The organism is Candidatus Nomurabacteria bacterium (genome assembly GCA_020631905.1).
Taxonomy (GTDB): Bacteria; Patescibacteriota; Saccharimonadia; order Saccharimonadales; family VXPC01; genus JACKGQ01.
Genome location: JACKGQ010000001.1, coordinates 1 through 114,524 on the forward strand (window position 1 = coordinate 1; position 114,524 = coordinate 114,524).

A 114,524-nucleotide genomic window follows, 5' to 3' on the forward strand; every position below is an offset into this window, starting at 1 on the left:
GCGGACAAATGATAGCAGTTTTTAAGGTGTTAATCAACTGTTTTCGAACAAACAAAAAACACCCGTTTGTCTGTACCTCACCTACAGACAAACTATTGTGGTGTTGATTGTTAATAAGTTGTTTATTAGAGCGGTCAGTCAATGCTCTTACGAGATAAACCTTAGCAGATTTTTGTAAAAAAAGCTAGTGTTTATCCACATATTTATAGCAGAGACTTAGCTCTGTCGGCTAACAATATATTTGCGGTAAGCAAATGTGCCAGCTGCAACAACTGCGATAGCAATTAGGGCAATGTTGGTTCCAGCACCGGTTCGAGGTAAATGCTCGACAGGCGGCTGTTTTGGTGGTTGCTTAGACTCGATATCAACATGTCGTTCACAAGTTACAATAGTTGCTGTTTGGCTGTTATAGCCTTCGGCAACTTCGAACTCAACTGTAGCCTTAATTGTGTATCGACCATCTACGCTTGGGAAAGTGTAGTCATCGACACTAAGACCATCGAATTGAGCGGCGTAGCTGTTTGGTCCGGTGATATTAATCTTGGCAGTTTTCACTCGAGCAGCTTCGTCTGGATTTACTGAAGTATCGACAGAAATCTTATAAGCATTCTTCTTGTCGACGATTGCTTCTAGATTCAAGACACGGCATTCAAGCGAAAAATCATTTTCTTGTGGCTCTTCCACAACTTCAAACTGTACAACTACCGAAGCTCGGTAGTCCCAACAGCCAGGAACAACACCTTGGCGGTCACCATCGGTAAAACCGATGTAGGCACCATTGATAGGGTCGCCATTAATTCCATAGCCACCTTCGGTGTTAGTAGTCTTAAAGCTTACAACACCGTTGTATTTTAGCTTTACTTCGTGGTCACCACAGGTGATTGTAACTGTGTCAGATACAGAATCGGCGTTATTAGCGCTGATTACACCAGTGATTGTGTGTGATTTGCTGTTAGTGTTTAGATCGGCATTTACTTTTAGGGTTGTGCCGACCGCTACACCTTCACCGTCGCGGTTGTCGCCATTAAAGGCAGCTTCCGAACCATTGTGAAGATACATCCATACATTGACCTTGTCGCCATTGGTGCAAGCTTCGGAGGTGTCGCCACCCTGCATGTCGTTGATGCGAACAAAATTGCTTTCGTCGCCAACTTCTGGCACATTGTTGTACCAGTTAAAATATGGCTTAACTGTTTCGGCATTTACAACGCTGGTTGCGATTACAGGAATCATCACCAAGCCAGCCACAGTCATCGCCAAGTTTTTAAGAAATGTCTTCATAAAAACTCTCCTTTACTAGTTATTCGATTGTCATTCAAAACAGAACGACATTCTTTTACGTTTAGTTTTAAGCTCACTCGCATTGGAGCTCAAATTTTCTTTGCCTAATTGCCAACTTGTAAAAGAACGTCTTCTTTAGAGAAAAACATTAGGCCACAACACTTCACTTATGCTTTTGCGGGGTTGGTGGGGTTCGCAAGAACCCCACCAACACACCGCGGTTTCGAATAGGAGTAGAGGCTTTCGGCCTAGGTGCATTGCTACACCCAGGCCTACTCACCCAAGTTAGAGGCCGCCGCCACTGCCCGGGGGCTTGCAGCCCCCGTTCGGCCCAACCGACCAACCGGGCGGCAACGGAATCACGTTGCCGCTCTCATCTATGCACGTCACCACGGGTGTGGTGGTCGTGGTGGGTGGGTGGGTCGTCGGCGGGGTCGTCGGCGGGTGGGTAGTTGGCGGAGAGGTCGTTGTCGACCCCCCACACGACCCCCCACAGCCCGGGGTGGTGCCCGTGCCTGGAGTGGTGCCCGTTGACGGCGTGGTGCCGCCACTCGGGGTGGTGCCAGTGCCCGGGGTTGTCCCTGTTGACGGCGTGGTACCGCCACTCGGGGTGGTGCCCTCAGGCTCGGTGGTCGGGGTCACCGGGACCTCGACGCACTCCCGGCCGTCAGCCGTCATACCAGCGGGGCATTCGGCAATCTCGACGATGTAATCGCCGAGGTCATCGAATTGCACTCCGCCCGGCGGGCATGGACCGAAGTCCACATAGGCCCGCTGGCTGAGTGACCAGAGCACCTGCTCCGGCTCGTTGCCGGTCTCGGCGTCGAGGAACTGGGCATAGCCCAAGACATCGATACCGTTCTCCGGCAGCGGCACACTGCACAGCCACTGTGGCAACATGTCTTCGTGCTGGTTGTGCACCAGCATGTTGAACGTCGCCTGGTCGGCCACCTCCAGGTGGGTCAGCTCCGGGCTCTCGAGTGCGTTCTGCGCCTCGAGTACCAGTTGCTGACAGACCTCCAGCCGATGCTGGGCGTCGCCGGCGATCAGTTCGAGCTGCCTGGCAGCATCGAACTGTTCACCGCTGGTTGTGCCCAGGATTCTGCTGGGGTGAACCCCGGCCGCCTGGTACACCAGCTCGGCGTCGCCGAGCAGCATCACATCGGCACTCAGCGCCGCCAAGTAGGCCTCGGCAGCCTTCTCGGCTGTCGAGGCCCGAACCTGGGTGCCAGCACCGTCGAGATCCGCCAGGATCTGGTCACCGAGCAAGGTGTAACCCTCGTCGGCGATCGTCTGGCAGAGATCGCCCACCTCGACAGTCGGAACCGTCGTGGTCGGCGCAGCGGTGGTCGAGCTGGCGGTGGTCGGTGAGGCCGGATCAGCAGCAACGTTACTTCCGCCAGCGTTGGCTACCATGACGGTGACAACGACGACGGCAACGATGGCTGCGCTGACCGGCAACCAGAAATTCCGTTTACGAACCATGTGTCCTCCCTTCCGTGGGGACAAACGCGTTGGAAGGTTTCCAAATCGCGTCCACTCCCCATGGCAGGAGTGATGTCTAATGCTTACGCTAAAGCACCAGACATCACCCCTACCAAACCAGAAAGGCTATAACTCTACTATTCGAAACACGTTCACTTAACTCTCAAAACAGACAAGAACCAGACGGTTCTTAACCTGGAGTATTTGAAGCATACATGTGAGCATAGTTTGGATATTCTCTGCAAGAAACGCAAAGGAAACGTACAAAGAAGTACGTTGACTGCGTCTCGGAGCAGAAATATTCGAAATATGCCACAAACCAAAACAGTGCTGCAAGCTGTGCTTGTAGGTAGGTTTTGGTGATGCATGCTTCAAAAAAGTGAACTGTTGTGACCTAATTGTTAATAATCTCTCTTCAATCATCCTCGAGTAAGCAGTTGTGATAAAACCCACCTGCCTTTTAGTGCGTTCCAAGAATATAGAATATCTGGAAAGCCCTAGACTCACATCAGAATGATGACTCGCATATTCTATCAATTTATTTACGTTTTGTCAATGCTTATGCAATGTTTATTATTAAAGCACAAGCTTTATGTCTTAGACTGCATGTTTTAACATAAGCTACTTGCTTTTTTGACTATTTTATGCTAGTATAGGCTTAAGCCAACTCTGATTGGTGAGGTAGGGTTATTGGCTCTGAGCAAGCCTAGATTTATCGAGACTGCTCGCCTACTAACCCTAAAGTACATTTACAAGTTACGTGAATTACATCTGTACCTAACCATCTGATACTAACTGTTGTGGTCGTGGGACGTTTGCTTACTAGTAACCGAATGCTAGCGGGCGGGCATCCCACGATCGTCTGTACGTGGGAGTTCTGCCGGGATAGTCCTGGTAGGTCAAAACGACTGCGTACAGCAGAAGGAGGCACAGACATGAACGACTACACGGTATTCACCAACGCCTTCAACACATTGAGGGCCGAGGTGGCCAGACACATCGTCGGCAACGACAGCTTGATCGACCTGGTGTGCATTTCGGTGCTCACCGGCCTGTCAACCGCCGCTGAAGGCGAGTCGGGTATCGGCAAGTCGCGAGCGGCAGAAGTCTGCATGCAGGCATCGGGTCTTAACAAAGGCCTGATCGTCCTCGCCGGCGATACTCAACCGTCGGATGTCAGTGGCAACCTGTTCTTCAACCTGAAGACCGGTGAGTACGACATCCGCCAAGGGCCGTTCCAGCGATTCCAGAGCATGATTCTCGACGAGCTGAACAGGACGACCGACAGGGTGTGGAACGCCTTGCTGGACATCCTCAACAGCCGTCGAACAGTCATCGACGGGAAGGAATTCCCTCTCGACGAGCTGTTTGTCATGCTGGCAACCCTCAACCCGATCGAAAGTGAGGGGACAAGGCCGTTGCCGCGGGCGCTGCGCGACCGGATCGACCTCTCGGCATGGGTGAACTACCCTTCCGAGGCCGAACTGGCCGAGATCAGTTATCGCAACCGTCAGAACCTGGAGGTTGACAGTGTGCTCGAAGTCGACGACATCAAGCATTGCCGCTACCTCTTTGGTGGTGCTATGCGGACCATCGATCGCGAGATCGATGCCGAAGCCGCGCGGATCGCCAATGGTTTCGGCGGGCCTGCTTGGCGTGTTCGTACCTCGCCGCGTACCGTCATCTCGATGGTCAATGCGGCGACCGCCTGGGCACTTGCCCAGCGAGGTCATGCCAGCCCAACCATCGATGATGTTCGCCGGATGGCTTACCCAGCCATTCGACACACCGTCGAACCAGAGGAGTACATGAGTACCGCTGAGCGCAACGCTCTCGTGCTCAACACTCTCAAGGGACTCGGGGTGACGGTATGAATCGTCGCGACCTCGAAAGACTGGTCTTGGAGCTGAAAAGGCAGTTCGACCGCTTTGCTGCGGGCGACAGCCTCGGACGCTTCAAGCTGGTCGGCCCTGGTGACGACGCTCGGCTGGCCGAAGTTCACGACGATGCTCGCTTTCTCGACCATGCTCTCAACGCGCGGTCGGGAATCTGCGAGATTTTCGTTCGAGTCGAACCCAATCAGTACACCCGCAAGGGCTTTCTGGTACTGGATCACTCGCCCAGCAACAACTGGGGCGGCAATCAGGCACTAGTATTGCGCCGACAGCTAATGCAGGCAACTGCGGAGGCTTTGGTGCTACTGAGTAGTGCCTCTGGACACGACTGTGGACTGGTTCTGCCGGGCGATACGTCGCCACGGTTGATTCAAGCCGGAACGTGCACCCAGGTGGTGTTGGCCGAATTGGCGAAGTCATCTGCAGTTGATGGATCCCTGGATCCCCAGCTGAAGCTGCTGGTCAATCAGGCTAGGTACGTCGAGTTTGCCATTCTGGTGCTCGATGTCCACAAGCTTGGTAGTCCAGAAGTCCGAAGCGCCCTGACGAGCATCAGCAAGCATTGTGAGCTGGTAATTGTTGAGGTTTCCGACCCATGGGACTATCAGCTGCCTAGCCTTGGCAAGGTTCGGTTGCGACAGAACGGTGAAGTCAAGCGAGTCGACACCAGTGATGGTAACACTCGTGAGGCCTACGTCGCCATGGCAGCCGAGCGACAGCGCTCGAACCAAGAGTTCCTGCGTGGTCTGGGGCGTGACGTTCAACACCATGAACTGATTACCTCGATCCCATTTGGAACCCAGTTCCTATCTGAATTCGCGCCGAGCCCAGCTCGACGCGCCAGTTGACCAAAAGGAGGTCGCATGAACATCACCTTTGCCACTCCGTGGCTGATGGTGCTGGCAGTCCTCCCGCTTGGACTGCTGGTGTGGTATCTGTTCGGACGCAAGTCCGAGCCGATTGTCGAGTGGGAGTCCGAAGACATCCATAATGTGATGATTGCCACCGCAAGTGAGCGGTGGCGCCATCTCGGAGTGGTGTCGTTGGTGATCGGCATGCTCGGAGCGGTGGTGTTGGTGGCCGGTTTCCAAACCGGTGCCAGCACTGTGTCGTCGGAGGCGAAGGAGGAACGGGCGAGCCTGTGCTTCATTGTCTTCGACAACTCCGGCTCAGGCAATTACGCCAACGAGCCGGGCGGCGAAAGCCGTTTCGAGCGCAGCCTTCGCGAGTTGAAGGCAGCAATCGAAGGTCAGTCAAGCTGCCAGCAATTCGGTTTGATCGCCTTCAGTGGCGACTCCGAAGCGCTGGTCGCACCCACTCCAGGCAACCCTGCCGGTGCACAGGCCACGCTGGCCCAGCTCGATGCACTGACCACCAACTCTGGTGGCACAGACATCGCCGCTGGCTTACAGCAAGCGCTGACCCAGTGCAAACTGGGTGAGTTTGGCCCGTGCAACTTCCTACTAGTTAGCGACCTAGCTGACCGATCAGAAGGTGGCTCGAGCCGACTGCTCGAACAGTTGTCGGCAGTCAAGCTGCTGGGTTCGCTCCTGTACGTCTACGACGTCGGAGCTGCCCGTGGCTACGATGGCCAGGTAGCCTGGCCGACCCCGCAGACTGATGTCTTCGACGACCCAACGGTTGCCGAAGCATCGAAGCAGGTGTCGAGCCCGGCCGAAGCCTTCGCGGAAGCCAAAGTGCAGACTTTTTCGGTGCCCGCCCAAGAGGTGCAGGTGCCGGCGAGCACACCGCTCTGGCCAAGGCTGCTGGGAGGCATCTTGCTACTGTTGTTGATCGTGCCTTTCACACGGACGATCCGCGAGTAATTCACGTCTTGTGACCCTGCCCTGATCCGGGAGATAAGGATTGGGCCCTCGCTAGCAAGGGTAATCGCTAGATACTGCCCCCGGTTAACCCCGGGGGCATTTCATTATTAGTGATTATTTATACCAACTTTATCTAGAGGGAAAATGAAGCCAAAGGTACTGCCCTTGCCCTCTTTAGTCTTGAACAAGATAGAGCCACCGCTAGCAACAATCACTTTTTTGGCCATAAACAAGCCTAGTCCCGTGCCGTCTGGACGAGCTTTGCGGGCATTATTGGCTCGATAAAATTTATTAAATAGCTTGGGAATTTCTTTCTTGGGCACACCCATACCGGTGTCAGTCACCCCAAATTCAACACTAGTTTTGGTTGCGCGCAGATAAACTGTAATATTGCCTTTTGGTGTGTAGTAGATGGCATTGTCGATAAAGTTCATAATCACTTGGCGAATCTTGGTTTCGTCGAGCATTAAATCTGGGAAATCGGCTGGTTTTTCGTAGAGTAGCTTCAAGCCATGAGCCTCCGCAGCTCCACGCAATTGATTAACTTCGCCATCGACAACTTCGGCCAGCTTAGTGGGATGGGTCTCGATCACAAACTTACCCGTCCTTAAGCGACTAACATTGAGCAAATCGGCGATTAAGTAAACCATTCGCTGGCTACTAATAAAAGCCTGGTTGAGTAGCTTTGACTGCTGTTCGTTGATATCACCCGCGTCACCTTCCATAACCATCGAAATATAGCCTTTAACACTAGTTAATGGTGTACGCAGCTGATGGCTGGCCATGCTAATGAACTCATCCTTGGCTTCGTCGAGAGCTGTTAGCTTTTCGTTACTCTTTCGCAACTCTTTGGTGGCACCTTCGATTTTGTTTTGGAGTGTCACGTTAAATTCTTCGATCTCTTCGAAGCGTAAGGAGTTCTCGATAGCAATCACCAGTTCGTTAGCAACAATCTCTAGAAGTTGAAGATCTTTCTTAGAGTAAACATTTCCCGACAACTTCGAACCAATAAATATATAGCCAATCCCATTTAGTTGATAGTCTAGCGAGTTAACTAAACGCACCAGCACTTCGACGTCGTTCTTTTTTAGATATTCGCTTAGGCGGTTGGCGTTCTCTTCGTTCTCACCTTCTCCCGCCATAAAGACTTTGGTATTAAGCTGTTTGGCTGTTTCCTGAACTAAAGCTATGTCGTCGAATTCGTGCTCGCTACGTCTAGCGCCAATTATTCTTTCTGGAAAATAGCTAGTTGGACGAATATAGAAAGTTACATATGAAGCTTTAAGATTTTTTTGAATTATTAAGGCACTTTTCGTTAATAGTTCATCGAACTGCATGCCGCTCACAAGGGTTTTATTTAGCTCATCGATAAAGTTCTGGGTATCGTAGGCATCGCGATAAAATAACTTGTTTGTTACCTTATTGAATAGATTCTTGAGCGGTAAGTAAGACACAGCCAGTATCAGCGACGAGCCGACTAAAACTATTTTCTGGCTATTAGTGATGTTTGAAAAATAACTACTAGCACCCAAGCCTCCAAAGACAGCTACAAAATACAGACCAAAAATTAAACTAAATGTTAATAAATAGCCCACGCTTCTGGTGGCGGCTTGTCGAACATCAAAAACTCCGCGCTTGAGTAGAGCCACCGACGACAACACGGCAAACAGCAAGATGCTAGCGTATGTGATACTGGCCCATAAATCTAGTAAGTTGTTGTCTATAAACACTTTCGGCAAGATTAAATTTGCCATAATAGATACAAAACCAGCTAAACCGAGCGACCAGACGATCAGTTCGAGTTGACGACGACGTTTATCTATCGCTTTTATATATGCCCTATATAGTGTTGCTGCCCCAATGATAAATACTGCTAGAACATAAATTAAGTAAGCATAGAACTTAAGCCCCGACGAAACATTTAATTCATTGTTGGATGCAATCGAGATTGTCATCACCTTGCCAAAAAACACACCGAATGCCAACAGTAGGGTTGTAGCGAGCAGTATGTATTTAAGCTTCGATCGAATCCCTGCAAGCGAAAAACTAAAGTTAGCAAACGACCAAACCATAATCGTTCCAAAAGAATAATCTAGGGCAGTGAGTGTTTCCCTAGCCGTGATATCGACAATTGAATTACTACCTAGCTGATTGACGACAATCCATAGGGAAGTCGCAAAGCAAACTGCCGCAAATGCCAGAGCATCACTATGTTTACTTCGATTGTTTAGGGCTAGTAAGCCAATCGAGAACAAGCCGACAGCAATAATAGATGCTAGTACCAAAAAAACCATAAGCACTAATATTGTAAATCATGCATGCTAAATCAGAGAGCTTTTTCTCTTTTTAGCTCAAAGACCGCACTTCTTAAGCTGACCGTTAGGGCGATATCGGCAAGCGGCAGCCACAAACTGCCCCAACTAGATATTGGCAAACCATATAGTATGGCGATAAGCCAGACGATACCCGTGCCCAGTGCCCCGGTTGTATTTACCCAGAAACCAACCCAAAAAAGTTTGTCGAGACTGACCTTGTGAACGATTGATTTTAAATGACCATGCCACTTAATCGGATTCCAGCCAAGATCATGCCCAACAGAGTAGGCCATGATCACTAAACCAAGTATGAATAATGCTTCGGTAAGTCCGGCAAGTCCCAGCAACCAAGGCAGACTCTCGACAAGTTTCTCTGGAGTTTTATCGAAGGCAAAAGATAATGCTATTTCGGCAATAGTTGCCAGTAGCAACACTGCCAGGATCTTTTTGGAATGACGTCTATAGAAAGCTTTTAGTTTCATTTGATTAACCAATCAAGAATTCGGGGATTTTTACCAAGTACCCGAACTAAAAAGCCAAAAAATCTATTAAACGGCCAGATACGTAACAGTTTAGGAAACGGGTTCTTGGTGTAACAAACAACGCCAAAGTTTAGTGATTCGCCGTCGACAAAGGCATTATCGATAACCTTATAGAATTTAAAACCAGACTCGGCATAAAAATTAAGTAAACGATCATGCAGTTTGTTCGAGTCTTGTTTTTTTAGGTGTGTGTAGTCTTCGGCGATCTGATGTTGCTCGGTTTTTGCTAGATGATCCCATTTTTCGAGCCCATACTTACTAGCAACATATTCGCGAAAGTCGGGCATCCGTGATTCAAAAAAAACTAGCTTCTTACCCTGTGCAACAACCTGGCTAGCAAATCGCAACATCAGCATATATTGGCCGTTATGTTTGGTAGCCTGGCGGCTGACATCTAGATTGACAACGTAAACATTTTGGCCAGTTTTATCAAAAGTAGACCCGAGAGTGCCGTTATCTGTAGATTTTTCCCACGACTCAAAGTCGTCTAATGATTTATTCGTAGTCTGAGCAGATATTGCCCCAGCTATCTCGTCTTTATCTACCAGAACCCACATCCAGTCTTGGGCAATTTCGAGACGTTGCTTAAGCATGCTCTTGAAACGTGGCTTCTCCTCTGGATGCTCTGAATATCGAATTTGATATCTATCAAATTCGACTTGAGCAATGCCGTCAATATCAGTAATTTTTGTTTTTCTAGTTTTCATTTTTTAATACACATATACTATACTGCTATCGGATGTAAAAATAAACATGAAGTATCTATTAAAAATAAGTCACTTAAGCGTATGGGTATATTCGAAACTGTTATTACGGTTTTATATTCAACTCGAGGTCGATAAACGAGTAACGATTAGCTCAAGTCGCTCTAAACTATTTATTTCTAACCATACCTCACTACTAGATGCCTCATTGTTTATCGGGTCACTAACCTGGCGAGAGATCTGGGCAGTCTCTCCAACGCGTGCAATTTTGGCCAAACGTTACTATTATTCGCCTGTTCTACCGTTTGCATATTTGATTGGATGCTTTCCGGCAAGGCCGTTGTTTCCAAGTCTAAAACGGTATGCGGGAGTTGCAGCATCTGTGCGATATCTAAATGACAGCCAAAGTGTTGGTATCTACCCAGAAGGAAAACGAACACCCAATGTTCGCATCGAAGCCAGAAACGGGATTGTTCGAATCCTAAGTTCGGTTAAGGCTGTTCCAGAGATTTACCTAATAAAAGTTACTCGCGAATCAAAACGAAAATTTAAAATAGTTATAGATCGCGACGATTCGGTCGCCAAGCTAAACGATCCGAACAAAATTATGGATAAACTATTTTCATTATAATAGCCTGATATAATACTGCTTATGAAAATTGCAATCATCGAAGACGATTTAGCAATCAGCCAAATGTATCGAATCAAGTTCGAGGCCGAGGGGTGGACTGTCGAGACTGCCGAAAATGGTTTGGTTGGCCTAAAACTTGTCGAAGACATGAAACCAGACATTGTCTTGCTCGACCTAATGATGCCAGAGATGAGTGGCGATGAAATGCTCGAAGAACTTCGCAAAAAACCATTTGGTAAAGATATCAAAGTAATTATCCTTACAAATATGGGAGCGACCGAAGCTCCGGCAAAACTCAAAGAACTCGGAGTAACTGCTTTTATCGTTAAGGCCGATATGACCCCACGCCAGGTTGCCGAGCTAGTTAAATCGAGTATGAATTAAGCGCTATGCGTATTGGTCTAGTTGGTTGGGGCGTCGAAACTAAAAGTGCCTACGAATATTTTGGCGGCAGCCATAGTTATGTAATTGGCAACGAAGAGCCTCGCTCAGATTTTCCCAATGGTGAAAATATCGAGATTCACTACATAGACCAAGCAAGACAACCTGGCTTAGTTGGTAACGTTAGTGACCTAAGCTATCTCGACTTTTACGACAATTGTGATTTAGTTATTTTTCAAGGAGCTGCCCGTAAAAACCTCGAGCTAAAGTTTCCTGCAGACCATGACTTCTGGCAAAAAGCCAAGACTGGCTTAGATATTTTTTTTGAAAAATCACCAACAAAAAATATCATCGGCATAACCGGAACGAAGGGCAAGGGTACAACCACTAGCTTAACCGCCGAACTGCTGTCGGCAACTGGTCTTGATGTTAGGCTTGGCGGAAACATTGGAATCCCGGTCCTGCAAATGCTAGACACTTTAACGCCCGACTCGTGGGTTGTCTTAGAGTTATCAAATTTTCAGCTTTACAAGTTTAACTACTCGCCACATATTGCCATAAATTTGATGATCATCCCTGAACATATCGATGAATGGCACAAGACCATGAAAGACTACGTCGACGCTAAACGAAATCTCAGTGCTCACCAAACATCGTCTGACATCTCCATTTTTTTGCCTTCGAACGAATATTCACGTGCGAATGCCGAAAGCTCACCTGGTAAACTCATACCATATACCGAACCGCCCGGTGCCTTCATTAATAACACTGGCTTTGTAGAAATAGACCACCAGCAAATTATTCATAGCTCTAAAGTTGGGTTAATCGGAAAACACAATTTGCAGAATATTTGCGCTGCGCTAACAGCTGCCTGGCAAATAAAAAATGCTCCCGAAATATATCAACAAGTGATAACGAACTTTAAGGGTCTAGAACACCGACTACAGTTTATTCGCGAAGTAAATGGGGTAAAATATTACGACGATTCGTTTGGGACCATACCCAACACAGCCCAGGTAGCCCTCGATGCATTTGATCAACCAAAAGTCGTTATTCTTGGTGGCCACGACAAGGGGAACGACTGGACAGAACTTATAGAACGTCTCAAGCAAGAAGATGTAAAACACATAGTCTTGATCGGCTCAATAACTTTTAGACTGCTTAAAGAAATGGAGAGTGCTGGCTTAGATATGCATAAGGTTAGCTTTCGCGAGAATGGCAACTCCTGGACTATGCTCAGTATCATCGATACTGTAAACAAAGAAGCCTCGGCAGGAGACATCGTCTTGTTATCGACCGGAGCATCAAGTTTTGGTTTATTTGAAGACTACAAAGATCGTGGCAGGCAGTTCGCCCAAGTTGTTAACAGTCTAAAACCCGCTTAAGTTCAGCTATTACTGATGTTGTTGGCTGGATTATGGTTATATTCGGTCCTGCTAGTTGTTTCAACTGGTCTTCTATCCAATGGTAATGAGTGCAGCCAAGTACAATTACATCTGATCCAGCTCGCATAGATTGATTAACTACATCACCGATTCTTGCCATATTAAGCTTATTAGCCTCAATCATTTCCGCCCAGTCCGAGCAATCTGGCTCGATAACAACTAAATCTCGGGCGTAAGCGGCTTTAAGCGCGGCATAGCGATTGCTCTTGAGCGTCCCGGGAGTAGCGCAAACAGTGATAGTATTAGTTTTTGTCATCAGACTTGCGGGCTTAATCATTGGTACGAACCCAATCACCGGAACAGAGACAAGCTCTTTCAGTTGGTCCAATATGTTAGTAGATGCAGTATTGCAGGCGATAACAATCGCATCAACCTGGTCTTGGTCTGTAAAAGTTTGCATAATCGGCGTCATTAGCTCGAGTATTTGGGACGCAGTTTTATTGCCATAGGGCAGATGTGCACGATCATCTCTAAATATGACCTCGGCTTTAGGTATGGCAATTTTAATTGCTGCAACTACATTTTCTCCGCCTACCCCGGAATCAAAAACGCCAACCTTCAACTAGCCCTCCAATGGTATGTATCGCTTCACTAAGCTAATAAGAGGAAAATCTATTTTTGGTCGATCACCAGGTGCCGAACGGTCCCAGACAACAATTCCTGCCATGGGAATTAAACCTAAATCACTGCACAAATTTGACATATTTGTACCTGTTGTAAATATATCATCAACTAAAAGCAGGCGGATAGGGGAAACGTCCGTTTTTGCGCCAACTAAAGCAAATCGGCTTGATGTTGTTTTTTTGGTTTCTATAAAACTAATCTCAAGCAAATCGGCGACACGCTTGGCCAACAAATTGGCACCATTCGGAACAGCTATAATCGCATCTGGTGCATATTGTTTTACCCGCTCCGCCATCTCTTTCACAACCCGATTAAAAACTTGGCTTGCTGGATTAATTAAATCCCAATCAAGTTTTTGACTGGCGGGTCGTCCGCTAGCTAGTACAAAATTACCTCTTACTAATATTCCCGAGTTCAGCAATTCATGTTCGAGGCTGATCAAAGTTCTTCGTCTAGCCTTCCCTTTGTACCTCTGGCTGCTGTGATTACATTCTCAAACAAAGCGGCGATTGTAAGCGGGCCAACACCGCCAATTTTTGGAGTTATCGTTAGGTCATCGCGAGCGTAAACGTTGTCATTAACATCTCCAACAATTTTGCCCGATTCGCTGGCAGTCCCTGCGTCGACTACAATCGCCCCGTGAGCCACAATATCTTCTGTAATTATACCTGGGCGACCAGTCGCACTTACAATCACGTCGGCTTGCTTAATTAATTCTGGGTTAAAAGATTTACTATCTAAGACCTTAACATTCAGTCCAGAGCCTTGCCACATTTTGGCAAGCGGCGCACCAACTAATCTACCGTTGCCATTGACCACAATTTGCTTACCTTCTAGCTCGACATTGTAGCCAGTCAGCAACCAGCTAATAGCCGTGGCTGTTGCAGAATCATAGCTAGCCTGATTGCCTAAGCCATCTACATCTTTGCTTGGTGGGATTATATTAAGTAGTTGTTCTGTTTGAGAAACATCATCTAGCGGCAACTGTACGATTACACCGTGAATGCTTTTATCCTTCTTTATCTCGTCCAGAATTTCGGATAGCATCACTTGTTTAATCCGATACACTTCGACGTCAACTAAAATATCGGCTGCATATTTTTCTTTTAGGCTAACGTATTTATCGATTACAGAATCTTCTTTGGTAACAATTATTGCCAGTTTTGGTTGAATTTGCCATGCCTGACGCAAACCCCTAACGGCCTTGGCATGACGTTCTTTAATGTAGCCGGCTAATTCCCTACCATCTAGTAATTTCATCTGTATAATTGTATCAGAGGGACTATGAAAGCAAAGATTATTCACCCACAATCAAATATCATACTGCCACACGACGCTAGAGTAGTTTTTCTTGCCGGCCCAGTACAGGGTGCAGATGATTGGCAAATGCAACTCGGCGAGCAGCTTGCCGAACAACTCGAGGATATTTTTATAGCTACTCCACGGGTACCAAAAAAGGACAATTCATTTGATTATCTAAGACAAGTTAGCTGGGAAAAAACTCACCTACAACTAGCAGCAAACAACGGAATTCTGGTATTTTGGTTTGCCGCTCAAAATCCAAATTTAGATTATGAGTCTGGTCGTGCCTACGCACAGACAACACGGCTAGAAATTGGTCGTGCGTTTGGCTGGCTAGACCATAACCCCGACCTAAAGCTTGTTGTAGGGTTCGACAAAGACTACGCTAAAAATGGAGGTGGAAGCGAACGATACATCCGCACTCTATGTGCTGAGCATGATATATCTCTAACTACATCAATAGAGGATACTGTTTCTAAAATTCTCATGCTTGCATTACCAAATAGCAAATAAGAAGATATACCTATGAGTTCCAGAAAAAACGATCTACTTGCAGATGCCAGTTCGTGGTATAAAGTTGCGACCGGTGGACAAGAACCTGCAAAAGAAGTCCGGCCAGCTGCAATCGAGCACGTATTAGGTCGGATTGCAACTGAGAGAGATTATGAAGCTAGCATAATAGCCTCTATGGTTCTGAGTCTTGCGCTGCAGGATGGATTAGGTGTTGCAACTGCCGAGAGAATTATAGAGATGCACGATAGCGGCCTTGATTCTGTCATAACCGACGAAGACCTGCCGCGAGTTCGACTCGCTTTAGCCACTGAATATCTGCGTCAAAATCGGCTCGAACTAGCTCAGAAAACTTTTTTCGAAGCCGCCGCCTTAAGTCGGAGACAATTTAGAGAAGAAGACTTAGATGAAATAAATATGTTCGTTACGGCGTGGACTAAATATATGGTTTATGGTGGTATCTCGAGATAAAAGTAAACTCGAGTTTACTTTTTTATTTTCTGAGGTTGTGATTAGATAGCTGCACTGTGAGTCATCAAATTAATATCCATCAAGCCCAGACAGATATTTTGCGTGAGCTACTTTTCCAGCCCGAAGCCGGTTTTGCTCAGCTGCAAAAACCAACTGGTCTTACCAGCGATCATTTTAATTTTCACATTAAGAAACTCATCGAACTTGGATTCGTAAATAAGATCGGCCGAGGTAAATACGGTCTAACACTGGCTGGTAAAGAGCATGCCAACAAACTCGATACCGATGCCAAAACGATTGAGCGCCAACCAAAAGTTGCCGTATTACTTTGCATAAAACGCGAGATCGATGGCAAAACTGAATTTTTAATGCAAAAGCGCACCAAACACCCCTATTTTGGTTATTGGGGCTTCCCTACTGGCAAAGTCCGTTGGGGTGAGACTCTTTTAGAAGCAGCAGCTCGTGAGCTCAAAGAAGAGACCAACCTGACAGCCAAATTTAAATATGTAGGTCTTTATCACGAGCTTGTAAGAATCAAAGAAAACGGCGACATAATAGAAGATAAGTTATTCCACATTATTGGCTGCTCTGATGTTTCTGGGGAGTTACTAAATGCCTTTGAGGGTGGGCTTAACGAATGGAAAACCCGAGAAGCCATCGAAGCCGAACCCAAAAAATACGACAGCTACAAGATTGAGATGGATATGATCCATGGGCTTTATGCTACATTTGTCGAACAAACTGTCGAAGTCTCCGAAAATGATTTCTAGACGTAAAGTTGTGATTTGCGGCAGTTTCAAGCAAGATCTGTTAGCTTTGGAAAAGCTATACCAAAAACTCTCCGAACTACAGTGCACAATTATTTCACCGTTATCTCTCGACTTCGCTATCAGCGACCGAGGCTTTGTGAAGAGTATGCAAGATAAAGCCTTCTCAAATCTCGATATAGAGAATCACCATCTTCGTTCGATTGCTTTTGCTGATGATATTTGGATTCATGCCCCAAATGGCTATTTAGGCGCATCGACATGTTTTGAAATCGGCTATGCCCTAGCCCTGAATAAACCCATTTACTGTCAAGAAATCATCGACGACCCAACCCTAAAGGAATACATCACGCTTCGTGAACTTTAGAAGCTTAAATAAATACTTTCGCTATCAAGAAGAATGTTACGATGCTTAAAAAGTCTTGGGTGACTGTGGCTATTGGTCCGCTAGCCTCGGCCGGGTCTTTATGTAGTCTCCAAAACAAGTATGGCATCAATGCGCCTGTTATTAGAGATGTCAGAATGCCTGCCGTTAGTGATAAGCCGATGGTTAGTGATAAGTGGCTATCGTGTCGCCACAACTCTAGGCTAATTCCCGACAATACTCCAATTATCAGACTTACTGGCAAAACAATACTCGCCTGCCGCCTGAGAAATCGTATAAAATTGAATTTTTTCTTGCGCACATTTAGCTCTCGAATAATAATCGCCTCCATCTGTGTCCCGACAGCATCACTCATATAGACCACTAGTGGGATAAAGGCTGCTAATGTTAAATCTTGGTTTAGTACGTCTTCGAATCCAGAGATTGTTTTAGCTATCAACAAGCTGACAGCTAAACCAACAACCAACCAGCTTAAGCGAGTTCTAATTTCTTTGATTCTGTTCATGCTTAAGCCAAGCCTACGCTTCGTTGTATATAAGTCAATGACTTTTAGTAATATTGGTATGATAGAATCATATTAGTTATGTGTGGGCTTTAGGCATGGCTTAATTCCTCCGCACAAACTTATAAAACCTTTTCATTTTTCGTTGGCAGTGTGAGCGCAAACTGCAACCCTCTTTATCAACATCTTAAGTATTTTTAAAGGTTTTTTACTATGAGAAAAAGTTTAGGCGAACCGATTAGCGTTGTCTACTTCTTCGACGCTAAACATAAACGGGTCAAGCCCTACCAGCTTACCTGGAACAACACCGATTACCGCTTGGGGCCGGTCGACTTTTGGCACAAGACTCATGTTGGTGGCGTGCTGATCCACCATTTTAGTTTGTGCGACATCAATGAAACCATCTACTTCAAGCTAGCCCTAAATACCGACAATTTACACTGGGAGCTAGAAGAGTTGATGATGGTTAGCGACCTACATCTAGAATACGGCGGTCAAGGTCTATGAATCTAGATCTCAATACCAGTGAGCCGCGGATTATGCATATCGATCTGAATAGCTGCTTTACAACTATCGAACAGCAAGCTAACCGTTTGCTGCGTAACCGTCCGGTTGGCGTGGCTGCCTACGATAGCCCGCGCGGTTTTGTGTTGGCCGCCAGCTATCCAGCTAAGGCTAAGGGGGTCAAACTCGGCGTGACTAACGCCGAGGCTAAGGTACTGGCGCCCGGGATAACTATCATGACACCCGACCCGTCCAAGTATCGCGAGGCTCACAAACGCTTTAAGGAAATTTTGCTAGATTACACTAGCGATGTTAGCCCTAAGAGCATCGACGAATTTGTGCTGGATCTGTCTGGCTCACCTGTCCTGCGCTCGGGCCAATCAGTCGAAGCAATCGGCCTAGAGATCAAACAAAAGATCTACGCTCGCTTGGGCGAGGCCGTAACAGTCAACATCGGCATCGCAACTAACCGCTTTCTGGCTAAATACGCCGCGGGCTTCGATAAGCCAAACGGCCTGACGATAATCACTCACGAAAACCTAATAAGTAAGTACAATGGCATGAGTTTAGTGGATCTGCCGGGGATCAATGTGCGCTACCAGGCCAGACTGCATGCTGCTGGTATTATGACCCCTCTCGATTTTCTAGCCGCCAGCGAACGCACTCTTAAGAAAGTAGTTTTCAAAAGCGTAGTTGGCAGTTATTGGTACAAGCGCCTGCGCGGCTGGGAGGTAGACGCCCGCGAGTTTAGTCGAAAAAGTATTGGCCACCAGTACGCTCTTAAGCAAAAAACTACCGACAGACTAGAGCTCGAGAAGCTACTCATGAAGCTGTGCGAAAAGGTTGGCCGGCGATTACGCTCCAGCAACTACTATGCTGGTGGCATCCACCTTTACCTGGGGTTCGAGCAGCTTAAAGATGGCATCCCAAAACACCTAGATTATGGTGGTCATGTTGCCGGTGGGTTCGAAACCACACCCTACTTCAAAAGCTGGCACAAAGGCCGTAAACTAACCAACCGTCTGTACTCTAGTAAAGACATCTTCTTAGCGGCCAAGCAGTTGTTGCACGAGGCCGATATACCGAGCAACGTCAAACTGATGTCGGTCAACGTCTACGATATCGTGCCGTGGGACCCCGAACAGCTTAATCTGTTCGAAGCCGACCGGCTTTTGAGCGCCAACAAGCACTTAAGCAATGCCATCGACAAAATCAACAATCGCTACGGAGAGTTCAAGGTTACACCGGCTACGATGGCCGATATGCAAGGTACTATCCTCGACCGCATCGCCTTTGGCGGCATTCAAGATATGTGATCTAAGCAGCCAGTATCTCGATGAGTTTACTACGCCAAGATTTGTGAAATAAATGTCCGGGACAAATTGTGTTTTGGTATGCATCGCAGTGTCCAATAATTCTTTCAGGAGATACGCGAGGATATCTCTGTCTAATTATGCGGGCAATCGCTTCTATTACAGCCTTACTTGGCTCTTTGTCGCTTAAATCATCATCTATGCAGATTGCTATGCTTCTGGTGTTGATATCCCAATTCCCAGCTTGCCAGCCAATATATTTGTCTTCAAGAATTTGTTCAGCAAAACCATCTTCGCGAACTAGCCAATGGTATGTCCAGAAAACTTGTTTGCCTTCGAAAAAATGTCCAGACCAAACCGGCTGACCCTTTAGATTAGGATCGGTAAGACTGGCATAGTGGCTTCCGTAAATTCTTAGCATATGCATTGCATTGAGGCGTTCGAGAGTCATGCCGGGCTGATTTTTGGTGTGATGAATCACGATTGTATCGATTGGCTGACGCTTGTGATCTTCGTCCGGTCCGGTCTCGGCAATTGGCAAATAGCCTTCTCTCATAGCCTCTTCAAGCATGGCATAGGCCTCTTGTTTAACCTGTTTGTGCGGCTGACCTTTGACTTCAAGCTCTTCTGCAAGTTTTTCAAGATTTTTGAAATCTTGCTTAAGTAGCAAATACCAGTCGGGTTGATGTAAGTCCTCTCGCCACTTGGCTTTGTCGAGATATTCCATGATACTAGGTTATATCTGCGACTAGTGGTTTTACAAGTTTTTTATAATCGGCAGCAAACATACCAATCGAGTAATTCCGACCAGCATTAAAGATAATCTTATCTTGTGCAAAAAGCTTAGGATCCACGATTACATGCAAATTAAACAAATTGCCAAATGGCGGCACTCCACCAGGTTTTACTCCCTCGGTAATCTCGGCAACTTCAGCCTCGGTTGCAAACCGAATATCTTTAGCATCGAGCACTTGCTTGGCCTTATTCGAGTCAAACTTAGTATCTCCGGGCAAAACAAGCATTAAGAATTGCTTGCCCTGATTGCGAACTTTGGCTCGCACTATTAATGCCTTGGCACCCTGGGCGATCGTGTAACCGTTACGCAGTGCTGCCGCTTCTTCGCTAGTTCGGACGTGGTCGTGCCCAAAGGCTTCGAACCAGCCATTGATACTATTAATCTGATTAATTATCTCGTCTGCAATCGGGTGTTCTGACATAAATCTATTATATATGTTGGTTGTCCAGACTGGAGCTAGTATTATTAACTACCGCCCTCGTAGTTCGTGTCATTGGTGCGCCTATAGATACGGGCTAACGCTAAGTAGCTTATCGACTGTTACAAACTTATAGCCTTGTTTCTGGAGTGACGTAATTAGGATCTCTACCGCCCGAACGGTTCTGGAGCGATCACCCCCTACGCCTTCTTTACCGTCGTGAAAGATTAATATCCTGCCTGGTTTTGCCTGCTTGATAGCCTGGCGGGCAATTTTTTCTGGCGTAGCCCCAAAAACTTCTAAAGGGTGACAGAATACTCCAGAAACAGGCAGCAGTCTAAGTTTACGTGCTTGATGTAGCATCGCTGGTTGACGCCAAAGCCAAGGAGTCCGCATTAACTGCGGTCTTTTGCCAACTTTTCTTTCGATCAATAACAAGAGTTGTTTTACCTCTTTCATGAATTGACCGGGTACAAAGTAGTCCCGAAACCTATGTTTCATGGAGTGAACTCCGACGGTATGATTTTCGGTAGCGATGCGTGCAAGCAGCTTGGGCCATCTATTAATGCAACTTCCAACAACGAAAAAAGTAGCTTTAACATTATGTCTCTTCAGAACATCGAGCAACATTTCGGTATCGCGACCATTCGGTCCATCATCGAATGTCAGGGCAACAATTTTTTCAGTAGTATCGATTTTATATGGGTACTTGCCGAAGAGCTGCACATAGGGTGACATAAATAACCCATATAGCACTAAGACGACTAGCAATGTGGTTATAAATATCATTATCGAGCGGGTATGTTTAGCGATGCGTTCTGGATATTATCTTCAGAAATCTCCGATTTAGCATAATAGGCAATTAGGAAAGCTACAATTAAAATTACGATCCACGGAAAATACTTTCCTTTGAAGCCTATTGATTTACGGGCTTTCACTTTGCGGAATGCAGGATAGCTACCAAAAAAATTATGACGGGTAAGCCGGCTAATGTTATAGCCCATGATGTAATACCATAAGAAAGTCACAAAGATTGAATACCATAAGCCTTTAGCTTGTCGACGCCCAGACGTGTTTACTAAAATAGTAGGATCAATGATTACTCTGCCGTTTTTCTTGAGTTGCTTAAGTATCGCAAGCTCATCACCACCTTGAGTTAGGCGTGTATCGTACCCCTTGATTGCAGATTTAAGGAATACCAGATTACAGGCAGACACATAGCATGGTTGACCGAATAGATTGCTCCATAGCTTTGACCCCCCGAATAAGAACCTTGACCATGCGTTAGCCCAGCCTATATCTCCGTTATAGTAAATACCTCCGCCGACCCCCACAACACCGGTCTTTATGTGCTTGTCGAGTCGACATAACCAGTTAGAATCGAAGGTTGTATCGGCATCGGTTGAAACAATATATTTACCATTTGCAGCAATATACCCAGCTTGTCTTGCCCAGCAGACTCCTGGATTCTTTTCTGATATCAAGCGTACTTTACGCTTTTTAGCTACCGAAGCTGTTGAGTCACTACTATTATTATCGACAACTATGATTTCGAATTCAAAATTAACTTCTTGCTGGAGCAGGCTATCTAGGCAATCACCTAGCAAATCCTCCTCGTTGTAGGCAGGAACAACTATCGAATATTTTGGCTTAACCGCCAGATTACTTTTCATAAAACGCTAACCTTAATAATATCGTACTTCGTCTAGATTCTCGATTTATTTTTATATCTTAGATTCATGCAATCCACCATGTAGTGCTAGTGCTACTCCAAAAAACTTTCATGGTTAATTTCGGTAAACAAAAACTCCTTTTATTAAAGGAGTAGGGTTTTGCGGTTTGGTACTGCATCGTATACTAAACTAGAACTAAACTACTGGGTATAAAGCTGGCGTAAAAACTTCGCTTTATCTCTTCCTGATGTATCAGGATATATCTTATCAAACATGCGAAACGTAATATCCATCCACACAATGCTATTTCTTAAGTGGCGCTCACGTTCTGAATTTATAACTCCAAATACTTCGTCTACGACTGTCATATCAATTGAACGGGGTTCAGGCAATGTCCCACCACGCCCATCCTTATCGTCATACTCTTCGATAAAACGCTGTACCTCTTTTTCCATTAAGTCTTTATACTGCTTACCACACAGCTCCTGCAGCAACCTAAATTCAAACTCAAATGTAGCAACTTCTTCGTGCCAGTGATCTAATTCTGTCCCCTCTCGAAAACGATTTGCTTCATAGATTTCTGCGTGTTTCGCCTCGTGGAGCATAAGGATACCTTTAAGCAACGGACTTAATTCAATTTCGGCATTAAAATATATACGCCCCGGTCTATTTTCTGTATATCGTGCTGCTTGAGATGAGTTTGGGTTCATTATAAGTCTGGTTGTATCGTTTATATCTGCATCGTCAGCAAACAGAGGTACTAATACAACAGTTGGCTGTTCAGGGCCCTGAACAGGAATAAGATGTCGCTCTGGGTCCGGCAGCCCAACAGCTATACCGCTTAAAACACCGTTCAGTAAGTCTTGAGCTTCTACATCATTGGTTTTTTCTACTACTTTGTGAATACTAGTAGCCCATTCATGTGCTGCCCGTCTCCGTCTTTCTATCTCTTCAAGTTGTAATTCAGGATTAACATACCAGTTTCCGATTTCCATAAGCTAACTATAACAAAAGACCAATCTAGATTCGAACCGTATTAACATATATGAAATTCTCTTTTGGTCTTTGACTAGAACAAAAATACTCTAATGCGTTGAATTGGTACACCCGGCAGGATTCGAACCTGCGACCCCTTGGTTCGAAGCCAAGTACTCTAATCCGCTGAGCTACGGGTGCGTGAACAGAGGTGATTCTAACACTTTAGTGATTATTGAGCAATCTACATGTGCTTAGCACGAGCCTTTTGCATGGCGTCTTTGAGCCTATCTAGCTCATCCCAGCGTTCTTGTTCGGCTAAGCTTGCTTGACGGATCCATAACTTAATCTCCGACAATGTAACCCCGGGGAATTGTTTTTCTATCGCTCGTTTTACGTCGTCTTCGTCGGCAAGCTCTAGGTCGCTAAATGTCGAGATTTTAATCGCTGCAAGGAGTGGCAACATATCTGGATTGATGCCATTTAGGCTGGCAAGTTCGTTTGTTGGCTCTGGCTTGTCGTCAAACTCTTGAGTCCGCTTATCGTCTTTGACCGACTCTATAGTTTCATCTTTTCGCCAGTTTAAAAGGACATCTTTGCCAAGCACAAATATTGCCATGCTCGCCAAAACAAAACCAGCAAATCTTATGTATTCTGTCATTTGTTTACCTTAATAGTTTCTATAATATCCTTGTATTCTGTCTGTGCTTGCTCGAATGTTTTAGTTGCTACGTTCTTATCGGCAATAACGATTACGTATTTGTTTGTCTCGCCACTTGCTGGGCGAGATGTAATGTCGATCGAACCATTGCCTGCAGCACAGTTGGTCGTGCCTAGCCCACATAGACTTGTTGGCAGTTCACCTACCACTAGCATCCCTTCTGAATTCTCAGTATGCGACCACGTAACATCAGTTGAGTTAGCTGAAAGGCCTTCTGGATAAACAATCATAGTGGCACCATCGCTAAACGTATATTTATAACCGCCTTTTGTTTCGACCGGGCCAGTTGCCCCCTTGGGAAGACTTATTTCAAACGGAAATACTGGTTTTTCTGGCTCAGGCTCTGTTGTAATGTCTGGCGTCTGTTCAGTTTGAGAGTTTTGGGTATTGTCGGCAACAGAGTCGGTTTGGTCTTGCTGACTATCCCAATTCCATAGCTGAAACAACAATACCAGCAATACACCAACCATCAATAATCTTATGAGCTTCTTAAGCCAAAAACTTCGACTATATATCTTTTTTTCTGATACTAAGTCCATAACCGCAAGTATTATACCACCTGTACGATAATATGTAATGCGTAACGATTCTTGATAAAACAGAGGTAAGGTGATATTATCCTCCAGTCCAAAACCGGGCCATTAGCTCAGCTGGTTAGAGCATCGGCCTCTTAAGCCGAGTGTCCTGGGTTCGAGCCCCAGATGGCCCTCCAAGTAAAAATCACCACCCTTATCGGGTGGTTTTTACATGGTAAACCATCCAGTCGCGAACCCAGGACGCAGATTGACTACAGCCAAGATGGTAAGTCCTTACGTTCAGAATCTTGTCATATCTCAATATATGGCAGGTTTTACTCGGTAGGTATTGGGATCCGATAGCTTTTGGAGAACATTCGCATGATAAAGTTAGCGTATGAAAAAACTAATTGTATTGTTATGGCCGATGCTTGCTTTAGCTGGCGTGATCAGTGAATTCATATATATCTCAAAGAATCAACTTTACGGACCATTCGCATTCCTAGTACCAGTTAGTTTCTTAGGTATGATATTAACTGAAATCAAGATAGGCCATACAAAGCGACTAAATATTATTATCTTAACATCTGGGGTTACGTGCTTTTCCGTATATGCGTTATTTAATGGGCTATTATTTAGCGGTTTTGATATTTTATTTTGGTGGATTAGTGCGATAGGATTTGCAATGTTTACTGCAGTTTTGATGTTTCTAGAAGCAGGGTCAGTACTAAAAAACAAATCTCCTGCAAAAAATCATAAATAACGCTTCTACCAGACTAAGCAAATTGATAACATTATTTTGTGAAGCATAGATTGATATCTTGGCTTGGATGGTACGGAGTCTGCGCAATTCTTTGTGCATACACACTTGTAAGTTTCAGGATTATTGATGCAAATGGATATTCATACCAGCTACTTAACTTAAGTGGCGCGGCAGGAATTTTTATTGAAACAAGCTACAAGAAAGATCGTCAACCAGCAGTCCTGAACGCTATCTGGATAATTATTGCAATGATCGCTATCTTGCAACTACTTTTTAACTAAATAAAATTGCACGCACAATCAATACCTATCTTTCGTATGACAAAGCTTTGTCCGTAAATCCGGTGATCTCAGCCCCGCTTTGACCAGGAAAAACTTCCGTCTTTAGTTTTTCGTTTTCTAGAACCTGGAATAGTGCCGTTGCCTGAACTTGAGAGTTTTGATTGATCGATACCGACCCACCGCCACCATTTGGGGCCTCTATAAGTTCGTATTTAACTACACCCGAGTCAACACCTATGGTCGCTGGATCAGGCGTGTTACCTTTAACGGCAAAGGCCTTCGGACTGCCTTGGTAATCGCCAAGGGAAATAATTATGTATTGTGGGTCGTTGGCGTAATACAACAAGGCTAGATGTCCAACCCAATAGCCATTCGAGCCAGTGCCCCCACCACTTCCACTTACCCCAGCGTAACCATTAGTCCCTTCTTTAAACCAGTTACCTATCAGTTTGCCAGGTATGTCGTAATCGATCTTGCCACTATACGGTTTCGCTTGGCGAGTACTTTTCGAAAGCATCTTGTCCTGCAGGCTCGAGCTAAAATACGAATAAAAATCGTCTGTGTGAACTTTCCAAGGTTCGGACTCGTACATCTCGGGGTGAATAAAGCCTGGTAGGGTTATCGAAAAGTTATAGACAGCCGTATCGAGCGATTGCGCGCCGATTCGACCGATTTCTTGACCAGCCTTTACCGGAATTCGAAGACTCCCTTTACTGCCATTTGAGCCTAAATCTCCGACTTGTTTTGCGATTATATCATCAAGTTTGGTTACTAGGTCGAAATAGCTAACAGTCTGGCATGAATGCTGGAAAATTATTCGATATTCGGGCGGTCTGGACTCTCCACTATCAACCATCACCCCTCTTGCTCCCACCTCAACTATATATCCATCGGCCATAGCATAAACTGGGAAAGCATCTCGATCTGAATTCTTTGGATAGAAATAAAGATGATCGATCGGAGTTACATGTGCTCCAGCAGTTAAACCATAGGGAGAAATTGAATCAACATTCTCTATATCCATCGGTAAATTTTGCATAGACACGCGCTCATTAGAGCTGCAGTCTTTGAGCCAACTATTATCTAAGCTACTGCTCGCAGCTTCTTCGCTGTTGTTTGGCTGTTTAGCTTGCTTTCGATAGACATAAGTTCCTGCAATAACAACTACCGAGGCGCATAAGATTAGCCCGATGAAGCCCAAGACATGACCAAATCCTTCTCGTCGACTTTCAAAATGTTTTATATGCAAATTACAACCCACCCCTAAAAGATACTTTTTAGATACAAGCGAACTATTTCTTGAATTCGCGCTTGAGCATCATGGCCACACCTGCGGTCATTACGCCGGCGGCGATCAGGCTAAGATAAAAGCCAAGACCTGTATTAACAACACCAAAGCCGAGGCTGGTGTCAGGCCAATCGGTTAATACGATTATTAGGGCAAGCACAGAAGTTGCGCCAGCACCCAGTAATAAATTACGTCGCTGCTTCTCGACAAGGTTTAGCGAGCCCGCAACTGTTGCTGCTAACAGCACCAAAATTATTCCACCATCTGCATCAAAACCATTAGCTGATGATTTAAATAATTCGGTGTCTACGCTCACCCATGGCAAGAATAAACCAACGAGCAAAGCTGCTGCCCCAACAACAACTGCCATCAAAAATTTATCTGATTTTACTTGTCCAACTAACTTATTAACGTCGAAAGATGATTTCGCACCTTCGTTTGCTGTTTTATTGTCGGCCATATTCACTCCCCTATTTATAGACAGATTGTAGCACGCCTATCAAGGCTAGAGAACAAAAAAATATTGTAGTCTAACTATTACCGATTTGTTTTGGCTTGTCCTGAGAATTTTGGCTACGGAGTTTCGAAAGCGTATCTTGCAATATACTAAGGAACTTTTCGGCATGTTCGACGCTCATCCCAACACGGCTAACCGCAATCGGCTGGCTATTAGAGCCAAGGCCTTGAAGGAAATTGAGTGTAACGCCGTATTTATTAGCCGATACGTTAACCATATCGGTAAAGACTATTTTCGCATCAGGTAAAGGTAAAAAAACGGTGGTAGCCTTTTTGTCGTCACTGCTAGCAGTGTCGTTTTCGCCGTAGCCGGCTAGTTTCCACAAACTGAGAACTTCGCCCTCGGCAAGCTCAAAATGACTCGCTAGTAGCACTAATAGCTCTTCCGATGGCTGAACGCTGCCTTCTTCAATCTTCTGCAGATGCTCTATATCGTGTTCAACCGCCCCAGAAACTTCGAAGAGCGACTTATGAGCTTGTTCGCGTATCTCTTTTATTTTCCTGCCAAAATCTTTGTATGGTTTTTCCATGTAGATATATTTTACTATTTCTTTAAATCTCAGACAAAAATTCCTATAAAATATCTGTATGACAAACACGGAATTTCTCGAGCGAGTTAATCATTTAATCGAGCTGAGCCCAAAAGACCAGCAACAAATTATGAAAGCCCTGGAATTTGGCGCTAACGCTCACACCGGGCAAACTAGAGCTTCTGGAGAAAACTATTTTACTGGCCATTGTATGCCAGTTGCAATACATGTAGCCGAACTTGGATTAAGCGCAAATATGATAATCGCCGCCTTGCTGCACGATACAATCGAGGACACCTCAATAACCCATAAAGATATTCGGAAAGAATTTAACAAAACCGTTGCTGATTTAGTCGAAGGTGTTAGCAAGCTTGGTAAGCTAAAATACCGCGGCAATGAGCGACATGTAGAATCTCTGCGGAAATTCTTTGTAGCTGCCACTAAAGACGTTCGGGTGATTATTCTGAAATTATGCGACAGGTGGCATAATCTCGAGACGCTTGAGTATCTCCCAGAAGAAAAACGCAAGCGGATCGCTCTAGAAAGCATGATGATTCATGGTGCGCTTGCCAGCAGGTTGAATATGGGTAAATTGACCAATGCCATAAACGACCTAGCTTTCCCCTATGCCATGCCCGAAGAATATGAAAAAACTCTGAGCTTACGCGAAAGTTTCCTAAAGCAAGAAGACAAGGTTATCGAACAGATGTATCGCGATATGTTACGTGTCCTTACCGATAGTCTAGGATACACTCCCAAGATAGACCGTCGCAAAAAAGGAATCTATAGTTTCTATAAAAAGCTCGAGCGTAAAGAGTGGAACACCGATCAAATACACGACATGATCGCAATTCGAGCAATCGTAAAAACAGATGCAGACTGCTATAAAGCACTTGGAGCAGTTCATGCAAAATGGCGACCTGTTCAAGGGCGAGTAAAAGACTATATTGCCAGCCCTAAGCCAAATGGATACCAGAGTTTGCACACGTCGGTTTTTACTGGTCGGGGTAACGTACTTGAAGTCCAGATACGCACCGAAGATATGCATCAATTTGCTGAGTTTGGTATTGCTGCTCACCATACCTACAAAGCCGATACAAAGTCTGCCCGAAAAAACGAATTCGACTGGATCGATCAACTCGGCGACATTAAGCAGGATGAGTCGGTTGACGATTATCTAAAAGATCTTCGAACAGATTTTTTTGCCGATAGAATTTTTGCTATGACGCCTCGCGGTGATGTGATCGACTTACCTCGCGGTGCAACGGTCTTGGACTTTGCTTTTGCTGTTCATACCGACCTCGGGATGAGTGCCCAGGGTGGAAAAATAAATGGCGTATACAAGGCACTCAAAACACCTCTCGAAAGCGAGGATATCGTCGAGATAGTCCCAGGTAAGAAAACTCACCCTACAACCGATTGGCTTAACTGGTCTATAACCAACCTTGCTCATTCGCGCGTACGCAAAAAACTCGGCCTACAGCGCAAATTTGTGCCCAATAAAAAAGCCAAGACTAGTAGCGCGAAATAAACTCTTTGGTTTGTTGGCGTAACTCTGCAAGTTGTTTTTTGCTGCTTCGACTAGAGATTGCCCTGTCGATCCAGTCGGCAATTAATTCCATGTGTTCCTCGGTAAGTCCACGCGTCGTAACTGCTGGTGTGCCAAGACGCAAACCACTCGGCCTAAAAGGCGGGTTTGTATCGTCTGGTATGGCATTCTTATTGCTTGTTATGCCAATTGCTTCAAGTGCCGTTTCGGCTTCGGCGCCATCAATCCTGCGACTACCAAGCATATCAATCAGCATCATGTGATTACTGGTCCCACCAGTTATCAGCTTAAAGTTACGCTTTTTTAGCTCACTAGCTAAGTGGCTTGCATTTAGGAGTATCTGTTTTGAATAGAGTTTGAATTCTGGTGCTAGGGCTTCGCCAAATGCGACCGCCTTGGCCAAAACTGCATGCATATGTGGCCCGCCCTGGACTCCGGGAAAGAGTGTCCGATCAACTAAAGTTGGTAGGTTCTCGATTGTCTTTTCTGGTTTTTTTAGTGGGTTAGTAACTTTACCTCGAGTAAGAATCAGCCCGCCCCGTGGGCCACGTAGAGTTTTGTGGGTTGTACTAGTCATCATGTGAAAACCATAATCAAATGGATTTTTAACTACACCGGCAGCGATCAATCCGGCTATATGGGCAATGTCGGCCATTAATACTGCGCCTATTTCGTTCCCAATTTCAGCAAATTTTGCATAATCTGGTTCGCGTGGGTAAGCGCTAAAACCAACTAAAATTATCTTTGGTTGATGTTTTTTAGCTAGCTTGCGTATAGCCGCATAGTCTAACTCACCTGTACTTATATCTTTCATGCCGTAGCGCACAAAGTTGAACTGTCTAGCCAACATCGTAACTGGGTGGCCATGAGTCAGATGTCCGCCATGGCTTAAGTCCATCGCCAATATTGTGTCGCCTGGATCGCACCAAGAGTTGTATGCGACCTCATTGGCCTGTGCTCCAGAGTGCGGCTGCACGTTAGCATGATCGGCTTTAAACAACTTTTTGGCTCGATCTATAGCCAATTGCTCGACTTGGTCGGTGTTCTCTTGCCCGGCATAATAGCGCTGTCCGGGATAGCCTTCTGAATACTTGTTGGTAAAAACCGATCCTAACGCCTCAAGAACATCTTTGCTGACATAGTTCTCGCTAGGAATAAGCTCGATTCCTTGGCGCTGACGCAAGATCTCTAAAGCCAATAGTTTAGTTAACACCTCGTCTTTCATATTCACTATTATACTTCCTAAAACCCACAAACCTACTAGTTTTTATTCGAATCCAACATATCACTTGTGATATAATTTATTAATATATGACAACTGTTAATCAAAAAATTGGCATACTTATTCAAAGAACACGGCAGCAACGCAACATTACCCAAGCAGATCTCGCCAAACTAATCGGCACTTCACAGAGTGCCATAAATCGAATCGAACACGGTAAACAGAATTTATCACTCGAAACAATCGCCAGAATTAGTGACGCCCTCGATAAGCAGTTGATGAAAGTAAGCGATAGTGTCAGTCTAAGAATTCATGGTGGCAAAGAACTGCACGGAGCAATTGAGGTCAATACCTCGAAAAACGCTGCCGTTCATCTCCTCTGCGCTAGTTTATTAAATTCTGGTACAACTCGGTTAAAGAAAGTTGCTAGAATCGAAGAAGTTTTTAGGATTATCGAAGTTCTCCAAAGCATTGGCGTCGATGTTAAATGGCATGGCGCAGACCTAGAAATAAAACCACCAAAAAAACTCGATCTAACAAATTTAAACGCAGACTCTGCTCGTAAAACACGTAGCATTATCATGTTTTTGGGCCCACTCATGCATCTGAGCCACCAGTTCGAGATACCATACGCAGGTGGCTGCAAACTTGGTAAGCGCACCATCCAGGCCCATAGCTACGCCTTAAACGAACTTGGACTAAATATTGAGACAGCCAACGAGACATATCAAATTACCGCCAACCCTAGAAAAGCATTACGTCCGATTGTCATGTACGAAAGTGGCGATACGGCTACAACCAATATCCTGCTTGCCGCCGCTAAGACTCCTGGCAAAACCATCATTAAAATGGCCAGTGCTAACTATATGGTCCAGGACATCTGTTTGTATTTGCGTGAGCTCGGTGTCCAGATTGACGGTATCGGTTCTACAACCCTAACAGTCCATGGTGTAAGCCATATTAACAAATCTGTTACATACAGCCCGAGTGAGGATCCTGTTGAAGCAATGACTTTCATTGCGGCGGCCGTGACCACAAACTCGTCAATCTTAGTCAGACGAGCGCCGATTGACTTTCTGGAGCTCGAACTCCTCAAGCTAGAAAAAATGGGTCTTAAATTTGATGTTTCAGCCGCTTATTCGGCAGACAATGGCTACACTCAGTTGGTCGATGTTCGCATATTTAAGCATAATGGAAGCTTGCAAGCGTTAGCCGACAAGATAGACAGCCGGCCATTCCCAGGTCTGAATATCGATCATTTACCATATTTTGTACCAATCGCCGCGACAGCTCATGGTCGAACTCTAATTCACGATTGGGTCTACGAAAACCGAGCGATTTATTACACCGAATTAACCAAGTTAGGTGCCGACATCGAGCTTGCCGATCCTCACCGCGCATTCGTAACTGGACCGACAAAATGGCGTCCGACAGACATGGTTTGCCCAGTGGCATTACGGCCAGCGGTTATCAATCTGATTGGTATGTTAGCTGCGCCAGGTGTTAGTGTATTGCGCAATATTTATACAATTGCACGAGGCTACGAGGACATTGCCGAGCGCTTTAATTCGCTTGGTGCCGACATAGAGGTTATCCACGACTTGTAGTTTAGTCTGAAGATGGCGGCTCGATATCTAATGCTACCGGATAGTCAAACGGGCTATCGACTATTCGTCCGGGCCGTACGCTTAGATCCATTCTTGCCTGACCTTCATGTAGCTGAGATTCAATTTCCCTGATAGCTAGCTCAAACGCTTCTACATCTATCTCTCCAGACAGTGCACCAATCCGACGCAATGCGGTAATGGTGATACCTGCAGCATATTCACCACCCCTTAAACCAGTTGTATGTGCATCAGCAGATGATGTGCCCTGATGCTCGCAAAACAAGGCCGCCGTAATAGCAGCCGCTCCTGCCGGACGCCCATCCCTTTGTCTGTCAAAACCCCGAATTTCTAGTGTCATATTTATAAAGTATTTCAAAGGCCACTTAGTTGCAAGCACAAGCAAATATAAAACCGGTCAAACGACCGGTTTTATATTTGGGGCGAATGATGGGAATTGAACCCACGACCTCCTGGACCACAATCAGGCGCTCTAACCAACTGAGCTACATCCGCCATAAAATTTAATTTAAATTTAATTTAAATTAAATTTACACTCACCCGCAGCTTTAGATGGACTTGAGTAAGCGAGATTAATACTACTACAAAACTACTGTTAGCAATAGTTTGTAACTGGCACTCCGGGAGGGATTCGAACCCCCGACCTGCGGGATAGAAGCCCGTTGCTCTAATCCACTGAGCTACCGGAGCGCGATATTGTCTAAAAACAACACCGGTAATATTACTAAAAGACACCTTAAAAATCCAGAGGCTACAATTGCAACGACTGGTTTGATATAATCTGCTGGCACACATGCGGGTGTGGTATAACGTTTATTATTCCTGCCTTCCAAGCAGGCGACGCGAGTTAGACTCTCGCCACCCGCACCAACGTCATAGTCGAAGACGAGCATCAAACCTAAATCTGGCAATCAAGTGGCCAGATTTTTTGTTTGATACATCATCGCTATTCCTTTACCCCACAAAACAGGTTTTGTAGGGGCCCCGATAGTCGAAGACGAGCATCAAACCTAAATCTGGCAATCAAGTGGCCAGATTTTTTGTTGCAGTCCGGCACAAGAAGCGCTTATACTTTATGCAATGAACCCGGATGATCTAAATATACTTATGAAAGTCATTGTGGCCGTGTCGCTTGGCGGCCTGATTGGTATCGAACGCGAAATTGCTCGTAAACCAGCAGGCATCCGAACTCATATGTTTGTAGCTGGTGCAGCAACCACAGTAATGTCAATTAGTGGCGTCTTGATAAATGAGTTTGCTCTTGCGCATGGCAGTGTTCAGTCTGACCCAGTCCGAGTAATCGAAGCGGTGATAGTTGGTATTAGTTTTATTGGCGCTGGTACAGTTTTAAAAAGCGAGAAAAGCCATAATGTCTACTATCTCACCACCGCAGCTTCAATTCTATTCGCAGCAACTATCGGCATAACTGTTGGCCTGGATAGAATATTTTTGGCTTTCGCACTTACTCTTCTAGTGATTTTGATTAACGCCGCAGTTGGCAACATCGAACAAAAGGTGCTAGGCAAAGACAGGCACGAAGTCGACAATGTCAAAGAATAGTGATCTCAGTTAGAAGAACTAAGAAATCAGTCTTTCAAGACCGTCACCCAAAAAATAAGCTATGGCAGCCGCAACTGTACCTAAGGCAATAACTTCTTGGATACTTACCCAGAGAGTAGTCTTATCGACCCGCGACTTGATAGCTGCCACAATTACAAACGAAGTTATTGCAAATCCGCAAGACATCAAGAAGGTTACTAGCCTCGACATTGTAATTGCTAAATCGATTGCATATGGGATTATTAATAATCCACCGAGGATGCAAAAAGCAGAAAAAGTTACTGCAGCCATCCAACGTGGCCGACGCTTGCGAGCCGCTCGTGCCGACAGGTAGGCACTAACAGCCATCGAAAACCCATCGGCGCCAACGTTGGCTGCTGCCAATATAAAAGTCATACGCTCATCTAAACCTGCACCGTATGCACCTGCTATAACTGCAAAAGTCGAAACCGTGCCATCAACACCACCGTAGACTATCTGGGGCACCGATCGTTTGACACCTTTAAGAATCACACTATGCCTCCAAATATCAGACCAGTGACAATTGGGATTATTAAATTATCAATACCTTTATCGGCAAATAGTTCGGCAGAGGCAATTATGAATGCTGCCAAAAACACATATAGCGCCCCTATGTCGTAATTTACGTTCGGGGCTAAATCGGCCAATGTCCAAAATAATGCGCCAGTGGTTAACACGAATAGAAAGCATGCCGAAGAACCAGCAAAGGATTTTATTCCAAAAACCCGACTTGGCTTTTTCTTTTTGCCGTATTTTCTGCCAACAATCGCGGCTAAACCATCACCTATGCCGAGGTTAATGATTGCTAAAAAATAGACTTCGGGCTGTTTGAAGAAAAACGCCGTCACAGCAATTGCGACCGCATAGCTAACTTCCCCATATGTGAGTCTCTTTACGGAGTAAAGCGACTTAAAAAGCTTTAGTTTTTTAAAAATGTATACGCCGATACCCATAGCAAGTGCCATGCCTATAACATATCCAGCGGGCAAGAAAAATCTCCATGTAGCTATCCAGGTTGCTGACAGCATATGGACAAATTTACGGCTATACTCACCTTTTAAAATTTTGTGAGACCAAAGAAACTGGCCTAACAACACAAGCAAGACAACAGGTGTAAGTGAAACTAGTGAAAGAATTAGGTCTTGGCTGTTTATGTTCATGGTTTGTTTTTATTATGGCATATCTTCTAGAAATATGAACTAAATCTGCTATAATTTCCTCGCTTAACTGTTTTCTAAAGCTAGTTGGCTTTACTTAGCAGTACCCGTCTAAGCGGGGCCAAAACCAAAAGGTATACTGGTTTTGAGAGCAAAATGGCCAAGCTACTTGCCCCAATTTTTCATACCAAGAACTTGTTCTGTTTGGAGAATTGAGAGGAGTAGCGACGACGGGGTGTAGCTCAGTTGGCTAGAGTGCGCGGTTTGGGACCGTGAGGTCGTAGGTTCAAGTCCTATCACCCCGACCAGATAAAAATCGTCCTAAGTGGACGATTTTTTGTTGGTAAATTTTGATTATTCGTGTTATAATTTGCATAAGTTATGAAATATATTTCAATATTTTTTGTGGTTTTGGTTATTTGGATAGCAGCTATTCTAATGGCGCTATCACGCCAAGAGACTGATCAGATCTTCCGGCTATTTGTGGCCACAGTTTTTTGCACCTGTATTCTATTCTTAATTGGATTTGCCAAGAAATAAGGTAGATTAATGGCTCGGCAAAAACAGTCTATTGCCGCGATTAAGCGTTATCGTGCTGCCCGAATGGGTAAAATTTTGACACGTGCATTTTATCTGCATCGGCGCGGTAAAAAAGATGAACTAACCGATTTTATGGCAAATGAAATGGTTGCGCTAGGTGGTGTTTACGTAAAGTTCATGCAAGGTGTTCTACTTCAGAGCGAGTTCATGAAACGCTGGCGAAGTCCAGACAAGCTCAAGATTTTTGAAAGACTCGAAAGTGAACCGCTCAATATTGTCGAAATTCTGAACACTGAGATTCCTGCGAAATACCTAAAAGATATCGTGGAAATTCAACCACAGCCTTTTGCGGCTGGATCTTTTGGCCAAGTATATTATGGCAAGCATGCTAATGGTAAGCCAATAATCGTAAAAGTGTTGAGGCCAATGATCCGCGAAACACTTAAATTCGACCTCAAGTTACTAAGCGGATTTAGTAAGGCTCTTAGTAAGCGAATGTACCAGAACGCTTCACTGGATATGGGGCAAGCTTTTAAGGACTTCACAGAGGCAACTTTGCATGAAACCGACTATGTCGCCGAAAAAGAGTTTGCAATCGAGCAGTACCAACACTATAAGGACCACCCTAAACTTGTTATTCCTGAAACCTACCCAGAATTGTGTTCCGAAAATATCATTACTCAGGAATATATCGGTGGCATCTCGGCTGCTTACTTGGTTGGACTCGTTCAACAAGGTGTCGACCCGATAAAATATGTCGAGGAGCAACTTGGATCAGACTTAGAGCTACAGCTAAAGACTCTGGCTTACGAACTGATTCTAGGAGTCTTTACAATGCCAAGGATTCAGGGCGATCCACATCCTGGAAATGTTAAGTTGTTGCCAGAGAATAAGGTCGCATTGATTGATTTCGGCATATCGGCCCGCAGCACCGACAGTAAAGGCGCTTACTTCGGGCTACTTAAAGAGTATGACAAGTTGAACAAAGGCAAATTTGACATGATTAGCCTGTTTACGAATACTCTGCGTTTCTTTGGTGGAGACCTATATCGTGCACTACTTAAACTCGGTAATACCTTTGCTAGCAATGTCGATATGAATAAAGAGTTAAGTCGAGTAGTGAGTACGAATTTTAAAATTTTGTCTGGCGGTATGGATATTAAAGAGACCATCAAAAACCCCAAAGCTATTACGATTCTTAATCGGATAGCCAACAAAGACAATAAGTTTGGATTCGTGGTCAAAATTGAGTCAACCGAGATGCTTCGGGCTGCTCAATCGGTAGTAACCTTACTCGACAGCCTTGGCATGTACCAAAAAGTGGTGCCAGAAGTGTACGATGCAATAATCAAAAAAGTCGAAGCCGAAATGCCCGAGATTGCTACCGAACAAGACCCAAGCATCAGCACCGACCGTGCAATCGATATTGTCTCGAACTGGCTCGAGCGTGTCGCCGATCGCGACCCAGCCCTATTCAAAAACTTAATGGAAAAAATGCACATGAAACAAAGCGTTAAGGCTGTTAAAAATCATCCAACCTCTGTAAAATCTGAGGAGAATGATGAGAAGCAATCGACAGAGTGATCAGTCTTCGGGTTTTACCAGAACCAAACGAGTGCTTGGTCTTACTCTCGGCGTAAGCTGGCTATCGTTTAGAAACCAAAAATATAAAGCCTCCGAGAAGCTCGTACAAGGACTTCAAGAGCTTGGTGGAATCTATACAAAATTCTTACAGATACTTGTTAACCTGATGCCCGATTTTCCTGGGGTGACAGACGATATTCGCCACAATGTATTCTCTAAACCTTCTTATCAAGATGTAGACGTTATTGATGCGCTTGGTTCGAATCTCGACGCCAACGATCTAATGCGCATTTCGCAAATCCAAAATCAACCCTTTGCATCGGGTAGTTTTGCCCAAGTTTATGAGGCCTTGTTAGATAACCAAATGCCGGTCATTATCAAGATATTAAGACCACACATTCGAAGACAACTAAAAACCGATCTAAGGCTTCTGGCAGTCTTGGCACGCCTGGCTCAACCGCTAATACGTTCCGATATAGTATCGACCGTAAGACTATACAAAGATTACAAACGTACTGTGATGCAGGAAATCAGCTACCGAAAGGAGGTCGAATCTGCCCTACTTATGGCCGAAGAATACGCTGGCAACACAAAAATTGTTATCCCAACAACCTACACCGAACTCTGTACACCCGAAATAATTGTTCAGGAAAAACTTGAAGGTATTAGTTTGAGTAGCTTACTCCAGCAGGCAGGTGGCAATGGCAGTCTAGCGATTGAAATTGCCAAGAGTCAACTTGGAACAGATATTATCGACCAACTTTCGGAACTTGGCTTTAGTTTAATCAGTTCATCGATTGAAGGCCCTTATATGTACGGCGACCCACACCCCGGTAACATAATTTTCATGCGCGATGGCCGAGTCGGTATTATCGATTTTGGAGTTATTTTGCCTCAAGTGGTCAACCCTTACGATCTTTATGATGTCCTAGCTAACGAAGGTCTAATGAACTACGACCATAACGCATCGACAAACATAGCCGAACATATACTCAAAGTTTTCAGACTCTATAACCCAAAAATATATCGGGCTTTAGAGCGGCTCGACAAAGACATTAAGTCGACCAGCTTACTACAAGAACTAGTCGAGCTCGTAGACCGGATTATCGAACCGTCAAAAAATATGATTCGCAATAGCTACAACCGTGGCTTAGGTATACCTACGCGAGTAATTATGGACGCCTTGAACGGCAAGGATCAAAACAATCGTTTTGGGCTGATGGCATACGAGCCAACTGCTAGATTAGCTCGCGCCCAGTCCCAGTTTTGGAATGCCGCCGAACAGTTAGGTCTAATCCGAGAAACATCGGTAGAGGTTCATCGCAAATTGCGTGAAAAGTTTAACAATATTATCGATAGCTTCAAAAAAGAAGAGTCTATGAGTTTTTCGGAAGCCAGTGAAATAATTAACGACTGGTTTACCGAGTTAATGCAGCGCGATCCATTGCTATTTAGGGAACTATTTGCTAAAATACGTAAAACATTGCAAGAATACGAAAAGGAGCCAAGTAATGCTTAAAGATTTTCTACTGTTCATCAAATACCCCTACACTGCAGGGATCATTGCGATTATTTGGCTTGGTTCGGCAGCATTTATAGCACTCGACAAGCAACTAAACCTGATCGATGTTGTGATTATCGATATGGTCGTCAGCGTAATTATTGCTGGCTTTGGCTTCCGCGGCAAAAAAGAGATGTAAATATATGGCAAAGACTAAGGATTTTGTTCGAGCAGAACTAATTGATGCTCTGACTTTAGATCATGTTGATGCAGATGACTTGATCGAAGAATGCCTTAGGCTAGAGCATATCCTAGCCAAGCTCAACCCAGATCTTTGGCCAGATCTTTATGAATCACTCGAGCAACTTGGATATATATATTACAACTCATACGACTTTTCCCAACCACAGACCTATAGTCCCCTAGCACTAGAAGAAATACTTGGCATAACAGACCCAGATCTAGCCTACGACAAAGCGCGCAGAGTATGTCTTACTAGCTTTCACCGAGACGCACTCCCAAAGTTGATCGGGTCTAGACCAGACTTTTTAATCGCAAAAATGGTTACGGCTGGAGAAATAAGAATTATCGTTGGCGACGATCCAAACGCAAACGAAAGCAGTGCTGCAAATGTCGTGATTCATCCGCGACACACCGTTAGACTAGTTGAAGATGGAGTAGTAGATCCGAAAGTCTTGCCTAGCAAGTTTACTCAAGCCATTGTCGGCGCAGGTGAAGTGATCATAATGGACCCTGCTTTAATGCATACTGTAATTACCACAGGTGTTGGCGACGAAGGTTCAAGACAAAGTACCTCTAACTTTTTCCGGATGAGTAGGTAGGGTTTGTGAGTATGTTCGTCAAACCGAACCCAATCGAGGCAAGCGTAAGATCAAATCTAACCCAAGGAGGTCTTTTGATTGTTAGAGAAGGGCTAGATGGAATTGATGCGTTAACAGGGCATCTTGGTGAAACATCCGTGACTGAATGGACAGGAGATTTCACCGCTCCGCATATTGACTACATCGGCCCACCAAGCATAGAGCAAATGGTAGTATATGCTGTTCACGTTGGAAGTGTTATTTTTGGACAATCACTAAGCTCTACGTCCGATGATAATTTTGATAAATACACCCATGGCGAAGTCCTGGCTCTACTCGAAGCTGGTGAGCAGATAACTGCCAGCACCCTGTGTGGATCGGGTATTTATCAGGTTGTTAAACTCAACCGGGGTGATTGTGTTGTATTCAACGCCGCACGACTACACGCCGTAGCAAACCCCGACCCCACAAAACCCAGATGCTGCAGAACTCATGCGAGTAAAGCTTATGAAAGACAACAACTTTCAAATCTAGGTATCAATCTATTCTAATTTAAGAGTTTCTGGATCTGAGTTATCGAGTCTGATTTACTTGCAGACTTGGTCTCAATTAATACCGCGTTCAGTTGCCATGGTTTGCTTTGGTCTAGCTCGTTCTTAGTCTGAACGTTGTCTTTCCAGCGGGGGATCACACTATCTAAACTCACACCCAAACTACTATGTAAGTTACCGCACATGCCGACATCAGTGATGTGGGCGGTGCCGTTTGGTAAAATCATCGCATCGGCAGTTGGCACATGCCAGTGGTCGCCAACAATTGCGCTCACCTTGCCATCTAGGTAGTAGCCAATGATCCGCTTCTCACTCGAGTAGTCACCATGAAAGTTCACGATAATTGCGTCGGGTGTACGCTTAGCTAGCTCTTCATCCAAGATCTCATCAATCATAGTTAGCGGATTACCGACACCAGGTAATGGTTTGCCCACCGTTTGGCCAAGCAAACTTACGAACATTATCTTCTTGCCATTCTTTTCCAAGAATTTGGCACTTGGTCCAGTGTAGGCTTCGAAGTTGGCGGGGCCAATGATTGGCTCGGCTGGGTTTTCGAGCTGCGGGCGAATTGCATCGTCAAATGGTGTCCAGTTGCCGCCAGTAAAGAAATCTACGCCGGCTTGTTGTAGCCTACGAACGTCATCGAGCTTCATGCCGCGACCATTGCTTAGGTTCTCGCCCTGAGCTACAACCACATCAGGTTCGTATTGTTCTTTTAGTTCTGGCAAATAATGCAGCAGTACTTCTTGCCCAGCACTCCCCATAACATCCCCAAAATATAGAATCTTCATACTATTATCCTAACAAAAGTCGTCGATTTTGCTATTTGGCGAATTCGATAGCCCGAGTTTCGCGGATCACGTTTACCTTAATCGTGCCCGGGTACTGCATAGTCGACTCAATTTTAGTGGCTATATCACGAGCAACTTTGATACTTTGCAGATCATCGAGGTCTTGTGGTTTAACAAAAATCCGAATTTCGCGACCGGCACTAATTGCATAGCTCTTTTCGATACCAGGAAAACTATTGGCAACATTTTCGAGATCCTTCATACGCTCGATAAAGTTTTCGGCACTAATGTTGCGTGCACCAGGACGAGCGGCACTAACAGCATCGACTACTCGAACCACCATGGCTTCGATTGTAGTAGCCTCGACATCGTCGTGGTGAGCTTCGGCAGCATGAGCTATTTCTTCTGGAACACCATACTTACGTAGCATTTCACCACTCAAATGATGGTGCTTGCCTTCCATCTTATGGGTCAATGATTTACCTAGATCGTGTACAAGAGCTGCATATTTACAGATTTTTACATCGGCGCCGATTTGCTCGGCAAGCACACCAGCAATCTGAGCCATTTCTACACTATGCTTTAGAACATTTTGACCATAGCTAGTCCTAAAACGAAGTTCACCAAGCAACTGCAAGACTTCTTTTGGTATACCGACAATGCCCACTTCGCGGGCGGCATCTTCGGCAGCTTTCGTAACATCCTTCTGAACCTGCACCTGAGCTTTCTCAACTACTTCTTCGATACGGCCAGGATGGATTCGACCATCTTTCATAAGCATCTCGAGTGCTTGGCGAGCTACTTCGCGACGTACAGGGTCGAAACAGCTTAAGATAATCATGCCTGGCGTATCGTCGACCAAGATGTCCACACCTGTGGCTCGTTGTAGCGATTGAATGTTCCGACCCTCTTTGCCGATGATTCGGCCCTTCATGTCTTCGTCTTCGAGTTTGACGGCAGTGATTGTTCGTTCGGCAGTTACTTCGCTAGCCATCCGCTCCATCGCTCCGACCAATACGGCGGCTGCATTTTCGTCTGCCTGATCACGAGCTTCATTCTGCAACTTTGCTACAAGGCCTTTAAGATCTTCACGGATATCGCGCTCGGTCATTTCCATTAGTTTATCGGCAGCTTCAGATTTTTTGAGCTTTGCGATTTTTTCGAGCTTTTCTTGTTGTTTGGTCCGAATATCACGAATGGCATCCTTGAGTTCGGTTATCTCGACTTCTTCTTTGCGAAGTTTCTCGGTTCTTTTATCAAGCTCGTCGAGCTTCTTGTCGAGATTGCTTTCGCGCTCTACCAGACGTTCTTCGAGCGCAGAGATATCTTTACGGCGTTTAGTTTCTTCTTTGCGTACTTCGTCTAAAATGCGGTGTTGCTCTTCTTTGGCATCACTCAATAGTTTGTCGGCCTCTTTTTTAGCCTTATCGAGCCTTTTATCGGCTTCTTGCTGAACCGAACCTAATTTTTTCTTTGACTGTGCCTGACTTGCTCCAAATCCAGCAGCAACGCCAACAAGCGCCAATACAATGGTAATTGGTTCCATATCCTACCTACTTTCTATTTTGCGGCAAAAATAGCGCATCAAGAAAATCGCTATCACTTCTCTATTTCTTGACTCTCGCAGTTGCCAATAAATTTATCAAAATTTTAGAACCCGCGATTCTACGGACTAATCCACACTCACCAGATTCTACTTATAATATAGTCCTGTTTAGCACGATTGCAAAATTTATTTTCGAGGTTGGGTTATGCGAGCTTCGCGACCGTAAAATGGTTTGACAATTTTCTGGTCTTGACCAGCTTCGAGCTTGGCGACTGCCAGAGTTTGCCAAGCATCACCCTGCTCGCCAACAATTGGTACATTTAGTCCGTAAGCTAGGGTGTTGGCCACGGTTATGCCTATGCGTAAGCCAGTAAAGCTGCCTGGGCCTTCGAACACGCCAATACCCTCGATGCTTGTGTAGCTCAAACCTTGAGCATCTAGTAATTCTTTTATCTTGAGTAAGATTGTATCGGAAAGTTCGCGGTGGGCTCTCCAAATAACGCTCTGGTCGTTCAGATACAATTCGGACTCGGGCTTATCGGTGCGAATTAGTAAGATGTTCTTCATGCTATGCCCTCGGTCAAATAGCTAAGTTCCGCGGGGCAAATAAACTCAAATTCACGCTGGTTCTCGCTTGGGGCAGTGATTTTGATTTGCAACCGCTGCTTGGGTAACAGGTCTTGTACCAGTCCTGCCCACTCGATAATTACTAGGTCTTCGCCGGCTTGCACAACTTCGTCGAATTCGTCGCTCATAATCCCGGCTTCTTCTAGACGGTAGAAGTCGAAATGGTGGACCTCGAAGTTCGGACAATAGTAAATATTTTCGATTGTAAAACTTGGACTGCTCACCATATCTGCACTGCCAAGTGCAGCTAGCAAGAATTTGGTAAAGGTAGTTTTTCCGCCACCAACATCGCTAGCCAGCTCGATCACCTCGTTACCACGAATATTAGCAGCTAGTTTATTTGCTAGTTGCTCGGTTTGTGCGGTACTGCCAGATTTTATGCGCAATGTCGCGTCGGTACTCATAACCCGAATATAATAGCGTAGCTAGCCCCAGCCCACCAACCATAAGCCAAGAAGTCAGACTGCTTTCGATCTTTGGTGGCTCTCGGTAAACGCTCGAAAATTGACTCGAGTTAGAACTTTCTGTGTCATTCGTTGCTTGATTAACGATCTCGACAAGTTCGTTTTTGGTAGCTGGAGTAGGTAAACTCGTCCACTGCCAAACGCCGTCGATAAGTGCATAAGACTCGCCTGTTTCTGCCTCATCATACGTAACTACATCACCCCATTGTTCCCCATTAGGCAATAGTAGACGTGCCGCTCCACCAGAATTGCTTAGAGTTAAGCTGGTATCCTTGGAATAAAGCACGATGTATTCGCCTGGACCAATTGAACCAGACGAGAAAGTGTGGCTGTACGAAAAATTACTTCCTGTTTGGACAATCAAGCCTCTTAGATCAATCTTACTGTTATTCGGGTTGTAGAGTTCTATGAACTCTCCCTCAGAATCCTTAACTGGGCTGGCTGGGTCTGGCAATAACTCAGTGATAATGATTGGTTTAAAGATGTTAAACTTGGCCGGATCAACATATACACTTGTCTTCTTACTAGTCGACTTTTTGCTAGCAGATTTAACAACTGTAATTGAAGCTCGATAGACATTTGGTTTATTGGGGGTGGGCATACTAGTGAACCGCCAGACACCATCGAATAAAGCATAGGCTTCACTTGTTTTAACCTTTGGGTAGCTTACTTCGGCTCCCCAAACCTTGCCACTCGGCAATACCAGGCGTACCGAGCTACCAGAATTAGCCAAAGATATATTCGCTTGACCGGAGTAGATTGCTAGATACTGCTGTGGTTTAAGAGTAATCCCATCAAGCGGTAGCTTACGTGAATATGTCGAGCCCATCTGCATAACAATGCCGTCTAAATTCACATTGGTAGTGTTCGGGTTGTAAAGCTCAACAAACTCACCTTCGGCATCGGTTACTGGGCTGGCTGGGTCGGGTAGAAGCTCGTTGATAACAACCGGAGCCAATTCGAGAAAAGCATCGTCGGGATTGGTTGGATCTGTAGAAGTATCAAGAACATCTTCGACAGGCGGTGTGTCGCCAGTATTGTCTTCGGGCACTTCTGGTGGATCAGTATTGGTGTTTAAGGGTGTTGGTTCGAGCATCATGAAATCGAACGAGTTATCGTTGGTGTCAATTAGTTGCACCAGTTCCTCGTCTGTATAGGCAAGACTTGGGTCTTCACAGTTGAGTCCTGGAGCCGGTTCCGTAGCTGGATCGACCGGCACCATAGGATCTGTAACTCCATCGCAGGCTGGATCAACCGGCTCGAGCGTATTCGCAAAATTAATTCGCTGCAAGCTAGTTGTGTTGGTGTGAGTTATTGCTACTTGTGTCTCTGGAAAAACGGCAGTACCCCAGCCTAAGCGATCGAGCTCAATTGCTTCGTCTTCGCTGCGGACGACGACATGACCACCACTAGCGGCCATTCCGGAAGCTTTTTGCAGAAACCCCGAGGCATCGGGATCTGGGTATTCCTCGCGAACAAAGAATATATAGCTACGTGGCGCCAGCCAGCCAGTTAAATCGACTTCTAAACTAGTCGTCGAACCACTCGCCGACACATAAACAATCTCGTATCCTTCCATATTAAAGAACCCATCACCTGGATTATAAATCTCGATCATTTCGTCGAGAGCAGCCTCGCCCTCGGTCTGTACTTCACTTATCCAAATAGTTGCCGGCTGCGAAACCGACTCAGAGTGAACAGGCGCATAACAAAAAAGTGGGGAAAAAGCGATTAGCATAGCCTGCATTATCTTTTTCATGAGTCTACTATAACATGAGCATTTTTGGCTTTGTTGTTTAAGTCGGGGTGAGTACAATATTTTTATGTTATTTTTAGCCAAGAATGTAATAGGAATGCCTGTCTCGAGCATCCGATTAGCCGGCAAGGTTGCCGAAGTAACTGGTATACTTGTCGACCCAGATCGACTAAAAGTTGTGGCTTTCTGGGTAAAGACCGGCGGTAAAAACGTTGACGAGCTACTACTGTTCGAAGATTTGCGTGACTTTAATATGCGCGGCCTAATTATCGACGATCTACATAATATTTCACCAGTAGAAGAGCTAACTAGGCTGCAGCGCATCTTGGACATTAACTACCAGATACCGGGCAAAAAAGTTGTTGGTAGTCGTGGCAAGCTTGGTACTGCCGAGAACTTTAGCTTTGACCCACAAACAGCAGAAGTTATGACAATTTCTGGCAAGCCGAGTCTATCACGTCGATTTAATCAGAACGAATTTACGATTCACCGCAGCCAAATATTAGAAGTCGACGACAGTCAGATACGAGTCAATGATGGCCCACAAACCGTTAGCTCTGGCGCCAAAGTAACGGCGACCGACTAATAAGCTTCACGCTTGAGCTTGCATAGGTGTATTTACATAATTAATATTACCAGATGTCGAAAAATGAAGTCGTTATCCCGCCAGCTGATTTTTCAACCAACTGTCAGCGCAGTATTGATGTAGATGCGGCTGGCCTTATATACCGCGAAGTGTTACAGAGGTGCCGTCCGGTAGTGTCGAGTACCATCTTTGGCATAAACGCACCCACCGAATTACAGAACGTCCCTTCAAGATTGTCGGCACATCTTGGAGCCCAATCAGTAGATATGTGCCTGCAGACAGCAATTCTTAAACAAATAAATCATAGCTATTATGGCGAATCCTTATTAAATCTATTTGGTATCAATCGTCCAGACAAACCGAGCTCAATAGTTGGATCGTGGCAAGGACCCATACCTGCAAGAGTCGACCAGGCATTCAAAGATGATCTATTAAGGCAATTAGAGAATTTGGATTTAGACCCATCGATTGTACTTAAACTTATAGAACAATATAGAGCAACAAGGCTGCCTGAGTTTGTCGAAATATTTAATAAACTTGCCGGTGGTGAAACAGATACTAAGCTCGACGATTTGTTTTTGTTAGCACAAGAGATGATTTTTAATCCTGAATTTAGTTTCCCAGATGATAGTGCTGAATCAGCCTATCTGCTCTGCTACATCGACCCCCGAATCCGAGTACTCCTGAGAAGCATATTAGTAGCTAACCAGCTTTTTAGACGCATGGAGAGATCGTTAGTTAATCTTGATGAAGATGCTATCCAGATGCTGGCTTCCTTGAGGATAGCAACTGCGGCACATGCATTAACCGGTCAGTACTGGCAGCAAGCATGTCGGACTTATCAAGTATCGCCTCAAACTGAAGAGCAGATGGTGGCATACAGTATAAGTGAATTAGAAGCCCAAAGAACCTTAGATGAACTTATTAGAACCCCTGGTGGAAAACGCATTATTGACATATACCAGCTGGCTCGAGAATCGTTAGTCGAAGAGGTTGATCAACTTGCGCACGTAGATGAGTTTGGGATATTCACCAATACCGATACCGGTCACGGACTGAATAGATTCGAGAATTTTCCGGCAACATGGGCCGAAATGTCATTATTAGATAAGAATGTAGGCCGTCCGTCGAAAACGGGTGGTAGCGCAGTCATCTACGAAGACAACGAGACTCAAGCAAGGACATGGGAGCAAATAATCGATAAATATACACCGTACGATCAAATGTTATCGAGCGACACATCGGAATTAGTTTTAGCCGAAGCCAGAAGAGGACATGTTGGTCTGTACGTAATCGATATCGACAATCCTGAAGGTGAATTTGCTGGAATCGAGCTTGCCGCAGAACTGCTAGAAATAGCCTTTGAACATTACACACGTAACCAATCGGTAGATACCGCCGACCAGAAGCGAGTACGTATTGTCTTGTGGTCATCCTCTGCAAAGTTAGTCGAACATGCTGCAGATCACTTTAGAACTAAGGTAGTGAAACGCTATAGCGGTAATGATGTTGGCTTTAGCATTGGAGGCACAGGTTCATCTGGCAGGGTAATAAGTGTTGTCGTCTGCAATAAAGTCGCCAGTCAACTTACTCGGGCCTAATATCATCTAGACACTTTTTTATATCGTCGTAGCTAAAGCCTTGCCTCAACAGATACTCAATCAACTTTTGCGTGTCTTGGTATTTGGTTTGGCGTGACTTTTTGGTAATTAGTTTTTTGAGCATGTCTTGGTCAGTTGCCTCGTTTTCGACCAAAACTTTGTCTATAATTTCTTTGGCCACCCCTTTTTGGGCTAGTTCACCACGAATTACTCGAGCGCTTTTGGCTTTGCTACCTCGCCTGCACTCGACCCAAAACCGTGCGAATGCTTCGTCGTCTAAATACCTCTCGACTCTGGCCACGATATAGTCTTTTTCCTCGTCGTCGTATTTTAGATTATATAATCGATTATATAATTCACGACGCGAGTGTGGCCGGCGCAGCAACCAATCGAGTGTACGTGCATAGGCTTTGCCCATGTCGGAGTGTTTTTGCAGAACTTTAAGCTCGGCTTCGGAAATTTCTTGGCCGTTCTTGATGCCCAAATCGGCAATTTGATTGAGGCTTAAGCCAAGTGCAAACTTACCATCAACATACACGCTCACCCGCTCCGGATTCTTAATCTGTGCTTTTAAACTTGTGATTTTCATGTCAATGCGGCGACTGGATTACTCACCAGCGGGTTCGTTGCCTTCAATAGTCGTTAATTCATCCGGAGTCGCTCGTTTTATTTCATACGCCTCAAGAGCCACAAGCCCAGCCAATGTCGCGAAACCTAGATCTGGTAGGTAATAAATGGCTTCGAGGGTGTAACCGCCGAGTGTTCGAAACAGTTGATTGCCAACCTTAACCTCTACATCAACTCTCTTGCAGGCTACATCCACTGCGACAAAGCTAGCAAACGTCAGCATCGAACCGGTTATAACGTTGCATACACGCCTTAAAACATAGGCACCATCTTGAGTCACTTCATTACTTGCTAGTTCTGCAAGGCTCGCTACTCTGATGCTATCGGATTCGTCAGAAAACATACCAATCTTGCGGGCGACATAGGAAAGTGGTCTAGGTCGACGCATTAGGGTGCGCTCCTGAACTTTCACTGCAGGCTTCTGCCTCGAGACTTACATAACTTTCCGGCTTTTCAGATTGATTTATACATGCCCCGACTTGATCCAACTGCCTATATGCGCTAAATCCATGCTGCGGATCTTCTGCCATTGCTCTCAGGATGCTTTCATCCGTTAGATAAACTTGTACACCACTAGCCATTACCTCATCCAAAACATTTACCTCACGTGTGCTCAAAGGAGTGACTATCTCTTCCGACACCCATTCAGTATTTGGAGTACCATGCCCGACTGCCGATCTAAACTGCTTTGAGTCTAGCTCATATAGATATCCAGGAGTGTTGCGCATGCGCTGTATGCCTTGCGTGTCCACAGCTAGCCTCCAAGCTCCCCCGTCTGTAAAACGTGATAATTGATATTCTGGATCATCAGGTTTATATGCCCAATCGAAAGCAAAACACAGCGCATAGCCCATGTCTGAACTAGCGTACACAAAATTCGGTACGTCCTCGTTTGGCTTAGCTCTGTTGTAGGCAGGATCCAGCAGACTGAGTCGTTGGCTCGAGCCAACAAATAACCTCTCTGGCTTTTCTGGCTCGCGTGTCAGTGCTGACTGCTCTGTCACAGACTACTCCTCAGTTTTAATAGAGCGGATTTTTTTGTCGATTTCGGCAAGGACTTTTGGATTGTCTTTAAGATACTGCTTGGCAGCTTCGCGGCCTTGGGCGATTTTGTCTGAGCCGTAGCTAAACCACGCACCAGCTTTTTCGACAATGCCGCGGTCGGTAGCTAGATCGAGCACATCGCCTTCGGTGCTAATACCTTCGTTATACATGATATCGAACTCGGTCTGGCGGAAAGGTGGTGCGATCTTATTCTTGACCACTTTTACACGTACGCGGTTGCCAATAATATCTTCACCTGCCTTGATCTGGCTAATTCGGCGGATATCCATGCGCACACTCGCATAAAACTTAAGAGCATTACCACCAGTAGTAGTTTCTGGATTACCAAACATCACCCCGATCTTCATGCGGAGTTGGTTAATAAAGATAACTGTGCATTTACTTTTGTTGATTATCCCAGTTAGCTTACGCAAAGCTTGGCTCATTAGGCGAGCCTGCAAGCCCATGTGGCTATCGCCCATATCACCTTCAATCTCTGCCTGCGGAGTAAGTGCAGCCACCGAGTCGACTACTACCATGTCGACCGCTCCAGAACGGACTAAGGTTTCGACAATTTCGAGAGCTTGTTCGCCATTATCTGGCTGCGAGAGAAGAAGCTCATCGATATTCACACCAATCCTTTTAGCGTACTGTGGGTCGAGGGCGTGTTCGGCGTCAACAAAAGCAGCTGTACCGCCAGCTTTTTGCAGTTCGGCGATTGCATGGAGTGTAAGTGTAGTTTTACCACTACTTTCGGGGCCATAAACTTCGATGATTCGACCTTTCGGAATACCGCCACCCAAGGCCATATCTAAACTCAGCGCACCTGTCTTTGTAGTTTCGACATTAATTGTGTGTTCTGCGCCAAGACGCATAATACTACCCTTGCCAAACTGTTTTTCGATTTGTTCGAGAGCCGCACCGAGAGCTTTCATTTTGGCATCGTCCTTAACTGGCGAGTCGTCTGCCTTTTTGCTAGTTGCCATTTCTACCTCCACATGACTTTTACTAGCATAAGTATACCTGAAATCACCTATGGGTACGATGTTAAAAAAACCATACTTCGCAACTCTAGCTGATGAGTTTGGCATCCTGTACAATAAACACAAGCATGAATATTCCAAATGCAACTGTCTCGAGACTACTGCTAGAGTCTGGAAAGCTAGAAAAAGATGAGCTTGATCAGCTCGAGCTTCAAGCTAAAGACGAAAAAATTACCCTGCAAGAAATGCTCGCTAAGGAGAATAAGTTAAGCGAAGCTGAGTTAACCGAGCTTTACTCTAAAGAGATAGGCGTTGCTTTTACTGAGATCGATGTCAAAAACTTAAACATGGATATTGTTCGGCAAATCCCTGAAAAAATTGCCCGCAAATACAATATGATTCTCTTTAAAGATGACTTCGAAGAGAGCGTTAAACACATCGCCATGGAAGATCCCGACGACTTACAAGCCCTGGATGTTCTCAAGAAAATGTTTACCGGAACAATCAAAATTTATATTGCAACCCACAATAATATATTGAGTGCACTCGACCAATACCGAGGGAATATTAGTAGTGAGATTACCAAAGTCATTACCGACGGCGAAGACGAAGAAGAGGAAGAGGTCGACGAAGAAGAAGTTACCAGCGAAGACTCCCCTATAGCCCAGACTGTCAATCTGTTGGTGGAATACGCAATCAAGAGCGGTGCGAGTGATATTCATATCGAACCTCGTGAAAAATATGTATCGATAAGATATCGGGTGGATGGAGTGCTAAAAGAAGTCAATAAACTACCAAAGCGAACTCTAAATGCACTAGTTTCAAGAATCAAGATTCTAAGCAATCTAAAAATCGACGAACGCCGAGCGCCTCAAGACGGTCGATTCAAAATTAACATGAATGGACGTCTGTTTGCGTTTCGTGTAAGCACCTTGCCAATTACAGAAGGCGAAAAAGTAGTTATGCGTGTGCTCGATGAGTCGAGCGAACCGCTATCTCTAGATAAGCTTGGTTTCTGGGGAGCGGCTCTGAGTAGTATAAACGAAGCCGCAGCTCAGCCTCATGGTATGATCCTAGTAACAGGGCCGACCGGATCAGGGAAATCTACAACTCTGCAAAGTGTTTTAAATATTCTAAATAGCCCAGACGTAAATATTTCAACCGTTGAAGATCCAGTCGAATACAAGATACAGGGTGTAAATCAGACGCAAGTGAACCCTGTGGCTGGCATGACTTTTGCAAATGGCCTCAGAGCACTGCTTCGGCAGGACCCAAACATTATCATGGTAGGAGAAATTCGTGATGGTGAAACTGCTGGACTCGGCGTCCAAGCAGCGTTGACTGGCCACTTAGTTTTTAGCACATTACACACTAATAACGCAGCCACCTGTTTGCCTCGTTTACTAGACATGGAAATTGAACCCTTCCTAATTGCTAGTGTGATCCGAGTTGTCGTGGGTCAACGCCTTGTTCGTAAACTCATCCAGGAAGATGCTGAAGAGTACGAACCAGATGCAAACGAAATGCGCGAGATCGAGCGTGTATTTAGCATTAAGACAAAAGATGATTGGGCCAGAATCGGTAAACTATGCGACCAAGCCCGAGAAGCATTTGGGCTCGAAAAATCTAAGGATAGTAAGTTGACCTTCTTCCGACCAAAGTCAGACTTAAAAGATCATTCTGGCTACCGTGGCAGAATGGGTATCTACGAGGTACTGCGTAACAGTAGCGAAATCCAGAAGCTAATTGTCTCAAACGCTACCAGTGAACAGATCCAACAGCAAGCCATTAAGGAAGGCATGGTCACAATGCAGATCGATGGACTTGTAAAGGCTTCACTTGGAATGACATCGATAGAGGAAATCTTAAGAGTAACTAGAGAGTAGATAATTTATGGCCACTTTTAATTATCAAGCCCTGAGCAAAGAGAATAAGCGAGTCACTGGAACACAAGATGCCGGTAGTACTCAAGAACTGGCAGAAATCTTAAGCAAACAAGGTGTGCAACTGCTGTCGGCTAAAAAAGCTGGCGGCTTTAGCTTATCAAATGCGGCCAATATGCAGATTGGCAACAATAAGCCAAAACTTAAAGATAAGGTTGTCTTCACTCGACAGCTTGCGACAATGATTAATGCCGGAGTGCCTTTAGTAAGAAGCTTGGCTACCCTTCAGAGCCAGACCGAAAACCAGTATTTCCAGAAAACCGTGGGCCAGATTACTCGCGATGTTGAAGGTGGTATGGCGTTTGCCGATGCTTTAGCTAAACATCCAGATATATTCTCGCCAATATATATAAACATGGTTCGGGCTGGTGAAGCTGGCGGTATTTTGGATGAAATTCTCAAGAAATTAGCTTTTCAGCAAGAAAAAGATTCGGCTATCAGACATAAGTTTAAGAGTGCTATGACGTACCCAGTTGTGCTGATTACAATTGCCGTCGCGGTATTTATAGGGTTAATGACTGTGGTTGTCCCAAAAATTGGCAATATAGTTAGCGACTTAACTAATGGTGCCGAGCTGCCAACACTTACTCGAGTAATGATGCAAATCAGTAACTTCATGACAACATATTGGTATATCGAGCTCATATTCGTAGTAGTTGGTGCGTTTGCCTTTAGACGTTGGAAAAAATCACCCAAGGGTCAAGAACAATTCGACCGAATGCTGTTCAAGCTGCCTGCGATTGGTCCAATCGTAAACAAAGTTGCAATTGCTCGGTTCGCCCGCACTTTTGCTAGCTTAATGAGTGCTGGAGTATCAGTAGTTGAAACGATCGAAATTACCTCTAAGGCGATTGGGAACAAAGTTGTCGAAAAAGAGCTACTGGCGGCAGCTAAAGAAGTCGCCAACGGTAAGCAGTTGTCAGAACCAATTAGTCGAAGTGAGGTCTTCCCGCCGATAGTTAGCCAGATGTTGGCGATCGGTGAAGAAACCGGACAAACAGACACGATATTAATTAAAGTGGCTGATTTCTACGAAGAAGAAGTTGACGCAGCTGTTGACAGTATTAGTTCCATCTTAGAGCCTATCTTAATAGTCTTTATGGGTGGCATGGTTGGACTAGTAGCGGCGTCTGTTCTCGGACCGATAAGTAACTTATCACAGCAGATATAGACAAGTTTTATACTTGACTCTGAAATAAGCATAAGCGATAATCAGTCCATAGCCATAAGAAAAAGGCTTTTATAAGCATAATAAGGAGGTGGGCTCTATGCTCAAGTCAACACTAAGAACAGCACGTCAAGGTTTCACAATTATTGAACTCTTGATTGTGATCGCAATCATCGGTATCTTGGCCGGATTGGTATTAAATAACTTCCAAGGTGCACAGGCAAAAGCTCGTGACTCTCAGCGAAAAACTGACATCAACGCTATGCACGCACAGCTAGAAAACTACTACAACTCGAACGGCAACTACCCGACAACATTCGACGCAACAGTATTAGCCGGCATCGACGGTGAGGCTCTAAACGATCCAGATGGCAACGCCATCTCTATGAGTGGTGTAACTGCAACTGCTAAGCCAGCAACAGGCTATACAGCAACCAAGCCAAGTGGCGCACAATACACTTACGCTGCCTACGGCTGCTCAGGCACAGGTGCAACCGATACATGCTCTAGCTACGTTCTATATTCATGGCTAGAAGATGGTGGTTCAACTTTTGCTCCATACGAAAAAGCAAGCTTAAACTAAACAGCTTAACTTTTAATAAAAAACTCCCTGGTAACGGGGAGTTTTTTATTAAATTCACGATTTATGAGATATAATTATCGCATGACGCTTATGGTGGTATATGGCACTTCTCTACACAGATAGACAGGTATTCGGCTTTGATATTGGGCGAAGCACTATTAAGATTGTTCAGATTGACCCGCCGGGTAATAAAAACAAAAAAGGTATTGTTAGAGCATACGGCAATACTACTTTCGACCCTAAAGCAATCGAAAAAGGCGTTATCACCGATCCCGCTATTGTTGTTAAAGCCGCGCACGACCTAGTTTCGAATGGGCTTGTCGGGAAGCTAACTACCAGACATGTGGCCTTATCGCTTCCTAACTCACATAGCTTTAGCCGAATAATCAATTTAGAAAGTATGGATGAAGAATCAACAGCTGCAGCTGTCCGTGCAGAAATAGCCCAATCGATTCCGATGCCAATCACCGACCTATACTACGACTACGAAGCAACACCATTGGGTGATTCTGGAAGTAATGAGGTTTTGATTGTTGCTAGTCCGAAAACAATAGTTGACTCATATATGAAAGTGGTTGAGGCGCTAGGGTTAATACCTGCTGTGATTGAACCCAATATTAATTCCGTCACTCGCATGGTAGTAAGCTCTGAGGTCCACGACGAAGTCAGTCTAATCATCGACTTAGGCTCCGACGCGTCTGATTTATCGGTATACGACGGTAAGTTTGTTCGAGCGACCGGAACTGCAGAGTGCGGCGGTGAAAAAATGTCCGAAAACATCGCAAGTGCACTCGGAATTAGCTTACAACAAGCTCACAGTATCAAGACTCGCTATGGGTTAGATGTCAGTAAGCGCCAAAAAGAAATTCTGAGTGCGCTCGAGCCAGAACTCAGTAAGTTAGTAGGAGAGATCCATAAGGTTATGCGCTACTATAACGACCGCGCTGACGAGGGTAAACAAATTGGTCAGATTATCTTACTTGGCGGTGGTGCAAACCTGCCAGGACTTAGTAGCTATCTAACCGATAAGACTCGTATTCCAACTCGCTTAAATGCTCCTTGGAATAAGTTAACTTTCGGTAAACTTCAACCCACCCATGAACTCGAAACGACTATCTACACAACAGCCGGTGGGCTAAGCCTAGTATCAGTAGAGGATATCAGACAATGATAAATATTCTTCCTCCAACCGTTAAAGAAGAGCGACATTATGGTCGACTCAATAGATTTATTTTGCGGCAAGTGCTCGGCTTGGCTATGATTGGCGTAATCGCGGTCGGGTTTATGCTTTCCGGACTAAGGTTGGTTAAGAATGACGAAGATATTTTAAACGCTGCCATTGCCGACAAAACAGCTAGCTACAGTCAACTTACCGAGACAGAGACAACCGCCAAACAGGCAAATAGCCTGGTTATGGCTATTCAGGGTCTATTCGAGAAAGAGGTCCGGTTCTCTACCTTACTCACCGATATCGCAGCCTCTATGCCGCTGAACACTCGCCTAAAGTCGTTGTCATTAACTGGCTCAAAAACTCAACCACTCCAGATAGTTGCTCAGGTCGATACCCAGAATTTAGCGGCAGTCTTACGCAAAAGTTTGGTTGATTCCCCAACATTTGAATCGGCTGATATTTTAAGTATAGTCCCAGGCGAGACAGACCCAGATGGTGGCATCAAGAACTACGATGTTACCATTAGTGCCGAGTTTACAGGCGCAGCCGACGCCAGAGCCGCCGAGAAAGCCAAGCAAGAAGCTGAAGCCGAAGCCGCCAAGAAAGCTGCAACGGAGGCTCAGAATAAATGAAAAGTGTAAATTTCGACGCAAAAAAGTTTTTCTATATCTTAATCGGATTACTCGTTTTAGGTGGTATAGCTACTGGGTATGGTCTAGCCTGGGCCAATAAACAACTTGCTGATCGAGCTCAAAAGATTAGCTTACTAAACCTTCAAGCAGACGAGCTAGACAAGAAAATTATCAATGCCCATAAACTTCAGGCCGAACTTTCTAGTAACCAAGATCTGCTAACAACCGCCAGCGAAGTCCTACCAAGAACAAAAAACCCTGAGAATATTGTCGGCGAACTTATATCAATCGCCGCCAAGCTCGGTATTGAGTTAGAAAGTATCAATTTCGTTGGTGGATCAACTAGCGCCAATAGCCCGATTAGTCAGTCGGACAAGGTGGATGATATACCGGGAGTTTATAGCATTGGAATCTCTACTGGCTTTTCAACTTCTTACGAAAAACTCCTAAAACTACTCGAAGATCTCGAGAATAATAAGCGTCGCTTCGAAATAACCGACATCGATATTACGCCAATAGAAAACGATTCAGGAGCGATAGCTTCCTATGTAACTCAGCTAACCATACTAACTTATGTGAGGCCATAATGAACATCAGTCTAAATTCTTTAAAAACTATCAATTATAAGAAGTTATCTATAAAAATTCTTAACTACTACCGGCTGCACAATTTTACTGCTTTAGTTATTGTTGCTGGAGGTTTTGTTGGTTTCGCTTTATTTAGAGTCAATTCACTAAATAATTCAGTGAATGATCCGACTAGCTTAGATACAACTGTGCTCTCAGAAGCAGAGCCTCTAATACTTACTAAGCTCAATTTCGATCAGACAACAGTTGATCGACTAAATGCGCTTGCATTAGACGAAGATGTGCAAATTGACTCAAACCTGCCAGACAACCGAAACAATCCGTTTGATGACAAGCAGAGCTCTCAACTTGACGTGCCTGCGCAATAGTAATAAAAATTAGCGAACTATATCTGCCCGCCGTGTAGGCTTATCTTCTCGCATGAGGTAGCGTTCGCGGGCTTCCATGATTTGCCGACTATATTTAGTTGGGTCGGGGCAATAATTAAACTGAAAATTAGACTGCTCGCCTGCTGTCTCGATGAGTAACGTTCCATAATTGAATAACGTGGCCATAAAGCCTTTTTGCTCAATTGTCACATCTTCTATATTTGCTAAGCCTAAGCTAGATATCTTTCGGTTTAGCAGACCTTTTTGTAACGTCTGTCTAATCTCATCGTCCATCAGCACTAAACGATTCGACCAGTACACAACTGTTTCGAATAGCAAAAGCATTGATACGATAATCGTGATACCTGTAGCTGTTAGAACACCCCACGCCTTACTCGCCGAGCTATCGAAATTAAATAGTTCACCGCTAGCCCATATAACTAATGCCAGCGAGCCTCCAAAGGCGATAATCGTAAGTAAATAGATATAAATCAGACCCATCGGACTTCTTCGAACCTTAAAACATACTTTACTTTCTGAGTTTTCCATCTGTAGATATTATAGCAACTTCTGGTTATTATTCAGTTTTTCTTGACCAAGATGCTTATAGGCTTTTGAGGTAGTCTTCCTCCCGCGAGGTGTACGTTCGATTAAACCTAGCTGTAGCAAAAAAGGTTCGTAGTAATCTTCGATGGTTGTTGGCTCATCGCCAAGAATAGCCGCTAAGGTATTCAAGCCAACAGGGCCACCATTATAATTATCAATGATAGCTGTAAGCAACAACCTATCGCTAGGATCAAGGCCAAGGTTATCGATCTCTAGCAAAGATAAAGCTCGATTTGTGAGATCCTGATCGATAAAGCCATCACCATTGATATCGGCGTAATCTCGAACTCTTTTTAAGAGTCGGTTGGCAATTCTAGGTGTTAAGCGAGAACGAGCAGCAAGCTGTCGAGCAGCATCGGCATCGATTTTTACTCCGAGTATTTTTGCTGATCTTTGCAAGATAGTTGAAATATCCTCATCTGAGTAAAACTCTAGACGGTGAATAATCCCGAAACGATCCCGCAATGGCGCTGCCAGTGCACCAGTTCTGGTTGTAGCTCCTATCAGCGTAAACTTCGGTAAATCTAGTCTTAAGCTTTTTGCCGAAGGACCTTTGCCTAACATAATATCGAGTTTGAAATCTTCCATCGCACTGTATAGTACCTCTTCGACCGCCCGACTTAGTCGGTGAATTTCATCGATAAACAAAACATCGCCGTCTTTGAGGTTAGTGATTAAACTTGCTAGGTCTCCAGCGCGCTCGATAGCCGGCCCAGACGTAACGCGTAGTTGCGCACCCATTTCATTGGCAATTACCGTTGCCAGGGTTGTCTTGCCTAAACCTGGTGGTCCGTATAGCAAAACATGATCAATTGATTCACTACGCTTTTTCGCAGCGCTAATCGCCAGCTTGAGGTTTTTCTTAACACGCTCTTGACCGATATATTCATCAAAATTTTTTGGTCTGAGGCTTATCTCGTCTTGTTGTTCTTGAACATCGTCGGTGTGAGCGCTGTTATCAACTAGTCTCTGGACAGCCATTATCGCTTACTTCCGCTTAATGCCAATTTGATTCTCTGCTCTACACTAAGTTGGCTATCCATACCCTTTAGTGCAGCCGAAGCTTCACTGCTAGAAAACCCGAGCGCGACTAAGGCCTGCGTGGCTTCATCTTGGGCAATGTTTGGCTCGCCCAAAAAGTCTGTTGCCGACTCACCACTGGATACCCCAAGCTTACCTTTTAGATCAACAACAATTCGCTCAGCGAGTCTTTTGCCAACACCGCTGGCTGCTTGCATATAATTAACTTCACCACTAGTTATCGCCTGCACAAGCCGTGTTGCATTACCGAGATTTAGTAGGCTGATAGCCATTTTCGGGCCAACCCCATTCACGCTCAATAACTTTTCAAATAAATGTTTGCTAGATTGCTCTAAGAAACCGTATAGATCATGAGCGTCTTCTTTGATGTGCTCGTAAATAACTAGTTGCGATTCTTTGCCTAGACTTAACTGACTTTCGGTCTCAAGACTAACTTGCACGCCATAGCCTAAGCCGTGAACATCTATCACAACTTGTGACCCAGCCTTGTCTGTTACAACCCCACGCAAATATGCAATCATGGTTTAATTGTACCGCATTCAGCTATAATGACCTCATGACATCTGAAGTAGAAAAATCATCAAAAAAGATATACCCCGAACCGCAGCGCGGACCACTCGCTAAACCTAAACAGAGCTACTTAACAAGCTCATTACCGACCGGAAAAGAATATAATCTAAGATTATCGAGACTCTTAAGTATTGCTGTCGCTATCGTTGTAGTGGTCTTATTAATATTTATGTACTATGGGCTAGTGTCTCTGTAGTTACTGCTCATTGCATGGGTCAGAGCAGCACCTAGCGCATCGGCGCAGTCGTCTGGCGTAGGACGTTTACTGAGATTAAGTAAGACTCTAACCATTTCTTGTACTTGAGCTTTATCGGCTTTGCCGTAACCTACTAACGAGCTTTTGATCTGTAGGGGTGTGTACTCGACTATCGGTACACCTGCTTGTTCTAATACAAGCAAGATTACTCCTCTGGCTTGGCTAACACTCATGGCCGTGGTTACATTCTGAGAGAAGAACAGTTTTTCGACACTAGCCACATCTGGATTAAATTCCGAGACTAGCCCACTTAACTCATCATAAATCTCTTTAAGCCTACGCTCATGGACATCTTTAACCTTGGTTTTGATTACTCCTGCGTCGAGCATCTTGTGACTAAAGCCATCACTTTCGATCAACCCGAAACCAACTATACCTATTCCTGGATCTATTCCTAATATCTTCATATTCTACTTGCTATAACTTTATAATCCCCGCCAAGAAAAGTAAAAGAAAGGCAATAATAGGCATAATTATCAATATACTGAACTTACGTAAACGCTGCCAAAAGTTAAGTCCAACGACAATTATTCCACCGGTGAGCAGACTCATTACTCCCCAACTTTTAAGAAACCGCACGAACTTAAAATGATAATCATAGTCTTGAACTAAGATACTGCATTCATCTCCAATCACGTCATATGGATATGCCAAAGAACATCTCTTGAGGCTTACAATATCGGTTTCTTGACTGTAAAAGTCGAAAGGATAACCTCTGGTAGTTAACTTTTTCTCGATCGCATAACTGCTCAAGCCTGAAATAAAGACCCCTGTTCCTCGGCTTCCGGTATTAAGTATGGTTAAAGCTGTGAACAGCAAACCCAAGCAAACCATGATTATTGCCAAGTAGAGCAACAACCAATTAAGGCCGACTATTCTCTTCATCAAACTGGGTAGAAATTAGTGTGGACACTCACAACATCTTCAAGATCATCTACAGCATCAAGTAGTTTCTGAATCTTATCAGCTTGAGCTTGGTCTGAAATTTGGACAACGGCGTTTGGTTCATAGACTAATTCAGCTGAGGCTACTTTTAGGCCCGCGTTAATGATCGACTGACGAACTGCATGTAGATCTTTAGGGTCTGTATATACATAAAGCTCACCATCTTCTTCATTCACGTCTATCGCACCTGCCTCTAGAGCAGTCAAGGTTGCATCATCTCCACTCGCTTCAACTACGATTAAACCTTTCCTCTCGAACTGAAACGCCACACTACCCGGGTCGGCAATCGAACCACCATTCTTGTTAAACGCATTTTTAACTTCTGGGAAAGTTCGATTGCGATTATCTGTGGCACACTCGACCAACACAGCCACACCACCTTGAGCGTAGCCTTCGTAAAGCACTTCCTCCAAGGCCGCAGCCGATTTGTCTTCTGCTCGCTTGATTGCTTTTTCGATATTTATTAGGGGCATGTTGGCAGCCTTGGCTGTCTCGATTACCGTGGCGAGTGCCGGGTTAGTCAGTGGATCGGTGCCACTCCTGGCTGCTACGGCAATCTGATTACCTATCTTAGTAAATACGGCGCCTTTCTTGGCATCGTTGCCAGCTTTGTCGCGCTTAATCTTGGCCCATTTACTATGTCCTGCCATATATTTGCTCCTTTTCTAGAAACTATTCTAGCAGATCATATGGTTTTATCAGAGATGTCTTCTGATGTAGCACCCAGGTAGCCACAATGATGATTAGGTATATGGTTAGTAGCTGAGCCGTATTAATTGATACAATCAACTCCGAATATGGTATTGACGCTAGCCAGGCAGAGATTGACAAAATGTAACTAAGTAACAAACCAGTTATTGCAGTGATTAACTTGGTGAGCAAAAACTTTGAGCTTATGAATATCATTATGCCAGCCCCAAAAGATAAGACCATAATTATTGGGATTAACGGCACAACTAGTATATTCGCGAGCAAAGAAACCAAGCTTACGCGCGTAAATACCCACATAATTAGCGGCATTGTCATCAGTGATGCAGCTAAGCTTTCGATCGCCACCTGAATCAAGAAGTTAGGTTTTTTATTTTTGAAAATTCGTGTCTGCAGCTGAGGGCCAATCATTAAGACTCCAAAGAAAGCTGCAAAACTAAGCCACCAGCCTATGTCGTACCAAATAAAGTCTGGGTTAAACCATACACTTCCTGCAGCAGATAACATTAGCAATACAATTGGCCTTATTGTTCGGCCCACATACCAAGCTGCTAGGCTTAAACCAATTACCCATGCCGCTCGAACTATCGAAGCACTGGCACCAGCTATCATGATAAACAACGTTATTAACGTTACAGAAATAACCATAGCTTGAAACTTTGATAATCTACCCAGCCGGCGTCTAACAAGTCTAACAAGGACGCTTAAATTGTAGCCAGAAACCGCGATGATGTGAGTTAAACCAGCAGCCCTTAGATTGTTCTGGTTCTGGTCGGTTATTGAACTCCTTTGCCCTACCAAAATACCTAATGCCAAACTTGCATCTTGATCTGACAGTTGGCTAAATAAGTTGGCAGAAAAGCTGCGCCTAAACTCTTCGAGCTTACTGCCACTTCTCGCCAATACTTCGATGCTTGTGAAAGACATGCTGGCAATTCTTGTCCCAAAACCACTATTCAATTTGCCGGTTGCCCGTATTATGTCGTGCCTAAGAACTAAAGGGGCGCCAAAACCCCTTATTCTTATTTTCCCCTTTGGCTTGATAGTATTATCTTTGATATATATGGTTACTTGATCTATTTCAATTTCAGTTTGGCGACGATCGTCATATATTGAATCCGTAATTACCCTGCCTTCTACCACAACTTTCTGGCCAATAAGCCTGTCGGCTGCCCGATGCGAGCTAAGCCAAGCTTGCGACCTGAACACTCCTAGAGTAAAAGTGCATAATAATAAGCCGATAACAGATATAAATTTACGAAACCTAATGACTGGCAGTAAAATTAGCGAGACGACATAAAACCATACAGATATTCGATCTATATACTGGGCAGACCATAGCCCGAGCAATATGCCTCCAGAGCCAAGCCAAACCATGGTACTGGTACGTATCTTCATCTGAATTCTAGCTTAGCATACACCTTGACAATGTTGTCAAAATAACAGATAATCGACCAGTCCAAAAACGTATGATATTTTACGTTTGCGGGCTATTAGCTCAGTTGGGCAACCTTGAGCTAAATATTAAAGTATAATGCTCTAACCAACATCAAAACGAAGTTGGTTGAAACATTAAACTTTAAAACAAAGATTAACCCGATTTCGGGCCATTAGCTCAGTTGGTTAGAGCACAGGCCTTTTAAGCCTGGTGTCCTGGGTTCGAGCCCCAGATGGCCCTCCAGTACCGCTTATGCTTAAAACAGAGGTAAATGCCTCTGTTTTTTTGATACACTATTCCTATGAGTAAATATAAAGTAATTATCTTTGACCTTGACGGAACAGCTATTCCTAATAAGCCTAATGGCATGCCTTCTGAAAGACTGATCAAGGCAGTAGCGGCAGCAAAATCAAAAATAAAACTTTGTGCGGCAACTGGTAGACCTATCACTAATGCCAAACCAATTCTAGATGCCCTGCAGCTTGACGAGCCTTGTGTTATCTCAGCAGGAACGCAAATAGTATTGCCGCAAACAGGTAAAATCGTCTGGGAAGCAGCAATCGAAGCCAATGACATTAACAAAATATTAGAAATATGCGGTCCATATCACTATGAGTTGTTAATTAAGAATGAACTGATGGGTGAAGGTGATAAGGCATCAAACCGAATCATTGATGAGCATGTTAATGTCATGTATTTGATGGGCTGTGCAGAACCAGACGCAACTGAGATTCTAAATAGACTTAGCCGAATACCTTCTATAACAGCTGCTGGAGTAAAATCCTGGACACATGAGGGGGTTGACATTCATATTACACATGTAAATGCGACTAAGGAACATGCAATTATAGAACTTTTAAATAATCTGGGGATAGACAAAGCCGACTCTGTTGGAGTTGGTGATGCGAATAACGATGTTCATTTGTTTGAGTCCGTAGGGTATAAGGTTGCTATGGGTAATGCAACCGAGCTACTAAAATTAAAGGCTGATGTAATTTGTGAGGACGTAGACGACGACGGACTAGCTAAGTTAATTGAGCATCTTGCTGAAAAATAATTGCAGTAAGAAGTACGGTGGCCCTCAAATTTAATTATGCTTAAACTCCTAAATTTAGTGGAGTTTTTCGTTTTACTTGAATATAGAATTATAAATTCTAGACTTTTAAATATGAGAAAAAGTATTACACAAGAATTTGATTACGGCTGTGGCATAGCTTGTTACGCCTTTGCGTTAAATATTAGCTACAAAGAAGCAGAAAGAATACTCGGTCCAGAGCAGTCAGCGAGTACTAGGTTCTGGGTAAAGGATCTGACTCAAAAACTAAATCAGGCTGGACTGAAATATAGTTCTCGACACCTAAATCAAACATTAAAGAAGCAGATATATAATGACGGTACAATAGTTTTAATCCGCAGGTCTAAGAAATATATTGCTGGGCATTACCTAATTAGGCACGAGGGTGTATGGATGGACCCTTGGATTAACATGCCAAACGATAATAACATTGGAAATGCTAAATCAGGATTCAGGAAGAGGCTACCTGGAAGTCCAATGTATGCTCTTTTTCCTGAAAAATAGTTTCAACGGAGATATATATAGCCCTCCAAGTAAAAATCACCACCCTTATCGGGTGGTTTTTACTTGGAGGGCTATCGGGGCTCGAAGAATAATCTGTAAGCCTTCAGGCCATATTTGTAAAATACTGCTTGTCATTGTATAATTACGTATATGTCAACAATCAAACAGCGTGCCAAGCATCTACTTGGCACTAATTTCTTCGAAGAACCGAATTCTGCAGAATATGTCGCCCCCATGGTTTTGAGCCCACCTGTCGAAGATCAGTACGTTCTTCGCTGTCCATTAGTTGTTCTGGGTCAGCCATATAGTCTCCCGAATGAAATGAATTGGTGTGCAGACTTTATCCAGGCATGCATGAACTACCAACTAAAGGTCATTGGGGTAAATCAACCATATATGTACTTAACGATACGCCACGGTAAGGTTATCTCAGAAACTGACGACGAATGGCATGTAGATGGTTTTTCTATGAAAGTGCCTCACATTCCAGAGCAAAATTATATCTGGACTAGCGCTAACCCAACCGAAATTACGTCCTTTGGCTTACATATACCTGACGATTTTGATCCATTACACCACAACCTACAGCTGCTAATACAAGATAGCCTGCCGACTAATGCCAAAATCGCCACTCTAGAGCCACAAACCATTTACGCTATGGATCCTTATGTCTTTCATCGTAGGCCAACTGTTGAGACTGGACAAACGCGTACTTTCTTGAGATTAAGCTTTACACCAATACCGATTGATGACGTCAACAATCATACAAACCCTGCTTTCGGCAAGATCACTACCTCATACGACGGAGTAAAAGACTTCAGAGATAAATTATCTCGATATGTGGCTAAATAGGTAGCGCCATCATACCCCGCAACTCAGTAGTCCTGAGGCAGAGACTGGCTGCAGATGATCTTAGAATTTCTCGCGCAAGTGAGCCATACTGTACTGCCAATTGGAGTCTGTCTTTTTGTGTGGATTAAAAATATTTTGAGGATCAAATATTTCTTTTACTTGCTTGAAATATCCAAACACTTCGGAGCCATACATTGTTTCGAGCCATGGTCCACGAATCATACCATCGTTATGCTCTCCCGAAAGTGAGCCTTTGTACTTGAGGACAATGGCATTAATTTCTTTCATGGCTGGTTCAAGCTTGGCCTTTTCCTCGGCCTTTTCAATATTCATGAGCGGAATAATATGAAAGTTACCATCACCCATGTGACCGGCTATTGTAGCTAACAACTTATATTTCTTAATGACTTCACGAACTTCGGGCAAGAACTGTGGCAAGATTTGCGGTGGTACTATGAGGTCGTCCATGAACGGCGCAGTGTGCTTATCTTTAACTTTGTCGCGCAATAACTTAAAGCTTGCCCGACGCATAATCCAGAACTTCTCACTCTTATCTTCGGTCTCGTCTTCTTCAAAAAGCGCCTCATGACCAAATTCGGACATATCTTTGTGCATCTCGTGCACCTTACGACGGACTTCTTCGACAGAATCGGCTTGGAATTCTATCAACAAAACCATCTTTGGTATGCCCCGGAAAAGCTTTAGTGCGTCTGGTATAAGCTGAAACGCCAGCTTGATAGTCCGTGGCCAACCAATTAACTTATGGAAGCTAAAGAACAACTTAAAGCTCAACATTAGAGTATAGTTATCAAAACCTTCGAAAGTGGCTGGCTTATGGGTTAACACCTTATTAATCACTTCAGCTAGATCGTCTGTCTTTCTTAAGAATACAACCAGCGTGCCTGAGTGCTTTGGCGCAGGCACAAGCTTAAAGGTAACGTCAGTAACTATGCCAAGCGTACCCTGCGACCCGACAATCAAACGAGTGATGTCAAAAATACCTGTCTCGCGGTCCCAGACGTTCCACAAATGATATCCGGTCGAATCTTTACTAACACCAGGTTTAGCAGCTTTTATAGCATCGTAATGCTTATCGACAAGTTCAAAAATTTGGCGGTATAAGTTGCCTTCGAAATCTTGCTGGGCCATTTTTTTATCGAGTTCTGGTTTAGTCAAGGCTCTAACTTCGTATTCTTTACCATCTGCCAACACTACTTTTAGCGACTCAATAAACTCTTCTGTCTTACCAAACTGTAGTGAACGTTCACCACCAGCATTATTGGCAACCATTCCACCAATCGTGCATAGATCCCGCGATGCTGGATAGCTAGGCATAACCGAGCCTTGTTCGAGCGTAGCTTTTTCAAAATCACGATAATAAACTCCAGGCTGAGCATTGGCAGTTTCTGATGTGACTTGACCTATTTGGGTAAAATACTTCGCAAAATCTAAAACCACCGAGTCGTTTATTGCACCGCCGGACATGCAGGTGCCAGCGCTCCTGACCGTCAACGACAGACCTGGGTTATCTAGCTTATTTCCTGCAACATATTCAACAATCTTTTGGACATCTTGGCTGTGTTTAGGAGCTACAATTAGTTCTGGTACCAGTTCAAACATACTGGCGTCGTGACTAAATTTTTCTTTAAGTTCCGCCGAATCATCGACGTCGCCCTCGATAATCGAGGCTAAGGTTTGTTTCAAATCGCTCATTACCACTAGCATACTCATAAGTGCTAACTATTTCAATCCGCTTATGGCTTGTGTATATTTAATTACATGAAACATCTGGTTATAGCTGGGGGCGGGTTTGCTGGTGTTCGACTCGCGCGCAAGCTAAAAAAACAAACCGATTTACGGATCACATTAATCAACGACAGTGAGGACTTTAGGTACTCTCCAGCCCTCTACCGAGCTGCAACTGGCTTTAAGCTTGGAACAGCTCGTTTACCGCTTGAGTGGATGCTGCTAGATTCGAATAACCTAACCCTCGTTAAAGGTAAGGCGAGCAAGATTGATCATGCAAAAAAAATCATTAGCCTAGAAGATGGACAAAAATTTGTGTACGACTTTGTAGTCTGCGCTCTTGGCTCAACAACCACCCATTTTGGTATTGATGGAATCGCCGAGCACTCTTTTGGGGTTAAGAGTCCAGAAGAGATATTAGAACTCAAACAACACATGCATGATACAGTTGCTAATAAATCTAATTCTCAACACAACTACGTAATTATCGGTGCAGGTCCTACTGGAGTAGAGGTTGCAGCAGCGCTCGGCAACTACCTTAATTCCGTATTGCTTAAACACAAGACTAAATATCCGCATGTACGTATTTACCTTATCGAGGCTGGTCCGCGTATCTTACCGCAAATGAGTGAACGCGCTTCCAAGAAAGTCGAGAAGTTTTTGTTTAAGCTTGGAGTCACAATCCTAAAAGATACTCGGGTTACTTCAGAGACTAACCTTTTACTGAAAACATCTGCCGGTGAATTAAGAACCCAAAATGTCATCTGGACCGCTGGGACGCGCAATAATCCGTTTTTCGAGAATAATCCGAAACAATTTAAGCTCGATCAAAGAGGCCGAGTAGTGGTCAATGGGCATCTCGAGGCCCAAGATAAACTGTATGTCTGTGGCGATAACTGTAACTCAAGGTTTAGCGGCCTAGCAATCACAGCCATAGGTCATGGTAACTATATTGCCAAAGACCTAAAAGCTCGAATGAACCACCGAGCTAGACCAACCAATACCGACCGTCACCCTATTCAAGTTGTACCGATTGCTAACAGCGCAATTCTTCAGTACCGTCGCCTTGTATTAAGCGGCAGGCTAATCGCATTTATCCGTCACATTGCCGACCTAATTGGTTACAGCGATGTGCTCGGACCACTCAAAGCAATAACAATCTGGAGCAACATCGAAAAAACCGAAGAAGTCTGCCCCAGCTGCCAAGTTAACTAGATGTTATATTCGGCTGCTTATCGTTAACGAGGATTGCCACAACCAAGCCAACTGCAAATAAATGACCATAAACTTCGTTTACACCCAAAACGGCAGCAGTTAAAATCATTGTTCCTAAAATTACTAAGACAACTAGTCTTGAAGCAAAGTTAAGTATTAGAGCTAAGCCTAAAATTAACTCAATCGTGCCGGCAATCAATATAAAATTGCGGTCTGTGGCACCAGCTTGTGCCAGTAAATTCCAGTGGTGTTCGTCTAAAAAGCCTTGGGCCAGAGTTAAATTCGCTAGCTTTTCGCTAAATGCTAAAACTACCAGACCAATTCCAATCCCGACTCTATAGAAATTGAGCGAGGCATATCTAAGCTTTTTGTTGAGGCTATACTTACCGGGAATCTTTAAATATCTATCGAGCGAATATCTACCAGGCCCTCTAAACAATAGGTATCCGGCGATTGCAATGTATTCAAAATGCTCGAGCACATCTACTGGACTGGTCTTGAAAAATACTAGCAACCACCCAGTCGCTAGAAGATAAGCTGCAAGGTCTGTATATAGGCCAAGTATCAATATAATTGCTGATGTCAAGAATAGATAGCCTATCAAGCCAGCGATGTAACTGTGGTCCGCGGTAACATTTGGCGCCAAAAGATAGCCATTAATAAAATTTACTAGTAAAAAGCCTGCTGTACTCAGCCTTACAACAGTTGGCACGTAGTTTCTGATTGGCTTGAATCTGGCGTCTAGTTTTTTATCAAATTTGTTTGCGCTGAGCCATTTTCCGATTAACCTTAAAACTGCCAGTCCAATAAACAAGATTAGACCAGCAATTAGCCACTCGCCGAATTCTAGCCGAGGTTGATGTTCTACAAACATATCATTCTCGAACCACTTTACATGTGCAAAAATTTCTTGCATCAAATCCTACTTTCTACTTTTTCTTCTTTTCTTCTTCTTTAGACGACTTCGGGCGTCCGTAGTAAAGAATTAGGGAAATCATGATTGCCGCAATCCAGAGCGCGTATTCCTGGTAGGTTGAAATGGTTTGGTTAATGTTAGACGCAAGTAAATTATTACGCGTTTCATAAGATACGGCTAGTTGGACGATTAACCAGCCAACTATTACGATCGCCGGAGTTAAGAGTACCCCCATAATCCATAAGTGAGTTTTCTTAGTTGATTTCCGAGTTAGCAACAAAGCTGTTACGGCCGGTCCAAAACCCAGGAATATTGAGGTAGCTGCATCAATATTGTTGCTACCTACAGGCACAAGCGAGCGAGCAAACAATATCGCCTCATTGTTGGTCACATAGACCAATACCCAGCCGAAAGCCAACATACCTAACACCGACAGCATGTTCGATCGAAAATATAATGCCATCAGAGCTAACCCTGCTAAAGCAAAAAAGATTATGCTTTCCACAGGCTAAGCATACCCCGAAAACGACCGATTGTCATTCTTGCAGCGCTAGCTTTAGCATTCTAGAGGGAGCTTGATGTTTTGCTCGCCAAGACCTTTTTAACAAAATGGGCGTACCTTTCGGTCTGGTCTTCAAAACCATGGTCCTCACCATGTAGCATGAAATATGAAACTCGATTTGGAAATTCGCGTTTAAGTCGCTGGGCATTTTCAAGTGTAGAGCCTGCTGGAGCTACAGTATCATTAGTTAAAACACCAATAGTTATATCTAAGTTCGGGTGGCGGTTCATCGCTTCAGTTCTTTGATCTAAAGCTGAGCCCATAGACATGCCCTTAGCGTAATCCAAAATTACTCCAGGGTGTCTAAAATATCTACCTAAATCAGCTAACTCTAGAGCAATACCGCCCAGAAAACTTTCACCATAGCCATAGGCTCCAACATGCTCGCCGTTATACGGGTGTAGGTGATCCGAGGTGTATAAGGCTTGTTGGACTTTTTCTGCATTCAGTAGTTGTCTTCGGCTGCGCTTGAGTTCAGATGGGCTAGCCATCACGAATACTTTTTCAACCTTGATCTTCTGGTCGGCCGCTGCTATCGCTAGACCCATGGCCAGCTCACTACCAAAAGAAAATCCAACAATGTTAATTAGCTCAACTCCGCATTCTCTAAGCACCTTGGTTGGCCCCTCCATAATCCCAGAGAAGACACCGATCCTAGCGCGAGCTCGAGCAGACTTATTAGGCACTACAGATCTGCCAGTGCCAGGTGTGTTGAAACTAATCATTGGCATCTCGCAGGCTTCGGCTATCTTATAGCCTTGATAGGCAATCGATCCTTTCTGTAATGTCGCTTCAAAACCCAGTAGCTGCACGAGCACCGGCTTGGTTGGGTCGAATCTTTCCCAGTTAAATCTACGGAATTCTACACCTTGGATTGTTTCTGTTTCGGGAATTTTTGATTCGACTCTCTGCCACAGCTCAGCTGGATCTTGCTGGCTGCTTGCAATCGCTTGCATCAGATATTCTTGAGGCGTTAAACCTTGGAGTAGGTTAAACCTAGCCACCGGGCTATTCAACCTTGGTGAACTTTCGAAACTGTCTGTTAACTTTTGTTTTGATATTGATGGCATAATACTATTATAGCATTTTTCACTATATTTTTCAATATTGAGTGTCTGATGACATATCTATGTTTAACCTATTGCCCAGGTAATAGCCCCTGGCCTGTGCCTGACCAGCATTAATTTCTAATACATACTTCGCGGGCTTATCAGAAGTGTAGGTAACTTCGGGCATGGATCCTGCAGGTGGAGCGTTGTAAACTATGTCGACAATTCTAAAATCTGAGTCCATCCAAATGATATCGAGCGGAAAGTTCATATCTTTCATCCAGAAGCTATAATAATTTTCAGATTCAAAAACAAACAGCATACCGCTCTCTTCATCCAATGTAGGACGACCAGACAAGCCTCGGCTCCGCTCCACGCTAGTTATCGCATATTCGAGATGTATGCCCAAGCTAGTTGGCTGAGCTTGGTTGGTCGATATACTTTGTTGGTAAAGCAAAAGGCTTGAAGCCACACCAATCGCTGCCAGAACAACTATTAATAGGATTACGCGGTTACTTCGTCTAAGCGCCGACTTTATCTTTACGATTTCTCTGCTTAGCATTGGCTTCTACATATTCGATAATTTTCGTGGCAATATCTACGCCAGTAATTGATTCTATGCCCTCTAATCCAGGTGCTGAATTGACTTCAAGTACCATCGGACCACTATTTGAGCGAATGATATCAACGCCACATATCGATAAGCCCATGCTTTTTGCCGCTCTGATAGCAAGATTCTTTTCTTCGGGAGTCATGAATGTTTTTTTACCTTGTCCACCCTGATGGATATTCGATCTAAAATCATCATCTAGACTACGACGCTCATAGCAGGCGACCACTTGACCACCGATCACAAATGCGCGTATATCAGCACCGGCGGCTTCTTCGATATATTCCTGAAGTAAAAAGCTGGTGTCATTGACATAGAACGCCTGGATTACAGATTTCGCAGCTTTTCTTGTCTCGACCAGTACTACTCCATTACCCTGTGTACCACTTGCAAGCTTTAGAATCATGGGTAAGCCAATGTGGTCGATTAAGTCGTCGACTTCGGATGTTTGTCTAGAAAAGATTGTTTTCGGTATATTTACGCCGTATTTGCTCATAATTTGTAGTGAGCGCAATTTATCTCTTGAGCGACTAATTGCAATCGAGCGGGCAGTAGTGTAGACGCCCATCATCTCAAATTGCCTTACAATCGAAGAACCATATGGGGTTAGGCCTGGTAGGATTCTGGGTATTACAGCATCAACCCCTTTAAGGCTGCTCCCTCGGTAACGTACATCTGGTCGGTTTTTCTCTATCTCTACATAACACTCTGGGAACTTTACGGTTTTGAATTCATGCCCACGTGCTTTTGCCGCCTCACGCAATCGCTTGACTGTGTAGCCGGGCTGTCTGGTTAATACAACTATCTTCATATGCTTCCTTTCTCTATGGAATCTTTAACTGATTGTCTAAGTCGATTCAACTTCTCTTCGATATATGCTCCAGAAGTTAATTGTGGTACCGGGTTAACCTCTAAACATATGTAGGCTTTATACTTCTCTGCATAGACCAAGTCAACACCCCCCATCTCTCGTTCTAGAATCCTGGCAGCAGATTCAGCCATATCTAGTGTGTCTTGGTCAATTTCATTAATTGAGATTACTTCTGCCAAACCACCTTGCGAAGTATTGTTTAGGTGACCTTGATTATTCGAACTTCTACGGATTATCATAATCGGCTTGAAGTCTGCGCATATTAAACGTAGATCGTGATTATTCGGCACATACTCTTGCAAGAGCATCATACGATTACTGGTCGTTTTGGCCAAAGAGTCCGTAGGGTTAATAAGAAAATTATCATTCCCCCGACTCGTGGCCGCCGCTTTATAAACATAATCGCTGGCCCCATCGGCGTTCATCTGGGTAGCTAACCACTCTTTATCAACCGAGAACCATGTTTTTGGTATTTTAACTCCATTGATCGCCAGTTTCATCATTGCTGATAATTTAGTTGTAGACCGCTGGTGCAATACCTCGCTATTCCAACAACTTACGCCTTTGCTATTGGCATACAATGCGGCAGCATACGCTAGGTCCTTGTAATATACACCGCCGGCATTTGCATACCAGCCAAAGAAAAGAATCAAATTATAATCTTTAAGATCGACCCCATTTTTTGTTTGGACTAATGTATGTTCGTTACTAATCATAAACCTGAGGTCAGTATAATCTGCTGTATCTACCTCCATGTGCTCACTGAATGCCTCCCCGATCAACTCGGGGTCGTTTTTCGTTTTTAGGTTTGACCTACCAAGGATTAATAATTTCTGCTTCATGCTGTTCCCACTATTAACGATTCGAATTCTTCTACGTTCATCATATGACTTTCTAAGCTTTCCCACAATCTTAAGTTTGCGCCAAAATAGACCGCATCTTTAGTAAGTACAAACCCAGGGATATCTGAATGACCACCATTAAAAGCTCGAGCTGTTTCACAAAATGCTACTCGACTTGCCCCACCCTTGTCATGAAAACCTATAATCAATGTGGCCAATCTTACCAGTTCATAAACTTGCTTGAAATCACGTTTATTACCATCCACTCCCCAACCTAGTGCAACCGCAAGATACCTTAGGCTTCTTTTGTACATAAACCTCGTAAAGCTAAGTTGTTCGGCAAGCACTCCAATCCCCTCCTCGTCTAGGCTATATGGTATGCCGTTCTGTCTGCGACCAACATGCACCAGCAGCTCATGGGCAAGCAGCCTAACCGCTCTAGATCTGTTAGTTATAAATTTACCATCAGGCACAAAAACTGTTTTCTGACTACCAACGATATAAAGCGCATTTCCCCTTTTTGCTTTTTTTATCTGCCAACCAAGATTTATTAGCCCAAGGCCCTCCATGACATTTCTTACTGCCTCACCATAACTCATGCCCACCTCTACATTTGACCGTATGGTTCGGAGCTGGTTTTTAAAAATTCGATTAAACATCTTGCGATAGTAATCAAAGCACTCGTCTGATGGCTTGTAGTGAGTGTTGAGTTTCAGGTCGATATCTACCAATTCACAGAATTTATCAAACAAGTTTTGCGTTTTAGTAGTAGCTGAACGTTGAGCAAGATAAGCAACAATTTCCTCTAGCCCTGCCATGTCAGGCGCGCCGTACTTCTCGGCCATTAATTTTCTGTACTTATCGACATCTCTAGAGATACTGGCTTCGATTAAGTCAGCACTCAATTTATCGAATCTTGCTAGGTTCAACTTACTGCTATTTGTTAGTCTTAATCGCATATCAGGAAAACGAGTCTTATCTTGTAAGAATTTCTGACATTCCGCATCGAGGGTTTTGAGGCGACTAGCATTATAAAAACTTCTAAGCGACTTCATCTTACTTATCCAGTAGTTCACCAATATATTTGTTAAAGGCTTGCATCTTTGTGTCTACAAACGATCCCGACAGTAGCTGAGGCGATGAGTTAACTTCAAGCACATAATATTCTCTGGTTGACTTGTTCATCAATATGTCGACGCCAGCAACTTCTATATTTGACTGAACCGCTGATTTTTCGGCCATTTGTATAACTTCACTTGGCAGCTTGTCTAGCTCGATTAAAGTAGCTTCTCCGCCAGCTGAAACATTATTAAGATGGCTACCACTTACAGCTCGACGATGAATGACTAATACTGCTCGGCCACCCAATACCAACACTCGATAATCACCATCGTTTTCTATAAATGGCTGCACGACATAAGTAATCGTTGGATCTAGCTCCAAGACTCTTTTGAGTTGATCGATATCTGTTATCAGGTGATTGTTTTTGCCCTTGCGACCAACAATATCTTTCAGGATAAAAGGATATGAGTATGGCAATTTATCTGCATTAGCAAGTTCGAGCAACAGTCTGTTCGAAGTATGAAAACTGGGTATAACTGGTATGTTGGCTTCTGCCCGCAGGCCATCACCAGACAGCTTCGAGTAAAAGCCCGACCGATACATTGAGTCGATATATGGCTTATCGGCTGCTTTCAGCGCCTGTACACACAGACTTACCTGGGTTCTGTTGTTGCGTGTTGTTCTAAAAAATACCAAATCATAATCACATATATTGTTGCCAGAGATATTATCAATCACTAGAGGTGATTTGCCTGTATTAACCTCAAATAACAGGTCTTCGAGGGTAGAAATATCAACCCGAAGGTTATCGATACCAGTTTCCATGGCGTCCTTGAATGGACCCAACGCGAGCGATTTTTTTGACGCAGGTCGAGCGTGCAGCAGGACTAGTACTTTTCGACTTGATTTCATGCTTAGATTATGTCATACTTATGCAAATATGTCCAGTGTATTGATTGTTTCGAGGCCTAAAGTTCAGGATGGTTCTAGGCTAAACCTAAACTATAAAATCGGTGATTACGAGCATACAATTCGGTTTGATTTTTTCCGCAACATTCCAGATACACAAGCTGTAACGAGTCTCTTGAATTGGCTTGCGCTGACCTATGCTACGTATATCTTTGATATCGAATTTCCAGATGTCGTCGACGTCGAGTTTGCGCTAAGTGACGCAGAGAGGATATTCTTCGAAAAACTTTACGACCTTGGCATGCGCGAGTTCAAATACCTAAACAAGATCGAGGTCTCCAAAACTCCCACGATTAGTAGTCCTAGTAAAACACAGAAAACGTTTGGCAGCACAAAGACTCCTACAGCCCAAAAGGTCTTGTTAATGAATGGTGGCGGTAAAGACGGCGTAGCCGGGAGTGTAATTCTAGACTTAGCTGGTGTTGATTTTTCTTGGTTCTCGGTTAACCCCGGAGTAAGTCAGCTAAACATAGTAAACAAATCGACACAGGGATCGGTCAATGTTAAACGGGCTATTGGTAGACAAACTATATGGGAGCGAGCTCAATACAAGGGCCACAAGCCTACGAGCTCAGGACTGGCGATTATTGGGCTACTAACTGCACTGATTTATGACTACACCGATATTGTAACTTCCAACGAGCAGGCTGCCAATGAAGCCACAATCATTCATAACGGATTTGCTGTCAACCACCAATACACAAAATCTGCGGAATTCGAGCAAGATCTGCAAGCGCTCTGCCACGAACACGGTATCAATATAAGATATTGGAGTATCCTAAGGCCACTAAAAGAAAACGAAATACTAAAGATAATTGAAAGACACCAACCAGCTTCCATTAGCCAGATCACTAGTTGTAATCATGGTTTTTTAACAGGCACTTGGTGCTTAAACTGCACAAAATGTGCCTTTGTCGCGCTTTCTTTTGCAACTTACGCCCCGATAGCATATGGCAAAATCTGGCCTATCAATCGCCCGTTAGACAATCTTGGTATTGTGCCCAGCTTAAAAGATCTGCTAGAAGCAGATAAACCTTTTGAATGTATTGGGACTTCCGACGAACTGACTGCGCTGTGCCAAGATTTTCTTAGTATATCAGCAGACGACACACCTGCAGAGGTTATGAATATTATAAATCAGAGGGCCTCTAGGCCACGCGTCGATCTCGAGCCTTATGACCCAAAACACTACACGCCAGACATACCAAAAAATATCATTGAGTCTGTAACAAAATTGGTCAAAAAACTAAATTAATTTGAGATAACTTCGAAGTGCCTAGCATCTTCGAGATGGCGTGGGTTAGTGATATCGAACTTGGCTTTATCGCCTTCGTCGATGATACCCGGCCTTGCACGCTCGGCCTCCCAGACGAGGATATTACCTTCTAGATAAGCGATATCTTTTAGATATGCTCCACCTTTACCATCGGTGCCCTTTAAAGTTCGCTTTAGCAGGCTAACTGTTCTATCGTGCGCCTTTTTACGGGCAGCTGCAATAACCGCTTCTAGGCCTTCAGCCTCTAATGTTTCGGGCTTAACTTTTTTGATCTCTTGCAAGTAGTCTATGGCGTTAATAATTCGATACACCTCAGCAAATGATCGTTCCGTTGCTGCTTCGTTGCCATAACCTAAGCCAAGTGATATTGATAAGTGTCTGCGTAATATGTCATCCCAGCGTTTGCTTTTAGTAAACTCTTCTGGCGTTTCATAAGGCAGCTGCTCCATAACTACTGCGCGTCCTTCGTTGCCTAAAGCATAACGATCAGTTCCAATGCCATATAGCATTACTTTTTGTCTCAAACCATTACTTCGTTCGAGGCCGTGAGTCAGCTCGTGGACCGGTAGCCCAGTAAATCTATTGATTGGCATATTAATTTTCTTGGGCCTTTGGAGTCCTGGATTTTCTGGGTCATGAGTCATCGACCACGAAGCGGCACTTGCATCTAGGATGTTATAGTTGGTCAGGCCGATGTTGTCTAAACCTACGCGCAAGATTGGATCGCCGACATCATTCGTAATCGGTCCTCGTGATGGTATATCAGCTCCCTCAAACATTAATGCAAATCTACCTGTTCCTTCGGCGAAGTGACGATCTCGGACGTCCAAGAATGTTTCTAGATCGGGCATTAATATGCTTGCGTCGGTACCCGAGGATGGTAATAAATCCAATACTGTACGAGCCGCTTCGGCAACATATGCGCGCTCGTCGTCTATAAGTCCGCCGGCGAGATCTGAATAATGGCTAGTTGTTGCTTCGAATATATCCTGACGCGGTCTTCCGTATACAAAGTAGTTATATAGTTCGAAAGCGCGAGCTGATTGACCTTTAGTCTTTTTGAGAGCCCCGGGCGTGGCTGCGAGTGCCATTCGAATATTGGCAACTAGTTCGTTGATTCGCAAAACATACATAGCCGACACCCTTTGATCTGGGTGTGTTTTAGCATCTTCCTTTAGGCTTAGTAGCTTGGACTCTAAAGCCTTGAGTTCCTCAATATCTTCAGGTAATAGTCTTGGTCGTAGATCGGGGTTGTGGTTACCGCCAGATTCTTCGAACTTTGCCAGTTCTTTTTCGAACTGCAATTTATTTGGTGTAAGTTTGGTGTAGACCTCGTCGGCAATAGATGCAATCGGCTCCAAATTAGCAAAAAGTTGCTCATCTAGCTTTTCGGGTTTATCTAGTACCAATAACATATTTGTATTATGCATGATATAAAGTATATTATACTACACTTTTATTCTTAAGTCAATGATAGGACAAATCTAATTTACACGTTTGTAAGCGAGGTAGAGTATTAGAGCCAAGATGGCTAATAACATAACAATGAGTGTAATAAAGCCGGAATTATTCTGCTTAAGCGATTTCACTTGCTAGAGTGTACTCTATAGCCAACGTTTTTTGCTACCAGAAAATTCTTCGAGCAAGTCTTTCTGTTTCTTGCTAAGTTTGGTTGGAGTCTCGACCACTACTGTTACAATATGCGGACCGCGACTTTCGCTACGGATATGTGGCACGCCGTGGCCAGAAAGCTTAAAGTCGGTGCCACTTTGAGTGCCTGCCGGAACTTTCATTTTGATTGGTCCATCGACTGTTTCAACCTCTATTTCTGTACCCAGTGCGGCTTCGACCATACCAATCTTCTCTTCGCTTAAGATTAAGTCCCCTTCTCGCGTAAAACGTTTGTGAGGTTTAACTCGAACATTCACAAACAGATCGCCTGCCGCACCTTTACTGGTTGCTTCGCCGTGTTCACGTAAACGAATGATTGCACCATCATCGATGCCAGCAGGAACCTTTAGGATGACTTCTTTTTCTTTGCGCTGCGTACCTTTACCACCACAGACCGAACAATTTTGCTCAGGAATTTCACCCTCGCCATGACATTTACTGCAAACGGTCGCTTGCTGCATATTGCCAAAAACCGTTCGCATTACGCGTATTTCTTGACCGCTACCATTGCAAGTATCACATTTCTTGAGTTCATGGCCAGGCTCGGCGCGTTTGCCTTTACAGTGTTCACAAACACCTTCAAGATTCAGTGAGATTTTCTTTTCGGTTCCAAAAACAGCCTCTTCAAAGCTGAGCTCAATCGCGACCTCAACATCTCGACCTCTTTCGGGCTGAGCACTACGCGCTCCACCCATACCACCACCAAAGAAGCTACCAAAGATATCGCCCAAACCTCCCTCACCAAAGTCAAAGTGGAATTCTTGCCCACCAAAACCATTAAAGCCACCCCCAGCAGCTCCGCCGCCAACACCGGCATGACCAAACTGATCGTAGCGTTGTTTTTTGTCGGGGTTGCTTAAGACCTCGTTGGCCTCGTTGATCTCCCGAAACTTTTCTTCGTCGCCACCTTGATCGGGGTGATATTTAACTGCAAGTCGACGGTATGCCTTCTTAATTTCATCGGCCGAGGCACTCTTGTCGATACCTAATACTTCGTAATAATCTCGTTTAGACATATATTTCAATTTTAGCACTTAACGGCCTTGAGTGCTAGCATTTTTGAGTTATCATAATTGGATGAAACGAGTTAATCGCAACATTAAATTCTTTCTGGCTTCTGACGTTTTCTTTTACTCAAGTTACGACCTTATCAGTGTTTTCTTGACTGTTCTAATTACCACAAGCATAACTAATGGTAGCCTAGATGCAGTTGGCATAGTCCTGGGTTATGCTCTAATTCTTAGAGCATTTTCGGAGTTGGCATTTTCTAAAATGCTGCAAAATCTATCGAGCAAAAACAAGATTCGTTTCATAAGTCTTGGAAACGTCCTGTATGGAGTTACATTAATATGTATGGGTTTTGCTTCTTCGCTGTTCACCATATATATCTTTCAAACTATTTTAGCGCTAATTGATGCTTCGACTTATCCGTTGAAATGGGCATTGTTTTCTAAAATCTTAGATAAAGGCAACGAGGAATTCGAATGGAGTCTAGAAGACATTGGGGCAACCACCGCCGCGGCAATATTTGCAGTAATCGGAGGTTTTGTATCCCAAATTTATGGCCTAAGCGTTACATTTAGTATGATCGGTGCGACCTTCGTAATTTGTGGTTTTATATTCCACTTTATAAAAATCAGAGAGCACAAGCGAAGTCTAAAATAGACTGTTCCAATAGTAGTCAAATCGGAAATAAATAAGCAAAATAACCACTGCGTACATACTTATAAGCAGAGTCAGGTGATACTTTTCAAAGAGTGAGGCTATCTGCTTTGGAAGTTTAATATGCTTCTGTAGATGAGCGTAAAGAGTCAGGTACACAAAAGTTGGAATCACCACCGTCCAGGTCATCATGCAGTAGATACATAGAGCATTCAACTCGTAGAGTGCTTGGCTGATAAACCAGACAACCGACAACAACCCAAGTACCCCGGCAGCCCACATTACCTGCCAGAACCACTTCTTATATTTTGCGCCAGCTAGAGCACCAAAAGCCACGCTCAAGAGTGCTCCAAACGCAGCCGTGCCGAGCAGTGGGTTTGGTGGTCCAAGCACCTGGCCCTGATCCGAGCCAATCGAAGATGTGCACGAAACGATAGGGCTAACGCTGCAGCTGGCAATATGGTTGGTGTCTTTAAGTGTCTTGATCTCTTCGACAGTAAGGTTAATCGAAGCCACCAGCCCAAATGCTGCAACAAGGATTAAAAAATACGGGAGTAGTAAGTTTAACTTCTCTTTTAGACTGCTCGCGTTGCTACTAATGCCACGCCAAAGCCATAACTCTAGTAACAGAGTTAATAGAGCACCGATTAAGACTGCCCAGATGTGTTCGCTCACAAAAAAGACTGCGTACACAACATAAGCGAGTGGCAAGCTAGCCGAAATGGATTGTTTGTTCATCTAGCAAATATTCTACACTGCCAGTCTATGCCTAGGCTAGTAATGTAACTAAAATGTTGCCAGCCTTATGGAAATTTAATTTAAATTAAATTTCGAGTAGAAAGCTGAGCCAACAGTTATTTAGTTTTCAACAATCTCACCATCTATGGCTTTGTCATATTTAGATCCAGATTTTTGGCGGTTTTTGTAGGCTTTTTTAATTTGTGAACGGACGAGTCGACCAGTAAGAGAAATCCCTACTATCAAGGCTAGAACCCCGACCAACCAGATAGATATATATGTAATCGGGAAAGATTCTTGCCACCAGTAAATAAACGGAAATAACGTCGCCAGCGGCGGTAAAAGTAGTGCCGCGATTATGCCCAGCAAGCCCCACCACTTGAGGAACCAATAAATCATGAACAGCCACATGGTTATGCCACTGAGCACGAATGTTAAGTAGCCAAGCAGCGCCGGGGCACTAAGTCCTATCGCTTTTGTACTATTCTTCATTTAATCCTCCTGTCGTACTTATAGTACTGCATACCTTCGAAATCTACCTCTCCTTCTGGCTCAAAGCCAGCCTTCATTAATGATTTAACACTAGCTTGATTATCTGGCTCAACCCCAGCTTCGAAAACAACAACGTTGGCAAGTTCTGGCATGTCCAACAGATTTCTTAGCATCTTAGCAGCCAACCCCTTGCCTCTTTGGGCAGGATCAACCATAAAGGTTATGCCGGCAGTGAGAACATCTTCGGCAGACAACACACCTTGCTCGCCACTTGCATCGATACCCCAGACCACATATTTATCGCTAATGCCTGCATCGATAAAGCCAACTGCCTTCTCGTCCTCCGTAACAATATACGGATGATACGAAATTCGCTTGGCACCCCTAAACTCCGTGCCAACTGGTTCGCTTAGTAATCTTTCAACATTATCTAGCCAGGTTTTATCACCTAGCCATTTTCTTGTTTGGCTATCTGAGTACCAATTACTAATTTTAGCCAAGTCTTCTGATTGATACGGCCTGAGTTCTATCATATTTGAGGGTTAAAAAAGCTCGGGTTTTGTGCCGAGCAATTTTAATTATTCTTCGACGACTTCGCCTTCGACGGCATCGTCGCCTTTCTTTTGCTTCTCGCGCTTGGTTTTAGCGTTGTCTTTTTTGTCGCCTTCATCAGACTTAGACTCTCCACCTTCGGCAGAAGCTGCCTCTTCGGCTTGCTTAGCTTCGTACAGCTTGGCACCGATTGGCATAATCTTATCGTTTAGCTCTTTGGCGGCTGCCTCGAGTTTGTCTTTGTCGGCTTCTGACTCTTCAAGCGCCTTCTTAGCCTCGGCAACAGCCTCGTCGAGAGCTTTGATGTCGGCTTCTTCGAGCTTGTCTTTACCCTCTTCTTTAAACTTCTCGGCCTGGTAAATAGCACTGTCGAGTTGGTTGCGTGACTCAATGCTTTCGCGCTTTTTCTTATCTTCTTCGGCGTGAGCTTCGGCCTCTTTTTGAGCCTTTTCGATATCTTCTTTGCTCATATTGCCAGAGTCACTGATGGTGATGCTTTGCTCTTTGCCTGTGCCTTTGTCTTTGGCGCTCACATTTAGAATACCGTTAGCGTCGATCTTAAAGGTAACTTCGATTTGCGGGATACCGCGTGGAGCTGGCGCAATGCCAGTTAGCTGGAATGTGCCAAGCTTTTTGTTGTCGGCAGCCATCTCGCGCTCACCTTGGAGCACCACGATCTCGACACCGGGCTGGTTGTCGGCAGCGGTACTGAAAGTTTCGCTCTTACTGGTCGGAATGGTTGTGTTGCGGTCTATCAGATTGGTTTTAACGCCTCCCAGCGTTTCGATTCCGAGACTAAGTGGGGTAACGTCTAGAAGTAGCACGTCCTTAACCTCGCCTGCCAAAACTCCACCCTGGATAGCTGCGCCTAAAGCGACAACTTCGTCTGGGTTTACACCTTTCATTGGCTCTTTACCAAAAATCTCTTCGACCTTCTTCACCACAGCCGGCATGCGGGTCATACCACCAACTAGCACGACAGCATCGATGTCGCTCTTGCTAATTTTGGCGTCTTTCATAGCCTTTTCGCAAGGCTCAGCTGTCTTGGCGATCAGATCACCAACCATGTCTTCGAGCTTGGCTCGAGTTAGCTGGTATTCAAAGTGAACCGGACCATCTTCGTTGGCCGTTAAGAACGGCATGTTGATACTAACTTCTTGGCTAGTGCTTAGTTCGATCTTGGCTTTTTCGGCCTCGTCGCGCATGCGCTGCATAGCGGCTTTGTCTTTGGTTAGGTCGATACCGTTTTCTTTTTTGAACTCATCTAGCAAGTGGTTAACGATTACGCGATCGAAGTCAGCGCCACCGAGGTGAGTATCGCCATTGGTACTCTTAACTTCGAATACACCGTCGCCGAGCTCCAGAATAGAGACGTCGAAAGTACCACCACCTAGGTCGTAAACAGCAATTTTTTCATCTTTCTTGCCCTCTTTGTCTAGACCATAAGCTAAGGCAGCGGCCGTCGGCTCGTTGATAATTCTTTTTACTTCTAGGCCAGCAATCTTACCGGCGTCTTTGGTAGCCTGACGTTGGCTGTCGTCGAAATATGCAGGTACAGTAATGACTGCTTCGGTGACAGGCTCGCCTAAGTAGGCTTCGGCATCGGCCTTGAGCTTACCTAAGATCATCGCGCTAACTTCTTCTGGGCTGTATTCGCTATCGCCCATCTTAACTTTTACGGCACTGCCACTTTTAACGATTTCGTAAGGCATTAGATCGATATCTTTTTGAACCTCTTTGTCGTCAAACTTACGTCCGATGAGTCGTTTAACCTCGAAAACTGTATTACTTGGATTAGTAACTGCTTGACGGCGCGCGATTGCGCCAACGATTCGTTCTTCTTTGCCGTCTTTGTTCTTTTTTACGGCAACTACACTTGGGGTTGTGCGACTACCTTCGCTATTGGCAATTACATCAGCTTTACCAGATTGCATGACTGCCATTGCAGAGTTAGTCGTTCCAAGATCGATTCCAATGATTTTTCCCATTTTAAGATAACCCTTTCTTAAAGATTCATAATTTAGCACTCTAAATGGTACTGTGCTAAAAATATTGTAGCATACATAAATTAGCAGTCAACACAGGCGAGTGCTAATTATAATCCACTGTCAAAATGGGAATAATCAGGAATTATAGGTACAGGGTTGCGATTTTCAGGACAACTACCGATTTGGTCGTCAAAATAATATAGGCTGGGGCTAGGATCTAGACTGCCCGATACAGTGCAGCCTTCGGTTTGAGTTTTCGACACCTCAAGTGGTGTCATATAGCCTTTACCGGCAATAGCAAGTGCGACAGTGAGCCGACCGCACTTATGTCTGCAGGCTGGCCTAATTCTCTCGGACCTAAAGCCCGATTCCCTAGGTTGACGCAGATCTAGTCGTATACTTTGCCAAAAAGGGCATTCTGCGCAGACTTTTTGAGCTGCTAGATATTCCATCTGGTTATTTTAATATGTTTTAGCTATTTAAACAATCTAATGATGTGGCGAACATAAAAGGGTAAGCTATATAGAATCACGATATAAAGAAATAGCTGGAGACCACTTTGCCATAAGTAGATGTCGTTGAATATCCATGTACCCGTTAGTGCATAGAAGCTAGTCCATAGAAATATGCAGAAAAGAGTTAAATGTGAATACCTGGATTGGAGTATTTTCATCTGTCTTACAACTCTACCTGGTTTGAGACAATCGTGCTACCTAAAAATCTTGAAGTATGACCAGCAGTCTGTAGCTGCGCGAGATCAGATATTATGGCTAGCTCGGTGTAGCGTAAGTCGGTGCGACCAGCAACAACCGCATTGAAGTTGTTGTGAATCCGCTCGAATTCATCGCAAACACAGGTAGTGGGTGAATTACCCTTCCAAACCTTAATTGCCTCAACAAAGTGTCTTTCAAATAATGTGCGTGCGCAATCGGCTGGCATAGTTTCTGATACAGCACCCGTAAAGTGCAGACAGGCAGAAAGTAGGCGTAGCTTAACACGGAAATCGTATAAGGCCACAAGCTCGATCATATCTGGTGATTCCGCAACCAGAGTGAAAAATATATCTTCTAGCTTTTCGGCAATCTTACCATCGCTAACTTCAACTCCACGCAACAGACCTTCGTACATACTGACACCTAGAATATGCATGCTTTGAATTGTGTCCTGGTATCTTGTCCAGAATTCAGTATGTTGTGTTGGAAATAACTCTTCGCGAGCAAAATTTGGAACAACTTCGGCCATGGCTAGCGAGTTACTTTTACCATCGCCACCCGAATTACTCTGCCATTTAGCCGGTAGCCACGTTGCAACTCTTCACTAACAACTTCATGGCCGTTACCGCCTTCTTCGACGGCTACTGCTTCCATTAACTCTGGGTCAAAATCTTTGCCAACGGTTTCGATTACCTCTAGACCAAACTCAGTCATTAAACTTTCTAGTTGCTTATCGAGTGCTTTGACACCTTGAGCCCACTTATTGTCGTCGAGCTCAGCTGGCATGTGAGCGAATGCCCGATGCAAATTATCAATTAATGGCACCAATTGACCAACAGCGATTTCCTTACCGGTGGCTAGAGCTGCAATCCGATCGCTTTCGGCCCGTTTGCGAATGTTTTCGGCATCGGCTCGCTCGCGCTGAAGGGCTTCGGTTAGGTCGGCTAACTGTTGCTGCAACATCTCGTTATTACTAACATTTTGATTTTTGGTTTTATGTTGGTTATTTTCTCTTCTTGCCACTATTTTACCCTCGTAAACATTTCATTTAGACCGTCTATACACTCTTGGAGTGCTTCTGTGCCAAGAACTTCTCTAGAGACTACCCTAAGCTGGTCATATTGTAAGCCTCGATCATTTCCTGGCATCAAATCTGCAGCACTTCCTAACATTGCTAGCCTAAACGCGTGATCAGCAAGATCAGGATCGCCTACAATCCCATAGGCACGCTTTAGGACGCGTCTGGCTTCGGTAGTGCTAGACATACAACTCCTGTTCAAGCATCTCACCAGCCATGCCAACTAGGCCCATAACCTGGCGGTAGTTCTGACGAGTCGGGCCAACCGTCCCAATATAACTATTGTCGCTAAACGGGCTACGGAATTTGCTAATAACTAGGGTGCAGCCACTGGCTTTGCCAATAGGATTTTCTCTTCCGATGAAGACACTTATTGGTTTGTTCGGAGCTGTCTCGCGTAACCATGGCTCAAGATTGTCGAGCAGGTAAGCAACCTCTTGTACGGCATTGCCACCACTAAATTCTGGCTGTCCAAATAGATGGCTCAAGCCACTAATATATAGTTGACCACCAATTGTGCCGATAGCGGCGTTGTCGGTTAGCTGAACTAAGCTATCAACTGCTGAACGGATTGCTTGCTCTGGTTCGCCAGCGCTATGGATACGTACATCGAGCGCTCTGGCATTGGGCTCGATCTGTTTTACTGTCGGACTACCCTCTGACAAACTGTTGACATACCACCTATAGCCCCTATCTGTCGGCACTCGCCCAGCACTTGTGTGTGGTTGCTTTATCATCCCCAAGACTTCGAGTTGCGCCATCTCGGCCCGAATTGTCGCGCTACTAACATTAAACAACTTAGCGAGCGTTACACTCCCAACTGGCCCTGCAAGTTCGGCATGTTCTTCGATAATTGCGGCCAATATCTTGGCTTGTCTCTCTGTCATAATTGCAAGCATTATAACTTTTTAGCACTCAAAACTCAAGACTGCTAAATCGCTTCTAACGCGGCTTTGTGTTCCCTAGCTCTTTCGGCAGTCCACATAAGGCTTTCAATTGCTAATCTTCGAACTTGGTCTTCTTCGGAAGCAGAGAGCTCGCGCCTAATCCAAGCATCGACAGTTTCTGCCAAACTGCCGAGATCTTGGTTCATTACAAATAAAATATTTGGGTCATCAAAGTAAGCAGGTAGCCGCAACTCAACATCCTCTATCGCGACTGCGAATCTACCAATCATGTCTTGTACTTTATTTTCTGGCCACGCTTCGGGTCGTCCTTCTCTACCGTATATTCTAAGTGTCCACGCGTCCTGGAGACCATCAACCGTTAAGTAGTCAGGTGCTAAAACTATTGCCCGAGAATTTGGGTCGATTGACCGGATATTTATAAAACCTTTGGTATCTACGTCTTTGATTGGCATTTTGCCAGAGTTGACCGCTGCTTCTATAGGTAAGATATGGGTGGCATAAAATCTATCCATATTGGCGCCATTTGCATTCATCTCTATCAGTAATCCCTCGAGGAAAGCAGCCACCATTTCGTCTTCGGAAACAAAGATGTACGGATCACCTTGTGTCTCCCCAGACCTCATTTCTCGAGTTACCCATGATGGCACTTTTGCATATGTGCCCTTTTGAGCAAGCGCCTCCATTGCCGAAGTTTTACCAGTACACAGAATTTCGTTGGTGATAACAACCATACCAGCAACCCTAAACCTTTCGGTTGTCGGCTCGGAAGGATATACTCTGCCAGATTTCTCAGCTAGTAAGGCTCTGGTTGTTTGCATATCCTTACTATAACATAAGATTTACATTATTCTAAACATGTTTAAGTATTCTTAAACGAATGTGTTGATTTTGTTACACCTCATCAATATTTTTACGTGAAGTTTGGTGGTATAATTCCACAAGTGAAGTGGCTCAATAAGCAACCTGATTATGATTTAACATACAACGACGTCTTTCTGGTACCATCACTAACAGATGTTGCTAGTCGAACAGAGGTCGATCTGACTACTACTGATGGAATTGGCACGACTGTGCCAATTGTTGTTGCCAACATGAATGCTGTATCCGGTAAACGTATGGCCGAGAGCGTAGCTAGGCGCGGTGGAATCGCAGTTATTCCGCAAGATATGCCAAAGCAAAAACTCGAAAAAATTATTAACTACGTAAAATCTCGACATACGGTATATGAAACAGCTGTCGCTCTGAATAAAGACGAGCATCTAAACAAGGCGCTTGCTTTGATGCAGAAACGCTCACATGGCACCGTTGTGGTCGTCGATGAAGCCAATAAGCCAATCGGCATATTTACCGAAAAAGATGCCGCCGACTGGGATCGTTTTGCCGACCTAGAACAGGCTATGTCGACAGATGTGATTACCGTTCAGGACAGCATGACTCAAACAGAAATGTTTGAAAAGCTCGAGACCGAGAGACTCGAACTTGCGCCGGTTGTCGACAAAAGTGGAGTTTTACTTGGTATTGTCAGTAAGAAAGGTTTAGTACGCTCGAGTGTCTTTAAGCCAAACGTCGACACCAAAGGTAGGTTAAAGGTAGCTGCAGCGGTGGGTATTAATGGTGATGTTGCCGCCAAAGTACAGCAACTACTCGATCTTGAGGTTGATATTATTGTGCTCGATACTGCCCACGGCCACCAAACCAAAATGATCGAAGCAGTCAAAACAGCTCGCAAAGCTGCCCCGAAAGCGACTTTGGTTGCCGGCAACGTGGTGACGGTTCAAGCTACCCGAGATTTAATTGCCGCTGGAGCCGATATCATTAAGGTAGGCGTTGGCCCCGGAGCAATGTGCACGACACGCATGATGACTGGTGTTGGCCGACCGCAGTTTAGCGCCGTCTACGAATGTGCTACCGAAGCGCGCAAGCTAGGTAAAAAAGTCTGGGCCGATGGCGGGGTAAAACATCCACGTGATGTCGCCTTGGCATTAGCCGCCGGTGCCGACAATGTGATGTTTGCATCCTGGTTAGCGGCCACCTACGAAAGTGCCGCCGATATGCAAATCGACGAGCAAGGTCGTTTATATAAAGAAAACTACGGCATGGCCTCAAAAAAAGCGGTCGCCTTGCGCAACCGTAACCAATCTGCCTTCGACAGATACAAAAAAGCATTCTTCGAAGAAGGTATTAGCGCGTCTAAGCTGTATATTGATCCACGCACGCCAAGTGTCGAGGATATTATAGACCAGATTTCGGCCGGAGTGCGTAGCTCGTGCACCTACGCTGGCGCCCGCAATCTAACTGAGTTCTTCGACAAAGCGGTGGTTGGCGTACAGTCAGCAGCCGGATTTAGTGAAGGTATGGCTCACACCTCATCTTGGAGTTAAGCTTGGTGATCATTAACAACACAGAATATAGAGGTAAGAAAGTAACCTTCGAGTGGCACGATGCCGACTCTTTTAATGGCCTAGACCCAACTATGGTTAGTCAAGTCTACGCGGTATGTTTACTGGACGGAAAGGTCGTTTTAGTCACCTACCCAGATGATAGATCTAATCTGCCCGGAGGTACGGTTGAGCCTGGAGAGAGCTACATTCAGACTTTGGAACGAGAAGTTCAAGAGGAAACGAATATGTTGCTACTTGATTTTAAGCCAATCGGCTACCAAGTAGTCAAAGAAGAGGATGGCAAAGAGCACATACAGCTCCGTTACGTGGCTTGGGTACAAAAGCTTGCCGATTTCGAACAAGACCCAGGTGGTCGCGTGACTGGTAATAAACAAGTTAATCTAGATGACTTAAATAAAGAAGTTAGATATGGTGAGATTGGCGAAAGAATTATTTTACGAGCTAAGGAGGTAATGAAAATATGAAAGCACCGGATTTTAATCTGCCCGACCAGAACGGTCAGACTCATCAACTGAGCGATTATGCCGGTAAGTGGTTGGTGGTTTACTTCTACCCTAAAGACAGTACGCCGGGCTGTACAGTAGAGGCATGTGCCTTCCGCGACGGCCGAGACGAGTTACTGGCTCGTGGTGTAGAAGTTGTTGGAATTAGTAAAGACTCCGTGGCTAGCCATGCAAAGTTTGTAGACAAACACGAACTCAATTTTACACTTTTGTCGGATGAGTCCGCCACGACCATTCAGGCATATGGCGCTTGGGCCGAGAAAAGCATGTTTGGCAAAAAGTATATGGGCATATTGCGCAACACCTATCTGATTAACCCAGAGGGTGAGGTAGTTAAGACTTACAAGAAAGTTAGCCCCAAAGATCATTACCGGCAGATTCTAACTGATCTAGAACAATTGCAAGGCTAATCGCCAAACGGCCAATCAACTACAAAATCTTGATCTAATGCTACGCCTCCAGCGACTGGAGCTACTTTTTGTTCGACTGCTGGGCGTTGCGCTGCAGCTTGTTCTCCTGGTGTAGTTTGTTGTTCGCACATATCTTTGCGTCTCCTTATGAACTTAAAATCTCCCTTTCGGGAGTTATGCTCTTTTGGTTGATATTTGCCCGAAACTAGATATCAACAAGAGCACTAGCGTTAATCACGAGTGCAATCTTATTGGTATAGAGCTTCGAACCCATGCGCATAGGTTAGCGCTTAGGATGGACTTTTGCAAATTAAAGTTTCGTATAAACAGTGCCGGTTACGACCAAAACCACTAGTCCAGTGCTTAGCAGTATCCAAGGATTATCTACTAATACTTCTGATCTATCGATCAGTTTTTCAAAACCATAGTATGTAGACACTAAGCCAAAAGCCGCAGCTCCAGCAAATACCAACGGATAACGCCTCGCCAAGTGATCGCGCCCGGCAGATAAACGCTTAACGAAAAGCTTCTCGGCATCGGTCAACTTAACTTCATCTTGTCGGACTCTTTCAGCTATTTTTCCCATATGTCTATTATAGCTCAGCTAAGTCCATTGAGATACTATTCATTGCGCTGCAGGAGTACCGTAAAGGCTTCGCTAGGGATATCAACTTTGCCGAAACGCTTCATACGCTCCTTGCCTTTTTTCTGTTTTTCGAGCAGCTTCTTGCGCCGACTTACATCACCGCCATAAAGCTTGGCCGTTACATCTTTTCGAAAACCACTTAAATCTTCGCGAGCAATAAATTTTCCACCGATACCTGCCTGCAAAGCAACCTTAAACTGTTGCCGAGGGATAATGTCTTTTAGTTTTGCGACAATATCTCTGCCTATCGTTACTGCTTCGGAGCGATGACGAACAATACTCAGCGCCTCGACGATATCGCCAGCTACATAAAAATCTACACGTACTAAGTCTTCGGCTCGATAACCAGACAACTCATAGTTAAAGCTGCCATAGCCGCTTGTTTGACTCTTAAGCTTATCGTAAAAATCGGTCAATAGGTTGGCTAGAGGAGCTTCGAAGTTGACCACGGCTAGTTTTGTATCTAGGTAGTCTATATTCTTTTGAATACCTCGAGCACTGGCAACAAGCTGAATTACTGCCCCAACATACTCACTCGGACACACAACCTCACCATTAACCCACGGTTCGCGTATCTCGGCAATTGACTGAGCGTCTGGTAAGGCGCTAGCCGAACGAATGTCTAGTTCTTCGCCACTAGTTAATAACACATGGTAATCAGTGCTTGGGTTGCTAGTGATTAACTCTAGGTCGTATTCTCGCTCGAGCCGTTCTTTAACAATATCCATATGTAATAAGCCCAAAAAACCTACCCTAAAACCATGGCCTAGAACTGGTGAGTTTTCTGGTTCGTAAACCAAAGCCGAATCACTTAAAGTTAGTTTTTCGATAGCGTCTTTTAGCTGAGCATATTGATCGTTGCTACTCGGAAATATCCCCGCAAATACAAATGGAGTCACCTCTTTATAGCCAGGCAGGGCTTGTGAGGCTGGTTTCTTTCTAAGAGTGACCGTATCACCAACCTTGGCCTGAGCAGTAGTTTTTAGATTGGTTACCACATAGCCAATCTCGCCAGTGTCTAGTTTTGGATCTGCCACAAGATTCGGCGACAAGTGGCCAACTTCGAGTGCCAAACCGTCGGCAGCGGTGGCTAACATTTTGATTTCTGATCCTTTGGGTAACGAGCCTTCGAATACCCTTAGATATAGAATAACTCCCCGATAATCGTCATAATAACTATCAAATATTAAAGCTCTGGTTTCGTCTGATTGTTTGGTGTCGGGAGCAGGCACACGTTCTACAATTGCCTGAAGCACGCTATCCACACCCTCACCAGTTTTGGCAGAAACCTTGAGTATGTCTTCGTCTTTACAGCCAAGCAGGGTTTTGACTTCTGCGCTAACTCGCTGCACGTCGGCAGCTGGTAAATCTATCTTGTTCAGAACAGGAATAATCTCCAGGTTAGCCTCTATTGCCAAATAGACATTGGCTAAAGTTTGGGCCTGAATACCCTGAGAAGCATCCACAATTAATAGTGCACCTTCACAGGCTTGTAAACTACGTGAAACTTCGTAGCTAAAATCGACGTGCCCCGGAGTATCTATCAAGTTGAGTTGATACTCAACTTGAGATCTTGGATCTTGGATCTTGGGTATTGGAGTGTAGCGCATACGGACGGGAGCCAGCTTAATGGTAATCCCCTTTTCACGTTCCAAATCCATCTTATCGAGGAGCTGTTGTTTCATGGCTCGTTTTTCGACCGTGCCAGTCATCTCCAGCAGACGGTCAGCCAAAGTCGACTTGCCGTGATCTATGTGTGCAATAATGCAAAAATTCCTAATCTGGTTCACGAGACCCCCAATCCAAAATACGAACAAGTAGTATTTTGTAGATTGTGTGATGCAATCTTTGCAAGTTTTGACTGTGATACGCACTCAACGTATTTTCTATACGTCTCGTTTGCGTTTCTCGCCAAGGACTCACAAATATTTTCATCTCGCGTGACCCAGAAAGCCTGCATTAGATGTTTGCATGAAATATTCATCCGCAATACTCTAGCAGATATTAAACTGTTTTAACAGGGGTAGATTACTGGATCTTGATTTGTCGCATCACAACTTTGCGAATTTTGTTGATAACCGGTTTAACCTCATCGACTCCAAATAGCCAAGACACCAAAACGTGTACAACAATTGTTAGTATGCCGATTAACGCAACCTTCACCATCAGGGTTAAGCCCCTATCGCCAACATTTAGCGGTAGCAATATCGAGAATAAATATGAACCAATGGTCACAAACGCCGATACTGACAAGATATTTGTCAGACTTTTCAAGAATTCCTTACTAAACAAGTGCCTATCACGTAAGGACATAATCGCCAGCAGAATCACAACCTCAATCGCTGACACGGTTGAGGCTGCTACCGCAAGACCACTAACCCCGTACGATGTTTTCTGAGAAAGATACCAAGCCAAATACACGTTAAGCACAATTATTAATATCGACACCAGAAGTGGCGTCACAGTATCTTTTTGGGCATAATAAAATCTCGAAATAATTGAGTACAGAGTTCTAAAGAACATCCCAACTACTAGAAAGCCGAAAATAATTGCTATTTCACGGTTATCGCGAGCAAATATTATTCTTGCCAAGTAATCTCTTGTGAAATAACTGGTTGCCACAACAGGTACGGATATCCAGATCATCATTCGCAAGACATTTAAGAATTCTTTCTTGAATAAATCTGGTCTACCTTGCGAAATCCTTTCTGTAAAACGCGGAAAAGCAGCCGTGCTTATCGCTAACCCAATTAACGAAACTGGGGCATTATGCAATATATAGGCATTCTCAAAGTTAGCTGTAGCACTAGACGAAATATTATTGGCAAATCTGTTTTGCGCCAAACTATTGATACTTGAAATTCCCTGATCAATCGAACGCGGTGGCAGAGCCTTCATAACACTCCTAAACGCCTTGTTCTTAAAATTCATTCGAAGGTGATGGCGGAAGTTTAATCCCGACATACCTGCAAAGACGACAATTAAATATAAAGCACCCCCAATTGCTGCGCCTAGACCCAAACCTACAACTCCCATCGAATCTCTGAATAAATATAGGCTTATAATGATCGAGGTGTTGTAGACAATCGGCGCAAACGCCGTAAAGAAAAATCTACCAATAGCCTGCTGGACGCTAGACAAAACAGAACTGATAGAAAACAGGAGTGGATTAACTGCTACAAGCCGCATGATGGCGGCAGTTAGATCGAGTTTCTCGGCACTCATCCCACCGGCAATAGTGTGTTGCAATATAAAATGCGGAAAGATAATTAGCAGCAAACTAAAGAAAAACATCACGATTGCCACCAAGTTAAGAACGTAGGATGTTAGAACCCACGACTCTTGACGTCCATTTTTATTCAACTTATCTGAAAGTACCGGCAAGAAAGCTACGCTCAAACCTCCCGACGCCAGCATCAAAAAAATCATGTCTGGAATCTTGAAGGCAGTAAAGTAAGCGCTGGTACTAAAGTTATTAAAGTTAGCATTAATCAGTTTGGTGCGGAGTATTCCTAAAATAGTACCCGTCAAAGAAGATCCGGCTAGCAGTAAAGCAGCCGAGCCAAACGAGAGTCGCATATTGGCGCGTCGAAGAATCCGATTCACACCATTAGTATACTAGGGTTAAGGGGCGGTGAGCTAGTTTTTTATTTGTTTCACAATACTGGCAGTTTGTTGAGGCAGCCTGTCTTGCCTAAACCACTGTGCTGCAACTAGCTCATGCCCAAGGGTTAGGTCTGGCTTACTACTGAATACTGCCAAATATATTTTGATGTGATCTTTCTTAAATTCTTTTACAGACACTCCTGAATCGATTAGTCTGAGTTTGGAGAGTCGAATGCCCAGCTCTTCGAATATCTCGCGCTTACTAGCACTTTCTGGCGTTTCGCGTTTCGGCCTGTAAGCACCTCCAGGCAAATTCCAGCTACGATCGTAACTATGTTTGACGAGGAGTATTTCACTCTTATACCGAACCATAACTTTCACACCAAAAGTAGTTGGCCTAACTACACGCCAGTATATCTGCCTCACTTTGTGTGCGAGTAGCAGAATTAATTTGGTCACGCCTTAATCTAACTTGGCGCTAGCCGGGAGTTTGGCATTTTTAAAGATCTCAACCACCTCGTCGGCTTCTACTGTCTCTTTCTTGATTAGGGTTTCTTTAAGAGCTTCTAGATATTTGAGATTGGCAGCAATCACCGCCTCGGCTCGTTTGGCTGCCTCTGAAACTAGTTGAGCAACCTCTTTGTCGATTCGTTGGGCAGTTTCTTCGCTATATGGTCGGTCATGGACCATGCGATCGAACATCATACCTTCGTCACTATGAAAGACCATGTCGCGCAAGTCTTTACTACCCATACCTTGCTTGATAACCATATCACGTGCGTAATCGACGGCTTTTTGCAGATCTGAACCTGCACCCGTAGTTACGTCTTCTGGACCATAAATAATCTTTTCGGCAATACGTCCGCCCAAAATTCGAGCCAGAACGTCTTTGTACCACTTAATGCTGTGGTAGTGTTGATCCTCTGGTGGAATAAACCAAGTTACGCCGCCCGTGTGACCGCGGCTAACAATCGTCACCTTATGAACCATGTCGCTTTCAGGCATTAGATGGCCAACAAGTGCATGGCCAGCTTCGTGGTAGGCGGTCAATTCTTTCTCTTTGTCTGTCATGATGTTGTTTTTGCGAGCAGGGCCAATAGCGACTTTTTCGAAGGCTTCGACCAAATCTTGGTTGGCAATCGTCTTGCTATTGCGCCGAGCAGCTTTAATGGCAGACTCGTTGGCTATATTGGCCAGATCTGCACCAGAGCTACCAGCGGTTTTTGCGGCCATCGCCGACAGATCAACATTCTTTTCGACTGGCTTGTTTTTGAAATGTACTTTTAGGATTTCTTCGCGGTCGCGGCGATCAGGCAGCTCGACGTTTACACGGCGATCGAACCGACCCGGACGCAAGAGGGCAGGATCGAGCACGTCGGCACGGTTAGTTGCTGCTAGCAAAATTACATTTTGGCCCTGTTCAAATCCATCCATCTCGACCAAGATTTGGTTAAGGGTCTGCTCACGCTCGTCATGACCACCACCCATACCGCTACCACGCTTACGGCCAACGGCATCGATTTCGTCGATAAAGATAATGCATGGAGCATTCTTTTTGGCACGGTTAAATAAATCACGCACACGGCTAGCACCTACACCTACAAACATTTCCACGAATTCTGAACCACTAATCGAGAAGAAGGGCACTTTGGCTTCGCCAGCAACAGCCCGAGCAATCATAGTTTTACCGGTACCTGGTGGGCCAACCAATAAGACGCCCTTAGGTATTTTAGCGCCGACGTTTTTAAACTTTTCTGGGTGACGCAAAAAATCAACAACTTCAGCTAAGTCTTCTTTGGCATTTTCGTTACCAGCAATATCGCTGAAAGTCACTTTATCTTTTTCGTTGCCATAAAGTCGGGCCTTGCTCTTACCAAAACTCATCGCTTGGCTGCCCTGGCCTTGGGCAGAACGGAACATAATTACTAGTACCAGTAAGATGCCAATTGGCAGTACCAGGCCAGACAAAACACTTATCCAGAGACCGCCAGAATCGCTTTGCTCTTGAAAATCTAACTCTACATCTTTATTGACTAAACCTTGATCGGCAAAACTAACATTTACATCACGGATTGCATATTCCGAAGGTTCGGTATCACCCTTCTTAACTACCTCGACTTTTTCACCTTCGACAATCAGTTTACTGACTTCACCGTTGTTGGCTTGTTCGATAACACGAGTGATCGTAACTTTTTCGAGAGCACTTGTCTGACTATAAGCTGCATAGAAAGCTAGGCCTATCAGGGCTAAAATGGTAATAAAAATTAGGGATTTAAGCCGACTCTGGTTGGTCGGTTTATTGTTCTTTGGCTTCATAAAGCTCTATTCTACTTGTTTAACTCCTAGCCAGCAACCTAAACGAACGCTTTGTTAGACCAATCTGGTGCTCGCCATCTAGATCGAGTAGGCTACCCGGCCGGCCAGCCTTGATTTTTACAACTAAAAGATCAATCTGTTTTTTTGTGTAATCGCTAACCTGGTTATTGCGTAAGATATGATGCAACACAGATGCAGCAAAGTCATGAGGAAGCTGGTTAAACCAGCTCCGACTATATACTCGATTGCCTCTTCGGTAGCTATGGTGGGTCACGTAATTATCGAGTAGGCTATCAATTTGCTGATTTAGTCCTTGAACACGGTTAATGTGGTGGAGTAGATGGTCGCGTTGGTCGGAACTCAATTTAGGTACGATGTTGTTGCGAATATAATTGCGCAAGTACTTGTTATCGGTATTACTTGAGTCATCACGCCATACCAACCCCTGGCTCTCGGCATATGACCTAAGTTCCTGCTTGGTAGTACTTAGTAATGGCCGAATAAGGTTGGAATGTGTCCGCAAGCTACTTAAGCCATGGCGTCCTGTACCACGAGACATGTTAATAATCGCTGTCTCAATCAGATCATCTTGGTGATGGGCAGTGATGATCCCATCCGCGGAGTGCTTGGCTGCAGCTATCTTTAAAAAATTGTAGCGCATATCTCGAGCCAGCTCTTCGCTAACGTTAGGGCCAAGGCTTGCTTCACCCAGTTCGAAAGGCAGACCGTACTTTTTTGCTAGTTGGAGTACATGCTTTGCATCTTCGTTCGAATCAGGGCGAATGCCATGATCAAAGTGAGCCACAACTAGCTCGACATCTGGCAGTAGCGTTAAGGCGTGTAGCAATGCTACTGAGTCGACACCACCAGATACCGCAACAACATACTTTCCAGGTTTTAACGCTTGAATCACGCCAATATTATACCCCAGACTAAGCTATCGATTTGAGATATAGAAGCACAGAATTGTTGGAAATTTAATTTAAATTAAATTTCCAGTATGATGATTACTTTAAGATACATTCTTGCACCGAGGATCGAACGAACGCACGATGGTTGATTAGCCAATGGCTACTCCACCGTCTACTATTTGTTGTGTAAATATGTAGATTTGACAAGATTCGTAGACCTCGCCTGAGGTCGCAAGGCCTGACTTGCACCCATACCAAAGTAAAACCACCCAGAAGGGTGGCTTTACTTTGGTAGCGGGACCGAGGATCGAACTCGGGACCTCAGGCTTATGAGTCCTGCGCTCTAACCATCTGAGCTATCCCGCCACGTCGTCGTAAGCCGCGCCTTTGTCTCGTTTTGAATAATATTCAAAAGCTTCGACCCTAGACTTGCTTACTCCTTATTCCCACAAAACAGGTTTTGCGGGAGCCCTAACTCATGAACCACAAACCAAGGCGGAGGGGATTATATCAGAGGTGGAGGTAGATTAAAAGGTTTGCTTAATCGGTTCCGCCTGGAGCGCTAACCCTGATCTCGTTACTATACACATCGCATTGGCTGGTTGCCGAATCGTATCGGCATACCCGAAATGCATAGGACTGGCCATCCAGTAGGCATATTGTCGTAGTCGTGTCATCAGTAACATAACGACTACCGTAAATTGGATCCGTACAGCCTTCGGCTACAGCTGGCACAAATTGTCGCTTCCGCTTGCTTCCCCACCAAGTGTAGCTATTCTTGACTCTCGAAGTATTGTTAAACACACTTTCAACTGGATAAGTTAGGTCGCCGTTACGATTCCATAGAACCTTCACTCCATCTGGAGCACTAAAGCCAGTCTTAAATTGCCAATTGAGCACCACGCCGGCTGTATCCTGAGCTACTGCACCAAGAGTAATCTCTGGGTCAGGGGAACTAGCCTTTTCGGCCTCGAACGTCACAGTCGCCACTAGCTTTGACCTATTGCCACTCTTGTCAACAACCGTAACTGTATAGACAACCTTACCTTCACGCGAGCTCATTTCGATACTGAATGCGCCCGCCTCATCGGCAGTAACCTCTTGAGTGTCATCGGAGTCGCTAACCACTTTTACGTTTAAGCCTGGTTCTGTTGTACCTTTTATCTCGACCGATGCTGTGGTCGAGCCTAACGGGATTTCAATTTTTGCGCCATCAACTGGAGAGGTTATGTTAAGATCTGGAGCTTCTATATCTGCCAGAAAACCTAGTAGTTCTCGAAAGCTATCACTATCTAAGTCTTGAGTGCGATTCCACATCAAGAATTCGTCTTTCTTTAAGGCTTGGAGATTTAGATCGCTCACAGTATCGCTGTTGGTCTGCTTAACAAATTTAAGTTTTTTACCCTCGGTCAACTCGTTGTTTGTGTTTGGCTCATCTACAGTACTTTGGTAAACCTCGATCGACTCCTCTGTTTTATCGGCCGTAACCCTAAATGCTGTACCTTTGGCAATAGCCGATAATTTTGAGGTTGTAACCGAAAAAACTCGCACATCGGACGCAGTTACTCGCGCGTAGACATCACCAGATTCGAGAAGCGAATCGATCTTATGTGAGTTTGTGGTACTTAACCTAACCTCGGTATTAGCGTTAAGTCTAAGTAATGAGCCATCATCGAAAACGACAACAGCCCGACTTGTTTCGTCTGAAGAAGTTCTCAGCCAATCTCCTTCTTCCATGACCACTGTTGTGTCGGCTACTTTCCATAAAGTACCTTCGTCGGTAGTGTAGTCAACTTTGCCTTCTACCAAAGTAATCTTTGCTTTTAGCGGTACGGCAATTGAGCTATCAATTTGCTCTGGCGCGACTTGTTGGTTGCCATGAATAAAAAACCAGTAATAGGCCGCTGCGCCAAACGCTAAGAATAAGGCCGCTAAAACAATAATGATTTTTTTGCGACGAGAGCTACCGTCATTTACGGAGATCTTTAAATCGTCTGAAAGCTCAGCGCTAGCAGATGCTAGAGTTGCTTCGTCTGGTGCATCTGAGGTATTTTGGGCAACTTGTTTGCTGGGAAGATTTTGGTCAGACACACCGGTAATTTCTTCTGTACTCACCGGTTGAGAAATTGAGCTCACGCTCGGTGAAGCCGTCGATTGCTTTTCGGGCGTTTTTGTTTGTTTGTCTAGATCGTCACCCATTTCTTACCCCTCAAAAGATACTGAGGTAAATTGTAGCATAAATAAAGCCAGCTGAGTGAATTCCCAGCTGGACTTTGGTGGTTGACTGACCACTTAGAAACAACGGATGCGCTTTTAGTCGAGCAGACGATCGATCATGTAGATGACGATATTGCGAGACTTATGGCGTTCGTAGCTTAGACCCATGTTGTATTCCTTTCAGCGGTAAGCCGATAGGCTATGAGCAAACTAGCAGAACATGCACTGACCCGCGGCTTCTTTAGCCTTGGCGTCTTCTTCTTGCTGTTTCAAGAATGCTAATACATCGTCTGCCTGCGAAGCTTTTTTGCTACTAAGAGCAGTTGCGTTCTTAGGCGAAGCGTTTTTAGCCTTCTCGTTTTTAGTCTTTAAACTTAAAGCCATTTTTTATCGGCTCCTCGTATTTTATTTTGTAATATTTGTTTCTGCAGGAACACTATGTATTATACATGGTTTTGATTATTTGTCAATATGCTTATGTTTATTCTTAAACTTCCCTAGTAGTCTAACTTCTGGTTCTAATTTAAGCCCGAGTTTTGTTAAAACACTCGATTGAATATTGAGCATAACATTATAGATATCTTGTGCAGTCGCCCCGCTTAAAGCCTCGATTTTGAGTAGATTCTGATCGTTAAGTTTTACTCTACCCCAGTTTTGCCCGCGTTTAAAGCCAGCCGCCAACAAGACATGGGCTGCTGAGACACGGTTGGCACTTCCGCCATGAACAGTATTCATTTTTTTAACGATGTTTGGGTTGGTTTCTGTTTCGTCGAAGTTAATGATAGCGTTCGCTAACTTTTCTGGAACAAGCGGGTTACGAAAGAAAGAACCAGCGGTTCGCGAGAATCGAGGATCGTGAGGATGCCATATCGATCCCGAACGCCTGCGAGTTTCGATAATAATCTGTCGACGATCCGTAAGACTATCGACAGACAGCTGGAGTTCTTCGGCGACTTCTAGTGCCTTCTGATATTCCAGAACATGTGTAACTTTTTTGCTGAGGTTTAAACAGACCCTGGTGATAATAAGGTGAGGTGAATTCTGGAAAATGGTTTGCTTATAGCCTAGTTCTAGCTGATTCTGGTGAAAGACTACCCGTCGACTGCGCAATCTATCCCACGCCTCCACCCACTCTATTCGTTCACCGATCGTTTGGCCATAAGCAGCAATGTTTATGAATGTCGCTCCAGCAATTGTGCCGGGTACTTCGCTTAACAGCTCAATCCCCCAGAGTTTGCGCTTTAAGGCCTGCTCGACCAATGCATCCCATTCAACACCGGAATCAACGAGAACTTTATCTTGATCGAATACTATTCGGCCACCGCTTTGTAAGATAGTTAAGCCCGGCAATCCATAATCCGAAACAAGCACATTACTTCCGCCCCCGAGCAACCAGATAGTTTGGCGCCGTTTCGACTCTGATAAGATTTCAATTAATTCCTCTGAGTTACTAGCTATCACCGCTCGCTCAGCTGGCCCACCCACGCCCAAAGAAGTATAGTCGGCTAAGGATAGGTTATCCACGATCTCCATTTATTTAAGTATACGCTACTTCACAACAGCGTGTGTCTCGGAGCCGATGCGATCAAAGACCGGATTGAGTGACTTCATGATTGCAAAAAGAACAGCCGAACCAGTTACCATAAAAAGCCAGTCGTGTCTGCTTAATGGGCCAACCTCGAAATATGAAGCCATTTTGGGAATATAAAGAACTGCGAACTGTAAAACAAAACTACTAGCAATCGCTACCGATAGCCATGGATTACTGAACCAACGGATATTGTAGTCTGTGCGAATATCAATCAAGCGCACCAACTCATACACCACCATGGCCGTAAAGCCAGCCGAGACTGCCGCCAAGATTGATTCGTGGTGCAGGTTATACCAAAACTGGAATAATAACGCTGTGGTCATCAGGCCACCAAATACGAAGATTTCCACCCAAGTGCGTCGATTTAGGATAGGCTGTTGATAGTAAGTCGGTTTTTGCCGAAGTGAATCTTTTTGAGCCGGGTCAGACCCAAGTGCAACCGCTGGCAAACCATCCGTAACGATATTAATAAACAGTAATTGGGCTGCTGTAAGGATTAGGTTGTCGAAGAATAATATTCCAAATGTCACCGCCAGAACTTCGGCGATGTTGCACGAAATTAAGAAGTTCACAAATTTACGGACATTATCAAAAATACCCCTACCTTCTTCGATAGCACTAATTATTGTTAGAAACTGGTCGTCTAGCAAAATAAGATCAGCCGCCTCTTTACTGGCATCTGTGCCGGCTATGCCCATGGCGATACCTATGTCGGCAGCTTTGATAGCCGGTGCATCGTTGACACCATCACCAGTCATAGCAACTTGATGACCATGTTTCTTAAGTGCTTGGACAATTCTAATTTTATGCTCCGGATCGACTCGAGCGTAAACACTTACATCTTCTACAATAGCTTCGAACTCTGCCTGACTAAGGCTGTCGAGCTCTGCACCAGAAATTGCCTTGCCGTGTAGACCAATCTCCTCGGCTATTGCTGTGGCAGTGTCGATATAGTCACCAGTTATCATAATCACCCTTATGCCACTTTCTGTCTGGACTCGATGAATTACATCTATGACCTCGGAGCGAGGTGGGTCCATCATCGCTTGTAAACCTACAAAGGTCAGATTTGACTCAATCTGAGTATTCGATGTCGGCTGATTTGCGTGATTATCACTGGCAAATGCTAGTACTCGGAGTGCTTGGCTCGATAGCCGATGGTTTTCGTCAAGTATCTGCTGACGAATGTTTGGATTCAATGGCTTTTGCTGACCGCTGCTAGTCAAATAGTGGCTGCACAGAGCAAGCACTTTCTCTGTTGCGCCTTTTGTAGCGATCGAATAGCCACCAGACGGATTCTTGGTTACGACTGACATCATTTTGCGCAGGCTTGTAAATGGTATCTCTGTTTCTCGCCCCCAAACAGATCGTATATCAGCATCCTGCATTCCGAGTTTGGCAGCTGAAACTAGCAGTGCGGCTTCGGTTGGGTCGCCTAAAATTTGATTATGTTGGAGCTGCGCGTTGTTACACAAGACACCGATGCGCATAAGGGCAAAAATGGCCTCATTTGGCTTTACTTGTTTCTTGCCAATAGTTAATTTACCCGTGGTTTCGTAACCACTGCCTGTTAGGCTATACGTTTTACCGTCGATATGAATTGCTCTAACGGTCATCTCTCCCCGCGTCAGCGTACCAGTCTTGTCAGAACAGATGATATCGGTACTGCCTAATGCCTCAACTGCACTCAATTTTCGGACCAGAGCCTGTTTAGTAGCCATACGTCTTGCCCCGAGCGCTAAACTTATACGTACTACAAATGCCAGTCCTTCTGGTATAGCGGCTACCGCTAATGCAACTGCAGCCGTAAAAGCAAAGATGGATCGTTCGAGTAACGATTGGCCGGTTTGCGAATCGACAAACAAAAAGATGATCGCAAACACCCCGGCGCAAATTAATAAAATGAATATACCAAGCTTCTTGCCCAGATCGTCTAGCTTGCGTTGCATTGGGGTAGCTTCTTCTTCGACCTCATTCACCAATTTTGCGATCTTGCCGATTTCGGTGGCTTGACCTGTAGCTGTAACAATACCTTCGGCCCTGCCTTGCGTGATAAATGTACCTGCAAATGCCATGCACTTTTGGTCGCCGAGTGGTTTATCGCCTTTTTGGGCGAGAGTATTTTTGCTTACAGGCACGCTCTCTCCGGTTAAGCTGGCTTCGTTTGCATAAAGGTTACTGACCGAAATTAACCGTAAATCCGCTGGTACTTTCGAACCTTCATCCAAGACAACAACATCACCCGGTACAAGTTCGATAGCATCAATCTCGAAAATCTGACCAGCTCGCCGAACTTGAGCCTTAGAGCCAACTAGTTTTTTTAGGGCTTCGACGGTTTTCTCGGCACGATACTCATTTAGAAAACCAATTATGGCGATTGCAAAGACAATCACAAAAATGAGAATAGCTTCTCGAGAACCTTCATTGTTAGTTTTTAATAACTGGCTTGAGTCGGACACTGGCAGCTTTGGCATTCCAAGCATCACATATAAATTACAGGCGGTTCCGCCGCCCCAAGCCACAGTAAACTGTTGGTCAAGCTCCTTGGTCTGACACTTTGAACTCTCAGGAATTGTAATTGCCTCTTTTTCGGCCAATTTACTAGCTAGATTGCACGAGCTAGAAGCCCCGTCGCTAGGACTGATTGGATCATTAATACATGCCATCGAGCGATCTATAAACTCTTGCGAGTATGTTTGCGAGGTACCACTGACACTAATTAAGCTGACAGCCCATGAAATAATTGCAGAGACTAGCAGGATTATTACCAGTACATCCTTAAACTGATTGATAAACAATACAGCGGGATTAATAGACTTTTTTGTAGCTAGACTATTTAGACCATATGTAGCTCGTCTTTCTAGTACATCGGCTTGGCTGAGACCAGTTTTTACGCTCGAGTTAAACGAATCTACGGTCTCTGTTGAGCTCAATTGATAGGCCAAAATAGATTTTTGATTAGACAAGCTTGCCTTCCACCCTTACAATAACACTTATATTGCTTATGTTATCGTATGGGGAGTAAGGAAGCAAAATAAATATCATGGTGGATATATCTAGTTTTGCAGAAGTCGCTCAAAATCTTGAAGGCCAAATTGCTGGCTATTCACTTAAGTCTGTCGGCTTAGCCTCACTACTAATTATTATGCTGGTAATTACTGGTATGCAGATTAAACAGCATAAGCCAAAGTATAGTCTTCATGTGTTTCTGCTGATTACCGCTATAGTTGGCAGTACGACGGTTTTCTTATTCGGCTCGACTATATATCTAAACTCAGTGTCAGACAGTAATGGTCCTGTTCATTGGCACGCCGATATAGAATACTGGGTTTGCGGGAGTGAGATTGAGCTACGCGACCCTTACAGACTACTCAGCAATAAGATTGGAACTGCCAGCTTACACGAACATAATGACAAACGGATCCATCTAGAAGGAGTTGTTGTTAATGAGCACGAAGATGCAACCCTAGGTAACTTCATGCATGTAATTGATGGCAACCTAGAGCGTGGGTCGATGACTATCCCGGTAGGTCAAAATAACCTCTTTGAAGATGATCAAGACGGAGATATAGTCGACACCTCAAACCGAACCTATATCGAATCAATGGTTCGTGGGAGTGGTAACGCGCGTTATCTAGACTTGATGAATGGTGAGTCCTGTAGCGGAAATGCAGACGCACAGCCAGCAGAAGTCCAGGTGTTCGTTTATCGCTTCGATAAAGACAACGATACATATTCCCAGACAAAACTAGATGACCCAGCCAATTACGTTTATTCACCATACTCTAACGTACCGCCCGGCGATTGCATTATTTTTGAATTCGACTCTCCAAAAGATTTTACCGACAAACTATGCCTACAGTACGGATTAAAGGACACCAAACGTTGTGTAGAGTTTGGCGTGCCTGCCAATGAGCCAGAACACTGCAATATTACCGATACTACAGACTATACAAAACTATCCGAACAAGCAGGTGTCGATGTACAAGAGGCTCCATCTAGTCAATCAGACAGTACTGAGAGGAGTAACTAATGCTTGGCCTACCTGCCCTGACTCTGGTTTTAGGCTCTGCAGCGATTGACTCAATTAACCCTTGTGCTATCGGCGTCTTGATATTAATGGTTTCGGTCGTACTCGGAAACGGTCAATCGACAAAACGCTTACTAATAGTTGGCTCTGCCTATATTTTTGCAATCTTCCTAACCTATTTGGCCGCTGGATTGGGTCTTGTTTATTTTTTGTCTGAAATACCAATCGCTTTTGCCGAATATCTTAGTTTGGCAGTCGGGGCATTAGTCGTGCTCGCTGGGATATTAGAGATAAAGGATTACTTTTGGTATGGAAAAGGCTTTAGCTTACAAATTCCGGCGAAATATGCTGCTAAGATCCACGACTGGTCAACAAGCAAGACTTCGATTGCTGGGGTAATGTTACTTGGCATGTTCGTTGCTGCAGTTGAACTACCATGTACCGGGGCTCCATATCTAGCAATTATCAATGTTTTGAGTGTTGATTTTGGCTTAGCTGCATTTGGCCTGATGATCATCTATAACATTATTTTCGTAGCACCTTTATTGGTGATCTTGGGTATGGTAGCCGCAGGTACAAAGGTGAGTGCAGTTGCAAAATGGAAAGAAGAGAGCAAAGGAGCAATGCGATTATTCATTGGGTTATTAATGATTGCTCTTGGTTGGATTCTAATCTTAATCGCTAACGGTACGGTAAACTTCGGATAGAACTATATGTCAGAAAACTTTTTAGTAAAACGCGCTGGTCACACTGAGGCCTACGATAACAAGAAGCTTTATGCCAGTATCTATGCAGCCTGCTTAAGCGTACGTGAGCCTGCGGGATCGGCAGAATTAATTGCCAATCAAGTTGTTGGCGACGTTGAGCACTGGTTATCCCACAAGCACGAGATTACCAGCAACGATATCCGCAGAATGGCCGCCAAGCATTTACAGGTATATCATCCCGACGCGGCTTATATGTATTTTCATCACCGGGTGGTTTATTGATGTATAAGGTCAAACATATCCGTCCACAGCATTTCGACTACGATCTAATAGTAATCGGATCTGGCGCCGGAGGCGGTGTTGCCGCCAATCTAAGTGCGCGTATTGGTAAGAAAGTTGCTGTTATTGAGGCAGGTAAAGTAGGTGGAGAGTGCCCAAACTATGGTTGTACACCCACAAAAGCTTTATTAACTGCTGCCGAAGCCTACACAGGTGCGAAAGAAGCAAGTCGTTTTGGCATACGAACACACAATCTAAATTTTGACTATGCATCCGTTAAGGCTTGGAAAGATAAGGCTGTATACAACACTGGTACACACGATGGCGCTCAAGCCTTTACACGCGCAGGCATCGAACTCATCAAGGGCCATGCACATTTTCTGAATAAATGGACGGTTTCGATTGGCCATAAACGCCTGACGGCTCGTAAGTTTTTGATTGCTTCGGGAACCTACAACCTGATACCGCCAATCGAAGGTCTAAAACAAACAGGTTACATAACTTACCGCGAAGCTATCGAGTTAGAACGACCTCCAAAGAGTCTACTAATCATTGGTGGCGGGGCGATTGGTGTTGAGTTCGGAGAAATTTTTAACACCTTTGGAACAAGAACCGTTGTAGCTGAACTTGCACCTCGCTTGCTCGTAAAAGAAGATCAAGAAGCGGGCATGCTACTCGAACGTACCATGACCGAAAAAGGAATCGAAGTACATACAGGTACTAAAGTGATCAAGGTGACAGGAAAACCTGGTCGTAAAGAGGCGACATTAGAAAAAGAAGGTAAAATTTCTAAAATAATAGTCGAGGAAATCTTACTGGCGACCGGTAAAGCCGCCATGACCGATATTGGCCTAGAGAACGCTGGCGTAGCTTATGAGCGAGGTGGAATCATCGTCGATCAGTACATGCAAACCACCGCCAAGCATATCTATGCAGCTGGCGATGTCGTGGGTCCGTATATGTTTACCCATATGGCTTCATACCAAAGCCGGATAGCTGGGCATAATATGTGGCGCCGCTCAAGAGTTCGTGCAAAATATCACGCCGTTCCAAGATGTGTTTTTACTAGCCCCGAAATTGCTAGTGCGGGCTATACCGAAACCGAGCTTATACAGAAAAAAATCGACTACCAGCGAGCGGCAATCCCTATTAGCATTATCGGCCGCAGCAATACATCTGGCCAGGATACTGGATTTGTAAAAGTCTTAGCCAGCTACAGTGGGGTGCTCTTGGGAGCAACAATTGTTGCTCCGCGCGCCGGCGAGATGATCCACGAGCTTACCTTAGCCATCCACAAAGGCCTGAGGGCTAGTGATATTGATGAAACCATCCATGCCTTCCCTACTTGGAGCGAAGCCGTACGGATAGCTTGCAGCAAAATAATCTGTACCTAGAACTTTAAGTATTATTACTTATGTTTGCTGACTTCGTTGGCCGTAATCATGGCATTGCGTAACTGTTCAGAAATATCTTGCATACCACTTGGGCTATGCGGCAAAAGAATTGTGTTGCTGCCCGACTGTGTGCCAACATCTTTTAGAGTATCAAAATATTGGGTCATCAATACTAGGTTCATGACATCCTGGGCACTTGTACCCTGAACGCTATTCTGGAAATCTGTCACGCTCTCTTGCAAGCCATTTACGATTGCCGTGCGTTGATCGGCAATACCTTTACCCTGAAGTGCTTTGCTCTCGGCTTCGGCTTCGGCGGCCTTGACTACTCGAATCTTGTCGGCCTCAGCCTGCTCAACTGCCGCAAGTCGCAGTCGCTGGGCAGCGTTGATTTCATTCATACTTGCCTTTACTTTTGCATCGGGGTCGATATCCGTAACTAGAGTCTTGACTATTCCGTAGCCAAAATCGTCCATAGTTTGTTCTAGTTCTACCTTCACGGCCTGAGCGATGTCATCTTTTGTTTCAAAGACATTGTCGAGCGTAATCACCGGCACTTGTGCTCGGACAACATCGTAGACATAGCTGGTAATCTGAGCTTCGGCATTTTGTAAACGATAAAAAGCTTCCTTAACTTTTTCTGGAATCACAAAATACTGCACACTAACAATCACAAACACAAACACATTGTCCTTAGTTTTAGTCTCAACACGTACATCTAGCTGCTGCACTCGCAGACTTAGGCGCCCAGCCACCCGATCGATTAGCGGAATCTTAAAGTTAAGCCCAGCATCTGAAACTTTTGTAAACCCACCGAAACGTTCGATCACAGCAGCAGTTTGCTGTCTAACTATGTAAAGCCCTGAAATTAAAAAAATCGTAAAAACTATTATTGCAGCGATGATTATTGGCATCTTTAACTCCTATATGATTATATTTTAGCAGATTTAGTAATCTTAAATATCTATCAATATAGAGTCGTCGGAATCATTCGGCTGATATATGAGCTTAAGACTACTCAACGAACTTCTATCGAGGCCAGTAAAAATAATTCTCTGGGTTATTGTTGCACCCGCCGTAACCAATGTGGCTGGAGTCGTTGAATCTGTAGGATACTGTGATCTGTAAATTTTGTTGCCAATGCTATCGAAGGCAAATAGATTAATTGGTGCCGTAAAATTGATGTCTGTATTGGTGTGATTCGTTAACTGGTATGTCAGGCTTAAGCTATACTGACCAGAATCAAGACGCTGATAATTTTTATTGATAATTTGAATGTCTAGAGAGCTAGCGGTAGTTGACACGCCTAATACGGAGGTTATTTTTGCTACGGGGCTAACAGATAATTTGGCGGTGTAATTTGCCAGTAGCATAACCGACACAACCATAACTACCGCTATTAGTGTAATCACGCCCACTAGTCGATTGAGGCTCTTTTCGATTTTACTGACTTTCATGAAAAATATTATATATCTTTTAGATAGCTCGAGATATCAAAATTTATAATACTCGAGTTATCTTGGCCGTAAGGTTCGAAGTAAAAATGCAGATCGGTGCTAGTGATTGGTATCATAAAGCCAATTTGGCCCCTTACAGTATCACCGGCGGCAATTTTCCCGGCAGCACTATTCGTTATATTCGGTACAGTTGTTAGGGCGTACTTCTTGCCGGTTTGATCCTTCAGGTAAGTGTAATTTAGCGGAAGAAATAATTGGTCTTGCTGGCTTTTATTGTCGATACTTAAATCGACCGTCACAAACATATACCCCGATGGTGCCGGCAGATAAACCGGGATACCCTCTTTATCTATAGTTACATCCTCTAGTTTTAATCGATAAACTTCGGTCTCGACCGATTCACCCGGCAACCAACTATGCATGCTGTAGCCAAGTTTAATATCGTACAGCTCGCCTTTTAGGCGATGATTTTGGCGAAGGGCGAGCCCGGCAATCAGGCAAGTTAGTATAACAGCCGCAACCGCACTAAAGCTGACAACTCTTAGAAGTCTTTGATGATTATTAATTGTTTGTTTACGATCCTGCATATTCCCCTATCAGCGAATTACCATTGTTGGTCAACCACCAGATAGCCGTCCCGCCACCGCCACTACGCGAACCACCACTATGCTTGCTGTTAAACGTGCTCGAAATATTTTTACCGCACCAAGTACTAGCGGTTAAAGAAGGTGCGCTCGGCAAACCGTTGTGACTGCCAGAGCTGCCAAAGAATCCACTAGCCAGCTTGTATACTTGTCCATTCGAACCATTTCCACCAGACGCCGTGTATTTAACTATTACCCAGCAGTCACTCTGTGTGTTATGCGCGGCTACCTCTGCAGAGGTGCATGAACCACCACTACCGCAAGTCGAAACAGCATTCACCGTGAGGTTGACCGACTTTGTGCTAGTGCCAGCACTATTCGAGCAAGCTAGTGTATATGTATAGCTGCCAGCCGAAGGTGATACATTCAGGTTTCCACTAGTTGATTTACTTCCGCTCCACGAGCCGCTTGCTGTGCAGGTTGGGGCTGGGCTGACGTTAGAGTTGAGCGACCAAGAGATTGAAGCTGTATCACCATCGGATATCGAACTCGGAGAAATCGTAAGGGTTAGAGTTGGTGCAACCGAAGTTGTTCCGCCAGTAGAGCCACTTGTTCCGCCAGTAGAGCCACTTGAGGTGCCACCGCTACTTGAACTGCTGCTGGAGCTACTGCTAGATGAACTCGACGAACTGGATGTTGAATTCGTGCTGCTTGTAGTTTTCTCTTCGACTTTGATCTTGGCACTAACTGTGGTTGATCCAGCCGAGTTTGTACATGTTAGGGTATAAGTTTTGGCAGCCTCAAGTGCGCCAGTATCCTGGTTGCCAACAGTATTCTTGACGCCAGACCAAGCACCAGAGGCGGCGCATACATCAGCATCTTTCGCTTCCCAATTGAGAGTGGCTGATTCTCCTGGTGCGACAGTATCTGGAGTAAGCTCAAGTACAATGCTGGGTGCGCCGTTTTCTCCAGCAACAGTCTTAACTGTTGTTTCTGGTTCGGCGTCGGTTGTTTTGGTATCTTCCTGACTGGTCTCACTACTAGATTCATCTTGATTCGACAACGGATCATGGTGAATCTGAAAATATCCAATTACTAGAATCGCCGACATTCCAAGCAGAGATATGCCCAAGCTAAACCCGGCGATAAATTTTGTAGTCATAACTCTTTTAAATTTTATTTTCATGTCATTGTAAATTCTTCGCTATGTATTTTACGATTTTTTACGCCTTTTGCACGAATTTGTTCTCGTAAACTCTTCATCATCGGTGGTGGACCACATATGAATATCTCTTTATTCATTAACCCGTCTGTATTTTTCTCGATAAAGTCGGCGCTTAAGAATGCTCCGTCTTGCTCATCAACAACAAACGGTATGAACTTGAAATTATGATAGTGTTTGGGCAAGAACTCGGCCAACACGTGAGTTTCAACCATTTCAGAGCGGGTTTTGACACTATAAATTAGGTAGATTTGCTGGGGTATCTGTTGCATACTCCTAGCCATGCTCAAGAAGGGTGTAACACCTATGCCGCCCGCAATCCACACTTGCGGCGTCGTACCATAACGTGCTGGAACGAATCGACCAAAAGCGCCTTCGACTTCGGCAACTGTCCCCTCATGAAGTTTTTGGATTTCTGCCGTAAAATCTCCTAAAGCTTTTACGTAGAGCCTCAGACCATCTTCGGTTTCACCGGATGCTATCGAGAAAGGATGTGCTTCTGGAATTACTCCATCTTGTTGGCTCCACAAAAAACGTATGAATACAAACTGCCCAGGCTTAAACGGCAGCTTGCCTGCCATAGGCTCAAGTTCCAGGCGAGTCATGCTATCATCTACAAACACTTTTGACACCTTATAAGGTACTCGACGGACAAAAACATTGCCAAAAACTGTTCTATATAGGAATGCCCCCATGCCGATTATGCCCCAAATTATCAGGTACCATTTGAGCATATTACTTTGTGTTGTGTCTGAGCTAATTGTCACTAGATGGAGTATTGAAAAGACAAATGCAACACCCAAAAAGCGATGCGTAAATAACCATAGTCGGTAAGGTAACTTTACAAAAAAAGTTAAAATCAATAGCACCACCAAACCCCAGAAAGCAATAATGCCGGCATTGATCGATATTGCATCCTGGACCTCTAGATAGCTGAGGCTAGTATCGACTGCACGCGGCCACAAAAATAAAGCAGCATCGCCAAAGGTTTGAAAGAGCTTAAAGTCTATATAGCGAATTGCTAAAAAGAATGGATGAAAAACCAAGAATGCCAGAGCAATCCCACCAGTAATATGGTGAGCAATATAAACCCGATTAAGGCCTTGGAAAAGATTTTCTAACCAACGCCTTCTTACGGCTAGTAGTAAGTTGATCGCATATAGCACAAAACCAACTAGTGCAAAAATCTTGCCAAGTGAAGAAAAAGCTCCGTACCAATTTGAAAACTCGGCGCCTGCGTCATTTATCGACAGCCACATAACTATTGGTATCAGGCTAAAGGTCCAGATTAATATCCAACCACCGTATTTCTCGAACCAAAGTTTAAATTCTAAATCTGACATATTGCTTGTGCTTTAGGCATTATTCTAACAGACTGTTGGTGTTAATCACTAAATAATAACCACAATCCCTAGACTGTCCGTTTGCGTCTTTCTATTTACCTGCATGGCAAACCTCAATAGACAACTAGACTAATTAACTATCAAGCTGAGATCTATAGTTTTTTTGCGAAAATTCCGTAGATATAGCCTGATTGTAAACAAGAAAATAGTATCGAGACGACTAGTCAGTTTACTACTGTTGACCAGCGAGATAATAGCCGTATACGTCAACAATGAGATCGGTTTTAAACGCACTATCAGACGGAGGTAAAGTTATTCTAGAGGTTTTTTGAGCACTATATCTGTCCGCTTTCATTATTATTGATGCAGCAACATTCTGGTTGACTTCGTAATTTATACTTGAGGTCTCTCCGAGTCCTGGACTGAATTCAGCCCAGCCCTTTTTGTTTGGATTTACAATTGCCACATTAGCGCTAAGCGATAATAAATAGTCGTTTGGGATATCGCCAATTCCTCCAACATTAAAGTCTGCCTGAGCACGTTTTAAGAAGCCTGCGTACCCTAGACTACCACCCAATCCAAAGCCTTTACGGGTGTCCACTATTCTTATCGGGTCTATGGGAATAAACCTACCGGAATTACTAAAATTAACGTCCCCACCAGAATAATTAAATTTTGCAAAGTAGCCTTTCGCATCAAAGATAACATCAACTGTTCCACTAGACCCGTTATATATGGTTATCTCTTTATTTGCACCTAGTCCCACTATAGTTGAGTTTGCAACATTTTTTGAGGGGTAGAAGTTTATAATTGAGGCAAGTGGCTGTTCTTCATCTGAAGGATATATAGTTAGGTACCCTATAGCCGAAGGATTAACGGCAGTTAAAGTGCCGTATACAGCCGCCGCCGAGTCGTACCCGTTCATCGAAGTTAGAGGAACTTTTATCGAACTATGCGCATTAATCCTTGCCTTAGGTGCTCCGGTGCCTGTTCTTGTGTCTAATACTCGAGTGTAGCTGTTACTTTGATTGAGCCTCATGCCATCTGGTCCGTTAACAGATGAATAATAGCCCATGATATCTGAAATTAAGTGTATGGTACTTGAGCTTCCGTTGTATATTGTTATTTCCCCGTTTGATCCAAGCTTTAAAGTAGCTGTATTAGCCCGGTTCTCATTGCTAACAAAGTTTATGATTGAAACTTCAGGTCGCGCCGAACCGGCAGGATATGCCGTCAGATAGCCTTTTGCCTTTGGAGACACAACTGTAAAATTAAAGAATCCAGCGCTAACTTGGTTGCTGGATGGTATTACTCCCCTGTCAGTAACCTTTAGTGAAATCTCCCCATACGCAGGGATGGCACCATTTGTACCCCCTGTACCATCTCGCGTATCAAGTAATCGGTAAGGAGAGACTGGGTTAAATTCACCAGCATTACCGTCAGTTTGACCAGTCTGGGCGAGCGCATCTTGCACGTGCTGTTGACCCCATACGTAATACCCTGCGCTCCCTACTACCAGTAATGCGACCAGGCTCATTATGAGTAGGTGATGAGCAAATCCATATACGGATTTCGACAAATACTTCATACAAATTATCCTCATTTTTTATAGCTTGAGTTTATCATGGTTAAGCATATGCACAAATAAAGAAACCTTAAGACTCAAGATCTCTACCGATATAAGCTCTTAATTGTGCAAGTCTAGGAGATATACAGTTTTGACCACCCCCTCCAAATAAATAATCCCCGCTATGGGGGATTATTTTTGGTGGGGGTGGTAGGACTTGAACCTACGACCAAAGGATTATGAGTCCTCTGCTCTAACCACTGAGCTACACCCCCGCGTCATGAATTCACTTGCTACGTTATCTGAAAAACGGGGTTTTTAAGATAACACCACTTGGTGATTCATTCCTTCTTCCCACGAAACAAGTTTCGCGGGAGCCCTAATAAATGTACATATGCAGCGTATCATCGCTGCTCCATTCAAATCCTTAAACAGAAAAAAGTTTTCTTGGTTTAATAATCTGGGCCAGATGAAACGTCTTACTTTGTGATGAACTAGGCGATTATAGCAGATTACCCGAGCTGCTACTACTGTTGTATAATCATGGGCGTGGAAAGACTAAGAAACATCTCTAGATTTGTAACTGATCGCAGTAATCTAACTTTACTATTTTTTATTGTTATATCTCTGGCCATTACTTGGGCTACCGTTAATCAAATTGAGTATAACTACCGGCTCGAACAACGTTCAAGAACCCTAGAGGCAGAGATTGGTGTGCTGCAGCAACAACAAACAAATCAAGAGCTGCGTAATCAATTTTATGAAACCGACTATTATTTGGATTTAGCGGCTCGCAAGCAATTAGGCTTAGTCAAGCCAGGTGAAAAAGTCGCATTAATCAACCAGTCCGACATCGACGCAGTGCTTAACGAATCGAAACAATCAATCGATCAACCACAATCATCTGTAGTAAAACAAGAATCCGCTTCAAACTTAGAGCAGTGGGCTCGTTTTTTTAGCGGCCAAGAACCACTTTAAATTATCGCTTGAAAAGAAATCAAAGCCAGCCAACTTTTTTGAGTAACAATTTACTTGGCGCTTGCCTCTGGTATGAATAATTGGGAAATATTCTCTTTAGAGTTGGATTTGTCATGAACTGGTAGTCTACGAGCGACTCCTTATCCCAGTGTTCGAGGTTGAATCCATCGATTATCGGTGCCTGGATTACGAGATGGATTAATTCGTGAACTAATGTCAAGAATGGATCGCGTTTGTCGGTTGCCATATTTAGTATGATTCGATTTGGTGGCCAATATGAGCCACCTACACCGTATTTGGTGAGAAAAATATCTATTGCTGGCGGTACCGGCAACCCAAAACTCATGAGGTATTGACTAATATCAGTCTCACACTCTTGCCATTCGTTCAGGATCTTTGCTTGAAGCTTTTTCGTTTTCTCAAGCTCTAGTTCTAGCTCAATTTGACTAGTCATCATTTCGGCATCTTTTGCCTCTAAGTCAAAGCCACTCGGGAGCCTAGGCTTGTAGTTATTTTGCTTGAAAAAGTCTCGTTTTCCTAATGTATACCTAACTCGGTTAAGCTCTGTTTCGACAGAATAATGGAAGCCAAACTTCATAAAAGTAAGTATACATTACCCGCTTCAGCCAAGCTTCAGGTTTAGCGTGTAGTCTTATTTTAGCTGCAGGGTAGCAGCCAACCAGAAACTTGTTCGCTTGGTTTCAAGAATTATCCAAGTCTATGAGCATGCCACAGGTTGAAAAGCACTTAACAAGAAAGGTACACATGAAAAAACCAGTTGCCGGTGGAATAGCCCTAGCAACAATTGGTCTTAGCCTACTAAGTTTCGGCGCGGCTTACGCTCACCAGGCCAATGTAGGTAATAATCTCGCATCCAAGTTTGCCGAAAGGTTTAACTTAGACGAGACCGAAGTTCAGCAATTTCTTGATGAGCAACACGCTACAAACGAGGCCGATAGAGAACAAGCCATGAGCGATCACCTTCAAAGCCTTGTTGATGATGGCACACTCACTACCGAGCAAAAAACTGCCCTCGAAACCAAACTCGAAGCAATCCGCAACGAGCGCGAGACACTTCGAAATCAAGACTTAACACCGCAGCAAAGGCATGACAAAATGCAGTCTGCTCGCGAAGATCTTGAGGCTTGGGCAAATGAGCAAGGTATTGATCTTGATGTAATTCACCCTCAAGACGAGCAAGGAATGCCAGGACACCACGGTTTTAGGCACATGGACTAACCATTAGACAACAGCTCTCCTACTCGCATGAAACCCGGCCCCCCAGCCGGGTTTCAGCTTAGTTTAAGCCAGCTGGTTTATAATATTTGTGTGAGACTACTAATAGCCGAAGACGATATCAAGATTGCTCGCAGCCTTAAACGAGGCTTGCAAGAAGAGGGTTTTGCGGTTGATGTAGTTCACGATGGAGATGCAGCGATAATCGAAGCGTCGAACGAACCATACGATGCAATTGTCCTC

General features: G+C 44.5%; 126 protein-coding genes and 9 tRNA genes (1 of these 135 running past the window's edge). 53 read left to right on the forward strand and 82 right to left on the reverse strand.

Features of this window, described 5'->3' with window-relative positions:
* Positions 1–216 precede the first annotated feature (216 nt).
* Complete coding sequence (locus H6798_00005; protein ID MCB9820914.1) at positions 217–1,281, reverse strand: hypothetical protein; 1,065 nt, start codon at positions 1,279–1,281, stop codon at positions 217–219.
* A gap of 285 nt (positions 1,282–1,566) precedes the next feature.
* Positions 1,567–2,766 carry a hypothetical protein gene (locus tag H6798_00010; GenBank protein MCB9820915.1) on the reverse strand — a complete coding sequence of 400 codons (1,200 nt, stop codon included), beginning with the start codon at positions 2,764–2,766 and terminating at the stop codon, positions 1,567–1,569.
* Positions 2,767–3,701: 935 nt separating this feature from the next.
* Here H6798_00010 and H6798_00015 point away from each other — a divergent pair.
* From H6798_00015 to H6798_00025, 3 genes are read left to right on the forward strand one after another with little or no spacing between them, the layout of a single operon-like run.
* Positions 3,702–4,640, forward strand: a complete 939-nt coding sequence (locus H6798_00015; GenBank protein ID MCB9820916.1) for a MoxR family ATPase — start codon at positions 3,702–3,704, stop codon at positions 4,638–4,640.
* Positions 4,637–5,509, forward strand: coding sequence for a hypothetical protein (locus H6798_00020; protein ID MCB9820917.1), 873 nt, complete (start codon positions 4,637–4,639; stop codon positions 5,507–5,509). Before H6798_00015 ends, H6798_00020 begins: the two co-directional genes overlap by 4 nt.
* 15 nt (positions 5,510–5,524) lie before the next feature.
* Entirely contained in the window at positions 5,525–6,487 is a 963-nt protein-coding gene (locus H6798_00025; protein MCB9820918.1) for a VWA domain-containing protein, read from the forward strand.
* Between the two features lie 107 nt (positions 6,488–6,594).
* On the opposite strand, the gene H6798_00030 is transcribed toward H6798_00025, so the two are convergent.
* From H6798_00030 to H6798_00040, 3 genes are read right to left on the reverse strand one after another with little or no spacing between them, the layout of a single operon-like run.
* A complete protein-coding gene (locus H6798_00030; protein MCB9820919.1) occupies positions 6,595–8,781 on the reverse strand; it encodes a hypothetical protein in 2,187 nt (728 codons plus the stop codon).
* Positions 8,782–8,813: 32 nt separating this feature from the next.
* On the reverse strand, positions 8,814–9,284 hold the full coding sequence (locus H6798_00035; GenBank protein MCB9820920.1) for a hypothetical protein: 471 nt from the start codon (positions 9,282–9,284) through the stop codon (positions 8,814–8,816).
* Positions 9,281–10,051: a hypothetical protein gene (locus H6798_00040; protein MCB9820921.1), complete on the reverse strand. Its 771-nt coding sequence runs from the start codon at positions 10,049–10,051 to the stop codon at positions 9,281–9,283. Before H6798_00040 ends, H6798_00035 begins: the two co-directional genes overlap by 4 nt.
* Positions 10,052–10,097: 46 nt before the next feature.
* On the opposite strand from H6798_00040, the gene H6798_00045 reads away from it, so the two are divergent.
* Genes H6798_00045 through murD form a run of 3 tightly spaced genes read left to right on the forward strand, consistent with a single transcriptional unit; the run spans position 10,098 to position 12,445 of the window.
* Positions 10,098–10,679: a 1-acyl-sn-glycerol-3-phosphate acyltransferase gene (locus H6798_00045; GenBank protein ID MCB9820922.1), complete on the forward strand. Its 582-nt coding sequence runs from the start codon at positions 10,098–10,100 to the stop codon at positions 10,677–10,679.
* 21 nt (positions 10,680–10,700) lie between these two features.
* Positions 10,701–11,063: a response regulator transcription factor gene (locus tag H6798_00050; GenBank protein ID MCB9820923.1), complete on the forward strand. Its 363-nt coding sequence runs from the start codon at positions 10,701–10,703 to the stop codon at positions 11,061–11,063.
* 5 nt (positions 11,064–11,068) lie between these two features.
* Entirely contained in the window at positions 11,069–12,445 is a 1,377-nt protein-coding gene (gene murD, locus H6798_00055) for a UDP-N-acetylmuramoyl-L-alanine--D-glutamate ligase (GenBank protein ID MCB9820924.1), read from the forward strand.
* On the opposite strand, the gene murI is transcribed toward murD, so the two are convergent.
* The 3 genes from murI to H6798_00070 are packed head-to-tail and all read right to left on the reverse strand — an operon-like array spanning position 12,423 to position 14,389.
* Positions 12,423–13,067, reverse strand: coding sequence for a glutamate racemase (gene murI, locus H6798_00060; GenBank protein ID MCB9820925.1), 645 nt, complete (start codon positions 13,065–13,067; stop codon positions 12,423–12,425). The two genes, murD and murI, sit on opposite strands and share 23 nt — an antisense overlap.
* Positions 13,068–13,571 (reverse strand): hypothetical protein, encoded by a 504-nt coding sequence (locus H6798_00065; protein ID MCB9820926.1) that lies wholly within the window; start codon positions 13,569–13,571, stop codon positions 13,068–13,070.
* Positions 13,568–14,389 (reverse strand): bifunctional 5,10-methylenetetrahydrofolate dehydrogenase/5,10-methenyltetrahydrofolate cyclohydrolase, encoded by an 822-nt coding sequence (locus tag H6798_00070; protein MCB9820927.1) that lies wholly within the window; start codon positions 14,387–14,389, stop codon positions 13,568–13,570. The genes H6798_00065 and H6798_00070 overlap by 4 nt, the downstream gene beginning before the upstream one ends.
* Before the next feature lie 24 nt (positions 14,390–14,413).
* On the opposite strand from H6798_00070, the gene H6798_00075 reads away from it, so the two are divergent.
* From H6798_00075 to H6798_00090, 4 genes are all read left to right on the forward strand, one after another.
* Complete coding sequence (locus H6798_00075) at positions 14,414–14,944, forward strand: hypothetical protein (protein MCB9820928.1); 531 nt, start codon at positions 14,414–14,416, stop codon at positions 14,942–14,944.
* 12 nt (positions 14,945–14,956) lie between these two features.
* Positions 14,957–15,412 carry a hypothetical protein gene (locus H6798_00080; GenBank protein ID MCB9820929.1) on the forward strand — a complete coding sequence of 152 codons (456 nt, stop codon included), beginning with the start codon at positions 14,957–14,959 and terminating at the stop codon, positions 15,410–15,412.
* Between the two features lie 368 nt (positions 15,413–15,780).
* Positions 15,781–16,182, forward strand: a complete 402-nt coding sequence (locus H6798_00085) for an NUDIX hydrolase (protein ID MCB9820930.1) — start codon at positions 15,781–15,783, stop codon at positions 16,180–16,182.
* On the forward strand, positions 16,172–16,546 hold the full coding sequence (locus H6798_00090; GenBank protein MCB9820931.1) for a hypothetical protein: 375 nt from the start codon (positions 16,172–16,174) through the stop codon (positions 16,544–16,546). Before H6798_00085 ends, H6798_00090 begins: the two co-directional genes overlap by 11 nt.
* Positions 16,547–16,550: 4 nt before the next feature.
* Here H6798_00090 and H6798_00095 read toward each other — a convergent pair whose 3' ends face one another.
* The gene (locus H6798_00095) at positions 16,551–17,069 is read right to left on the reverse strand and encodes a magnesium transporter (GenBank protein MCB9820932.1); all 519 of its coding nucleotides are present in this window, start codon (positions 17,067–17,069) and stop codon (positions 16,551–16,553) included.
* 210 nt (positions 17,070–17,279) lie between these two features.
* Between H6798_00095 and H6798_00100 the strand changes: the two genes are divergently transcribed.
* Positions 17,280–17,573 carry a hypothetical protein gene (locus H6798_00100; GenBank protein MCB9820933.1) on the forward strand — a complete coding sequence of 98 codons (294 nt, stop codon included), beginning with the start codon at positions 17,280–17,282 and terminating at the stop codon, positions 17,571–17,573.
* Positions 17,570–18,886, forward strand: coding sequence for a hypothetical protein (locus H6798_00105; GenBank protein ID MCB9820934.1), 1,317 nt, complete (start codon positions 17,570–17,572; stop codon positions 18,884–18,886). Before H6798_00100 ends, H6798_00105 begins: the two co-directional genes overlap by 4 nt.
* 1 nt (position 18,887) lies before the next feature.
* Here H6798_00105 and H6798_00110 read toward each other — a convergent pair whose 3' ends face one another.
* From H6798_00110 to H6798_00145, 8 genes are all read right to left on the reverse strand, one after another.
* A complete protein-coding gene (locus tag H6798_00110; protein MCB9820935.1) occupies positions 18,888–19,610 on the reverse strand; it encodes an N-acetylmuramoyl-L-alanine amidase in 723 nt (240 codons plus the stop codon).
* Positions 19,611–19,614: 4 nt separating this feature from the next.
* Positions 19,615–20,100, reverse strand: coding sequence for a hypothetical protein (locus H6798_00115; protein ID MCB9820936.1), 486 nt, complete (start codon positions 20,098–20,100; stop codon positions 19,615–19,617).
* A gap of 81 nt (positions 20,101–20,181) precedes the next feature.
* Positions 20,182–20,886 (reverse strand): polysaccharide deacetylase family protein, encoded by a 705-nt coding sequence (locus H6798_00120; GenBank protein MCB9820937.1) that lies wholly within the window; start codon positions 20,884–20,886, stop codon positions 20,182–20,184.
* Complete coding sequence (locus H6798_00125; protein MCB9820938.1) at positions 20,886–21,770, reverse strand: glycosyltransferase family 2 protein; 885 nt, start codon at positions 21,768–21,770, stop codon at positions 20,886–20,888. Before H6798_00125 ends, H6798_00120 begins: the two co-directional genes overlap by 1 nt.
* Before the next feature lie 200 nt (positions 21,771–21,970).
* The gene (locus H6798_00130; protein ID MCB9820939.1) at positions 21,971–22,765 is read right to left on the reverse strand and encodes a hypothetical protein; all 795 of its coding nucleotides are present in this window, start codon (positions 22,763–22,765) and stop codon (positions 21,971–21,973) included.
* 104 nt (positions 22,766–22,869) lie between these two features.
* Positions 22,870–22,946: transfer RNA gene (locus H6798_00135), tRNA-Arg, on the reverse strand.
* A gap of 43 nt (positions 22,947–22,989) precedes the next feature.
* A complete protein-coding gene (locus tag H6798_00140; protein ID MCB9820940.1) occupies positions 22,990–23,406 on the reverse strand; it encodes a hypothetical protein in 417 nt (138 codons plus the stop codon).
* Positions 23,403–24,005: a hypothetical protein gene (locus H6798_00145; protein MCB9820941.1), complete on the reverse strand. Its 603-nt coding sequence runs from the start codon at positions 24,003–24,005 to the stop codon at positions 23,403–23,405. The genes H6798_00140 and H6798_00145 overlap by 4 nt, the downstream gene beginning before the upstream one ends.
* 96 nt (positions 24,006–24,101) lie before the next feature.
* On the opposite strand from H6798_00145, the gene H6798_00150 reads away from it, so the two are divergent.
* From H6798_00150 to H6798_00160, 3 genes are all read left to right on the forward strand, one after another.
* Positions 24,102–24,178, forward strand: a tRNA-Lys gene (locus tag H6798_00150).
* Positions 24,179–24,378: 200 nt separating this feature from the next.
* Positions 24,379–24,744: a hypothetical protein gene (locus tag H6798_00155; GenBank protein ID MCB9820942.1), complete on the forward strand. Its 366-nt coding sequence runs from the start codon at positions 24,379–24,381 to the stop codon at positions 24,742–24,744.
* Between the two features lie 38 nt (positions 24,745–24,782).
* Positions 24,783–25,025, forward strand: a complete 243-nt coding sequence (locus H6798_00160) for a hypothetical protein (protein MCB9820943.1) — start codon at positions 24,783–24,785, stop codon at positions 25,023–25,025.
* A 25-nt stretch (positions 25,026–25,050) separates the two neighbouring features.
* Here H6798_00160 and H6798_00165 read toward each other — a convergent pair whose 3' ends face one another.
* The 3 genes from H6798_00165 to H6798_00175 form a co-directional block, all read right to left on the reverse strand.
* The gene (locus H6798_00165; protein MCB9820944.1) at positions 25,051–26,274 is read right to left on the reverse strand and encodes a hypothetical protein; all 1,224 of its coding nucleotides are present in this window, start codon (positions 26,272–26,274) and stop codon (positions 25,051–25,053) included.
* A gap of 43 nt (positions 26,275–26,317) precedes the next feature.
* Positions 26,318–26,773, reverse strand: a complete 456-nt coding sequence (locus H6798_00170; protein ID MCB9820945.1) for a hypothetical protein — start codon at positions 26,771–26,773, stop codon at positions 26,318–26,320.
* Positions 26,774–26,843: 70 nt separating this feature from the next.
* Positions 26,844–27,359: a hypothetical protein gene (locus H6798_00175; GenBank protein MCB9820946.1), complete on the reverse strand. Its 516-nt coding sequence runs from the start codon at positions 27,357–27,359 to the stop codon at positions 26,844–26,846.
* Positions 27,360–27,417: 58 nt separating this feature from the next.
* Here H6798_00175 and H6798_00180 point away from each other — a divergent pair, with 58 nt between their 5' ends.
* Positions 27,418–28,890, forward strand: a complete 1,473-nt coding sequence (locus tag H6798_00180) for a bifunctional (p)ppGpp synthetase/guanosine-3',5'-bis(diphosphate) 3'-pyrophosphohydrolase (GenBank protein MCB9820947.1) — start codon at positions 27,418–27,420, stop codon at positions 28,888–28,890.
* Here H6798_00180 and H6798_00185 read toward each other — a convergent pair.
* Positions 28,874–30,133: a serine hydroxymethyltransferase gene (locus tag H6798_00185; protein ID MCB9820948.1), complete on the reverse strand. Its 1,260-nt coding sequence runs from the start codon at positions 30,131–30,133 to the stop codon at positions 28,874–28,876. The two genes, H6798_00180 and H6798_00185, sit on opposite strands and share 17 nt — an antisense overlap.
* Positions 30,134–30,219: 86 nt before the next feature.
* Here H6798_00185 and H6798_00190 point away from each other — a divergent pair, with 86 nt between their 5' ends.
* Complete coding sequence (locus H6798_00190) at positions 30,220–31,737, forward strand: UDP-N-acetylglucosamine 1-carboxyvinyltransferase (protein ID MCB9820949.1); 1,518 nt, start codon at positions 30,220–30,222, stop codon at positions 31,735–31,737.
* Position 31,738: 1 nt separating this feature from the next.
* Here the strand turns inward: H6798_00190 and H6798_00195 are convergent, their stop codons facing one another.
* The 3 genes from H6798_00195 to H6798_00205 all read right to left on the reverse strand — a co-directional run bounded on the left by H6798_00195 (position 31,739) and on the right by H6798_00205 (position 32,445).
* Positions 31,739–32,095 (reverse strand): hypothetical protein, encoded by a 357-nt coding sequence (locus H6798_00195; GenBank protein MCB9820950.1) that lies wholly within the window; start codon positions 32,093–32,095, stop codon positions 31,739–31,741.
* 78 nt (positions 32,096–32,173) lie between these two features.
* A tRNA-His gene (locus tag H6798_00200) sits at positions 32,174–32,250 on the reverse strand.
* Positions 32,251–32,368: 118 nt separating this feature from the next.
* A tRNA-Arg gene (locus H6798_00205) sits at positions 32,369–32,445 on the reverse strand.
* 105 nt (positions 32,446–32,550) lie between these two features.
* Here H6798_00205 and H6798_00210 point away from each other — a divergent pair.
* Positions 32,551–32,625 (forward strand) — tRNA-Gly (locus H6798_00210).
* Positions 32,626–32,835: 210 nt separating this feature from the next.
* Positions 32,836–33,315 carry an MgtC/SapB family protein gene (locus tag H6798_00215; GenBank protein MCB9820951.1) on the forward strand — a complete coding sequence of 160 codons (480 nt, stop codon included), beginning with the start codon at positions 32,836–32,838 and terminating at the stop codon, positions 33,313–33,315.
* A gap of 18 nt (positions 33,316–33,333) precedes the next feature.
* Here H6798_00215 and H6798_00220 read toward each other — a convergent pair whose 3' ends face one another.
* Positions 33,334–33,828, reverse strand: coding sequence for a VIT1/CCC1 transporter family protein (locus tag H6798_00220; GenBank protein ID MCB9820952.1), 495 nt, complete (start codon positions 33,826–33,828; stop codon positions 33,334–33,336).
* On the reverse strand, positions 33,825–34,496 hold the full coding sequence (locus tag H6798_00225) for a hypothetical protein (GenBank protein MCB9820953.1): 672 nt from the start codon (positions 34,494–34,496) through the stop codon (positions 33,825–33,827). The genes H6798_00220 and H6798_00225 overlap by 4 nt, the downstream gene beginning before the upstream one ends.
* Positions 34,497–34,724: 228 nt before the next feature.
* Here H6798_00225 and H6798_00230 point away from each other — a divergent pair.
* The 7 genes from H6798_00230 to H6798_00260 all read left to right on the forward strand — a co-directional run bounded on the left by H6798_00230 (position 34,725) and on the right by H6798_00260 (position 39,490).
* Positions 34,725–34,801, forward strand: a tRNA-Pro gene (locus H6798_00230).
* Between the two features lie 73 nt (positions 34,802–34,874).
* Positions 34,875–35,033, forward strand: a complete 159-nt coding sequence (locus H6798_00235; GenBank protein MCB9820954.1) for a hypothetical protein — start codon at positions 34,875–34,877, stop codon at positions 35,031–35,033.
* 9 nt (positions 35,034–35,042) lie between these two features.
* Positions 35,043–36,617, forward strand: a complete 1,575-nt coding sequence (locus H6798_00240) for an AarF/ABC1/UbiB kinase family protein (GenBank protein MCB9820955.1) — start codon at positions 35,043–35,045, stop codon at positions 36,615–36,617.
* Positions 36,592–38,136, forward strand: coding sequence for an AarF/ABC1/UbiB kinase family protein (locus tag H6798_00245; protein MCB9820956.1), 1,545 nt, complete (start codon positions 36,592–36,594; stop codon positions 38,134–38,136). Before H6798_00240 ends, H6798_00245 begins: the two co-directional genes overlap by 26 nt.
* The gene (locus tag H6798_00250; GenBank protein MCB9820957.1) at positions 38,129–38,317 is read left to right on the forward strand and encodes a hypothetical protein; all 189 of its coding nucleotides are present in this window, start codon (positions 38,129–38,131) and stop codon (positions 38,315–38,317) included. The genes H6798_00245 and H6798_00250 overlap by 8 nt, the downstream gene beginning before the upstream one ends.
* Before the next feature lie 4 nt (positions 38,318–38,321).
* The gene (locus H6798_00255) at positions 38,322–38,960 is read left to right on the forward strand and encodes a hypothetical protein (protein ID MCB9820958.1); all 639 of its coding nucleotides are present in this window, start codon (positions 38,322–38,324) and stop codon (positions 38,958–38,960) included.
* Between the two features lie 11 nt (positions 38,961–38,971).
* The gene (locus H6798_00260; GenBank protein ID MCB9820959.1) at positions 38,972–39,490 is read left to right on the forward strand and encodes a hypothetical protein; all 519 of its coding nucleotides are present in this window, start codon (positions 38,972–38,974) and stop codon (positions 39,488–39,490) included.
* On the opposite strand, the gene H6798_00265 is transcribed toward H6798_00260, so the two are convergent.
* The 5 genes from H6798_00265 to H6798_00285 all read right to left on the reverse strand — a co-directional run bounded on the left by H6798_00265 (position 39,487) and on the right by H6798_00285 (position 44,677).
* Positions 39,487–40,281: a YmdB family metallophosphoesterase gene (locus tag H6798_00265; protein MCB9820960.1), complete on the reverse strand. Its 795-nt coding sequence runs from the start codon at positions 40,279–40,281 to the stop codon at positions 39,487–39,489. The two genes, H6798_00260 and H6798_00265, sit on opposite strands and share 4 nt — an antisense overlap.
* Before the next feature lie 31 nt (positions 40,282–40,312).
* The gene (rny, locus tag H6798_00270; protein MCB9820961.1) at positions 40,313–41,827 is read right to left on the reverse strand and encodes a ribonuclease Y; all 1,515 of its coding nucleotides are present in this window, start codon (positions 41,825–41,827) and stop codon (positions 40,313–40,315) included.
* Positions 41,828–42,013: 186 nt separating this feature from the next.
* Positions 42,014–42,394 carry a tRNA (adenosine(37)-N6)-threonylcarbamoyltransferase complex dimerization subunit type 1 TsaB gene (gene tsaB, locus H6798_00275; GenBank protein ID MCB9820962.1) on the reverse strand — a complete coding sequence of 127 codons (381 nt, stop codon included), beginning with the start codon at positions 42,392–42,394 and terminating at the stop codon, positions 42,014–42,016.
* Positions 42,391–42,858: a tRNA (adenosine(37)-N6)-threonylcarbamoyltransferase complex ATPase subunit type 1 TsaE gene (tsaE, locus tag H6798_00280; GenBank protein MCB9820963.1), complete on the reverse strand. Its 468-nt coding sequence runs from the start codon at positions 42,856–42,858 to the stop codon at positions 42,391–42,393. The genes tsaB and tsaE overlap by 4 nt, the downstream gene beginning before the upstream one ends.
* Positions 42,791–44,677, reverse strand: a complete 1,887-nt coding sequence (locus H6798_00285; GenBank protein ID MCB9820964.1) for a lamin tail domain-containing protein — start codon at positions 44,675–44,677, stop codon at positions 42,791–42,793. Before H6798_00285 ends, tsaE begins: the two co-directional genes overlap by 68 nt.
* A gap of 64 nt (positions 44,678–44,741) precedes the next feature.
* Here H6798_00285 and H6798_00290 point away from each other — a divergent pair, with 64 nt between their 5' ends.
* Both H6798_00290 and H6798_00295 read left to right on the forward strand, forming a co-directional pair.
* Positions 44,742–45,260 (forward strand): hypothetical protein, encoded by a 519-nt coding sequence (locus tag H6798_00290; GenBank protein ID MCB9820965.1) that lies wholly within the window; start codon positions 44,742–44,744, stop codon positions 45,258–45,260.
* A gap of 53 nt (positions 45,261–45,313) precedes the next feature.
* On the forward strand, positions 45,314–46,861 hold the full coding sequence (locus H6798_00295; protein ID MCB9820966.1) for a hypothetical protein: 1,548 nt from the start codon (positions 45,314–45,316) through the stop codon (positions 46,859–46,861).
* Here the strand turns inward: H6798_00295 and H6798_00300 are convergent.
* The 4 genes from H6798_00300 to recA are packed head-to-tail and all read right to left on the reverse strand — an operon-like array spanning position 46,848 to position 49,518.
* The gene (locus H6798_00300; GenBank protein ID MCB9820967.1) at positions 46,848–47,450 is read right to left on the reverse strand and encodes a RecX family transcriptional regulator; all 603 of its coding nucleotides are present in this window, start codon (positions 47,448–47,450) and stop codon (positions 46,848–46,850) included. The two genes, H6798_00295 and H6798_00300, sit on opposite strands and share 14 nt — an antisense overlap.
* Positions 47,451–47,468: 18 nt before the next feature.
* Positions 47,469–47,876: a hypothetical protein gene (locus tag H6798_00305; GenBank protein ID MCB9820968.1), complete on the reverse strand. Its 408-nt coding sequence runs from the start codon at positions 47,874–47,876 to the stop codon at positions 47,469–47,471.
* Positions 47,863–48,492, reverse strand: coding sequence for a hypothetical protein (locus H6798_00310; GenBank protein ID MCB9820969.1), 630 nt, complete (start codon positions 48,490–48,492; stop codon positions 47,863–47,865). Before H6798_00310 ends, H6798_00305 begins: the two co-directional genes overlap by 14 nt.
* A 3-nt stretch (positions 48,493–48,495) precedes the next feature.
* Positions 48,496–49,518, reverse strand: a complete 1,023-nt coding sequence (gene recA / locus H6798_00315; protein ID MCB9820970.1) for a recombinase RecA — start codon at positions 49,516–49,518, stop codon at positions 48,496–48,498.
* A 125-nt stretch (positions 49,519–49,643) separates the two neighbouring features.
* Between recA and H6798_00320 the strand changes: the two genes are divergently transcribed.
* From H6798_00320 to H6798_00350, 7 genes are all read left to right on the forward strand, one after another.
* On the forward strand, positions 49,644–51,401 hold the full coding sequence (locus tag H6798_00320; GenBank protein MCB9820971.1) for a type II/IV secretion system protein: 1,758 nt from the start codon (positions 49,644–49,646) through the stop codon (positions 51,399–51,401).
* A 172-nt stretch (positions 51,402–51,573) separates the two neighbouring features.
* Positions 51,574–52,629: a type II secretion system F family protein gene (locus tag H6798_00325; protein ID MCB9820972.1), complete on the forward strand. Its 1,056-nt coding sequence runs from the start codon at positions 51,574–51,576 to the stop codon at positions 52,627–52,629.
* 97 nt (positions 52,630–52,726) lie between these two features.
* Positions 52,727–53,209, forward strand: coding sequence for a type II secretion system protein (locus tag H6798_00330; protein ID MCB9820973.1), 483 nt, complete (start codon positions 52,727–52,729; stop codon positions 53,207–53,209).
* A gap of 100 nt (positions 53,210–53,309) precedes the next feature.
* Positions 53,310–54,380 (forward strand): type IV pilus assembly protein PilM, encoded by a 1,071-nt coding sequence (pilM, locus tag H6798_00335; protein ID MCB9820974.1) that lies wholly within the window; start codon positions 53,310–53,312, stop codon positions 54,378–54,380.
* On the forward strand, positions 54,377–55,012 hold the full coding sequence (locus tag H6798_00340; protein ID MCB9820975.1) for a hypothetical protein: 636 nt from the start codon (positions 54,377–54,379) through the stop codon (positions 55,010–55,012). Before pilM ends, H6798_00340 begins: the two co-directional genes overlap by 4 nt.
* Positions 55,009–55,599, forward strand: a complete 591-nt coding sequence (locus tag H6798_00345; protein MCB9820976.1) for a hypothetical protein — start codon at positions 55,009–55,011, stop codon at positions 55,597–55,599. The genes H6798_00340 and H6798_00345 overlap by 4 nt, the downstream gene beginning before the upstream one ends.
* Entirely contained in the window at positions 55,599–55,967 is a 369-nt protein-coding gene (locus tag H6798_00350; GenBank protein MCB9820977.1) for a hypothetical protein, read from the forward strand. The genes H6798_00345 and H6798_00350 overlap by 1 nt, the downstream gene beginning before the upstream one ends.
* A gap of 9 nt (positions 55,968–55,976) precedes the next feature.
* Here H6798_00350 and H6798_00355 read toward each other — a convergent pair whose 3' ends face one another.
* Genes H6798_00355 through ruvA form a run of 3 tightly spaced genes read right to left on the reverse strand, consistent with a single transcriptional unit; the run spans position 55,977 to position 58,135 of the window.
* Positions 55,977–56,516, reverse strand: a complete 540-nt coding sequence (locus tag H6798_00355) for a PH domain-containing protein (protein MCB9820978.1) — start codon at positions 56,514–56,516, stop codon at positions 55,977–55,979.
* A gap of 9 nt (positions 56,517–56,525) precedes the next feature.
* Entirely contained in the window at positions 56,526–57,554 is a 1,029-nt protein-coding gene (ruvB, locus tag H6798_00360; GenBank protein MCB9820979.1) for a Holliday junction branch migration DNA helicase RuvB, read from the reverse strand.
* A complete protein-coding gene (gene ruvA, locus H6798_00365; GenBank protein ID MCB9820980.1) occupies positions 57,554–58,135 on the reverse strand; it encodes a Holliday junction branch migration protein RuvA in 582 nt (193 codons plus the stop codon). Before ruvA ends, ruvB begins: the two co-directional genes overlap by 1 nt.
* A gap of 35 nt (positions 58,136–58,170) precedes the next feature.
* Here ruvA and H6798_00370 point away from each other — a divergent pair, with 35 nt between their 5' ends.
* Entirely contained in the window at positions 58,171–58,380 is a 210-nt protein-coding gene (locus H6798_00370; GenBank protein MCB9820981.1) for a hypothetical protein, read from the forward strand.
* Here H6798_00370 and ruvC read toward each other — a convergent pair.
* From ruvC to H6798_00390, 4 genes are read right to left on the reverse strand one after another with little or no spacing between them, the layout of a single operon-like run.
* A complete protein-coding gene (gene ruvC, locus H6798_00375) occupies positions 58,359–58,847 on the reverse strand; it encodes a crossover junction endodeoxyribonuclease RuvC (GenBank protein MCB9820982.1) in 489 nt (162 codons plus the stop codon). The two genes, H6798_00370 and ruvC, sit on opposite strands and share 22 nt — an antisense overlap.
* A gap of 10 nt (positions 58,848–58,857) precedes the next feature.
* Complete coding sequence (locus H6798_00380; GenBank protein ID MCB9820983.1) at positions 58,858–59,325, reverse strand: hypothetical protein; 468 nt, start codon at positions 59,323–59,325, stop codon at positions 58,858–58,860.
* Complete coding sequence (locus tag H6798_00385; GenBank protein ID MCB9820984.1) at positions 59,325–60,035, reverse strand: YebC/PmpR family DNA-binding transcriptional regulator; 711 nt, start codon at positions 60,033–60,035, stop codon at positions 59,325–59,327. The genes H6798_00380 and H6798_00385 overlap by 1 nt, the downstream gene beginning before the upstream one ends.
* A gap of 22 nt (positions 60,036–60,057) precedes the next feature.
* Entirely contained in the window at positions 60,058–61,491 is a 1,434-nt protein-coding gene (locus H6798_00390) for a ComEC/Rec2 family competence protein (protein ID MCB9820985.1), read from the reverse strand.
* 206 nt (positions 61,492–61,697) lie between these two features.
* On the opposite strand from H6798_00390, the gene H6798_00395 reads away from it, so the two are divergent.
* The 4 genes from H6798_00395 (at position 61,698) to H6798_00410 (ending at position 63,962) form a co-directional block, all read left to right on the forward strand.
* A tRNA-Lys gene (locus H6798_00395) sits at positions 61,698–61,774 on the forward strand.
* Between the two features lie 58 nt (positions 61,775–61,832).
* A complete protein-coding gene (locus tag H6798_00400; GenBank protein ID MCB9820986.1) occupies positions 61,833–62,588 on the forward strand; it encodes an HAD-IIB family hydrolase in 756 nt (251 codons plus the stop codon).
* 111 nt (positions 62,589–62,699) lie between these two features.
* The gene (locus tag H6798_00405) at positions 62,700–63,110 is read left to right on the forward strand and encodes a hypothetical protein (protein MCB9820987.1); all 411 of its coding nucleotides are present in this window, start codon (positions 62,700–62,702) and stop codon (positions 63,108–63,110) included.
* Positions 63,111–63,260: 150 nt separating this feature from the next.
* Entirely contained in the window at positions 63,261–63,962 is a 702-nt protein-coding gene (locus H6798_00410) for a hypothetical protein (protein MCB9820988.1), read from the forward strand.
* 60 nt (positions 63,963–64,022) lie between these two features.
* On the opposite strand, the gene H6798_00415 is transcribed toward H6798_00410, so the two are convergent.
* On the reverse strand, positions 64,023–65,675 hold the full coding sequence (locus tag H6798_00415; protein MCB9820989.1) for an FAD-binding oxidoreductase: 1,653 nt from the start codon (positions 65,673–65,675) through the stop codon (positions 64,023–64,025).
* 66 nt (positions 65,676–65,741) lie between these two features.
* On the opposite strand from H6798_00415, the gene H6798_00420 reads away from it, so the two are divergent.
* Positions 65,742–66,923, forward strand: a complete 1,182-nt coding sequence (locus H6798_00420; protein ID MCB9820990.1) for an FAD-dependent oxidoreductase — start codon at positions 65,742–65,744, stop codon at positions 66,921–66,923.
* Here the strand turns inward: H6798_00420 and H6798_00425 are convergent.
* The 8 genes from H6798_00425 to H6798_00460 all read right to left on the reverse strand — a co-directional run bounded on the left by H6798_00425 (position 66,916) and on the right by H6798_00460 (position 73,747).
* Positions 66,916–67,839, reverse strand: coding sequence for a hypothetical protein (locus H6798_00425; GenBank protein MCB9820991.1), 924 nt, complete (start codon positions 67,837–67,839; stop codon positions 66,916–66,918). The genes H6798_00420 and H6798_00425 overlap by 8 nt on opposite strands.
* A 13-nt stretch (positions 67,840–67,852) precedes the next feature.
* Complete coding sequence (locus H6798_00430) at positions 67,853–68,302, reverse strand: hypothetical protein (GenBank protein ID MCB9820992.1); 450 nt, start codon at positions 68,300–68,302, stop codon at positions 67,853–67,855.
* A 101-nt stretch (positions 68,303–68,403) separates the two neighbouring features.
* The gene (locus tag H6798_00435) at positions 68,404–69,471 is read right to left on the reverse strand and encodes an alpha/beta hydrolase (GenBank protein ID MCB9820993.1); all 1,068 of its coding nucleotides are present in this window, start codon (positions 69,469–69,471) and stop codon (positions 68,404–68,406) included.
* Positions 69,472–69,502: 31 nt separating this feature from the next.
* Complete coding sequence (locus H6798_00440) at positions 69,503–70,012, reverse strand: DUF192 domain-containing protein (protein MCB9820994.1); 510 nt, start codon at positions 70,010–70,012, stop codon at positions 69,503–69,505.
* Positions 69,972–70,871 carry a 30S ribosomal protein S6--L-glutamate ligase gene (gene rimK / locus H6798_00445; protein ID MCB9820995.1) on the reverse strand — a complete coding sequence of 300 codons (900 nt, stop codon included), beginning with the start codon at positions 70,869–70,871 and terminating at the stop codon, positions 69,972–69,974. The genes H6798_00440 and rimK overlap by 41 nt, the downstream gene beginning before the upstream one ends.
* Positions 70,868–71,773, reverse strand: coding sequence for a hypothetical protein (locus tag H6798_00450; protein ID MCB9820996.1), 906 nt, complete (start codon positions 71,771–71,773; stop codon positions 70,868–70,870). Before H6798_00450 ends, rimK begins: the two co-directional genes overlap by 4 nt.
* The gene (locus tag H6798_00455) at positions 71,770–72,828 is read right to left on the reverse strand and encodes a DUF1704 domain-containing protein (protein MCB9820997.1); all 1,059 of its coding nucleotides are present in this window, start codon (positions 72,826–72,828) and stop codon (positions 71,770–71,772) included. The genes H6798_00450 and H6798_00455 overlap by 4 nt, the downstream gene beginning before the upstream one ends.
* A 1-nt stretch (position 72,829) precedes the next feature.
* A complete protein-coding gene (locus H6798_00460) occupies positions 72,830–73,747 on the reverse strand; it encodes a hypothetical protein (protein MCB9820998.1) in 918 nt (305 codons plus the stop codon).
* A gap of 28 nt (positions 73,748–73,775) precedes the next feature.
* On the opposite strand from H6798_00460, the gene H6798_00465 reads away from it, so the two are divergent.
* Complete coding sequence (locus tag H6798_00465) at positions 73,776–75,059, forward strand: hypothetical protein (GenBank protein MCB9820999.1); 1,284 nt, start codon at positions 73,776–73,778, stop codon at positions 75,057–75,059.
* Here H6798_00465 and H6798_00470 read toward each other — a convergent pair.
* Together H6798_00470 and dnaJ are read right to left on the reverse strand one after the other, a co-directional pair.
* Entirely contained in the window at positions 75,056–76,510 is a 1,455-nt protein-coding gene (locus H6798_00470; protein MCB9821000.1) for a hypothetical protein, read from the reverse strand. The two genes, H6798_00465 and H6798_00470, sit on opposite strands and share 4 nt — an antisense overlap.
* Before the next feature lie 174 nt (positions 76,511–76,684).
* Complete coding sequence (gene dnaJ, locus H6798_00475; GenBank protein ID MCB9821001.1) at positions 76,685–77,767, reverse strand: molecular chaperone DnaJ; 1,083 nt, start codon at positions 77,765–77,767, stop codon at positions 76,685–76,687.
* Positions 77,768–77,828: 61 nt separating this feature from the next.
* On the opposite strand from dnaJ, the gene H6798_00480 reads away from it, so the two are divergent.
* Positions 77,829–78,416, forward strand: a complete 588-nt coding sequence (locus tag H6798_00480; GenBank protein MCB9821002.1) for an MFS transporter — start codon at positions 77,829–77,831, stop codon at positions 78,414–78,416.
* Here the strand turns inward: H6798_00480 and H6798_00485 are convergent.
* From H6798_00485 to H6798_00530, 10 genes are all read right to left on the reverse strand, one after another.
* Entirely contained in the window at positions 78,408–79,151 is a 744-nt protein-coding gene (locus H6798_00485) for a vitamin K epoxide reductase family protein (protein ID MCB9821003.1), read from the reverse strand. The genes H6798_00480 and H6798_00485 overlap by 9 nt on opposite strands.
* Before the next feature lie 120 nt (positions 79,152–79,271).
* Positions 79,272–79,643, reverse strand: a complete 372-nt coding sequence (locus tag H6798_00490) for a hypothetical protein (protein MCB9821004.1) — start codon at positions 79,641–79,643, stop codon at positions 79,272–79,274.
* Positions 79,640–80,176 carry a GNAT family N-acetyltransferase gene (locus H6798_00495; GenBank protein MCB9821005.1) on the reverse strand — a complete coding sequence of 179 codons (537 nt, stop codon included), beginning with the start codon at positions 80,174–80,176 and terminating at the stop codon, positions 79,640–79,642. The genes H6798_00490 and H6798_00495 overlap by 4 nt, the downstream gene beginning before the upstream one ends.
* Positions 80,177–80,221: 45 nt before the next feature.
* The gene (dnaK, locus tag H6798_00500; GenBank protein ID MCB9821006.1) at positions 80,222–82,183 is read right to left on the reverse strand and encodes a molecular chaperone DnaK; all 1,962 of its coding nucleotides are present in this window, start codon (positions 82,181–82,183) and stop codon (positions 80,222–80,224) included.
* 107 nt (positions 82,184–82,290) lie between these two features.
* Complete coding sequence (locus tag H6798_00505; GenBank protein ID MCB9821007.1) at positions 82,291–82,635, reverse strand: hypothetical protein; 345 nt, start codon at positions 82,633–82,635, stop codon at positions 82,291–82,293.
* Between the two features lie 226 nt (positions 82,636–82,861).
* Positions 82,862–83,425: a hypothetical protein gene (locus H6798_00510; protein ID MCB9821008.1), complete on the reverse strand. Its 564-nt coding sequence runs from the start codon at positions 83,423–83,425 to the stop codon at positions 82,862–82,864.
* A 2-nt stretch (positions 83,426–83,427) separates the two neighbouring features.
* The gene (locus H6798_00515; GenBank protein MCB9821009.1) at positions 83,428–83,919 is read right to left on the reverse strand and encodes a nucleotide exchange factor GrpE; all 492 of its coding nucleotides are present in this window, start codon (positions 83,917–83,919) and stop codon (positions 83,428–83,430) included.
* Positions 83,919–84,161 (reverse strand): hypothetical protein, encoded by a 243-nt coding sequence (locus H6798_00520; protein MCB9821010.1) that lies wholly within the window; start codon positions 84,159–84,161, stop codon positions 83,919–83,921. The genes H6798_00515 and H6798_00520 overlap by 1 nt, the downstream gene beginning before the upstream one ends.
* Positions 84,154–84,861 (reverse strand): transcriptional regulator, encoded by a 708-nt coding sequence (locus H6798_00525; GenBank protein MCB9821011.1) that lies wholly within the window; start codon positions 84,859–84,861, stop codon positions 84,154–84,156. The genes H6798_00520 and H6798_00525 overlap by 8 nt, the downstream gene beginning before the upstream one ends.
* 44 nt (positions 84,862–84,905) lie before the next feature.
* Positions 84,906–85,700, reverse strand: a complete 795-nt coding sequence (locus tag H6798_00530; GenBank protein MCB9821012.1) for a hypothetical protein — start codon at positions 85,698–85,700, stop codon at positions 84,906–84,908.
* A gap of 114 nt (positions 85,701–85,814) precedes the next feature.
* On the opposite strand from H6798_00530, the gene H6798_00535 reads away from it, so the two are divergent.
* The 3 genes from H6798_00535 (at position 85,815) to bcp (ending at position 88,197) form a co-directional block, all read left to right on the forward strand.
* Positions 85,815–87,263: a GuaB1 family IMP dehydrogenase-related protein gene (locus H6798_00535; protein ID MCB9821013.1), complete on the forward strand. Its 1,449-nt coding sequence runs from the start codon at positions 85,815–85,817 to the stop codon at positions 87,261–87,263.
* A gap of 92 nt (positions 87,264–87,355) precedes the next feature.
* The gene (locus H6798_00540) at positions 87,356–87,748 is read left to right on the forward strand and encodes an NUDIX domain-containing protein (GenBank protein MCB9821014.1); all 393 of its coding nucleotides are present in this window, start codon (positions 87,356–87,358) and stop codon (positions 87,746–87,748) included.
* Positions 87,745–88,197, forward strand: coding sequence for a thioredoxin-dependent thiol peroxidase (gene bcp / locus H6798_00545; GenBank protein ID MCB9821015.1), 453 nt, complete (start codon positions 87,745–87,747; stop codon positions 88,195–88,197). Before H6798_00540 ends, bcp begins: the two co-directional genes overlap by 4 nt.
* A gap of 310 nt (positions 88,198–88,507) precedes the next feature.
* Here bcp and H6798_00550 read toward each other — a convergent pair whose 3' ends face one another.
* The 11 genes from H6798_00550 to H6798_00600 all read right to left on the reverse strand — a co-directional run bounded on the left by H6798_00550 (position 88,508) and on the right by H6798_00600 (position 102,450).
* Positions 88,508–88,783: a hypothetical protein gene (locus H6798_00550; protein MCB9821016.1), complete on the reverse strand. Its 276-nt coding sequence runs from the start codon at positions 88,781–88,783 to the stop codon at positions 88,508–88,510.
* Positions 88,784–88,818: 35 nt separating this feature from the next.
* Entirely contained in the window at positions 88,819–90,633 is a 1,815-nt protein-coding gene (lepA, locus tag H6798_00555) for an elongation factor 4 (GenBank protein ID MCB9821017.1), read from the reverse strand.
* Between the two features lie 238 nt (positions 90,634–90,871).
* Positions 90,872–92,449 carry a hypothetical protein gene (locus tag H6798_00560; protein ID MCB9821018.1) on the reverse strand — a complete coding sequence of 526 codons (1,578 nt, stop codon included), beginning with the start codon at positions 92,447–92,449 and terminating at the stop codon, positions 90,872–90,874.
* 33 nt (positions 92,450–92,482) lie between these two features.
* The gene (locus H6798_00565) at positions 92,483–92,908 is read right to left on the reverse strand and encodes an NUDIX domain-containing protein (GenBank protein MCB9821019.1); all 426 of its coding nucleotides are present in this window, start codon (positions 92,906–92,908) and stop codon (positions 92,483–92,485) included.
* 3 nt (positions 92,909–92,911) lie between these two features.
* Positions 92,912–94,765 carry an ATP-dependent zinc metalloprotease FtsH gene (hflB, locus tag H6798_00570; protein MCB9821020.1) on the reverse strand — a complete coding sequence of 618 codons (1,854 nt, stop codon included), beginning with the start codon at positions 94,763–94,765 and terminating at the stop codon, positions 92,912–92,914.
* 19 nt (positions 94,766–94,784) lie between these two features.
* Positions 94,785–95,678, reverse strand: a complete 894-nt coding sequence (tilS, locus tag H6798_00575; protein MCB9821021.1) for a tRNA lysidine(34) synthetase TilS — start codon at positions 95,676–95,678, stop codon at positions 94,785–94,787.
* Between the two features lie 287 nt (positions 95,679–95,965).
* Positions 95,966–96,042, reverse strand: a tRNA-Met gene (locus H6798_00580).
* A gap of 174 nt (positions 96,043–96,216) precedes the next feature.
* Positions 96,217–97,875, reverse strand: coding sequence for a FecR domain-containing protein (locus tag H6798_00585; GenBank protein MCB9821022.1), 1,659 nt, complete (start codon positions 97,873–97,875; stop codon positions 96,217–96,219).
* A 228-nt stretch (positions 97,876–98,103) separates the two neighbouring features.
* Entirely contained in the window at positions 98,104–98,277 is a 174-nt protein-coding gene (locus tag H6798_00590) for a hypothetical protein (protein ID MCB9821023.1), read from the reverse strand.
* Between the two features lie 75 nt (positions 98,278–98,352).
* Positions 98,353–99,426, reverse strand: coding sequence for an FAD-binding protein (locus tag H6798_00595; protein MCB9821024.1), 1,074 nt, complete (start codon positions 99,424–99,426; stop codon positions 98,353–98,355).
* 15 nt (positions 99,427–99,441) lie between these two features.
* On the reverse strand, positions 99,442–102,450 hold the full coding sequence (locus tag H6798_00600; GenBank protein ID MCB9821025.1) for a cation-translocating P-type ATPase: 3,009 nt from the start codon (positions 102,448–102,450) through the stop codon (positions 99,442–99,444).
* A 77-nt stretch (positions 102,451–102,527) separates the two neighbouring features.
* On the opposite strand from H6798_00600, the gene H6798_00605 reads away from it, so the two are divergent.
* From H6798_00605 to H6798_00620, 4 genes are read left to right on the forward strand one after another with little or no spacing between them, the layout of a single operon-like run.
* On the forward strand, positions 102,528–103,517 hold the full coding sequence (locus H6798_00605; protein MCB9821026.1) for a hypothetical protein: 990 nt from the start codon (positions 102,528–102,530) through the stop codon (positions 103,515–103,517).
* Positions 103,517–104,221: a hypothetical protein gene (locus tag H6798_00610; protein ID MCB9821027.1), complete on the forward strand. Its 705-nt coding sequence runs from the start codon at positions 103,517–103,519 to the stop codon at positions 104,219–104,221. Before H6798_00605 ends, H6798_00610 begins: the two co-directional genes overlap by 1 nt.
* A 6-nt stretch (positions 104,222–104,227) precedes the next feature.
* A complete protein-coding gene (locus tag H6798_00615) occupies positions 104,228–104,503 on the forward strand; it encodes a hypothetical protein (protein ID MCB9821028.1) in 276 nt (91 codons plus the stop codon).
* The gene (locus H6798_00620; GenBank protein ID MCB9821029.1) at positions 104,503–105,894 is read left to right on the forward strand and encodes an NAD(P)/FAD-dependent oxidoreductase; all 1,392 of its coding nucleotides are present in this window, start codon (positions 104,503–104,505) and stop codon (positions 105,892–105,894) included. The genes H6798_00615 and H6798_00620 overlap by 1 nt, the downstream gene beginning before the upstream one ends.
* Positions 105,895–105,908: 14 nt before the next feature.
* Here H6798_00620 and H6798_00625 read toward each other — a convergent pair whose 3' ends face one another.
* The 7 genes from H6798_00625 to H6798_00655 all read right to left on the reverse strand — a co-directional run bounded on the left by H6798_00625 (position 105,909) and on the right by H6798_00655 (position 112,342).
* Positions 105,909–106,808, reverse strand: coding sequence for an SPFH domain-containing protein (locus H6798_00625; protein ID MCB9821030.1), 900 nt, complete (start codon positions 106,806–106,808; stop codon positions 105,909–105,911).
* 42 nt (positions 106,809–106,850) lie between these two features.
* Positions 106,851–107,351, reverse strand: a complete 501-nt coding sequence (locus H6798_00630; protein ID MCB9821031.1) for a hypothetical protein — start codon at positions 107,349–107,351, stop codon at positions 106,851–106,853.
* Between the two features lie 8 nt (positions 107,352–107,359).
* A complete protein-coding gene (locus H6798_00635; GenBank protein MCB9821032.1) occupies positions 107,360–107,938 on the reverse strand; it encodes a DUF4352 domain-containing protein in 579 nt (192 codons plus the stop codon).
* Positions 107,925–109,097: a hypothetical protein gene (locus H6798_00640; protein ID MCB9821033.1), complete on the reverse strand. Its 1,173-nt coding sequence runs from the start codon at positions 109,095–109,097 to the stop codon at positions 107,925–107,927. The genes H6798_00635 and H6798_00640 overlap by 14 nt, the downstream gene beginning before the upstream one ends.
* Positions 109,098–109,117: 20 nt before the next feature.
* Positions 109,118–110,500: a ferric reductase-like transmembrane domain-containing protein gene (locus H6798_00645; GenBank protein MCB9821034.1), complete on the reverse strand. Its 1,383-nt coding sequence runs from the start codon at positions 110,498–110,500 to the stop codon at positions 109,118–109,120.
* 232 nt (positions 110,501–110,732) lie between these two features.
* Positions 110,733–112,088 (reverse strand): hypothetical protein, encoded by a 1,356-nt coding sequence (locus tag H6798_00650; GenBank protein MCB9821035.1) that lies wholly within the window; start codon positions 112,086–112,088, stop codon positions 110,733–110,735.
* A 178-nt stretch (positions 112,089–112,266) separates the two neighbouring features.
* Positions 112,267–112,342 (reverse strand) — tRNA-Ile (locus H6798_00655).
* Between the two features lie 274 nt (positions 112,343–112,616).
* Between H6798_00655 and H6798_00660 the strand changes: the two genes are divergently transcribed.
* On the forward strand, positions 112,617–113,045 hold the full coding sequence (locus tag H6798_00660) for a septum formation initiator family protein (GenBank protein ID MCB9821036.1): 429 nt from the start codon (positions 112,617–112,619) through the stop codon (positions 113,043–113,045).
* Positions 113,046–113,064: 19 nt separating this feature from the next.
* Here H6798_00660 and H6798_00665 read toward each other — a convergent pair whose 3' ends face one another.
* Entirely contained in the window at positions 113,065–113,643 is a 579-nt protein-coding gene (locus H6798_00665) for a hypothetical protein (protein ID MCB9821037.1), read from the reverse strand.
* A gap of 167 nt (positions 113,644–113,810) precedes the next feature.
* On the opposite strand from H6798_00665, the gene H6798_00670 reads away from it, so the two are divergent.
* The gene (locus H6798_00670) at positions 113,811–114,284 is read left to right on the forward strand and encodes a hypothetical protein (GenBank protein MCB9821038.1); all 474 of its coding nucleotides are present in this window, start codon (positions 113,811–113,813) and stop codon (positions 114,282–114,284) included.
* Positions 114,285–114,374: 90 nt separating this feature from the next.
* Positions 114,375–114,524 carry the 5' portion of a response regulator transcription factor gene (locus H6798_00675; GenBank protein MCB9821039.1) on the forward strand. The gene runs 528 nt beyond the window's last position, so the window shows 150 of its 678 coding nt (coding positions 1–150); the start codon lies at positions 114,375–114,377; its stop codon lies beyond the right edge, outside the window.

Coding starts and splice junctions, on each gene's coding strand:
- dnaJ (MCB9821001.1), bottom strand. CDS start 77,767: ATGTCTAAACGAGATTATTACGAAGTATTAGGTATCGACAAGAGTGCC.
- H6798_00620 (MCB9821029.1), top strand. CDS start 104,503: ATGTATAAGGTCAAACATATCCGTCCACAGCATTTCGACTACGATCTA.
- H6798_00190 (MCB9820949.1), top strand. CDS start 30,220: ATGACAACTGTTAATCAAAAAATTGGCATACTTATTCAAAGAACACGG.
- dnaK (MCB9821006.1), bottom strand. CDS start 82,183: ATGGGAAAAATCATTGGAATCGATCTTGGAACGACTAACTCTGCAATG.
- tsaB (MCB9820962.1), bottom strand. CDS start 42,394: ATGAAGAACATCTTACTAATTCGCACCGATAAGCCCGAGTCCGAATTG.
- H6798_00540 (MCB9821014.1), top strand. CDS start 87,356: ATGGTTAGTCAAGTCTACGCGGTATGTTTACTGGACGGAAAGGTCGTT.
- H6798_00085 (MCB9820930.1), top strand. CDS start 15,781: ATGCAAAAGCGCACCAAACACCCCTATTTTGGTTATTGGGGCTTCCCT.
- ruvC (MCB9820982.1), bottom strand. CDS start 58,847: ATGAAGATATTAGGAATAGATCCAGGAATAGGTATAGTTGGTTTCGGG.
- H6798_00185 (MCB9820948.1), bottom strand. CDS start 30,133: ATGAAAGACGAGGTGTTAACTAAACTATTGGCTTTAGAGATCTTGCGT.
- H6798_00390 (MCB9820985.1), bottom strand. CDS start 61,491: ATGAAGATACGTACCAGTACCATGGTTTGGCTTGGCTCTGGAGGCATA.
- H6798_00635 (MCB9821032.1), bottom strand. CDS start 107,938: ATGCAGGATCGTAAACAAACAATTAATAATCATCAAAGACTTCTAAGA.
- H6798_00105 (MCB9820934.1), top strand. CDS start 17,570: ATGAATCTAGATCTCAATACCAGTGAGCCGCGGATTATGCATATCGAT.
- H6798_00125 (MCB9820938.1), bottom strand. CDS start 21,770: ATGAAAAGTAATCTGGCGGTTAAGCCAAAATATTCGATAGTTGTTCCT.
- H6798_00295 (MCB9820966.1), top strand. CDS start 45,314: ATGTCGAAAAATGAAGTCGTTATCCCGCCAGCTGATTTTTCAACCAAC.
- H6798_00255 (MCB9820958.1), top strand. CDS start 38,322: ATGGCAAAGACTAAGGATTTTGTTCGAGCAGAACTAATTGATGCTCTG.
- H6798_00025 (MCB9820918.1), top strand. CDS start 5,525: ATGAACATCACCTTTGCCACTCCGTGGCTGATGGTGCTGGCAGTCCTC.
- H6798_00525 (MCB9821011.1), bottom strand. CDS start 84,861: ATGACAGAGAGACAAGCCAAGATATTGGCCGCAATTATCGAAGAACAT.
- H6798_00640 (MCB9821033.1), bottom strand. CDS start 109,097: ATGACTACAAAATTTATCGCCGGGTTTAGCTTGGGCATATCTCTGCTT.
- H6798_00005 (MCB9820914.1), bottom strand. CDS start 1,281: ATGAAGACATTTCTTAAAAACTTGGCGATGACTGTGGCTGGCTTGGTG.
- H6798_00040 (MCB9820921.1), bottom strand. CDS start 10,051: ATGAAAACTAGAAAAACAAAAATTACTGATATTGACGGCATTGCTCAA.
- H6798_00400 (MCB9820986.1), top strand. CDS start 61,833: ATGAGTAAATATAAAGTAATTATCTTTGACCTTGACGGAACAGCTATT.
- H6798_00225 (MCB9820953.1), bottom strand. CDS start 34,496: ATGAACATAAACAGCCAAGACCTAATTCTTTCACTAGTTTCACTTACA.
- H6798_00340 (MCB9820975.1), top strand. CDS start 54,377: ATGATAAATATTCTTCCTCCAACCGTTAAAGAAGAGCGACATTATGGT.
- H6798_00195 (MCB9820950.1), bottom strand. CDS start 32,095: ATGACACTAGAAATTCGGGGTTTTGACAGACAAAGGGATGGGCGTCCG.
- H6798_00110 (MCB9820935.1), bottom strand. CDS start 19,610: ATGGAATATCTCGACAAAGCCAAGTGGCGAGAGGACTTACATCAACCC.
- H6798_00625 (MCB9821030.1), bottom strand. CDS start 106,808: ATGCCAATAATCATCGCTGCAATAATAGTTTTTACGATTTTTTTAATT.
- H6798_00260 (MCB9820959.1), top strand. CDS start 38,972: ATGTTCGTCAAACCGAACCCAATCGAGGCAAGCGTAAGATCAAATCTA.
- murD (MCB9820924.1), top strand. CDS start 11,069: ATGCGTATTGGTCTAGTTGGTTGGGGCGTCGAAACTAAAAGTGCCTAC.
- H6798_00670 (MCB9821038.1), top strand. CDS start 113,811: ATGAAAAAACCAGTTGCCGGTGGAATAGCCCTAGCAACAATTGGTCTT.
- H6798_00245 (MCB9820956.1), top strand. CDS start 36,592: ATGATGAGAAGCAATCGACAGAGTGATCAGTCTTCGGGTTTTACCAGA.
- hflB (MCB9821020.1), bottom strand. CDS start 94,765: ATGAAGCCAAAGAACAATAAACCGACCAACCAGAGTCGGCTTAAATCC.
- H6798_00630 (MCB9821031.1), bottom strand. CDS start 107,351: ATGAAAGTCAGTAAAATCGAAAAGAGCCTCAATCGACTAGTGGGCGTG.
- H6798_00355 (MCB9820978.1), bottom strand. CDS start 56,516: ATGGAAAACTCAGAAAGTAAAGTATGTTTTAAGGTTCGAAGAAGTCCG.
- H6798_00290 (MCB9820965.1), top strand. CDS start 44,742: ATGTTATTTTTAGCCAAGAATGTAATAGGAATGCCTGTCTCGAGCATC.
- H6798_00380 (MCB9820983.1), bottom strand. CDS start 59,325: ATGAAGAGAATAGTCGGCCTTAATTGGTTGTTGCTCTACTTGGCAATA.
- H6798_00130 (MCB9820939.1), bottom strand. CDS start 22,765: ATGGAAATCGGAAACTGGTATGTTAATCCTGAATTACAACTTGAAGAG.
- H6798_00410 (MCB9820988.1), top strand. CDS start 63,261: ATGTCAACAATCAAACAGCGTGCCAAGCATCTACTTGGCACTAATTTC.
- H6798_00405 (MCB9820987.1), top strand. CDS start 62,700: ATGAGAAAAAGTATTACACAAGAATTTGATTACGGCTGTGGCATAGCT.
- H6798_00450 (MCB9820996.1), bottom strand. CDS start 71,773: ATGAAGCAGAAATTATTAATCCTTGGTAGGTCAAACCTAAAAACGAAA.
- H6798_00090 (MCB9820931.1), top strand. CDS start 16,172: ATGATTTCTAGACGTAAAGTTGTGATTTGCGGCAGTTTCAAGCAAGAT.
- H6798_00425 (MCB9820991.1), bottom strand. CDS start 67,839: ATGCAAGAAATTTTTGCACATGTAAAGTGGTTCGAGAATGATATGTTT.
- H6798_00490 (MCB9821004.1), bottom strand. CDS start 79,643: ATGAAGAATAGTACAAAAGCGATAGGACTTAGTGCCCCGGCGCTGCTT.
- H6798_00015 (MCB9820916.1), top strand. CDS start 3,702: ATGAACGACTACACGGTATTCACCAACGCCTTCAACACATTGAGGGCC.
- H6798_00645 (MCB9821034.1), bottom strand. CDS start 110,500: ATGTCAGATTTAGAATTTAAACTTTGGTTCGAGAAATACGGTGGTTGG.
- H6798_00235 (MCB9820954.1), top strand. CDS start 34,875: ATGAAATATATTTCAATATTTTTTGTGGTTTTGGTTATTTGGATAGCA.
- H6798_00605 (MCB9821026.1), top strand. CDS start 102,528: ATGGTGGATATATCTAGTTTTGCAGAAGTCGCTCAAAATCTTGAAGGC.
- tsaE (MCB9820963.1), bottom strand. CDS start 42,858: ATGAGTACCGACGCGACATTGCGCATAAAATCTGGCAGTACCGCACAA.
- H6798_00330 (MCB9820973.1), top strand. CDS start 52,727: ATGCTCAAGTCAACACTAAGAACAGCACGTCAAGGTTTCACAATTATT.
- H6798_00420 (MCB9820990.1), top strand. CDS start 65,742: ATGAAACATCTGGTTATAGCTGGGGGCGGGTTTGCTGGTGTTCGACTC.
- H6798_00385 (MCB9820984.1), bottom strand. CDS start 60,035: ATGGCAGGACATAGTAAATGGGCCAAGATTAAGCGCGACAAAGCTGGC.
- H6798_00455 (MCB9820997.1), bottom strand. CDS start 72,828: ATGAAGTCGCTTAGAAGTTTTTATAATGCTAGTCGCCTCAAAACCCTC.
- H6798_00095 (MCB9820932.1), bottom strand. CDS start 17,069: ATGAACAGAATCAAAGAAATTAGAACTCGCTTAAGCTGGTTGGTTGTT.
- H6798_00155 (MCB9820942.1), top strand. CDS start 24,379: ATGAAAAAACTAATTGTATTGTTATGGCCGATGCTTGCTTTAGCTGGC.
- H6798_00080 (MCB9820929.1), top strand. CDS start 14,957: ATGAGTTCCAGAAAAAACGATCTACTTGCAGATGCCAGTTCGTGGTAT.
- H6798_00615 (MCB9821028.1), top strand. CDS start 104,228: ATGTCAGAAAACTTTTTAGTAAAACGCGCTGGTCACACTGAGGCCTAC.
- H6798_00075 (MCB9820928.1), top strand. CDS start 14,414: ATGAAAGCAAAGATTATTCACCCACAATCAAATATCATACTGCCACAC.
- H6798_00430 (MCB9820992.1), bottom strand. CDS start 68,302: ATGGCATTATATTTTCGATCGAACATGCTGTCGGTGTTAGGTATGTTG.
- H6798_00530 (MCB9821012.1), bottom strand. CDS start 85,700: ATGCAAACAACCAGAGCCTTACTAGCTGAGAAATCTGGCAGAGTATAT.
- H6798_00145 (MCB9820941.1), bottom strand. CDS start 24,005: ATGGACTTAGTATCAGAAAAAAAGATATATAGTCGAAGTTTTTGGCTT.
- H6798_00590 (MCB9821023.1), bottom strand. CDS start 98,277: ATGGCTTTAAGTTTAAAGACTAAAAACGAGAAGGCTAAAAACGCTTCG.
- H6798_00650 (MCB9821035.1), bottom strand. CDS start 112,088: ATGAAGTATTTGTCGAAATCCGTATATGGATTTGCTCATCACCTACTC.
- bcp (MCB9821015.1), top strand. CDS start 87,745: ATGAAAGCACCGGATTTTAATCTGCCCGACCAGAACGGTCAGACTCAT.
- H6798_00485 (MCB9821003.1), bottom strand. CDS start 79,151: ATGAACAAACAATCCATTTCGGCTAGCTTGCCACTCGCTTATGTTGTG.
- H6798_00100 (MCB9820933.1), top strand. CDS start 17,280: ATGAGAAAAAGTTTAGGCGAACCGATTAGCGTTGTCTACTTCTTCGAC.
- H6798_00345 (MCB9820976.1), top strand. CDS start 55,009: ATGAAAAGTGTAAATTTCGACGCAAAAAAGTTTTTCTATATCTTAATC.
- H6798_00610 (MCB9821027.1), top strand. CDS start 103,517: ATGCTTGGCCTACCTGCCCTGACTCTGGTTTTAGGCTCTGCAGCGATT.
- H6798_00115 (MCB9820936.1), bottom strand. CDS start 20,100: ATGTCAGAACACCCGATTGCAGACGAGATAATTAATCAGATTAATAGT.
- H6798_00170 (MCB9820945.1), bottom strand. CDS start 26,773: ATGGCCGACAATAAAACAGCAAACGAAGGTGCGAAATCATCTTTCGAC.
- H6798_00010 (MCB9820915.1), bottom strand. CDS start 2,766: ATGGTTCGTAAACGGAATTTCTGGTTGCCGGTCAGCGCAGCCATCGTT.
- H6798_00240 (MCB9820955.1), top strand. CDS start 35,043: ATGGCTCGGCAAAAACAGTCTATTGCCGCGATTAAGCGTTATCGTGCT.
- H6798_00350 (MCB9820977.1), top strand. CDS start 55,599: ATGAACATCAGTCTAAATTCTTTAAAAACTATCAATTATAAGAAGTTA.
- H6798_00140 (MCB9820940.1), bottom strand. CDS start 23,406: ATGACAGAATACATAAGATTTGCTGGTTTTGTTTTGGCGAGCATGGCA.
- H6798_00050 (MCB9820923.1), top strand. CDS start 10,701: ATGAAAATTGCAATCATCGAAGACGATTTAGCAATCAGCCAAATGTAT.
- H6798_00470 (MCB9821000.1), bottom strand. CDS start 76,510: ATGCATAATACAAATATGTTATTGGTACTAGATAAACCCGAAAAGCTA.
- H6798_00180 (MCB9820947.1), top strand. CDS start 27,418: ATGACAAACACGGAATTTCTCGAGCGAGTTAATCATTTAATCGAGCTG.
- H6798_00440 (MCB9820994.1), bottom strand. CDS start 70,012: ATGCTAAGCAGAGAAATCGTAAAGATAAAGTCGGCGCTTAGACGAAGT.
- H6798_00035 (MCB9820920.1), bottom strand. CDS start 9,284: ATGAAACTAAAAGCTTTCTATAGACGTCATTCCAAAAAGATCCTGGCA.
- H6798_00325 (MCB9820972.1), top strand. CDS start 51,574: ATGCAGATTGGCAACAATAAGCCAAAACTTAAAGATAAGGTTGTCTTC.
- H6798_00435 (MCB9820993.1), bottom strand. CDS start 69,471: ATGCCATCAATATCAAAACAAAAGTTAACAGACAGTTTCGAAAGTTCA.
- H6798_00045 (MCB9820922.1), top strand. CDS start 10,098: ATGAAGTATCTATTAAAAATAAGTCACTTAAGCGTATGGGTATATTCG.
- H6798_00595 (MCB9821024.1), bottom strand. CDS start 99,426: ATGGAGATCGTGGATAACCTATCCTTAGCCGACTATACTTCTTTGGGC.
- H6798_00550 (MCB9821016.1), bottom strand. CDS start 88,783: ATGGGAAAAATAGCTGAAAGAGTCCGACAAGATGAAGTTAAGTTGACC.
- H6798_00215 (MCB9820951.1), top strand. CDS start 32,836: ATGAACCCGGATGATCTAAATATACTTATGAAAGTCATTGTGGCCGTG.
- pilM (MCB9820974.1), top strand. CDS start 53,310: ATGGCACTTCTCTACACAGATAGACAGGTATTCGGCTTTGATATTGGG.
- H6798_00250 (MCB9820957.1), top strand. CDS start 38,129: ATGCTTAAAGATTTTCTACTGTTCATCAAATACCCCTACACTGCAGGG.
- H6798_00305 (MCB9820968.1), bottom strand. CDS start 47,876: ATGCGTCGACCTAGACCACTTTCCTATGTCGCCCGCAAGATTGGTATG.
- rimK (MCB9820995.1), bottom strand. CDS start 70,871: ATGAAGATAGTTGTATTAACCAGACAGCCCGGCTACACAGTCAAGCGA.
- H6798_00510 (MCB9821008.1), bottom strand. CDS start 83,425: ATGGCCGAAGTTGTTCCAAATTTTGCTCGCGAAGAGTTATTTCCAACA.
- H6798_00460 (MCB9820998.1), bottom strand. CDS start 73,747: ATGAAATCAAGTCGAAAAGTACTAGTCCTGCTGCACGCTCGACCTGCG.
- H6798_00665 (MCB9821037.1), bottom strand. CDS start 113,643: ATGAAGTTTGGCTTCCATTATTCTGTCGAAACAGAGCTTAACCGAGTT.
- H6798_00020 (MCB9820917.1), top strand. CDS start 4,637: ATGAATCGTCGCGACCTCGAAAGACTGGTCTTGGAGCTGAAAAGGCAG.
- H6798_00520 (MCB9821010.1), bottom strand. CDS start 84,161: ATGTCTAGCACTACCGAAGCCAGACGCGTCCTAAAGCGTGCCTATGGG.
- H6798_00175 (MCB9820946.1), bottom strand. CDS start 27,359: ATGGAAAAACCATACAAAGATTTTGGCAGGAAAATAAAAGAGATACGC.
- H6798_00285 (MCB9820964.1), bottom strand. CDS start 44,677: ATGAAAAAGATAATGCAGGCTATGCTAATCGCTTTTTCCCCACTTTTT.
- H6798_00585 (MCB9821022.1), bottom strand. CDS start 97,875: ATGGGTGACGATCTAGACAAACAAACAAAAACGCCCGAAAAGCAATCG.
- H6798_00070 (MCB9820927.1), bottom strand. CDS start 14,389: ATGAAATTACTAGATGGTAGGGAATTAGCCGGCTACATTAAAGAACGT.
- H6798_00495 (MCB9821005.1), bottom strand. CDS start 80,176: ATGATAGAACTCAGGCCGTATCAATCAGAAGACTTGGCTAAAATTAGT.
- H6798_00370 (MCB9820981.1), top strand. CDS start 58,171: ATGACATCTGAAGTAGAAAAATCATCAAAAAAGATATACCCCGAACCG.
- H6798_00320 (MCB9820971.1), top strand. CDS start 49,644: ATGAATATTCCAAATGCAACTGTCTCGAGACTACTGCTAGAGTCTGGA.
- H6798_00465 (MCB9820999.1), top strand. CDS start 73,776: ATGTCCAGTGTATTGATTGTTTCGAGGCCTAAAGTTCAGGATGGTTCT.
- recA (MCB9820970.1), bottom strand. CDS start 49,518: ATGGCAACTAGCAAAAAGGCAGACGACTCGCCAGTTAAGGACGATGCC.
- H6798_00505 (MCB9821007.1), bottom strand. CDS start 82,635: ATGGAATATCTAGCAGCTCAAAAAGTCTGCGCAGAATGCCCTTTTTGG.
- ruvA (MCB9820980.1), bottom strand. CDS start 58,135: ATGATTGCATATTTGCGTGGGGTTGTAACAGACAAGGCTGGGTCACAA.
- rny (MCB9820961.1), bottom strand. CDS start 41,827: ATGGAACCAATTACCATTGTATTGGCGCTTGTTGGCGTTGCTGCTGGA.
- H6798_00415 (MCB9820989.1), bottom strand. CDS start 65,675: ATGAGCGATTTGAAACAAACCTTAGCCTCGATTATCGAGGGCGACGTC.
- H6798_00120 (MCB9820937.1), bottom strand. CDS start 20,886: ATGATATTTATAACCACATTGCTAGTCGTCTTAGTGCTATATGGGTTA.
- H6798_00480 (MCB9821002.1), top strand. CDS start 77,829: ATGAAACGAGTTAATCGCAACATTAAATTCTTTCTGGCTTCTGACGTT.
- H6798_00265 (MCB9820960.1), bottom strand. CDS start 40,281: ATGAAGATTCTATATTTTGGGGATGTTATGGGGAGTGCTGGGCAAGAA.
- H6798_00030 (MCB9820919.1), bottom strand. CDS start 8,781: ATGGTTTTTTTGGTACTAGCATCTATTATTGCTGTCGGCTTGTTCTCG.
- ruvB (MCB9820979.1), bottom strand. CDS start 57,554: ATGGCTGTCCAGAGACTAGTTGATAACAGCGCTCACACCGACGATGTT.
- H6798_00300 (MCB9820967.1), bottom strand. CDS start 47,450: ATGAAAATCACAAGTTTAAAAGCACAGATTAAGAATCCGGAGCGGGTG.